Source organism: Reyranella sp., from assembly GCF_965279465.1.
Lineage (GTDB): Bacteria > Pseudomonadota > Alphaproteobacteria > Reyranellales > Reyranellaceae > Reyranella.
In genome coordinates this window covers 6090642-6202352 of record NZ_OZ257242.1, presented here as the reverse complement: position 1 = coordinate 6202352, position 111711 = coordinate 6090642, and the positions used below count along the sequence as shown (strand labels likewise).

Here is a 111711-nt window from a genome sequence, read left to right as displayed (position 1 = left end):
CGGGGCAGCGATCTCGGTCCGACGACTGGCAACCGTCGCGCCCTGGGATTATTGTACTGTACATTGCAGCGTGGCGCGACTTCGTCGAATCGCCGACTACCGCTCAGTCGCGGAACGGATCCGTCATCAGGATCGTGTCCTCGCGCTGCGGCGAGGTGCTGAGCAGGGCGACGGGGCAGCCGACCAGCTCTTCCACGCGGCGGACGTACTTGATGCAGGTCGCCGGCAGCTCGGCGAAGGAGCGTGCGCCCTGCGTGCTCTCGCTCCAGCCGTCGAACGATTCCCAGATCGGCTTGAGCCTGGCCTGCGCCCCCATGGTGAAGGGGAAGCGCTCGATGCGCTTGCCGTCGAGCTCGTAGCCGACGCAGACCTTGATCTCCTTCTCGCCGTCGAGCACGTCGAGCTTGGTGAGCGCGATGCCGTCGATGCCGTTGAGCTTGACGGCCTGGCGGACCATCACCGCATCGAACCAGCCGCAGCGCCGGCGCCGGCCGGTGTTGGTTCCGAACTCCCGGCCACGATCGCCCAGGCGCTGGCCGATCTCGTCCGTTAGCTCGGTCGGGAAGGGGCCGTCGCCGACCCGGGTAGTGTAGGCCTTGGCGATGCCCAGCACATAGCCGACCGAGCCATTGCCCATACCCGAGCCGATCATCGCCTGTGCAGCCACCGTGTTGGACGAGGTCACGAACGGATAGGTGCCGTGATCGATGTCGAGCATGGTGGCCTGTGCGCCCTCGAACAGGATGCGCTTCCCGGCCGCGCGCAGATCATCGAGCCGCTCCCACACGTCTTCTGCAAACGGCAGGATCTTCGGCGCGAGCGCCAGCAGGTCGGCGATTAGGCTGTCGGCATCGACCAACGGCTTGCCCAGCCCCAGGCGCAGCGGATTGTGATGGGCGAGCAGGGTCGCGACTTTCTTCGGCAGCACGTCCGGTTCGCCGAGATCACCGACCCGGATGGCGCGGCGACCGACCTTGTCCTCGTAGGCGGGGCCAATGCCGCGCCGAGTCGTGCCGATCCTGATGATGCCGGGCGCATCCTCGCGCCAGCCGTCGAGGTCGCGGTGCAGCGGCAGGATCAGCACGGCATGGTTGGCGATCTTGAGGCTGTCCGGCGTCACCGAGAGGCCCTGGTTCGTGACTTTTTGCACTTCCTCGAGGAAATGCCAGGGATCGACAACAACCCCGTTGCCGATGATCGAGAGCTTGCCCGGGCGAACCACCCCCGAGGGCAGCAGGGCGAGCTTGTAGGTCTGGTTGCCGATGACCAGCGTATGGCCGGCGTTATGGCCGCCCTGGAAGCGCACGACGACTTCAGCGCGCTCGCTCAGCCAGTCGACGATCTTGCCCTTGCCCTCGTCACCCCACTGGGCGCCGATCACTGCCACGTTGGCCATTTGCCCAAATCCTTAAAGCGGTCCCTTCAGACACGAAAACGCCTCCCCGGGGCCGATTCCGGGGAGGCGTGCGTTCGCATAGCACGCAGGACACGGCGCGCGAAGGGGAAAACGGGGCGCATCACCGTGCGTCCGGCGTGCGACGTTTTGGAGGCTCGGGCATCGCCTCGCGTGCGGGTAGAACCTGCTACATCTTGCATTCGGCGTGAGAGCAGTGCAGGAAGTCGAGACTCATGGCCCGCAAAACGTGGCTTCGGATGCTCAGTGAACATCCGAGCTCCCATCTCATAGTGGCTCGTCCGATGGAGACGAACGCGGCGGAAATGGCCGGTCTCCTCGACCGGCTGGTCGACCGCATGCAGCCACGCGGGTCCTATGCCAGCACCCACATGAAGGCGAAGGAAGTCGACCTGATCATGTGCGCCTTCGAGCAGGAGCGCGAGGCGCTGCGCATGGCCGGGACGATGAACGCCAAGCCGATCAACCGCTACATCGGCTGGAGCACGCAGGTGGCTTTCGATCTCGACGCCACGCTGGCCAGCGCGATCACCAAGGCCCTCGCCCGGTGACGGCGATGGGCGAGGACCATGCCATGGTGAAGCGATGATGCCCTTGCCGTTTCGGGGATCGTCTTTTGCCCTCGCCTTCGGCGGAACGTTCCTCGGGCCTCTCCTCCCTGCGCGCACACAGGGAGGAGAATCTTCTATGAGATAGGCGTTGGCGCAGTCGCGGCGAAGGAGCTATCCCAGTCGTCAGGTCTTGGTCGCGCTGCTGGTTTTCACCGCCGACTTGAGAGTATCGGCCACGTCGACCGCTTGCGCTTTGACGTCGTCGTTCGTGACAGACGCCGTGATCGCGTCGGCGACCTCGCCGACTTTGGCCTTGATGTCGCCTCCCGCCATCTTGTCGGTCACCGAATCGGCAACCTTCTTGGCGATGTCGGTGCCGAGCTCGCCCGCCTTGCGCGCGGCGCTGCCCATGTATTCCTGCTCGGCCCTGGTCATCGGCAAGCTGGCGCCGATGGCCGCACCGAAGGCTACGCCCAGCGCTGCCACGAGGATGGGCTGCTCCCGGGCGAACTGCTCGAGCCGGCCCTGTGCCTCGCTCATCAACGCCTCGGTCTGGTCGATCGCTCGCTGACCCTGCTCGCGGCCCTGGGCGGACAGGTCCTCCACCGTGCTCCTGGCCTTGTCGTAGGCGCCCGTTGCCATATCCGACGCGTCGGCCGCTGCTGTCTTGACCCGGTCGGCTGCGGCTGCGGCCGTGTCGGAGACCGTACCCGAGGCACGCGAAACGCCCGACAGAGCGCTCGTCGCCGCACCGGCGATGCTGGAGCCCACGCCGGCGAGGGTAGAGGCGGTACTCTTTAGCGCGTCGTTGCCCTTCTCTACCGCGGCACCAACCTTCGAGTCCCTGTTGCCACCGTTCATCAGCATGAAGAGGCCGGCGCCGATCAGCATGGCGGCGAGGGGACTCGCCATGGCGCGGTCAACTGCGGCGCGGGCTATGGCGCTGCTGCCTTCCTTGGCGAAGGTCATCGCGCCGTTGGTCAGTGCCGTGGTGGAGACGCTCTCGCGCAAATCGTCCAAGGCGGACGACAGGCCGACGCGGGCGGCAGAGGCTTCACGTTGCAGATGGGCACTCGAGCTCATGTCAGCTTCTCCTTGACCAGGGCAGTGTCACGCTGGATGTCGTTGAGGGTGCGGTCCGGTACCAACGCTTCGGCGCTGAGCTGCTTTCGGCCGGTCAGCACGAAGCCGAGGCCGATGGCGATCGTCGCAACGGCCACAAGCAGGGATGCTGCCACCGGAGACATGCCGGCGGCGATGAGGCCGAGCACGATCGACTGGAGCAGCAGGAATAGCGCGGCGGATAAAAGGATAGCGCCGACCATTACCAGCGCCAGCCCGGCGCCAGCGCGAGCCGCCTTTTCGGCAAGCTCCGCCTTGGCGAGGCGGAACTCGATCTGGATCAGCTCGGTTGCGCGGCCAATCGTCTCGCCAACGGCGTGGAACACGCCAGGCGCCGGCTCAGCCTGCATTGCCGCCTCCCGACGCCGTCATCGCGTAAGCCGGCTTGTCTTCGGTCGGCTTATCCGCGGGCTCGGCCGCAGTATCCTTCGCAGCGATGCCACTCTTGGCGATGCGCGACAGCGCGAAGCCCAAGACCGCCGCGCCGGCGAGCGTCAGGAGGGGCTGCTGGCGACTCCACGCGACCGCCGAGGAGAGCAGCTCTTCCGCCTTCTTGTCGCGCAGGCTGTCGGCAAATTTGTCGGTGTATTGCGCGGCATTGCGGACATAGCCCGCGAGCATCGGCAGCGAATCGTCGAGCACCTGGGCGGCGCTTTCGGCAGCCTGCCCTACGGCGTGGGCGGCGTCGACGCCCGAGGAAAGGGACTTGTCAGCCACCTTGCCGGCCTGCTCGCGCAGGGCGGGGGCCACATCGGCGGCGCGGGCCGTTCCCGAAGATGAGTATCCGTCAGCCATGAATGTCCTCCCGATGTATCAGCTGCGCAACCAACGTGGCGATGGTCGTAAACGTTGCGTGAGCGTCGTGAAGGACGGCGCTTTGCCGAAAGCGCCATCGGGCGCCGTACGGGAAAGTTGAATTGCCGCGCCTGCACGCAACGGTGCCTGCGCCGCGGCGTTGCTTGAGGCATCACTGGAAGGGATGAACCATGGCAAAGCCAGACAAGCTGGATGCGATTGCGCTGTTGAAGGCGGATCACCGCAAAGTGGAGGACCTGTTCGAGAAGTTCGAGTCTGCCAAGGGGGCGGAGCGCAAGAAAGCGCTCGCACTCGAAATCTGTACCGAGCTTTGCGTGCACGCCACGATCGAGGAGGAGATCTTCTATCCGGCCTGCAAGGGCGAGGTGGAGCAGGACCTGATGAGCGAGTCCTACGTGGAGCACGACGGCGCCAAGGTAATGATCGCAGAACTGGTCGCCGGATCGCCTGACGACGAATTCTACGATGCCAAAATGACCGTGCTCTCGGAGGAGATCAAGCATCACGTCAAGGAGGAGGAGAAGCCCGGCGAGGGTGTATTTGCCCAGGCGCGCAAAAGCGGCCTCGACATGGACGGCCTCGGCGAGCGGCTCAAGGCGCGCAAGGAGCAGCTGCTCGCCAAGTTCAAGGCTGAAGGACTGCCGCCGCCGACGACCCGCAGCTTTACTGGCCACAAGCTGCAACAGGGTCATACGGTCGAGGCGAAGGCCGCGTAAGCACAATAACATCGAGCTGTCTGCAGAAGGGGTCGTGAGAGATCGCGGCCCCTTCGGCATGCTCACGACCGGCCCGGCAACCTCGCGCGAGTTTCCATGCCCTGAATCGCGTGCCCGCACGCGGGAGCGGCCTTATCGCCTCGGAGTCCAATTCAACATGACCATCCATCCTCACCAAGCAGCGGAGATCGACCAAGATTTCTGCGCCTCGCTGGTTTTCTCGGGCGGTATCGGCCTGGGCTCGTACCAGGCAGGCGCGTGCGACGCCCTGCTGTCGCGGCCGAGCGCACAAGTAAGCTGGATCGCCGGCAGCTCCATCGGCGCGCTCAACGGTGCGATGGTGGCCGGCAGTGAACCCTCGGCCGTTATGGAAATACTTCGAGCCTACTGGCTGCGCGGCGCGGCGTGGGGCTCGTACGTTCTACCCAGCGCCTGCCTGAGCCACGCAGCCAACTGGATGAGCGCGCTGCATACCCGCTTGTTCGGCTCGCTTGGCCGGTTGCAGGCCCTCGGGCCGCGCCTGTCGTTCTCCAGCTTCTATGACCTCACGCCGACCGTCGCGTTCCTGCGAAAGACGATCGATTTCGGACGTTTGAACAACGGCGACATCCGCTTCACCGTTGCGACTACCGACATTGAAAGCGGCGAAGTTGTGCTCTTCGACACCGGCAAGGGCGATCGGATTGGAATGGACCATCTTATGGCGAGCTGCGGCTTCCTGCCCGAGTTCGCTCCAGTGGAGATCGGCGGCCGTCTGCTCGGTGACGGCGGCTTGGCGGCCAACGCCCCGTTCGAGCCGATCCTCGACGAGGCCGAGGGCACCAGCGACCCGGTGTTCATCCTCGATCTATTCGCCCGCGACGGACGCCGCCCGACCGGGCTGGAATCGGCGCTGGCCCGCAAGAACGCACTGGTCTTCGGCAATCAGACTTGGCAACGGCTCGAAGCCTATTGCCGCCACTGGGACAAACTGCCCGCGGTATCGCGCCCGCCAGTGCTTTATCTGAGCTATTTCCCCGTGAAGGGCGAGGCGGGCCCCGAGATGCCGTACGATTTCTCTCCCTCCTCCGCGCACAAACGGTGGAGCGCCGGCCGCCTCGACATGGAGGAGGGGCTGGCACGCATGGTGAAAGCCCACGCGAGCAGCGATTTCGCGACGGTGATTCGTCGTCCTGATTCGGAAGAAGCACGAGCAGCCGCGAAAGTCCCCACGCTGGCTCTCCAAAAAACTGCTGCCTGAGCGAAGGCGGACGCCAGCCCCGGGATCTACACGCAGCCTGTGATGGCGATAGAGGAGAGTTCGGAATCGAGTTTTCCGACGACATTGCCGCCGGTGTCCACAGTCGACGACCGGGAAAGTCTCGTGCTTCGCCCGCAGGCCAGTCATCCCAGGACGATCGCCGCCTGATCGGCCGCGCCGCGCCCAATTGAAGCACGGAACGACGTTGATCGGCAGCCGTTGCTCGCTCCTCAACTTTACATGCGAGGGTACATGAGCGGCCTTTTCGATTTCGCGAAGACTATCGGCAAGAAGATCTTCGGCGACGGTGAAGAGCCGGCTGCGAAGATCAAGGCAATGATCGAGAAGGACAACCCCGGGGTTAATGACGTAGCTGTAGCCTTCAAGGACGGCGTGGTGTCCCTCGGCGGCAGTGGCTCATCCGAGGCGCTGCAGAAGGCCATTCTCATGGCCGGCAACGTCATGGGCGTGAGAGAGGTGAAAATTCAGGGCGAACAAAAGGCCGCCGTTGAGGATAGCACCCAGTTCTATGTCATCAAGTCGGGCGATACGCTTTCGGCCATCGCAAAGCAGTTCTACGACGATGCCAACAAGAACCAGGCGATCTTCGACGCCAACCGCGAAGTCGTCAAGGACGCCAACCTGATCTTCCCTGGTCAAAAGGGCCGCATTCCCAAGGCTTGACGAGCCACGGCTGCCGCTGCTTCGAGATCGCGGAAGGCCGGAGGTGTCCCCCCGGCTTTTCTGCGTCTGGGGTCGGCTCTGGTGCCGCCCTAAGTCCGATCGTGCGGAACCGTACGCTCGGTGGATTAGGCGCGTCACATGGCAACGATGGCTGTCCCCCTCCCGTTAGCCGTTGCTTTCCTACAATTCGTCACATCCGGAGATGACCATGCGCGCCCTCTGCTGGCACGGTCACGGCGACGTTCGCGTCGACACCGTGCCCGACCCCAAGATCCAACATCCCCGCGACGCCATCATAAAGATCACGGCCTGTGCGATCTGCGGTTCAGACCTACACCTGCTCGACGGCTACCAGCCGACGATGAAGAGTGGTGACATCCTGGGCCATGAGAACATGGGGGAGGTGATCGAGGTGGGATCCGAGATCACCAATCTCAAGATCGGCGATCGCGTCGTCGTGCCCTTCACGATCAGCTGCGGCCAGTGCTGGTTCTGCAAGCAGGGCCTTTTCTCGTGCTGCGACACGACCAATCCGAACGCCGAGATGGCGATCAAGGCGATGGGTCATTCGCCTGCAGGCTTGTTCGGCTTCAGCCATATGCTGGGCGGATACAGCGGCGGCCAGGCCGAGTACCTGCGCGTTCCGATGGCGGACGTGGGACCGATCAAGGTTCCAGACAGCGTGACCGACGAACAGGCGCTCTTCCTCTCGGATATCTTTCCGACCGGATACATGGCGGCCGAGAACGCGCAAATCCGGCCCGGGGACACGGTGGCGATCTGGGGATGTGGACCCGTCGGCCAGTTCGCCATCCGTTCGGCCCTGATGATGGGCGCCGGCCGGGTGATTGCCATAGACGAGGTGCCGGAGCGCTTGGCGATGGCGAAGCTCGGCGGCGCGGAGACCTTCGATTTCTCCAAGGGCGACGTCTATGACGAACTGATGTCGCGCACCGGCAAGCGCGGCCCGGACAGCTGCATCGACGCGGTCGGCTGCGAAGCCTCGGGGCATGGCGCGGCGGACGCCGTGCTAGACAAGGTCAAGGCCATGGCGATGCTGGCCACCGACCGCGTCCACGTGCTGCGCGAGGCGATCATGTGCTGCCGCAAGGGCGGGACGATCTCCATTCCGGGAGTCTATGTCGGCATGGGCGACAATATCCCGCTCGGCGCGGCGATGAACAAGGGCCTGACGCTCAAGATGGGCCAGACCCACGTCCAAGCGTACACGAAGCCGTTGCTGGAAAAGATCGAGGCCGGCGAGATCGATCCCAGCTTCGTCGTCACCCATCCGGCGTCGCTCGAGGATGCCCCGGCCATGTACAAGAAGTTCCGGGACAAGGAAGACGGAGTCGTAAAGGTGGTGTTGCGGCCGGGAACCTAGCGGTTGGGCACGCTTTACTTAGACAGTATGACGTCATTCCCCTCGCAAAACCGCCTGCTGTCCTCGTTGAGGCCCGAGGAGCTTCAGCTCCTCGGGCCGTTGCTCGTCCGCGTCGATCTTCCGCTCGGCACCGCGCTCGAAAAGGTCGATGCTCCTATTGAGCATGCATATTTCATGGAAAGCGGCTTCGCATCCGTCGTGGCGGGGGGAAAGGACAGGGAAGTCGAAACCGCCTTGATCGGCTTCGAAGGCATGACGGCGGTCAATCTCCTGCTGGGCGACGACCACTCGATCAACAAGACCTTCATCCAGGCGGAAGGCTCCGCGATGCGCATAGCGGCAGCAGATCTCCGGCACGCCCTCTCGAAGTGTCCCTCCCTCCATGGCTTTCTCCTGCGCTACGCGCTGGCGTTCAGCGCGCAGGTCAGCCAGACCGCCGTCGTGAACGGACGGGCGACGATCGAGAAGCGGTTGGCCCGCTGGCTCCTGATGGCGCAGGATCGGTTCAGCTCGGATACCTTTCCCCTGACCCACGAATTCATCGCCACGATGCTATGTGTGCGGCGGTCCGGCGTCACTGTCGCCCTGCACATCCTGGAGGGCGACCACCTCATCAAGGCGAACCGCAAGTACATCACCGTCCGCGACAGAGCGGGATTGGAACGGCGCTCCGATCCCTCTTATGGCGTGGCAGAGAAGGAGTACGAGCGCTTGGTGGGCGTACGCGCCTCGCTCTCCCACGAGACGTCCCCCAGACTACAGGCACGGCTATTTGAGAGCGTTTCGGCCCAAGCGGGTCGGTGAAGGCGCGCTCGACCGCCGGACAGCGGTTGCCGCTCTGGTCTCACTGACCGATACCCTGCCAGCTATCGAAGGACGCGAGAAGATCGGCGGGATCCTTGTAAATTGCGATGCATCCGGCCTGCCGCAACTCGTCTTCAGCCCACCCGCCACACAAAACGCCGATCGTGGCGATATCTGCCTTGCCGGCGGCTTCCGCGTCATAGGGCGTATCGCCGATGGCAATCATGTGGCGCCGGCTCGTGCCTTCCAGCCGCTTGGCCACGGCTTGGAAGATGTCGGGATGCGGCTTGCTTCTTTCGGCGTCGTCGGCGCTCGTTTCCACATCGATGAGATCGACGATGTCGAGAATCTTCTTATAGCTATTGAGTTCGTCCCTGTTTGCTGACGAGGCAAGGGCCACCTGGATGCCTGCATCATGCACTCGTTCGAGCAAGAGGCGGACCCCGGCGAAGGGCTTCATCAGCGGGAGATAACGCCGCTTCAGGATATCCCCCCGATGCGCCTGAAGGGCCTCGCCGGAGGCCTCGATCTCTCCGGGGTTCAGGAACACCGGCAGCAGCTGGTCTCCACCCTTACCGATCTGGCGCCGAACGTCATCGAAGGAGACGCGGTGGCCATAGTCCGAAAAGGCATCAACCCACGCCTTGGCGTGCAGGTCGACGGAATCGAGGAGCGTGCCATCGACGTCGAATATCACGGCGTGGGGTGGGTTGGCTTGGGGGAACATGGTTCTTCCTTCTCGAGTGTTCGTTCCGAAAATAATGGTCTGTGCCGATGAACGTCTCATCGGGTGAGCGAGATCAGCAGATAGGCGTTGAGCCCGATCAGACCGGCCGTGAGAGTCCAGGCGACGACAGCCGTCAATCTCCCGTTGGTGAAGCGGCCCATCCATGCGCGGTTGCCCGTAAGCCGCACGAGTGGATAGACGGCGAACGGCAGCTGCAGGCTGAGCACGACCTGGCTGAAGATGAGCAGGTCCGTCACCGAGCTCTCGCCCCAGATAGAGACGGCGAGGATCGCCGGGACCATCGCCAGCAGGCGCGACGCGAGCTGCCTCATCCACGGCGCGATGCGCAGGTCGGTGAATCCTTCCAATACGATCTGACCTGCGAGCGTGCCGGTGATCGACGAGTTCTGGCCCGAGGCGAGCAGGGCCACGGCGAACAGCGTGCTGGCCGCGCCGGTCCCCAGCGCGGGGGCCAAGAGCTGGTAAGCGTCTTCGATGCTCACCTCGTCCATACCTCGACCATGAAATGCCGAGGCGGCCAGGATCAGGATCGCACCGTTGACGAAGATCGCGAGCGTCAGCGCCACTACGACGTCGATGCGCGAATAGCGGATGGCTTGGCGAATACCTTGAACGGTGCGTTCGTAAGCCCGCGACTTCACCAGCGCGGAGTGAAGATAGAGGTTGTGAGGCATGATCGTCGCGCCAAGGATGCCGATCGCAATGTAGAGCATTGCCGGATCACTGACGATTTCCGGGCTGGGCACGAACCCGCGCAAGACGGCGCCCACTGCCGGTCGTGCAAGGGCCAGCTCCACGGCAAAGCAAGCACTGATTACCAGCATCAGGCATACGATGAACGCCTCGAGAGGCCGGACGCTATGCCGGGTCAATCCCAGCAGGAGCAGCACCTCGAAGCCGATCAGCGCCACGCCCCACACGAGCGGGAGGCCAAACAGGAGCTTGAGGGCGATGGCAGCCCCAAGCAGTTCGGCGAGGTCGCAGGCGATGATCGCGATTTCGCAGAGAATCCAGAGGACGAATGAGACACGAGGTCCCCAGGCACGCCGACAGGCCTGGGCGAGGTCGAGTCCGGATACGATGCCGAGCTTCGCGGCAAGGGACTGAAGAAACATCGCCGCGAGGTTTGCAACCAGAATGACCGATAGCAGGTGGTAGCCATAGCCCGCACCGCCGGCGATTCCGGTTGCCCAGTTGCCGGGATCCATGTAGCCGACCGCGACCAGATAGCCTGGACCGGAGAATGCGAGGAACTTGCGCCAAAAGGCGCCGGCGGGAACCGCAACCAACCGAGGCGCGGGTCGCACCTCGGCTGGAACGGTCGGCGACCCCGCGAGAGGCGGTGTCACGATTGAAGCCGAGTCATCTACGCCGGCTTGTCTGCGCTCACGATACCTTCGCCGTTCCCATGTCCTCGCCGCCCGAGATCTTGCCTGCGCCGGGGCCTGCCCCGAGGTCGGCACCGGTCTCGACGTCGCTTTCCGGGTCGGAGGCAGTGCGTTCCGCCGCTCGCTTCGCCGCGGCAGTCTCGGCACGGGTCAGCTTGACCGTGGCCGTGCCGTCGCCGTCGTCCGCCGGCATTACCTCCTCGAGGTCGTTGATCTTCTCGAACATCGGGGAGGCGTTCCACGGCCCCGTCATATCGCCTTCACCCTGAGAGGTGTTGACGTAGATATCGGCGTAGCGACCGACACCCTGGAGCTTGCCAGAGGGGAAGTTGTCTGTGATCGCATAGAGCGCCTTCTCGAAGGACTTCTGGTGGGCGATCTCGCGCGTCATAAGGAAACCGAGCGCGTCCTTGATGCCGGGATCGTCGGTGATGTTGATCAGGCGCTCGTAGATGATTTTGGCACGGCTTTCCGCCGCGATGTTGGAGCGAAGGTCACAGGTCGGTTCGCCGCGCGTGTCGACATAGGCGGCCGTCCACGGCACGCCCGAGGAGTTGGTCAGCGCCGGTCCACCGCCGAACAGGATGGCCTGCGTATGGCTGTCGCCCCCGGCGGTGAGGGAGCGGTAGAACTCAGCCTCTTCCATCGACCCTTCGGCCAGCTGTGCCTTCGCGCCCTTGTTCAGCATCGCCACGATCGATCCGATGACTTCGAGATGGCTCAGCTCTTCGGTCGCGATATCGAGCAGGAGGTCCTTGCGACCCGGATCATCTTCTCCAAGACCTTGGGTAAAGTAACGCATGGCCGCTGCGAGCTCACCATCGGGGCCGCCGAACTGTTCGAGCAGGAGTGAGGCAAGGACCGGGTTGGTTTCCCCGACTCGCACGGTGTATTGCAGGCGCTTATTGTGGATAAACATTATCTACCTTTGTTGGAGTCGTTCTAAGAACGGCCGCTCTACACCTTGAGTTGCAGCCCGAATCCGGTGACGCTCGTCACGTGCGGAATCGTACATTGGGGTTTCTCAGGTATCTTTTGATGGATGGAGGCCGTTGAGCCTGCATGGATACGGTTCATGTCAAGACGGTCGTTCAGCGGGAGCGCCACCTCTTACGGCGTCTTGCCGAATCGCTGCGGCTTGAGTCCTTCGAACGCTACAGACGTAGTTGCACGATGACGGCACCTGCGAAGGGGCGAATCCTTCAAGATCCTAAAGCCAAAGCCGCTTGACCGCCGGACTGTGTAATTCGCTGGATGTCGCGCGGCCTTGCGAGACTCGCGGGTCGCCCGCAACGTCGCCATCACGGCGCCGTTACTCTCGCACCCAACAACCACAGGGAGAGATGATCATGGTAACGAAAACCGACGCGATTGCCTTGCTGAAGGCCGATCATCGCAAGGTCGAGGATTTGTTCGAAAAGTTTGAAGCGGCGACGGACAACGCCAGCAAGAAGGCACTGGCACAGCAGATCTGCACCGAGCTGTCGGTGCATGCTACGATCGAAGAGGAGATCTTCTACCCGGCTTGCAAGGGCAAGGTGGAGGGGGACCTGATGAGCGAGTCCTACGTCGAACATGATGGCGCCAAAGTCATGATCGCCGAACTGGCCGCTGGATCACCCGAGAACGAGTTCTACGATGCCAAGATGATGGTGCTCAGCGAAGAGATCAAACATCACGTCAAGGAAGAGGAGAAGCCGGACGAAGGAGTGTTTGCCCAGGCCCGCGAAGCCGGCGTTGACCTCGACGCGTTGGGCGACCGGATGGCCCTTCGAAAGGGCGAACTCTTGGCCATGATCAAGTCAGAGGGACTACCGCCGCCGGTTACCCGCAGCTTCACGGGTCATAAGCTGCTGCAGGGTAAGACGGTCGACAGCAAGGCTGCCTGAAACTTCGACCGGATTTATGCGTGTACGGGCGTCGCGAGTACCTGATCCACCTGCTGACGGAAGCCGCGGAGATCGAGCACAATCTTTTGTGCTCGTATCTCTACGCGGCGTTTAGCCTCAAGCGCGGGGGCGAATCGAGCGCCCGGGAATTCCGGGCGCTCGATGGCTGGCGAGCCACCATCATGGGCGTGGCCATCGAGGAGATGGGCCATCTCGCTTTGGTGAACAATATGCTTGTTGCGACGGGCGGCGCGCCCCACTTCGACCGGCCCAACCTTCCGGTAGCGCCCGGTTATCATCCGGCGGCGTTCGTCGTGCGGCTGATGCCGCTGACGAGGAGCGCGCTCGATCATTTCATTTATCTAGAGCGTCCGCTGGACGAATCGATCGCCGACGGCCGCGATTTTCGCGCGCGCGAGCCCATGAAGCGGACGCCTACGCCGGGCCACTTCACCCCGTCGACGCCCGACTACGATACGATCGGCGAATTCTACGGCGAGATACGCGAGACCCTGCTCGCCTTGGCCAATTCCTCGGGCTCGGGGGCAATCCTCGACACGGCCGATCGGCAATGCGTCGTCGACATGCCCGGCGTTATCCCGATCCGGAATCTGTCCGATGCACTCTCCGCCCTCGACACGATCGTCGAGCAGGGCGAGGGCTCGACGTCGGAGAAGGCAGACTGTCACTTCGCCCGCTTTCGCGCGATGCGCGAAGAGTGGTTGGCGCTCGAAGCGCTCAATCCGGACTTTGCACCGGCCCATCCTGCCGCATATGATCCCGTCATGCGTCGGCCATCCGCCGAGGCGGAGCGCGTTTGGGTGACGAACCCGCCGGCGGAACGGCTGCTCGATCTCGGCAATGCGATGTACGGCTTCACACTGATGTTGCTGGAACAGGCCTATGCCATCGGAACACCGCAGCAGCGTCGCGCCGGCCTGGCCGCGGCGGCGATGACAATGATGAGGACACTGTCCGATATCGGTCACGCGCTGGTGCAGGTGCCTGCCGTCGAAAGTGGGGCGGTCAATGCCGGGCTTACCTTTGCCGTGCCGCGCAATCTTCGCAGCGCCTCGGCCGAGAGCGCGGTGCGGCTTTCGCTCGAGCGGCTCGAAGAGTTGCGGCGCGGAGCGGAGGCGCTGGGTTTGGCTCGCGTAAGAACGGCAATCGACCGCGCCGCAGCACAGGTCAACTCTTGACGCGCTGCTGAGGAGCAGTTGCGCGAATGTGCGAGGCTCATAGGAGAACGGGCTATTTCGGGTCTCCGCGTCAAAGTGGGACGGCGTCGCCTTCGATCAGGGCATGGGTGCAGGCGAGGCGCTTGGCTTCGCGGCGGTTATCGGCCGCCGGGGCGACGGCGCGCACCACGGCGTAACCCCTCGCTTGCCAATTGGCCGCAGCGCTCCAGGGAGTACCCCCCGGCAGGAAGAGACGGGGGCGCTGGGGTGTCGGCTCCGAGGCCGCCAGCACGGCATCCATGTAGAGGGTGAAGCCGGTGGCGGGCTCGCTCACGCCGTCCTCGGGATAACCCGCCGAATAGCGCCCACCGCGCGCCAGCTCCTGCCGTCCGGCGAGCGCGAAGACCGCGAAGGAGACGCCGGTCTGGTATTCGAGGCCGCGATAGTCGACGGCATCCAGTGTGAGCGGCAACTCCTCGTCGGCCGCGCTGATGAGCGCCACCACCTCGGCCAGCCGCCCGGCTTCGGCCGCGGCGGCGGCAGGGAGCTTCAGCTTCTTGAGCTGGGCAAGCGCGGTCGCGGCAGGCCCGGCGGCGCGCAGCAGGCCGACGAACAGGTCTGTCGCCTTCCTGTCGCCCTCCTTGCCGGCCAGCGCCTTGGCGATAGCGGCCTCGTCCTTGCGATCGAGCGCGTGGCGTAGGCGCGCCGCGGGCTCCGGCGCGAGCTTCAGCCCCGCCACGACGGCGGCGACGAGCGTCGGCAGATTGAGGTCGACGGTGAGCGCCGCGACGCCGATCGCGCGCAGGGCGTCGACAGAGAGCAGCACAGCCTCGGCGTCGGCTTCGGCGCTGTCGACGCCGATCAGCTCGGTGCCGACCTGGGCGAACTGGCGCTCCGGTTTCAGTGCGTTGCCGCGCACACGGATCACGTTGCCGCCGTAGGACAGGCGCAGCGGCCGCGGCTCGTGCTTCAGCCGAGTCACGGCGATGCGCGCGACCTGCACGGTCATGTCGGGCCGCACACCCATCATGCGCTGCGACACCGGGTCCATCAGGCGGAAGGTCTGCGAGGCAAGAGCGGCGCCCGGTCCGCCGAGCAGCGATTCCTCGAACTCGACCAGCGGCGGCTTGACCCGCTCGTAGCCGAAGGCGGCGAAGCGCTCGATGGCGGCGTCGACCGCGCGCGCCTCGCGCGCCGCGTCGGGCGGCAAGAGATCGGCGAGCCCGGCCGGCAAAAGGCCCCGGTGGTTGTTGTCGTTGGCGGTCATGGTGCGGGTTTATCCGATTGTGATAAGGCTGCCCAGCGATGACCGACGCTGCCCGCCCCGTCCTCTCCGTGGTGGCGCCCTGCTTCAACGAGGAGGGCGCGCTGCCGGAATTCCTCGCGCGCGTGGCCAAGGTGCTCGACGGCATCGCCGGCAGCAGCGAGATCGTGGTGGTCGACGACGGCTCGCGCGACGGCACCTGGCGCGTGATGACGGAAGCCTCGGCGCACGATCCGCGCATCGTTGCAGTCCGGCTGATGCGCAACCACGGCCATCAGCTCGCGCTCACCGCCGGCCTGTCGATCTGCCGCGGCGAGCGGGTGCTGATCATCGATGCCGACCTGCAGGACCCGCCCGAGCTCCTGCCCGACATGATGGCGCTGATCGACGGCGGCGCCGACGTGGTCTACGGCCAGCGCCGCGCTCGCGCCGGCGAGAGCCTGTTCAAGCGCGCGACGGCCGCCGCCTTCTATCGCCTGATCGGCCGCATGACCGATGTCGATATCCCGCTCGATGCCGGCGACTTCCGGCTGGTGACGCGGCGGGTGCTCGACATGCTGCTGGCGATGCCCGAACGGCACCGCTTCATCCGCGGCATGGTCGCCTGGATCGGCGGGCGGCAGGTGCCGATCGCCTACGACCGCGCGCCGCGCGCGGCGGGCGAGAGCAAGTATCCGCTGTCGAAGATGATCCGATTCGCCGCCGACGCCATCACGGCCTTCTCGGTGGTGCCGCTGATGGCCTCCATGACGATCGGCTGGATCATGGCGGCGGTCGGCTTCGGCTTCTTCGTCTATTCGATCGTCGGCTGGCTGATGCATTCGACCTTGCCGGGCTGGGCCTCGCTGATGGCCGCGATCGGCCTGCTGGGCGGCGTGCAGTTCCTGATGTTGGGCGTGATCGGCGCCTATCTTGGCCGCCTCTACGACCAGAGCAAGGGCCGGCCGCTGTTCCTGATCCGCGACATCGTGCGCGGGGGACCCTTGGGAGGTGGGAAGTGAGTGGCGCGGAGTTCGACCGCCACGCCGCGGGCTACGACGGCGGGCTCGACCATCCGATCAAGCGCCTGCTCGGCAACTCGGCCGATGAGTTCATCGCCGTGAAGGCGCGCTGGCTGCTGCGCCACGAGCCTGCTCTTCGCACCACGGATGCCAAGGGCAGCGGCGTGCGGCTGCTCGACTACGGCTGCGGCGCGGGCGACCTGATGCGCGTGCTGACGCAGCTCGGTGCGCGCGGGTCGTTCACCGGCTGCGACGTGTCGGGCGGCATGCTGGCCGAAGTCGGCAAACGCTGGCCGCGGCACCTCGGCCCGCCGCCGGCGCTCGCCCGCCAGGACGGCGCGCGCACACCGTTCGCCGACGGCCGGTTCGACGTCGCCACGGTCAGCGCGGTGCTGCACCACGTGCCGGTGGCCGAGCGGCCGGCGGTCTATGCCGAGCTCGGCCGCGTATTGAAGCCGGGCGGCCGGCTCTATGTTTTCGAGCATAATCCGCGCAACCGGCTGGTGCGCCACGTCATCGCCCGCACGCCGATCGACGAGAACGCCATCCTGCTCGATGCCCGGGAGGTGCAGGACGGCCTGCTCGGATCGGGCCGCTACGAGCTCGAGACCGACTATCTGATGTTTACGCCGCCCGGCATCGCCTGGCTTCGCTTCGTCGACCGGGCACTGGCGTGGCTGCCGCTCGGCGCGCAATATGTCGTGGCGGCGCGCAAGCCCGCATAGGAGACGAAGATGGACCAGCAAGCCTTCGAAACCGAGCTCAAGCGCGACGGCTACGACGTCATGACCAACACGACGCCCGGCGCCAAGACCAACCCCGAGCACAGCCATCCGTTCGACGTACGGGCGATGGTGCTGAACGGCGCCCTGACGCTCAACCGCGACGGCCAGAGCCAGACCTTCAAGCCCGGCGAGATCTTCACCATGCCGCGCGGCTGCCTGCACTACGAGAGCTACGGACCGGAAGGCGCGGTGGTGCTGCTCGGCCGCAAGATGTAGGCGGCGCGTCTACTGACGACAGCATGATATCGGCAATTCGAATTCCTCCCTGCGCGCAGCGCGGGGAGGTGTCGGCGTCTTACGCCGACGGAGGGGTCATGGGCCGCAGTATCGGTGCGGAAGAGAATGAATTGATCAGGGGCCGCGCCGATGTTGTGGCTCACGACCCCTCCGTCGCGGATTACCGCGCCACCTCCCCGCGCTACGCGCAGGGAGGAAAGCCAGCAGCGTAACGGATCAATGACGGCAATACGCGTACCGGCCCTGGGCTGGCAGATGGCGCTGGCGTTCGTGCTGTCGTTGCTGTTCCTGGCCGGGCTGATCGGCTGGCTGCAGAACGTCCACATGATCACGGCCAACGGCATGTACAAGAGCATCCAGGCGGAGCCCTGGATCGCCGACTTCGCCCACGCCCGGCTCGATCAATCGAACTATCTCTACTTCCCATTGTACGGCGCCTCGGCCTGGCTGCTCGATGCGCTGGGCATACTGCGCGGCGTGGCGTGGAAGCAGTTCGCCTATCTCAATGCATTCTGGGCGAGCCTCGGCGTTGCCGCCGTTTACGGCTTCGTCCATCGCCTGACCGGCGAAGCCAAGATCGCGGCTCCGGCGGCACTGTTCCACCTCGGCTGTGGCTTCGTCCTGCTGCTGGCGGTGATCAACGAAGACATCATGCCGGGCTACACGCTGGTGCTGGCCTCGATGCTGTTGGCCGGCCTGTGGTTCGCCCGGCCGACCGTGGCGCGCGTGGTGGGAGTCGGCGTGATTTTCACGCTCGGCTGGTTGGTCGAATGGCGGCTGATCTTCCCGACCTTGCCCGCGCTGCTGCTCGCACTCGCGATCGCACCGGCGCCGGTGCTGCGCCGGGCGGCGATGATGGTGCTGCTGCTCGCGTCGATCCTCGCCGTCGTCATCGCCACGCAGCTCCTCTGGCACGGACACAACGGCTCGGCAGGCGTCCACAACCTGCTCTGGACGGGCAAGGGCGTGGACAGCGGCTGGGCCGGTCTCACCTGGGGCAAGTTATGGACGATGCTGTCGGGGATCGGCGGCTATCTCCTGACCTTCGGCGCGCACAACGATCCGGTGACGTCGCGGCAGGCCGCGCTGCCGCTGGCTCTCTCCGTCGTGCTGCAGGTCGCCATCTTCGCGGCCTGCGTCGTAGCGGTGTGGCCGCGCCGCGGCGAGGCGCGGCTGCGTGCCATCGCCGCCGTGTTCCTCGGAACGCTCGGCGCCGGGCAGGTGATGAACCTGTATTCCCAGCCGCACGACCCGCAGATGCAGGTCAATGTGATGGCCTGGCTGACCGTGGCCTGGGCGCTGCTGCTGGCGGCGACGGCAGCGCGGCGGCCGGCTGTGTTCGGCGTGCTGGCCGTCCTGTCGCTGGCGCCGCTGCTGCTCAACGTCGCCTTTTTCTCGCGCTGGCGCGGCGGCGACGCCGAGGCGACGGCGGCGCTTGCAACCATCGAGCAGCGCTTCCCTCCGGACTCGACGGTGTTCGTCTATTGGGGCTTCGAGCCGATCACCATGTGGCAGTACGCGATGTGGAGCCGCACCTGGGACTGGGACGGCACGCCCGGCGAGGCGAAGTTCAAGTGGATCGCAGTCGATGCCGGCGCGATTCGCCACGCCGGCTGGACGCCGGAGCAGCATGCCGAGTCGATCCGCCGCGACCTCGACGCCGCCTTCGCGCGCGGCTATCGCGTCGTGATCTCCGATGTCTGGACGTGGAGCGTGGCGGAACTCGCGGCGCAGCTTTCCGGCCTCTCCGCCGCCAACCGCGCCCCGGCGATACACGCGATGCTGCACGACACCTACGACGCAACACCGGTCCTCGATGTGCCTACGGTCGGCACCTACTACGAGCTGCGACCCAAGCGCGCGCGCTGATGGCCGTCGCCCGCCAGACCATTCAGAAATGAGAGCAGCGCCGCATTGACGTCAACCGGTCGCTCCTGCTGCAGCCAATGGCCAGCACCTTCGATCAGCTGGACGTGGCGCAAGTCGGCAACCTGCTTGCGCATCAATTCGATCATGTCGACCCCTGGGATCATGCGCAGGACGTGATCGAGGCTGCCCGCCAGGAAGGCAGTCGGCTGCTCGATCAGCTTGCCGTCGACGGCCGCGAGCTGTGCGAAATCGCGTTCGGAGTTGCGATAGCGATTGAGCGGGCCTCTGAACCCGCTGTCCTGAAATTGACCGGCAAAGTAATCGAGATCGGCTGCGGTCAGCCAGAACGGAAGCCGTTCCGGGTCAGCCAGGCGGTCGAGGAACCCTGGCCCCGTCGGATTCTCGACCCGAATCGACGTGTAGATCTTGCGCAGGCTTCGCCGCACGTCGGCTTCGAGCTCAGCCTCGGCCACGCCGGGCTCCTGGAAATACAGCTGATAGAAGAAGCGGTCCTTGAACATCTTGCGGAGCAGTTCCACGATCGGCACTGGCCCGCGGCCGAGGTGCGGCACGCTGAGACCGGCAACGGCACGCACGCGTTCCGGATGGAACAAGGCCGTGCCGTAGGCGATCGGCGCGCCCCAGTCGTGGCCAACGACGACGGCCTGTTCCGCTCCCAGCGCTTCGATCAGCCCGCCGATATCGGCGCTCATGTCCTTGATCGCATACGCCGCGATGGCGTGAGGCTTATCGCTGCCGCCATAGCCGCGCACGTCCGGTGCGGCGACGCGGTAGCCTGCGTTCACCAGTGCCGGAATTTGATGGCGCCACGAGTACCAACTCTCGGGAAAGCCGTGGATCAGGACGACGAGCGGACCGTCGCCCGCCAGCGCCACTCGGAGGCGGATGCCATTGCTCTCGATGATATGCAGGTCCGGTTTCATGTGACGCTCTCTGGTCGGTATGGTCGCAATCATACGCCGTGAGCGGACATCTTTGGCTTTGCAAAGTCGAAGTCATTGGCGTACTACCGGCCCGGGCCACGCTCCCCCACCGGAGTGCAGCTCTTCTGTAAGGGAGAGAGGAATGATGAAGCCGAACGCACGTCCGGCGCGTCCCGATTTTTCATCGGGACCTTGCGCGAAGCGCCCGGGTTGGACACCGGAAGCCCTCAAAGATGCCGCCGTCGGGCGGTCCCATCGATCCAAGCTCGGCAAGAAGAAGATCGTCGAGGCGGTCGATCGCACGCGCGCGATGCTCGGCATCCCGGCCGACTATCGCCTCGGCATTGTGCCGGCGTCGGATACCGGCGCGGTCGAGATGGCGCTATGGTCGCTGCTCGGCGCCCGGCCGGTCGACATGCTGACCTGGGAAAGCTTCGGCGAAGGCTGGGTCACCGATGTGGCCAAGCAGCTCAAGCTCAAGGACGCGCGCACGCTCAAGGCCGGCTACGGCAAGATCGCCGACCTGAAAGCGGTCGACTGGACGCACGATGTCGTCTTCACCTGGAACGGCACGACCTCGGGCGTGAAGGTGCCGAACGGCGACTGGATCTCCGACACGCGCGAAGGGCTCGCGATCTGCGACGCCACCTCGGCAGTGTTCGCGATGGAGCTGCCGTGGCACAAGCTCGATGTCGTCACCTGGTCGTGGCAGAAGGTGATGGGCGGGGAGGGCGCACACGGCATGCTGGTGCTGAGCCCGCGCGCGATCCAGCGGCTCGAAAGCTGGTCGCCGCCATGGCCGATGCCGAAGATCTTCCGCATGACTTCCAGTGGCAAGTTCTCCGAGGCGATCTTCAAGGGCGACACGATCAACACGCCGTCGCTGCTCTGCGTCGAGGATGCGATCGACGGGCTGAAGTGGGGCGAGAGCGTCGGCGGGCTGAAGGGCCTCGTGGCGCGCTCGACGGCCAACCTCGGCGTGCTCGAGGCGTTCGTGGCCGCGCGCGACTGGATCGCCTTCCTCGCCGACGACGCGGACATCCGCTCGAACACCTCGGTGTGCCTGAACATCGTTGCGCCGTGGTTCACGGCACTGGCGGCCGACAGGCAGGCCGCGGCGGCCAAGAAGATGGCCGACCTGCTGGAGAGCGAGAAGGCCGGCTACGACGTCGGCTCCTATCGCGACGCTCCGCCGGGCCTGCGCATATGGTGCGGCGCCACGGTCGAGAAGGTCGACCTCGAAGCGCTGCTGCCGTGGCTCGACTGGGCCTATGGCGAGATCGAGCGCGAATTTTCGTAACTGAGTTTTCAAGGCTGGGAGCGCGGCTCTCCAGAGCCGCTCTTCTTCGGATTGCCCCATTCCGGAGCGGCTCTGGAGAGCCGCGCTCCCAGCGAAGAGGAGTACTGTCTCATGGCGAAGCCAAAGGTTCTCATTTCCGACGAGCTGTCGCCGCGTGCGGTTCAGATCTTTTCCGAGCGCGGTTGCGACGTCGATTTCAAGCCCGGGCTCAAGCCGGCCGAGCTGCGCGCGATCATCGGCAACTATGAGGGGCTGGCGATTCGTTCGGCGACCAAGGTGACGGCCGAGCTTCTCGCCGAGGCGAAAAACCTCAAGGTCGTGGGCCGCGCCGGCATCGGCGTCGACAATGTCGACATCAAGTCGGCCACCGCGCACGGCGTCGTGGTGATGAACACGCCGTTCGGCAATGCCATCACCACCGCGGAGCACGCCATCGCCCTGATGTTCGCCGTCGCCCGCCAGGTGCCCGCGGCCGACGCCAGCACGCAGGCCGGCAAGTGGGAGAAGAACCGCTTCCTCGGCATCGAGCTCAGCTTCAAGACGCTGGGCCTGATCGGCTGCGGCAACATCGGCTCGATCGTCGCCGAGCGCGCGATCGGGCTGAAGATGCGCGTAATCGCCTACGATCCGTTCCTCAGCGAGGAGCGCGCGACCGAGCTGGGCGTCGAGAAGGTGACGCTCGAGCAGCTCCTGCCGCGCGCCGATTTCATCACCGTGCACACCCCGCTCACCGAGCAGACGAAGAACATCCTGTCGCGCGCCAACCTGATGAAGACCAAGAAGGGCGTGCGCATCATCAACTGCGCGCGCGGTGGCCTGGTCGACGAGCTGGCGGTGCGCGACCTGCTGGTCTCCGGTCACATCGCCGGCGCGGGCTTCGACGTGTTCGTCGAGGAGCCGGCCAAGACCAACGTGCTGTTCGGCGCACCCAATCTCGTCTGCACGCCGCACCTCGGTGCTTCGACAGTCGAGGCGCAGGAGAACGTGGCGCTGCAGGTCGCCGAGCAGATGTCGGATTACCTGCTGACCGGCGCGGTCGCGAACTCGCTCAACATGCCCAACGTCTCGGCCGAGGACGCGCCCAAGCTCGCGCCCTATCTCGACCTCGCCCAGAAGCTCGGCTCGTTCGCCGGCCAGCTCACCGACAGCGACATCAAGGCGGTGTCGATCGAGTACGAAGGCCAGGTCGCGGCGCTGAACGTCAAGCCGCTGAGCCAGGTGGCGCTGATGGGCGTGCTGCGTCCGCAGCTCGATTCGGTGAACATGGTGAACGCACCGGTGATCGCCCGCGAGCGTGGCATCGAGGTCGCCGAGGTCAAGCACGAGCGCGACAGCGACTACAACTCGATGATCCGGCTCACCGTCACCAGCGAGAAGCACACGCGCTCGGTCACCGGCACGCTGTTCGGCGGCAAGCACCCGCGCATCGTCGAGATCAAGGGCATCGAGATCGAGGCCGAGTTCGCGCCGCACATGCTTTACATCACCAACGACGACAAGCCGGGCTTCATCGGCCGCCTCGGCACCCTGCTCGGCGAGAACGCGGTCAACATCGCGACCTTCCATCTCGGCCGCGACAAGCCGGGCGGTTCGGCGATCGCGCTGGTGCAGGTCGACCAGCCGTTGTCGACGTCGCTCACCGCCCGGATCGCCGCGGTCGAAGGCGTGGTGCAGGCCAAGGCGCTGGGATTCTAGTCGACCAAGGGAGCGTTTGGGGCCGTCACTGCCTGTTGGTAAGCTCGCTTTCTGGTGGCGTGCGTTGGCAGGGACTGACTTCAGATGCCTTTGTATTGGGTGATCGATTCGCGAGAGCGTCTGATGACAGCGGTAGCCGAAGGCGGCGTGACAAGGGAGGAGGCGGATGCCTACCTCGATGCCATGGTCGGTGCGCGGGCTGACAGCTATCGCCGGCTCTTCGACGGCAGCCAGGGCGAGCCGTTGATGAACAGCGAGGACATCATGGCGTTGGCGGTGCGGATGCGCGGCATGCAGCAGGGCGGAAATCCCGGCCCGTTGGCGATCGTCATGCCGCGTGCCAAGCACGAGCAGTTCGCCCGCATGCTGGGCATCCTGGCCGTTCCCGATCGTCCCATCCGATTCTTCAGCGATCCGGTCGCCGCGCGTGCCTGGCTGGACGGGCCCGCGGTCCGCGATTGGCCGAAGCGGCAGGCCCACGGCCGCGGGGTGGCATGAGAAATGCTCTGGAGCGGGAGCGATCTATCAGGGCCATGATGCTTTCGGCGAATGAAAGGAAGAGACATGGCCCGCATCGGCGAGATCACGGACGACGGCGGCGATCCGACGCTGAAACCGATCTTCGACAAGCAGCGCGAGCTGTTTGGCGACATCCTGAACACGACCCGCGTGATGGCGCATTGCCCGCCGATCCTGCGTGCGGTGGGGCTGATGGGGCAGGCAATCGAGCAGTCGGGGCAGCTGCCCAAGGCGTTGCTGCCGCTGATTTATCTCAGGGTTGCCTCGATCAACGGCTGCCCGTTTTGAATTGATATCAATTCCGTCCGTGTGGCGGAAACCCAAGGCGGGCTCGACAAGGTCGCGGAAGTTCCGACGTGGCGCGACAGCAAGCTGTTCAGCGCGAGCGAGCGGGTCGCGCTCGAATATGCCGAGGCGGTGACCTATACCGACCGGCAGGTCGACGATGTGTTGTTTGCGAAGGTGAAGGAGCATTTCACCGAACCGCAGATCGTCGAGCTGACGGCCGCCATCGCGTTCGAGAACTTCCGTAGCAAGTTCAATCCGACCCTGGGCGTGGAGGCGCAGGGCTTCTGCGTGATTCCGAAGAGGGACTGACGCGCACGGAGATCATCGCTGGGAGCGCGGCTCTCCAGAGCCGCTCATGGGATGTGGCAATCTGAAGAAGAGCGGCTCTGGAGAGCCGCGCTCCCAGCAGGACCGATCACTCCATCTCGATCTTGAGCTCCTTCAGCGTCTTGCCCCAGAAGTCATGCTCGTCGGCGACGAACTTGGTGAACTCCGCGCGGGTGCGCTCGGGCGGCTGCTCGAGGCCATCGCGGGCCAGGGCCTCCTCCCATTTCGGATTCTTCATCGCCTCCTTGGTGGCCTTCTCGATTTTGTCGAGGATGGCGTCGGGCGTCTTGGCCGGTGCGAACAGGCCCTGCCAGCTCGTCACGACGACGTCGATGCCTTGCTCCTTGAGCGTCGGCACGTCGGGCAGCGACTTCACGCGCTTGTTGCCGGTCACGGCCAGCGCCTTGAGGTTGCCGCCCTTGATCTGCGACACCGCGGGCGGCAGCGAAGAGAAGTTCATCGTGATCTGGCCGCTGATCACGTCGGCCACCGCCGGCCCCGTCCCCTTGTAGGGCACGTGCGTGATCTTGATCCCGGCCGCCCGCGCGAAGAGAGCGCCGGCGAGGTGATTGTTGCCGCCTACGCCCGATGACGAGAAGGTGAGCGTGTCGGGGGCCTTCTTGGCCATCGTCACCAGCTCGGCCGCATTGTTGGCCGGCACCTTGGTGCCGACCACCAGCACGTACTGGTAGTCGGTGATCTGGCAGATCGGCGCCAGGCTGGTGATGGTGTTGATCATGCCCTTCTGGACGTGCGGGTTGATGATCACGTTTGTGCCGACGGCAACGAACAGCGTTTGGCCGTCCGGCTTGGCAGCCGCCACGTTGCGCAGGCCGATCGACCCGGCCGCGCCGCCCTTATTGTCGATGATGATCTGCTGGCCGATGACCGGCGTCATCACGTTGGCAAGCTCGCGGGCATTGATATCCGTGCTGCCGCCCGCGGCATAGCCGACGACGAAGGTCACCGGACCGGCCGGCCAGGCCGCCTGCGCGCGTGCCAGCGAGGGCAGGAGGACGGCGCCCGAGCCGAGGGCGAGGGCATGGCGGCGGGTGATGGACGTCATATGGCCTCCTTTGTCATCCCGCGGCGAAGCCAAGGGATCTCTTCCTGTTGCCGTAACGATCCCTCGCTCGCGCTCGGGATGACACTGCGTGTTAGTTCTTCCCCAAAACGTACTTGCCGGCGCCATCGCCCGCCATCTTGCCCAGCACCGCGCCGGACACCAGCCCGGTGCCGCCGGGATAGTTGTGGTAGAACAGCCCGCCGACCAGCTCGCCCGCAGCGAACAGGCCGGGGATGATGTGCCCGTCGGTGCTCTCGACCTCGCCCTCGGTCGTGATCTTGAGCCCACCGAAGGTGAAGGTGAGGCCGCAGGTCACGGCGTAGGCCTCGAACGGAGCCTGGTCGATCGTGTTGGCCCAGTTGCTCTTCGGGACGGCCAGCCCGCGCACACCTCGGCCGTCCTTGATCGCCGGGTTGAACGGCACATCGGTCATCACGGCGGCATTCCATTCCTTGATGGTCTTGAGGAATTGCTCCTGGTTTACGCCCTCGAGCTTGGTCGCCAGCTCCTCGATCGTATCGGCGCGGACCTTGGTCATGCGCTTGATGCGGTATTCGTCGCGCAGCCGGTCGAGCACCTTCGCGTCGAAGATCTGCCACGCGAACTGCTGCGGCTGCGCCAGGATCACCGCGCCGTACTTGGCATAGGTGTAGTTGCGGAAATCCGCGCCCTCGTCGACGAAGCGCACGCCGTTGGCGTTGACCATGATGCCGAGCGGGTAGGAGTGCTTCTGGAAATTGTCGCCGACCTCGAGGTCGCCGAACTCCGGCGCGTTCATGTCCCAGCCGACGGCATGGCCGCCCGACCAGTTGCCGTGCGGCTTGGCGCCGATCGCCAGCGCCATGTTGATGCCGGCGCCGGTGTTGAAGCGCGTGCCGCGCACCTTGGCGAGGTCCCAGGTGGGCCCGAGATAGCGCGTGCGCATCTCGGCGTTGCTCTCGAAGCCGCCGCAGGCCAGCACGACCGCCTTGGCGCCGATCCGGACCTTGCGCCCCTTGTGGCGGGCGATGACGCCGCGCACCACGCCGTCCTCTTCGATCAGCGACACGGCCGGCGTCTCGTAATGGATCGGGATGCCGGCCTTGGCCGCCGCCTTGTGCTCGAGATCGACCAGGCCCGGGCCGCCGCCCCAGGCCTCGACCGCGAGGCCGCCCCAGAATTTGTACTTGCCGTTGACCTTGAAGGCCTGCCGGCCGTAGCTCGGCTGGAAACGCACGCCCTTGGAACGCATCCATTTCAGGGTCTCGAAGCTGCGGTTGATCAGGATCTCGGTCAACTCGGGGTCGCAGCGGTAGTTGGTCACCCGGCCCATGTCGTCGAGATACTGATCGGCGGAGTAGGAGCCGAAATCGACGTCGCGCTTTTCCTCGGGCGTGAGGTCGTAGAGCTGCTCGAGATCGTCGGCATCGTGGAAGACCACGCGCATGGCGCCTGCCGTGTAGGTGCTGTTGCCGCCGCGCTCCTCCTCGGGAGCGGCTTCCAGCATGGCGACCGTGGCGCCTTGCTCCTTGGCCGCCAGCGCCGCACAGGCTGCGGCATTTCCCGCGCCCACCACCAAGACATCGACCTGGAAATCGTCCACGCGCGCACTCCTCGATTTTGGCCCCGGCTTTGCTCTACAATACAGCCATGGGTGATCGTTTCGACCGTCTAAGCGTCAGGCATCGCAATGTCGAGAGCCTGCTGCGCCGTCCCGGTATCGGGCACAATAACGGACCGACCTTCGACATGTCGTGGGGCGCGTGGGTATGGCGCCGCGCCGCCGCCAAGGCGTGGAAGACGCCGAGCCCGGAGGTCGCGAAAATGCGCATCCGGCGCGCCGAACGGCTGGGCATCACCTACAAGGAACTGACCGCCACCCTGATGAATACCGGCGCCAATCTCGGCGCCGCCGTGATGCCGCTGTCGCTGGCGGCGCGGGTGCGGCGCGGTCCGAAGGGCGAAATCATCGTCGAGCCGCGCAATTCGATCGCCGCCCTGGTCGCCCGGTTCGGCGGCCGGCTGTTCCTGCTCGGCGACATCGACGCCGTGCCCGGCCTGACCGACGCCGAGCGGGCGGACTTCCTGCCGCTCGTCAACCGCGCCTTCGACGGCAAGGTTGAGGCGATCGGCTGGGGCCACGACGGCGCGGCGATCCGCACGATGCTGAAGGCGAACGCCGTCCCGCACCAGGAGGCTTTCCTGGTCGGAGCGGGCATGGCCCACCAGGTGATGGGCGAGACCGCCGGCCTGCCGTTCACCAAGGACATCGATAGCTGGTTCTCGTGATTCCTCTCTGCGCGCAGCGCGGGGAGGTGTCAGCGTCTTACGCTGACGGAGGGGTCATGGGCTGCACCGACGTTGTGGCCCACGACCCCTCCGTCGCGGATTACCGCGCCACCTCCCCGCGCTCCGCGCAGGGAGGAATGCTGTGGCCGCGTAGCTGCGTCTCGTGCCATTGAGTTGGCATGAGCATCACTCCTCCCCTCCAAGGCGTCCGCGTCGTCGAGCTTACGCACACGATCCTCGGGCCGTCGTGCGGGATGATCCTGGCTGATCTCGGTGCCGAGGTGATCAAGGTCGAGCCGGTCGATGGCGACCGCACCCGCAAACTGCGCGGCTTCGGCGCCGGTTTCTTCGGCTACTTCAATCGCAACAAGAAGAGCCTCGCGCTCGATGCCGATTCAGTCGAAGGCCGCAAGGTGCTGGTCAAGCTGCTGCAGTCGGCCGACGTGATGATCGAGAACTTCGCACCGGGCTCGATGGCCAAGCGCGGGCTAGGGCCGGAACATTTGGAGAAGATCAATCCGCGGCTGGTCTATTGCGCGCTGAAGGGATTCCTGCCCGGGCCGTACGAGAAGCGGCCGGCGCTCGACGAGGTCGTGCAGATGATGGGCGGGCTGGCCTACATGACCGGCCCGAGCGGCCGGCCGTTGCGCGCCGGCACGTCGGTGGTCGACATCGTGGGCGGCATGTTCGGTGCCTTCGGCACCGTGCTGGCGCTTAAGCAGCGCGACCGCACCGGCAAGGGTGGGCTGGTCGAATCGGCACTGTTCGAATCTGTCGTGTTCCTGATGGGCCAGCATCTGGCGATCACGGCAATGAACGGCGCACCGCCGCCGCCGATGCCCGAGCGGGTCAGCTCGTGGGCGATCTACGAGATCTTCAACACCGCCGACGATCTCCAGATCTTCATCGGCATCACGTCGGACGGCCAGTGGAAGCGCTTCTGCGAGTTCTTCAGGCAGGACGCGCTCGCGGCCGATCCGAAGCTCGCCACCAACAACCTCCGCATCGAGGCGCGGCCCTGGCTGGTCCCGAAAGTGGCCGAGATCTTCAAGGGCTACACCAAGGATGCGCTCGAGGAGATCTGCCTCGCCGCCGATATCTCCTTCGCGCCCGTCGCGCGGCCGCAGGACCTGTTCGACCATCCGCACCTGCTGGCCAACGGCTCGCTCGCGGCCACGACCTTGCCCGGTGGGGTGAAGACGCGCCTCCCGCTGCTGCCGTTCCAGATGTTCGGCTGGCGCCCACCGCTGGTCAGCGACCCGCCCGGGATCGGCCAGCACAATGCCGAGGTGCTGGCGGAGATCGGCTACGACGAGGCAGGCATCGCCGCACTCGAGGCGGCGGGGATGTTGGGGCCGAAGTAGCGGCCATGCCCGGCAGGACGATCTCCCTCGCGGTCGCTGCCTGCGGATGGCTGATCGCCGGCCTGGTCGTGTTCTGGCTGGTCTCCAGCGCCGGTTTCGCGGCGATCGCGTTGATCGGCCTGTTGCTGTGGTTCATCAGCGTGCGCATCGACCTCGAGAAGGATGCGGCCGTGGGCAGCGGCTGGAGCGCCGACCTGATGGCCAAGCAGCACCAGGCCCGCGAGCGCCTGTCGGCCGAGGAGCGGGCGAGCCGGCATCACGAGCTGTCGCTGACGATGGAAGCCGTGCGCCTCCTTAAGCAGATGGGCATGGCGCTGACCTTGATCGGCGCGGCCTGCCTCATCTGGTTCCAGCTGCTGCACTAGAATTTGCGGCGGCGTCGCGGGTCGCTACGACGTCGGAGACGGAGGGCTCTTGACAGAGAAGATGCCGCTGGCGCGGACGATCCGGCGGCCGTCGCAGACGACGTAGCAGTTCGCGAAAGCCAGAGACCGACCGACCTTCTGCACGTCGACATGGGCCTCGATCCAGTCGCCCACCGTCGCGGACCCCACGAAATCGGTCGTGACATTCGCCGTGGTTAGGAACGGGCGGGGCTCGACGCTCGAGGAGGTGCGATAGCCCAGCGCGATGTCGCACAAGGTCATAAGCAGTCCGCCATGAGCATTGCCGCGGCCGTTGGCATGGCAAGGGCGGACCCGCAAGCCGACGACGAACGTCCCATCGGGCTCCTTGCGCATGAAGAACGGCCCGAGGTGATCGAGGAACGGGCTCGTGCGGAAGATCGGCTCGAAGCCGGGAGGCGGATCGCTGGCCGACATCATCGGATCGAGAGGAGGTGGGCTGTGTCGTTGGGCACTCTTCCTTCCAGCACCTCGCGATAGACGCGCTCCACGCCGGCGGGACCGCTTGTGTGGACGAACGCCGTGCCTTTCGCGATCAGCGCGTGGAAGTGTTGCCACGCCTCGGTGAAGCGCTGCCAGTAGCCGTTCTTGCCCCACAGGTCCTGGAGGCGTTGCATGTGGGCCGGCGCCATGAACAGCGCGCGACGCGGGCCCGGGAGGGCTTCGCTGACGTCGGACCCGTGCGTGAAGCCGGCGGCGATGCTGGTTCGCAGTCCCGATCCCAGGTGGTCGTGGACGGCGCGGGTCACGTCGGTCGCGTTGGCGATGTCGACGAAGACGGTCGGCTCGTCGCTGGCGAGCGCGGTGATCTCCTCGTACGGCAGGACGCGATCATGCACCGCGCGGGCGGCGACTTGCGCGACGCGTTGGCGGGATGTCAGGCCGACGACCTCCAGCCCTTCGCCGGCCAGCAGCATCGCGAGACCCAGGGCGGCCTTGCTCGACGCACTCGATATCAGGATCCGGCGGCAGCCGAACCAGCGTTGCTCCGAGAGGTACGTGGCACAGCAGAAGGACAGGCTGAAGCTGGGCCGGAGGACCATGTAGGCATCCATCGCCTCCGGGCCGAGCGCGAGGCCGCGGTTGGCGATGAGATACTGGTTGTAGGTCGCTGGAAGCGACCGGCGATGAAGGCTCTCCTCCAGCACCGTCGCGCCGCTGACGGCCCCCACCGTCATGCGCAGGTGGGTCGCCATGGGGAAGAAGCCGAACAGCGTCGTGCCTTCCGTCAGGTTGGGGTGACGGGAGGCGACCACGTCGGCGAGCCCCCAGACCGGGACGCTTCCCCAGCCGCTGCCGGCCGGGAAGAACTCCCAGTAGCCGAAGCCCAGCCCCGGGATGCGGCTGCCCAGACGGGCGTAGGTGATGTTGTTCGCCGTGAGGGCGAAGCGGCGGATGGCGACATCGGCCTCGCCTTTGGCAAGGCCGTCGTCGCCGCGCGGCTCGCGCCATTGCACTTTGGCCAGATCGTCCTGGCGGACTTCAAAGCTCTGTGCGGGATCTACTCCGAGGGGCATTGGATCTACGCGGTACGAGGAGGGTCGACCGGAAGATAGAATCTGTAGAGAACATCACGAAAATGAATGTTTCGAATGAGGATGGATCGATGGCCTCGATCCATCCGTCGCTCATGCCCTCGCCTGGGAGTGGGTCGCCGGCGCGGCCTCCTTGTCGTCGAACGCCGGATAGTCGGGATCGAGCAGGAAGGGGTGCGGGCCGCTGAAGCTGCCGATGAAGGCGGTGTGGGTGATGACGCCGCTCTCCGGCGCCCACAGATGCAGGTGGTAGCCCGGCGGTTCCATGGTGAAGGTCGCATCGTCGTGCGGCGTCAGGTCGAGCACGACCTGATGCGCGACCGAGGGTGCCACCGAGCCGATCGTGCCGCCCCAGCGGATCTGGATCGAGCGGTGGTGATGGCCGCAGGCGACTCTCTCGATGTTCCCGCGGCCCTTCAGGATCGCGGCCATCGACGGCGCGTTGCGGCAGTTGATCGAATCCATGTGCTGCAGGCCGGTCGGGAAGGGCGGGTGGTGCATGAAGATGAAGGTCGGCCGGTCGGGCTGCTCGTCGAGCCGCGCCTTCAGCCAGGCCAACCGTGCCGCGTCCATCTCGCCGTGGCCCTTGCCCGGCACGACGGTGTCGAGGCCGATCAGGCGCATCGGCAGGTCCTCGACGGTGTAGTGCAGGAACTCGCCGTTCATCGGCAGGTAGCCGTCGCCGCCGAACACCAGCCGCATGTTCTCGCGCCGGTCGTGGTTGCCGGGGATCAGATAGACCGGCATCGGCAGCGGGCTCAGACAGTCGCGCAGCAGCTCGTACTCCTCGACCAGGCCGCAGTCGGTGAGGTCGCCGGAGGCGACCACAGCGTCGGGCTTCTTGGGCTGGGCGAGGATCGAGGCGACCGCTGCACGCAGCATCGCCGCGGTGTCGACCAGGCCGTAGGCCTTCTTGCCCGACGGCCGCACGTGCATGTCGGTGATCTGGGCGATCAGGGTCATTTTGATTCCTTCATGTTCTCCCGGACCGCGAGCTTCCAGCTCGCTCATGAGCATGAGCGAGCTGGAAGCTCGCGGTCCGGAAGATGTTGATCACGGCAGCTTAAGCGCGGTCTGGTCGACATAGGGCTTCATCAGCGCATCGGCGTTCTTCTGCGCGTCCTTTACGGCCTGCGGCGCCTTCTTCTTGCCATTCAGCACGGCTTGGACCTCGTCCTCCAGCGCCTTGCGCACCGCCACCGTCTGGTAGGTCGCGAACCACGGCTTGGCGTAGGGCAGCTGGTCGAGCGCCACCTTGGCTTCGGGGTTCTTGGCCATGAAGTCCTTCATCTCGGCGGTGTCGTACGGCGACTTGCGCGGCGAGAAGTAGCCGGTGAACCGGCTCCAGCCGCCCAGCGTCTCGGTCGAGGAGAGCCACTTGGCGAACTTCCAGCCGGCCGCCTTCTGCTCGTCGTTCAGGCCCTTGAACATGACCAGCGAGCCGCCGCCGATCGGCACGGCGTTGCGCACGTTGCGCGGCACGAAGGCCACGCCGAACGGCTGCTTCATGTTCTCGCGCACGAAGGAGAGGCTGCCGGTCGACAGCAGCATCATCGACACCTTGCCGGCCAGGAAGTTGGTGGAAAGAGCGCCACCCTCGACGACGCCCTGCTGCATCACCTTGTGCTTGAACACCAGGTCCTCGACGAACTGCACCGCGCCCAGCATCGTGGGCGTGTCGTAATAGACCTCGCCGCCGTACTCCTCGTTGAAGTAGCGGCCGCCGTTCGACATGGAGAGCGCCTCCATGATCCAGCCCAGGTAGTCGTAGCCCTCGGGCAGGCCGAAGCCCATGCGGTCGGGCTTGGTCAGCTTCTTCGCGGCATCGACCAGCTCGGCCCAGGTCTGCGGCGGCTTCTCGGGATCGAGGCCGGCTTCCTTGAAGTGCTCCTTGTTGTAGTAGAGCAACGGCGTCGAGTTCTGGAACGGCACGGCATAGAGGTCGCCGTCGACGACCGCATTGGCGTGCACCGCCGGCCAGAAATCGTCGAGGAACTTCTCGCGTGTCGTGCCCTCGGCCTTCAGCATCGGCTCGAGCGAGATCACGTCGCCGGCGAGCTTGAGGTCGAGCACGAAGTTGGCGCTCATCAGCACCACCGCGGGCGGCTTGCCGGCGTTCGCCGCGGCCTGCGCCTTGAGCTTGGTGTCGTCGTAGCTGCCGGTATAGACGGCGGTGACGGCGACCTCCTTCTGGCTGTCGTTGTAGACCTTGGTGAGGCGCGTCATCTCGCGCGCCAGCTTGCCGTCGACCGGCACCGGGAAGAAGAAATCGATCTTCGTCTGCGCGCCGGCGAATGCCGGCGCGAGCACGGCAACGGCCGCGGCGAGTGAAGGAAGCCAACGCATCGTTTATCTCCTCGTCATCCCTTGAGACCCGAAAAAAGAAAGCTGTCGACGAACTGACGCTGGAAGACGGCGAACAGCGCGAGCAGCGGGAACATCACCAGCAGGGTGCCGGCGGCGAGCAGGCCCCATTCGCGCCCGCCCTCGGTGCTGAGCGCGAAGCTTGCGAGGCCGATGGTGAGCGTGTGGGTGCTCGGGTCGTTGAGCACCATCAGCGGCCACAGGAACTCGTTCCAGTGCGCCATCAGCGAGACCAGCGAGAAGGCGATCAGGCCGGGCTTCGCCATCGGCAGCAGGACGTGCCACAGGGTCTGCCACCACTGCGCGCCGTCGATCGTGGCGGCCTCCTCGAAGTCGCGCGGGATCTGGCGGAAGGTCTGGCGCATCAGGAAGGTGCCGAAGGCCGAGGCGAAGTAGGGCGCCATGACGCCGAGCAGGCTGCCGTACAGGCCGAGATCGACGATGGTGCGCAGGTTGGGCACGATCAGGATCGGCGGCACCAGCATGAGCTGCAGCAGGAAAACGTAGAAGATCGTGTCGCGGCCGGGGAAGGAGAGGCGGGCGAAGGCGTAGCCCGCCAGCGAGATCGTCACGATCTGCACCGCCAGGATGCCGAAGGCCACGATCGCGGTGTTGAGGTAATAGACCGCGAAGTCGCCGCTCTCGAAGGCGAGCTTGAAGTTGTCGAACGTCGGCACGTAGTCCGGCACCAGCGACGCCATGCCGATCCCGCCCGCCATCTCGGGCCGGAACGAGGCGACCAAGGTCCACAGGAACGGCGTCGACCACAGGAAGGCGGTGACGACCATCAGGCCCGCGCCGACGAGGCTAGCGCGTCGCATGCGAACCTCTTCGTCTTCCGGACCGCGAGCGTCCCGCTCGCTCATGCTCATGAGCGAGCGGGACGCTCGCGGTCCGGAAGAGCATGAGGTCAGCTCGCGGCATGCGCGCCTCGCTCCATCGTCTTCAGCGACACCACCGACAGCGCGAGCAGGAACGACACCGACAGCAGGCTCGCCGCGGCGGCCTTGCCGGCGGCGAAGTTCTCGTGCGCCTGCTCGTAGATGTAATAGAGCACCAGCTTGGTCGAGTTGCTGGGCCCACCTTTCGTCAGCACGATCACGTGGTCGACCTGGGTCAGCACGTTGATCAGCGCGATCACCAGCACGAAAGCGGTGGTCGGCGCGAGCAACGGGACGATCACATGGCGCAGCCGCTGCCAGCCGTTGGCGCCGTCGATCGTCGCCGCCTCGAGCACGTCGCCCGGCAGGGTCTGCAGCCCCGCCAGGTAGAACAGCATGTAGTAGCCGGCGTTCTTCCAGATCGTGATGCCGATCAGCGACCACAGCGCCACGTCGGGGTCGCCCAGCCAGTTGAAGCCGCGCACGCCTATCTTGGCGAGGTAGTAGTCGAACAGCCCGACGCCGGGCAGGAAGATGAAGAAGAACAGCGAGGCGGCCGCGACCAGCGGTACCATCGACGGGAACAGCAGCAGCGCGCGCACCACCGCGTTGAGCCGCGTCGAGCGCTGCAGGGCGAGCGCGAACAGCAGAGCCAGCGCCATGCTGGGCGGCACCGTGCCGGCGGCATAGACAAGGTTGTTGACGACCGACTGGGTGAAGGCCTTGTCGGCGAACAGCGCGGTGTAGTTGCCGAGCCCGACGAACAGGCTCTCCCGCGTGCCGTGCGGCTTGTCGTGAAGCGATTCCCAGGCGACGCGCAGGATCGGCAGGTAGGTGAAGGCCGCGAGCAGCAGCAGCGACGGGGCGAGCAGAAGCCAGGGGAAGGCGCGGCTGCGCACGCGCAGGCCCAAGCCCAGCCGGACGCGCGAAGCGCCGAACGCGGTCTGGGCTTCGCTCACGCTGGTCATGGGGGACCGCTACTGCCCGGCCATGAGAGCTTCGTTTCGGTTTTGTGGCGCTGGTGTTACGTCGTTTCGCCAATCGGGGACAAATCGGCACACCCAGGCGCGGCGGCCCGGGCTACGATGGTCCGATGGCAGAGCGAGGCACCGGACTGAGAGAGTTGCGCCGGGCGGCGGCTGAAAGTTGCGCGCCAAGGCGCAATTGGCGATGGATCGGCCAGCCTCGGAATTGGCGCCGGTTTCGGCGTGGCACCGACTGGGCAGCGCGCTGGCGAGCATAACCCGGGAGGTGGCCATGACGTCTCTGCGGGCGGCCCTCGTCTTCTTCGCGGCGGCCTGGCTCGTGGCGACAGCGGTCCGGTTCGGCCGCTCCCTGTGGGCCCGGAACGAGTGATGGCTTAGGCCGCCGATCGGCGCGAGAGTCGGTTTCCTCCCTGCGCGCAGCGCGGGGAGGTGTCAGCGTCTTACGCTGACGGAGGGGTCATGGGCCGCACCGATGTTGTGGCCCATGACCCCTCCGTCGCGGATTACCGCGCCACCTCCCCGCGCTGCGCGCAGGGAGGAATCTGGAGCTGGCCGGGGAGGGAGACCCGCAGTGGGAATGAAGCGCAAGGTCGGGCTGTTCCTGTTCGCCGTCATGCTGGCGGTGAGCGTGGGGGCCACCATCGTGGCCTCGCTCGCCATGTACCGGCTGGTCTCGGACAAGCAGGACAACGAGATCCATCGGCTGGAGGCCAGCCTGTCCGATCGCTTTGCCGTCTTCGAGACCATGCTGCGGTCCCAGCACCAGCGCATCACGGCGCATATGGACAACGTGCTGCCCGCGATCGTGGCGGAGCTCGAAGCCACGGGCCGCAAGCCGGAAGATCTGTCCGTCGCCGACCTCGATGCGCTTACCCGCAAATACGACGTGCAGCACATCTATTTCATCGACCGCGCGCACAAGGTGTTCCAGACCAACCTCTCCTCCGACATGAACCTCACCTTCCCGGAGAGCGACTTCACGCGCTTCCTCGATTCTGTCTACGGCGCCAACAAGGTGATGAACGACGGCATCGACATGTCGAGCCTGACCGGCACGCTGCGGACCTACAGCTACTTCGGACCTGCCGGGAAAGACTACATCGTCGAAATCTCGACCGAGGTGCGCGCCAGCCTGGCCACGGGAGAGTTCGGCTGGATGAGCGATTTTTTCTTCCAGGATGTATTTGGCGATGCGGTGCGCTCCAATCCCTACGTCAAGGAAGTCGATCTCTACCTGGTCACACCCGCCGGAACGTGGTCCCTGCTCCATGTCGGCAAGAAGCTCGATCCTGCGCGTGCCGCGCGGGTGCAGAAGGAAGGCCGCGAGGAAGTCGCGGCCGCTGACGGCCGCACCCTTACGGTCTACAGCGGCGAGGAGACCATGGCGGCAAAGGACCCCGGCCACCCGGTCTCCTCCAAGTTCGTCATCCGCCAGATCACCTATGACACCGGTCTCGCTCGGGAAGCGGCCTTGCAGGTGCTGCTGAGCTCGATGATCGTGCTCGCCGTCCTGCTGCCGGTCGTGTTCTGGATCGCCGCGCGCCTCTTGCAGCGGCAGCTTCTCGACCCGCTGTTCAACCTGCGCGGCGAGGCGGGCGCCATCGCCCAGGGCGATCTCGAGCAGGCCATCGCCAACACCGACCGCCGCGACGAGATCGGCCAGCTCGCCAGGAGCTTCGGCTCGATGCGCGATTCTGTGCGCCGGACGATCCTCGACCTCAAGCAGACCAACCTGTCGATCGAGCGTTTCGTGCCGCACGCCTTCCTCTCGATCATCGGCAAGCCGTCGATCGTCGAGGTCGAGCTGGGCGACAACAAGCGCGAGAGCATGAGCATCCTGTTCTCCGACATCCGCAGCTTCACGACCCTCTCGGAAGGCATGACGCCCGATGAGAACTTCGCCTTCATCAATGCCTATCTCGAGCGCATGGGACCGGTCATCCGCGACCACAACGGCTTCATCGACAAGTACATCGGCGACGCCATCATGGCGCTGTTCGCCAACGCCGACGACGCCGTGCGGGCCGGGCTCGCGATGCTGGGCGCGCTCGACGGCTTCAACGAGGCTCGGCGCGCGGCCGGCCTGGAGCCGATCGCCATAGGCGTCGGCATCAACACCGGACTGCTGATGCTGGGCACGATCGGCGAGAAGGACCGGATGGACGGCACGGTCATTTCCGATGCCGTCAACCTCGCGGCGCGGGTCGAGAGCCTGACCAAGGAGTACGGCGCGCCGCTGCTGATCTCGGAATTCACGCTGCAGGCGCTTGCCGATCCGAAGGCCTATGACATCCGGCCGGTCGACGTGGTCGTCGTGAAGGGCAAGACTCGGCCGGTCGGGATCTATGCCGTGGGCTTGCCTTCGTCAGCGCTGGGCCTCCCTGGTGCGGTTCGGCAGGCGATCCTGCCACCCTGAGAGCGTGCAAATCTTTGCTCGTGTCGAACAGCAGGGAGCGCGGCTCTGGAGAGCTCCCAGCGCATCTGACCGGATCGAAAACCACGAACTCTGGCCGCGCTGATGGCTGTAGATCAGCGCAGCCAGCCAAACAGTCGGCACGCGGCGTAGATCACGAACAGAGCGCCGGCCACCAGCGCGATCTGGGCGACGAAGGCATTGAGGTTCTTGCCGAAGACCTGATCGGAAAGGGTGAGGAAGGGCTTGAAGTCGGAGTCCTTGTCCGGCGCACTCATTTCCTTGTCTTTCTCCTGGCGGGTTTCCAGAGCGGGTTCCCTGGCGCAGTGTTTTGACCGCTGGAAAGATGGGCTGCATTCTGCCCAGGGCGGACGTGAGGATGCACGTTTCGCAACGCAATGAAAGGCGGCGGACATGGGAAGGCTCGACGGCAAGATCGCAGCGGTGACGGGTGGAGCATCGGGAATCGGCGAGGCGACGGTCAGGCGTTTCGTCGCCGAGGGCGCGAGCGTGGCGTTTTGCGACCGGGACGGCGATCGCGGTCGCCGCGTGGCGGGCGAGCTCGAGGCCACGGGCGCCAGGGTCGTCTTCACGCAGGCCGACGTCGGGAGCGAGGCCGCGTGCCTCGCCTTCGTCAACGGGGCAGCGCAGCAGTTCGGGCGCCTCGACATCCTCGTCAACAATGCCGGCATCCGCAAATACGAGAAGATCGACGAGGCGAGCGCGGCGAGCTGGAACGAGATCCTCGGCGTCAACCTGATGAGCTACGTCTTCTGTGCCAAGGCGGCTGTTCCGCTGATGCGCCGCGACAAGGGCGGCGCCATCGTCAACGTCGCCTCCGTCCGTTCCGTCGTCGCAGGCGGCGGCAACCTGCAGTACGACACGACCAAGGCTGCAATCGCGGGCTTGACGCGGGCGCTCGCTGCCGACCATTCGTTTGAGGGCATTCGCGTGAACGCCGTCGGTCCTGGCCCGATCTTCACGCCGTTCCATGAACGCCGCATCGCGGCGGCTGGCCAGACCGTCGAGCAGTACAACGCCCAGGCTGCGCGAGGCACCATGATGAAGCGCCCGGGCAGGGCCGAGGAGGTCGCCGCCGCCATCCTGTTCCTGGCCTCCGACGATGCCTCGTACGTCACCGGCGCCCTGCTGTTCGTGGACGGCGGCATGACGGCGCTGTGAGAAAATTCACTCGGAGCCGCCTCGCGCTCCGCCCATCGCGTTCGATACGCCGCATGCCTCACGAGGCTCAGACGATGGTAAAGTTGGCAGCCGTCAGGATGGCCTTGTTGTCGATGACCGCAAAACTGGTGGAATTCGTGCCACCGACGCCATCGGCGTCGTAGTAGAGGATGCCGGTGAGGGTATCGTAGACGATGCGATCCGTCGCATCGCCCGCCGAGGTCGCGCCCGCCGCGGCCCTGAAGGCGGAAGGTGCCAATGCCCCGGTGGTCGGGCCGAGACCCTTGAAGATCGCATTCTCGAGCTGGATGGTGTCGTCCACCGGCGTGAAGCCGAGCAGACGGTCGAGATTCGTCAATTGATCGAGAACGGTGTCGAAAAGGAAGGCGTCCCGGCCCGCATCACCCTGCAATTGGTCGTTGCCGGCGCCACCCGCGAGCGTGTCATCGCCGATCCCACCCGCCAGCGTGTCGGCGTCCGACCCGCCAATGAGCATGTCATGGCCATCCTCGCCCACCAGCAGATCGTCGCCGGTACCTCCGAGGAGGCGATCACTGCCGGTGCCGCCGTAGAGTGTGTCTTTCCCGGAGCCGCCATCGAGCGTGTCTGAGTCAAGCCCTCCATCGAGCTTGTCGTTGCCGGCACCGCCCCGCAACAGATCCTGGCCGGCCTCGCCGGCGATTGTGTCTACGCCATCGTCGCCATCCGCCGTATCGGCGCCTTCTCCCATGTAGATCAGGTCATTGCCCGACCCCCCGGTGGCGTGGTCATCGCCCAGTTGGGCCCAGATCTGGTCGTTGCCGGAGCCGCCATCGAGCGTGTCCCCATCGGCACCGCCGTCGAGCTTGTCGCTGCCGGCACCGCCCCGCAGCAGATCCTGGCCGGCCTCGCCGGCGATGGTGTCTGCGCCGTCGCCTCCATCCGCCGTATCGGCGCCATCTCCCATGTGGAGCACGTCATCGCCCAACCCTCCGGTAGCGTTGTCGTCGCCGGAGCCGGCCCAAATCTGGTCGTTGTCGGCGCCACCGTCGAGCGTGTCGGCCTCTGTTCCGCCATCGATCGTATCGTTTCCGGCATCGCCCAGCAGCCGGTCGATGCCGGCCTCGCCCATCAGGAAATCCGCGCCGTCGCTACCGTTGGCGGCATCGGCTCCGTCTCCCATATAGAGCATGTCATCGCCCAACCCTCCGGTAGCGTTGTCGTCGCCGAAGCCGGCCCAGATCTGGTCGTGGTCGGCGCCACCGTCGAGCGTGTCGGAATCTGCTCCGCCATCGATCGTATCGTTTCCGGCATCGCCCAGCAGCCGGTCGATGCCGGCCTCGCCCACCAGGAAATCCGCGCCGTCGCTACCGTTGGCGGTATCGGCTCCGTCTCCCATGTAGAGCATGTCATCGCCCAACCCTCCGGTGGCGTTGTCGTCGCCGGAGCCGGCCCAGATCTGGTCGTTGTCGTCGCCACCGTCGAGCGTGTCGGCCTCTGTTCCGCCATCGATCGTATCGTTGCCGGCACTGCCTGACAGCCGGTCGTTGCCGGCCTCGCCCAACAGGACATCCGCGCCGTCGTAACCGTTGGCGGCATCGGCTCCGTCTCCCAAGTAGAGCACGTCGTCACCCGACCGTCCGGAGACCTTGTCATTGCCGGGGCCGGCCCAGACCTGGTCATTGCCCGTGCCAGCGTCGATGCTGTCGTTGCCGCTGGCACCCACGACGATGTCGTCCCCGCCTGCTGCGGTGACACGATCGCTGGCATTCGTTCCGTTGATGACGTCATCGAGGCTGGTGCCCAGCCAAAGCGGTGCCTGGCCCAGGCCGGGAGACGTGCCGCCGCCCCAGTCCGACTCGGCATAGGCAATGGAATGAGCGCCTCCCGGCGTGACCTCGGTGTACCAGAGCCGCAGCACGCCGCTGACGAGCTCGGCATGCGGGGCGATCACCGTCCCGCCGGGTGGCAGGCCGGCACTCTGCGCCGTAATGATCGGCTGTGGCGCGATTTCCCAAGGACCGAGCGGATTGGCCGCCACGGCAAGGCCGATGGCGCGTTCATCGCCGGCCTGGCCGGTGAAGAACAGGTAGTACTTGCCATCCGGGCCAAGGATCATCGACGGCTCGGAAACTCCGTCCGACATCCAGGACATCGAGGGGTCCGCGAGCAGGATCGGCGCCGGGCTCTTGGTCCAGTTCAGTCCATCCGGTGAGACCGCAGCGAGCAGCGATACACCCAGCTGGCCGCCGGCCGAAGCATTGGTGTAGGCGTGGGCGCAATAGAGCATGAGGTAGCCGCCCTCGTAGGAGAGGACAGTTGGGCTGTAGATGGCGTCGTTGTCGTACCAGCCCGTCGTCGGCTGCAGGACGGGGCCAGTCGCCACCGGGGTGAAATGCAGGCCATCGGTGGATACCGCCGCGTAGAGACTGGCGGGAAATTGCGTGACCGGATGGCCGAGGTCGGAATAGGCCGAATAGAGCAGGATGTACCTGTTGCCTGCCTTGAAGATTTCGGCGCCTTCCAGGTTCGCCTTGTCGCCGCCTTCTCCGGCGAGGATCATTCCGGTCGTCGACGTGCCGCCCAACGGCGTCCAGGTCAGGCCATCCGCCGACACGGCCTCGGCGATGACCGGCCGTATCGTCGTCCCGTCGTCGAAGTCCGCGGTGTAGAACATGCGGAAGATGCTGCCGTCGACCAGGATCGCGGGATCGGAGGCGAGGAGCTGGCCAGGAAAATTGGCGACGTTGGGATACGACCAGGCTGCGTTCGCGTAGGTGGTCAATGCCATGGGGCCGGCGAGGGGCGGCGCATCGAGCCGAAGGGTGTCGTTGGCTTCGCTGCCGGCCGTCGCATCGGCGTCCAGGCTGCCGTCCCGGGCGGCTACGGTCAGCCTCACGACCATGTCGTTGTAGTCGAAGTCGCTGTCCTGGTCGGCCCGCAGATCCTCGAAGCCGAACGAGTTCTCGTTGTACATTCGGATGTGGTTGCGACCGTCGACATTGACGTCGCCGATCACGAAGATGTCGCCGTCCTCCGTCGCCAGCACGGGCGCGTAGAAGCCTGACCCGGTCGACACCGTCCACTCGAAGCCCTGATCGAAGTAGCCCCGCCCGCCCGACGCTTCGAAGCCCGGATCCCAATTGGCCTGCACGGCTGCGCGGAAAGTATCCGTGTCGCCGTAAGCCACGCCTCCCACGCTCCAGTCGCCAGTCGACGGATTCACATCGATCTGCACGAAGTGAATCGTGTTCCAGTTCCAACAGCTGCCCTTGGCCTCGACAAAGACTTGCGTGCCTTGCGTCAGGTAGGTCCAGGGCTGATTGTAATCGCGCTGGCTGCCGGCAAGGTTTGCAAACTCCGACAGCTGATTGTCGACCATGGCAATGATGTCGAGCGTGCCGAACGCGCCGTTCACCGACACCGAGCGGTAGGCAGGGACCGAGACGTGCACGTCGATCTGCACGTCCGGCAGCAACTCGATGACATTGTCGCCGGTTTGCACGGCGAAGTGGAGCTGCTGGCCGACCGGCAGGTAAACCGACTGGATTCCGCCGGACAAGAGGAGATCGACGTCGCTGTCGGGGTCCGGCTCCGCCCATCCGACCTGGGCGAGCACCGCGTCATCGAGGTTGGTGGTGATCTGCCCGTCGCGGCCGATCATGTTGCCTCTGGCGTCGGTGGCGTACGTCAGTACGGTGCCGTTGGGCATGGTCGAGCCCGTTGCCATCAGCTGCACCCAATTGCCGCCGGTATCCCCGTTGCCCGGTTCGAGCTCCAGATAGCTGCCCACGGGGCTCGCGAAGTCGAGTTTCGTCAGGTTGACCGTGAATTGAAGGGCCTCGCTGACATCCGCGACCGGCGCCGCAAATTCCGCGTCGCTCGCCAGGTACTCGGCCATGGTGACCGAATAGGTACCATTGCCGAATGACGACGCAGGCGTCATCCACTTGCCGTCGATGTCGGCGGCCACCGAGATCGGCGCATGCCAGGTGAAGCCGCTCGGCGAGAAGGCGATCTGCGCGACGTTCAGGCTGCCGACCTTGTTGGTGTCGCCGGCGCCAACATCGATCGGGCCCTCGGGATTTGCGGCATTGAAGTCGACCCACGACTGATCGGACCCCCACCAGCCGAACGCCAGATCTCCTCTGGTGACGTCGCCCAGCAAGCTGTTCGGGGTGTTGTAGTTGTAGGTGGCGCTGAAGCCGTTCCAATTGGTGAACGTCGTTCCCGAAATGGTACCAAGGACCGGTGCGTTCGGCGGCACCAAGGTCTCTGCGGGCATGATCAACGGTTGCGGTGAAGAGCCCGTAGACAGCAGGCTGCTGTTCAAGGCGGCGATGCCGTCGATCGCAGGTGTTCCCGGACGATCGACCCCGCCCTGATCGTAAAAGGAATCCGCGAGGTCCGCGCTAGCGGCGTTCGCGTAGGGATTGCGTCTTCGCGAGGCCGTGCCCTTCGAGATCCAGAGGCGCGGGTTCGGAGTGATCGTAGATGCCGCCGCCATGAGCCTCCCATGCTACCGTCGAACCAGCAAAACCGGCCCGTTAGCCTATCGAGGCTGACGTCCCGATCAACATTCAAGCCCGCATTTCTCGGCGCAAGGATCCATCGCACCGCAAGACGAGGCCCAATTCCCAGCACATAGTCACTTTTGCTTGGGAACATACCTAGAACTTGTGTCAATAAATTTATGTAGTTCAGTGACTTGTTTACTTGCTTGCTGATTGGAACAAAGTAGGTACATTTGCGTTATTCCCGGCGGACTTATCCGCATTGCTGCTTTCGGGGCAGGCGTGGGACAAACAGGAGGGTGCCAATGTCGGCGATGCTGAAAGTGGTCGAGAAGGAAGGCATGGAGAACAAGAACAAAGCCCTCGATGCAGCGCTGGCTCAGATCGAGCGCGCCTTCGGCAAGGGCTCCATCATGAAGCTCGGCCAGCGCGAGGCGCTGGAGATCGAATCGATCTCGACCGGCTCGCTCGGCCTCGACATCGCGCTCGGCATCGGCGGCCTGCCCAAGGGCCGCATCGTCGAGATCTACGGTCCCGAAAGCTCGGGCAAGACGACCTTGGCGCTGCATGTCATCGCCGAAGCCCAGAAGAAGGGCGGCACCTGCGCCTTCGTCGACGCCGAGCATGCGCTCGATCCGGGCTACGCCAGGAAGCTCGGGGTCGACATTGGCAACCTGCTGATCTCCCAGCCCGACGCCGGCGAGCAGGCGCTCGAGATCGCCGACACGCTGGTCCGCTCCGGGGCGATCGACGTGCTGGTGATCGACTCGGTCGCAGCCCTGGTGCCGCGCGCCGAGCTGGAAGGCGAGATGGGCGATTCGCTGCCCGGCCTGCAGGCCCGCCTGATGAGCCAGGCGCTGCGCAAGCTCACCGCCTCGATCTCCAAGTCGAACACGCTGGTGATCTTCATCAACCAGATCCGCATGAAGATCGGCGTGATGTTCGGCAGCCCCGAGACCACGACCGGCGGCAATGCGCTCAAGTTCTACGCCTCGGTTCGTCTCGACATCCGCCGCATCGGCGCGCTCAAGAACGGCGAGGACATGGTCGGCAACCAGACCCGCGTGAAGGTGGTGAAGAACAAGGTGGCGCCGCCGTTCAAGGTCGTCGAGTTCGACATCATGTACGGCGGGGGCATCTCCAAGGTCGGCGAGCTGATCGACCTTGGTGACAAGGCCGGCGTGGTCGAGAAATCGGGCTCCTGGTATTCCTACGATGGCCAGCGCATCGGCCAGGGCCGCGAGAACGCCAAGAATTACCTGCGCGAGCATCCCGAGGTGGCCGCCGCCATCGAGAACAAGGTCCGCGAGAACGCCGGTATCCTCGCCGCCGTCCTCGACGGCTCGAAGGATACCGACGACGAAGAGGAATAGCGCTCACGCCCCGAGCGCGCACCAGAAGACAGGACTCTCCCCTGATCTTCGGTTCCGGCGGTGCTGCCCCACGCAGCACCGCCGTTTTTCATGGCAGCGCGCCATGAACGAGAAGCACCTGTTTCTCAGCCCTTGAGGCTCGTGAGGCCTTTCAGGAAGCGCTGCACCCACTCCGTTCCCGGCCGGCGCTTGCCGTCGCCGGGCCGGGTGCGGCTCCAGGCCATCAGCATCGCGAGCGGGAACCAGTCGTCACCTTCATCCTGCAGTCGCCGCGCGGCGAGCGAAAGTTTCGGCACCGGCACCGGCGTCACGCCATCCTGTGCCGGCCCGGCGCACAGCTCGGCGGGCGAGGTGACGAGATACTCGCGGCAGACCAGAGGCCGGTCGCGATGGATCGAGCAGCTCTCCTCCTCGAGGAACGGGCAGGGCACGCCGAGCGCGAAATAGGCGACGGAGAGTTCGCGATCGCTCCGGCCGCCGCGCTCGGCCGATCCGCCCCCGGCCAATCCCGCGCCGGCGATCGCGGCCTCGGCCGCCGCGAAGCGGGCGCGCACCGCCTTGCGCCGCTCCTTGGGCATCGCCTCGACCAGCGCGAGCAAGGCTTCACCCTCCGTGCGCGAGATCGGCACGAGCTGGCGGCAGCAGGCGCCGCAGCCCTTGCGGCAGGAAATCTCCCGGCCGGCCTCCGCCGCACCGACCACCTCGTTCACCAGCCCTTGCAGCGCCGGCAGCACGGAAGTCGCCGGCACGGCGGCATTGGGCACCGTGAGCGGATGGGCGATGGCGAGATCGCCGACCTTGAGCCTGAGCGTGGCGGTGGAGTGGCCGGAGTCGGCCATGAACCGGTGTTCCCCCGTTGTGGACTAATCCGCCGCGCGCACGCTACAAAGATCACATCATGGCAAGCGTCAGCGACATCCGTCGCACATTCCTAGAATACTTCCGCAAGAACAGCCACGAGGTTGTCGCCTCGAGCCCGCTGGTGCCGCGCAACGACCCCACGTTGATGTTCACCAACGCCGGCATGGTGCAGTTCAAGAACGTTTTCACGGGGCTCGAGAAGCGGCCGTACACGCGCGCCTCGACGTCGCAGAAGTGCGTCCGCGCCGGCGGCAAGCACAACGACCTCGAGAATGTCGGCTACACCGCGCGCCACCACACCTTCTTCGAGATGCTGGGCAACTTCTCGTTCGGCGACTATTTCAAGGAACACGCCATCGAGCTGGCGTGGAACCTGATCACGCGCGAGTACGGCCTGACGAAGGACAAGCTGCTGGTCACGGTGTTCCACACCGACGACGAGGCGGCGGGTCACTGGAAGAAGATCTCCGGCCTCGCCGACGACCGGATCATCCGTATTCCGACCTCGGACAATTTCTGGGCGATGGGCGACACCGGCCCGTGCGGCCCATGCTCGGAGATATTCTACGATCACGGCGACCATATTCCCGGCGGGCCGCCGGGCAGTCCCGACCAGGACGGCGATCGCTTCATTGAGATCTGGAACCTGGTCTTCATGCAGTTCGAGCAGGTGACCCGGGAGGAGCGTGTCCCGCTGCCCAAGCCGTCGATCGACACCGGCATGGGGCTGGAGCGACTGGCGGCAGTTCTGCAGCACAAGCACAACAACTACGACATCGACCTGTTCCGCGCCCTCATCGAGGCGGTGGCGCACGAGACCGGCGTCGATCCCGACGGCGCGCAGTCGGCGTCGCACAAGGTGATCGCCGACCATCTGCGCGCGACCTCGTTCCTGATCGCCGACGGCGTGCTGCCGTCGAACGAAGGCCGCGGCTACGTGCTGCGCCGCATCATGCGCCGCGCCATGCGCCATGCGCACATCCTCGGCGCGCAGGACCCGATGGTGTTCAAGCTGGTGCCGACACTCGTGAAGGAGATGGGCGACGCCTATCCCGAGCTGGTGCGCGCCCAGCCGCTGATCGCCGAGACGCTGAAGCTCGAGGAGACGCGCTTCAAGACGACGCTCGGCACCGGCCTCAAGCTGCTCGACGACGAGACGAAGGGTCTGGGCGCGGGCGGCACGCTGAAGGGCGAGGTCGCCTTCAAGCTCTACGACACCTTCGGCTTCCCGCTCGACCTGACGCAGGACGTGCTGCGCGCGCGCGACATCACGGTCGACACGGCCGGCTTCGACAAGGCGATGGACGAGCAGCGCGCCAAGGCGCGCGCGGCGTGGGCCGGCTCGGGCGAGTCGGCGTCCGACGCGATCTGGTTCGACGTGCGCCAGCGGGTCGGCGCGACCGAGTTCCTCGGCTACGACACCGAGCGCGCCGAGGGCAAGGTTACGGCGATCGTCGTGGATGGCAAGGAAGCGACCTCGCTCGCGGCCGGCCAGACCGGCTGGCTGGTGGTCAACCAGACACCGTTCTATGCCGAGTCGGGCGGCCAGCAAGGCGACACCGGTCGCTTCGTCGGCGCGGGCGGCGAAGCCGCGATCACCGACGTGCACAAGATGGTCGGCGACCTCCATGCGCATCATGCCAAGGTCGAGAGCGGCGCGATCAAGGTCGGCGACGACGTGGTGATGACCGTCGATGCGATCCGCCGCGCCCAGCTGCGCGCCCACCATTCGGCGACCCATCTGCTGCACGAGGCGCTGCGCCGCCATCTCGGCTCGCACGTCACCCAGAAGGGCTCGCTGGTCGCGCCCGACCGGCTGCGCTTCGACATCAGCCACACCAAGCCGATCTCGGCCGAGGAGCTGCGCAAGGTCGAGGACGAGGTCAATGCGCGCATCCGGCTCAACAGCCCGGTCGACACGCGCCTGATGACGCCGGAGGAGGCGATCGCCGCCGGCGCCATGGCTTTGTTCGGCGAGAAGTACGGCGACGAGGTGCGCGTGCTTTCCATGGGCGGTGCGAGTGGCGAGAAATATTCGGTGGAGCTGTGCGGCGGCACGCATGCGCTGCGCACCGGCGACATCGGCCTGTTCCGCATCCTCGGCGAGGGCGCGGTATCCTCCGGTGTCCGTCGCATCGAGGCGGTCGCAGGCAATGCGGCCGAAGCCCATGTCCGCCACCAGATCGACCTGCTGCACGAGGCGGCGTCGGTGATGAAGGTGCGGCCGGAGGATCTGCCTGTCCGCCTGCAGGCGCTGGTCGACGGCCAGCGCAAGATCGAGCGCGAGCTCTCCGAGGCGCGCAAGGCGCTGGCGCTCGCCACCAGCAGTGGTGCCGGCGACGGAGCCAGTGCCGCTGACGAGATGCACGAGGTCGCCGGCATCAGGATGATCTCGCGCGTGCTGAACGGGGTGCCGGGCAAGGACCTCAAGGGCATGGCCGACGCGTTCAAGAAGAAGCTCGGCTCGGGTGTCGTCGCGCTGATCGGCGTGGAAGACGGCAAGGCCTCCGCCGTGGTCGGCGTGACCGACGATCTCGCCAAGAGCCTGAGCGCGGTGGATTTGGTGAAGGCCGGCGTCGCGGCGCTGGGCGGCAAGGGCGGCGGCGGCCGTCCCGACATGGCGCAGGGCGGCGGGCCCGATGCGACCCGGGCACCCGAAGCGTTGAAGGCGATCGAGGCGGCAGTCGGGAGTGCCAGGTGATGCGTGTCATGGTCGTCGGGCTTGCCGCCGTGCTGATGCTGGCAGCTTGCGCGCAGCAGCAGGCCGCGCCCAACGAGTCGCGCCAGAGCGCCAATTCCGATCGCTACAACCGCGACCGCGAAGCCTGCCGCAGCACGGTCGACGACCACATGCGGACGCGCCGCAACATCGACGATTCGAGCCGCGAGGTCCTCGCTGGCAACTACGAGCGCTATGGCCAGACGACCCTGCCGTCCCAGATGGCCAACTACGGCGACGCGCGCAGCGCCGACAGGCTGATCGCCAACTGCATGGAAAGCCGCGGCTGGCAGCAGCCCTCGAAGCCCTGGTGGCAGAGGATCGGCAGCTAGCGCTCATCGTTTCCTCTGCCGGGAGCGCGGCTCTCCAAAGCCGCTCTTCTTTTTCGGATTGCCCATCGATAAGAAAGCAAACTCCGGTGCTGCAGTACATCCGATGATTGCGGCAGTTATGGCACGCTTCGTTCAGGGAGTGGGTCGCGCCAGGGAGCTGATCGGAGCAGCGTAGCTGATGCGATATTTCTGCCGGAGTATCGCGAAGCAATCCCTTGCATGAATATCGTGAAACATTTGCATTTGGATATTTCTCTCTCTCTCGACTTTGGTTAGGCTCGCCCCATCAAGGAGTATCGAAATGTCCGACAGTCGACGTTCGTTCCGGGGTTTGGCGAAGCTGCTTCCCGCCGGTGCGTTAGGTCTGTCGATCGGCTTGGCCGCCGCAGCCGCTCAGGCCACGACGTCGAGCGGCCCGACCAATGGATCCGAAAACGTGGCAGCGCGGCTCAAGGCGATCCGCAGCTCGGTTTCCGTTGTTGTACAGGACGCTGCCGTGGCCGAAGCGCCGGACGATCCGGTCCAGCTCGCCTGGTGGGGAAACGGGTGGCACCGCTGGGGCTGGGGGAATGGCGGCTGGCATAACTGGGGCAACGGTGGCTGGCACAATTGGGGGAATGGCTGGGGCAACGGCGGCTGGCATAACTGGGGCAACGGCTGGCACAACTGGTGAGCCCCGTTGCCCCCGAAGTGGGCATGGTGGTCATCCAGCCCACGGGTTTCTGCAATATAGACTGCGCCTACTGCTATCTGCCCAATCGCAACGACAAGCACGTGATGGCGCAGGCGACGGTGAAGCGCCTGTTCAGCGAGTTGTTCTCGTCAGGCTGGGCATCGCCGCGGATCACCGTGGTCTGGCACGCTGGCGAGCCGCTGGTCGTGCCGCCGTCCTTTTATCGCGAAGCCTTCGCCACCATCGAGGCGTTGCGCCCTAAGTCGGTCGAGGTGGCGCATTCATTCCAGACCAACGGCATGCTGATCAATGCCGAATGGTGCAAGCTCTTCCTCGATTGGAAGGTCGGCGTCGGCGTCAGCATCGACGGTCCGCGCGAGCTGCATGACGCCAATCGCAGGATGCGCAATGGCAGCGGTACGTTCGATCGTACGCTGGCCGGCATCCGCACCCTGCGCCGCGAGGGCGTGCCCTTTCACGTGATCTCCGTGCTGGGGCGAAAGAGTCTCGACATGGCCGACGAGCTGCTCGACTTCTACACGGAAGAAGGCATCGACCATGTCTGCTTCAACGTCGAGGAGTCGGAAGGCAGCCACATCTCCGAACTGATGGAAGAGGCCGATCGACAGGTCCGCTACGCCGCCTTCCTGCGCCGCTTCTGGCATCGCGCCCGGGAGAATGGCCGCATCCAGTTCGTGCGCGAGATCGATCTCGCCATCCAGCGCATCTTCCGGCCGGAGGAGGTCGCGACCCGCAATATCCAGACCGAGCCGCTGGCGATGCTGAACGTCGACAGCCGCGGCAATGTCTCGAGCTTCTCGCCGGAACTGCTGGGCCTGCGCAACGTGGATTACGGCGATTACCTGTTCGGCAACATCGACCGGGATTCGCTGGCGAAGATCCATGACAACTGCGTCAGGTCGGCGCTGATGCGCGACATCCAGGCCGGCGTTGATGCCTGCGCCGCCACGTGTGACTATTTCTCGGTCTGCGGCGGCGGCGCACCTGTGAACAAACTGTCGGAGAATGGCTCATTCGCCTCCACGGATACGGGCTACTGCGCCCTGACGCAGAAGGTCCCGACAGACCTCATCCTTGAAGCGTACGACCAGCTGGAACGGGGGACGGTCGAACCGTCCCCTACCATGATGGCCACTGCATTGACCGGACCTTTGCCTGTATCGAGGACGCCATGACGATAACCAAGCTGACCTCTCTTGCTTTCCTTGTGGCGGCGACCTTCACCGCCGCCACGGCCTTCGCGCAGCAGCCGCCTGCGGCGCCCGCCGCCGGCGCGGGCGGACCACCATCGGCTGGCGGCCCGCCGCAGGGTGGTGGTCCGGCTGGCAGCGAGGGCAAGAATGCACCAGAAGGTCCGACCTGGCCGGTGGTGATGGTGACCAGCGTCGAGGTCCTGCGCTCCGAGAAGTCGGGCGGCATGGATATCCTGCGTGCCCGAGGGCTGGTGACATCCGGAGCCTGGGATGCGCCGCACCTCATTCCGATCACGCAGGGCAAGCCGATCGACGACGTGCTCGACGTGCTGTTCGTCGCCAGCGCGCCGACGGTGTCGGAAGCGCCGGGCGATCTCATGCAGGTCGAGGCGATTCTGCCGCTCGGCCACGGCCATCCCTACAAGGCGGTCCGCGTCCGGTCGGACACCAATGCGGTCGCCGTGAAGGAGATCCCGGGCTTCGCCGAGGTGAAGGTGCCGAGGCACGATTGCGGCAAGTGCATCGGGCGTTATTTCGTGGCCAAGGGCGCAAACCCACCGGCCGGCGTGGCCGCCGACAACATCGTCAAGGAAGAGAATCTTCCCTGGAATCTCCGAGTCATCAAGCCGACCGACGGCATTGCCGCGTATCAGGTGAACCCGAACCGGCTGACGCTGGTTCTGGGCGAGGATGGCCGGATCGTCGACGCCGCCTGGGATTGAGCCGACCCATAGGGTGTTGCTGGGAGCGCCGCTCTCCAGAGCCGCTCATGGCATGTGGCAATGCGAAGAAGAGCGGCGCTCCCCGCAGACCAACGTTGGCGCCTATGAAGAGGGACCGCTATCGGTCCGCTTGCGCTCCTTGTCGAGCGGAGTGTCATTCGGCGCCTTCGGCGCCGGCTCGATAAAGGATACAGGGTCGCTGGCCGGGAAGCTGTCCTTAAGGGCGTCGTCGAGCTTGTCCTCACCCGCGTGCTTGGCGTCGGGCTTGCGGCGTTGTCGAGGAGCCATGGCAGCCTCCTTGCTCGTCACTCGGCCGCGACCAGGGCAGGCGACGGTTCGAGGCAGAAGCGGCCGGCCTCGACATCGCGGATTGCGCATTCCATCGCCTGGCCAAGGACATCGCGGCCGGCGGCCAGTCCGGCCGCGGCGTCGCGCAGGCTGAGCGTGCTGTGACGGCAGAGCGGCTGGTCGTCTTCGTGAATCCAGATCTCAAAGGTGGTCATGATGCGATGGTCGCGGACCTCGAGGGAACGGCCGGCGTGCAGGAACCATTTGCTGCGAGTCATGTTGCTTCTGCAACGCCGAGGACGCCCGATAGTTGCCTGAAAGTTGCCGGAGGCTGAACGCAGCGGCGCTGTCGGATGCCCGTGGCCCGCCAGGAGATGCCCGTGGAAATGCCAAAGGAGATGCCCGTGGAGATGCGCGTGATCCGCAAAGCCGTGCTCGCCGCCGCGCTACTTGCCGCCGGTTGCGCCCAGGTCCCGATGGCCGATCCGCAGGCCGACCAGATCGGCCGGTCGTTTCCGCCGCCGGAGCCCGGCAAGGGCGCGCTCTATGTCTATCGCAGCGGCATCATGGGCGTCGCCAAGCCGATCGACGTGGCGATTTTAGGCGGGGCGTCGGCACAGCTCGCGACCAACACCTACCTGCGGCTTGAAGGGCCGCCCGGCCCGGTCGAGGTCGACTGCAAGGTCGGCGACAAGACCGGCGGCGGGCAGGTCCAGATCGGCGAAGGTAGCACCCGCTATGTCGAGGTCTCGATGAAGATCGGCCTGATGCTGCCCGGCTGCGAGGTCGCCGAAGTCCCGGCAGAGCAGGGCCAGGCCGCAGTGCGTGGCAGCCGGAGGGTCGCGCCGCAGTAGGCGGCTATTTCACTGTCGCTGGCGATTCGCCGAGTTCCTTGAGCCGGATCTCTGCGAGGGTGCGGAACTCGCCGGTCGGATACTTGTCGAGATAGGCCTGCAGCGACTCCGGATTGACGCTGTCGCGGACGGATTCCCAGAACGACCGCTCGATGTCGGGATTGGCGGGCGCGCGTGCCGTGCCGTCCGGATCGGTGAATTCGGCGAGTCTTGCGTGGGCCAGCGTGGCGAAGCTGCCCTCTGGATATTGCTGAAGATAGGCCTCGTAGTCGCTCGGCTTCAGGCTGTCCTTGATCGATTCCCAAAACACCAGCTCGACCGCTTGCGGATCGATCTTGGGGTCTTGAGGCAATTCCGACTGCAGCGAGATCGGCTCGTGCGGCGGCGGCGGCTCGGGCCGGCCCGCGCCGGGGAGCAGGCGGAAGCAGCGCACCGGCTGGGCGATGTTCTTCACCGCCTGTTCACCGAGATCCTCGAACGTGTGCGGCAGCTTGTGCCGGATATGGTCGCGCACACCGCGCGATATGCAGATGCCGCCAGGCTCGGCCAGCCCTTCGAGCCGCGCCGCGATGTTGACTCCGTCGCCGAAGATGTCGCCGTCCTTCACCATCACGTCGCCGACATTGATGCCGATGCGAAAGCGCAGCCGCCGCGCTTCGTCGAGCGGCCTGTTGGCGATGGCGAGTTCCTCCTGGATGTCGATCGCGCATTGGACGGCGGAGAAGACGCTGGCGAATTCTGCCAGCACGCTGTCGCCGGCCGTTCCGAAGATGCGGCCACCGTGCCGGGCGATCAGCTCGTCGGTAATGGTCCGGTGTGCCGAGAGGGTGAGGAGCGTGCCCTCCTCGTCGACTTCCATCATCCGGCTGTAGCCTTCGACGTCGGCTGCCAGGATGGCGACCAGCTTTCTTTCGAGGGGCGGTGCTTCCATACCGGTGCTAACGGCGCGAGCCGCGCGCGGTGGCGACCCATGTCGGACATATTTGTGCTGTTTCATGCAGCATGAATCGGCTGTTCAGCATCTATTTTGCGGTCGTGTGTATGGCCAGTGCTGCCGCCGCGGCCGACGAGCTTGGCTCCGCGACCAGCATGGCCGGTCGCATGAAAAGTAGGGCGCCCTACCCGAGGAACGTGCCGTCGGGGTCGCCATTCAGCATGACCTTGCCGACCGTCTCGAAATGCGCCTCGCGCGACTGGATCTGTTGCGACAGCGTGTGGATGTCGCGGAAGCGCCGCTCGAACGGCGTGCCGAGAAAGATCGCCGAGGTTCCGGCCGCCTTGTAGACAGCGTCGGCGACCTCGAGCGAGCAGTGGATCGCCTGGCTGCAGCCCAGCCGCACGCGCGCACGTTCGGGCGAGCCGAGCGGCTCGATGTCGTCGGCTCCCTCCCAGCATTCCTTCATGATGTCGATCAGGTACGCCCGCGCCGAGCCGAGCGATGCCTCGTGCCGGGCCACCGACGCCTGGATCACGGGATTGTCGGCAAGCCGCGCCATGTAGCGCGGCGTCTTGTCGAGCGTCAGCGCCATGAAGGCCTCGTGCATCGCGCGCGCGATGCCCAGCGCCACGCCGGCCACGCCGACCGCATAGAGGTTCTGCGTCGTGAAGGCATAGAGCGGTCCGCGGTCGCGCCGCAAGGTCGGGTCTTCGCGCGTGCCGGAGAATTCCTCCGGCACGAACACGTCCTTGATCGAATAGCCTTCCGACGCCGTACCGCGCATGCCGAGCGTGTTCCAGTCGCGGATCGGCGTGCTCCTTTCCTTGGGCATCAGCAGGGTGCGCACGGTCGGCCTCCCGAAGCGGTTCAACCGCAGCGAGCCGTCAGGCTCGACGACATTGCAGTGCGCCCCGATCCAGTTGGCCTGCCGCGAGCCCGAGGCGAAATGCCATTCGCCAGTCACCCTGTAGCCGCCCGGCGCGGCGATGGCGCGGTGCTGGTTGGGCGGTCCCCAGGCGATCAGGCCGCGCGGATCGCCGAAGATCGTGCGCGCCGCCTCGAGCGAGATGTAGGGCGCGATCAGCGCCGAACTGTTGGCGACAAAGGTGTTCCAGCCGACCGAGCCGTCGAAGCGGGCGATCTCCTCGATCGTGCGCAGGTACGTCCAGGGCTCGACCTGGTCGCCGCCGACCGAGCGCGGCAACAGCATGCGGAACAAGCGCGCCTCGTGCAGTTGGCTCAGGAGAGGCTCGGGGATCTCCTGCGAGCGCTCGATCACGTCGGCTGCCGCGGTGAGAGCGGGACCCAACGCGCGGGCTCGTGCCACAGGATCGGTTTTGGCGACGACGGACAGGGTGGCGACAGTGCTCATGCGCAACGCTCCGCGATGGCTTGGCGGGAATTGGGCGCGCCGGGCGACGCGGTGTCAATGTTGCAGGCTGGCCCAGCGATCCGGCAATACTGCATTGCGGCCCGAATCTGTGCCTTGATAGCGTGAGCGGACTCGCTAGTTTCGCGCCCGAGCGAAGAGGACACCATGACGACGGGCAGCTGGATCGCCGTGACGGGATATGCCGTGCTGGTCGCGGGCAGCGCACTGGCCGAGGCGCCCGCCGCGGCCGTCATCGACGGCGACACCGTCCGCTACAATGGCACCGTGCTGCATCTGTGGGGCATCGACGCACCGGAGAGCGGCCAGACCTGCTCCGACGGCTGGCAGGCGGGCAAGATGGCGGCTGACTATCTCGCCGGTCTTGTCCACAATCGCAGCCTCGCCTGCGATCTCAGGCAATCGCCGTCGACGCCGGGAAGGACCTATGCCTTATGCAGGGCCGACGGGCAGGATCTCAGCTCGGCCATGGCCGAGGCGGGCATGGCGTGGTCCTACACGCCGCAGACGAAGGACTATACGGTGCAGGAAACCAACGCGATGATCGGGGTGTTTGGCGTCCACGCGCACGACTGCATGAAGGCGTGGGAGTGGCGGAACCGCCAGCTCCCGCCTCGATAGTAGGAGTAATCAATTGTCTCGGAAGCTCTGGCGGGGGAACGTCGTTTCGTCCCGCATGGTACGTCCCCTCTGTGTGGTTCTTGCTGCCACCACGCTGAACGGCTGCGGCTGGTTCGACGGCTGGTTCAGCGGCAAGCCGTCGCCGCTGCAAAGCGCGCCGCTGCGCCCTGGCGTCGACCGCCAGACGACAGCAAACGGCCTGCCGCCCGCGCCCAACCGCGGCACCTATGATGCAGGCGTGGCTCCGGTCGATGACAATCGCAACCAGCCTCTCGGCGCCATCGTGGCAACCAAGGGCGGGCAAAAGACGCAGATCGAGGCGGCCGAAAAAGAGAGGGCGCAACGCGAGGCCGAGCGCGAGAAGGAGCGGGCGCAGCGGGAGGCCGAGCGGGACCGCGAGAAAAAGGAGGGAGCGGAGCAGCCTCAGGGAGCCCCGCCGGCATCTCCGCCACCGGCCCCGGAACCGGCTCCGACTTCGGCGCCGACCCCAGAGCCTGCACCGTCCAGCCCGCCTGCAGAGCGCTGAGGCCCGCTTCGGGCGCGGTGATCTCAGAGCTCGGGAACTGCGCAACAAAAAAGGCGGCCTGCGAGGGCCGCCTTCTTCGTCGATGTCAGTCCGGATCAGGCCGGCGTGTAGGGACGGCCGGGCCAGCGATAGCCGGGCGCAGGCAGCGGGATCTTCGCGCCGATCAGATTTTCCTCGAGCACCGGGATGCCCGCGTTGTAGTCGCCGGCATCGCACTTGGCCATCGCCGCCGCCGTCACGGTGTCAACCTGCGAGGTACGGTATTCGCGCCACTTGTCGCTCAGCGCCTTGCAGTACGACTTCGGATCCGAGAAGACGGCGGGCGCAGCGGTGGCGCCAGCGATCACGATTTCGACGCGGCGGTTCTGCGGCTCGCGAACGCCGTCCCCGGTTTGGACCAGCAGCTGGGTCTCACCCTTGCCGATCACCGAGATGGCGGATGCGGGAACGCCGTTACGCACCAGCGAATCCTTCACGGTATTTGCACGGCGCAGCGACAGCCCCATGTTGTAATCGGGCGAGCCCGTCGTATCGGTATGGCCGGTCGCGGTCACGCGAGCAGAGCCGGTGGTCTTGAAGGCGTTGGCGGCCTGCGAGATAGTGCTCTCGGCTTGGGCGGAGAGGTTGGACCGGTCCCAATCGAAGAAGACCATGAACGATGTCGCCTGGACAGGCGGCGGCGGAGGAGGCGGAGGCGGCGGAGCCGGCTCACTGCACGCGGCGAGTAGCGACGCGGTTGCAAAGGCAATCATCAGTTTCTTGATCATGAAGTCATTCCCCCGTCGGGATAAGTGGCCCTGCCGAACGCAACGGCATATTGTTGCCATGGTTCCAGCTTAGTCCATACTTTGCTACTCGGCGGCTTGCTTCAGCATTGCCAAGTTGCGCCATTGGACGAGCAGATCATCCCATTTGTGTCGCGTCTTGACTAGATGCGATTCTTTAACGTGTCCATAACCTCGAATTTCCTCGGGTATGGAAGCTAGTTTCACCGCCAGAGAATGATTCTCAAGGGATAGGGTGCTCAGCAGCTCATCGATCAACTGCTCGTATTCCCGGATCAGCGCCCGCTCCTGTCTCCGCTCGGCGGTGTAGCCGAACGGATCGAATGCAGTTCCGCGGAGCATCTTTAATTTCGCCAGCAGACGGAAAGCCTGCAGCATCCAGGGGCCGAATTCCTGCTTCGACAAACGACCGGTCTTGGGATCGCGCGCGGCGAAAAGGGGCGGCGCGAGGTGGAATTTCAATCGGAAATCACCCTCGAACTCGCTGGTGAGCTGGGCTGCGAAAGCGGTCTCGGTGAACAGGCGAGCAACCTCATACTCGTCCTTGTACGCGAGCAGCTTGGCATAGTTGCGCGCAACGGTTTCCGCGAGGGCGGTCTGGCCGGGCGTGTCGCGCTGCTCGACCGCACGTACGCGATCGACGAGTGCGCGATAGCGCTCCGCCAGCGCTGCATTCTGATACCCGGTCAGAAGCTTGACGCGGCTCGCCACGATTTCGTCGACCGTCTTCGGCAGGCGCGCGAAGGGTACGACATTGTCCATAGCCGGCGGCGACACGAGCGCTTCCACCGTGGCGCGATCGGCAGCGGCGCGGCGGCCCCAGCGGAAGGCGCCGAGATTCATCGGCACCGCCGTGCCGTTCAGCTCGATCGCGCGTTCGAGCGCTTCGTGGCCGATCGGGATGAGCCCCTTCTGGTAGGCGAAGCCCAGCATGAACAGGTTGGTGGCGATCGAATCGCCCATCAGGCCGGTGGCAAGTTTCGTGGCCTCGATGAAATCGCAGGCATCGGCGCCGGCCGCCGCCTCGATTGACAAGCGCAGCGTATGCGAGGGGAAGGCGAGGTCGGGATGGCGTGTGAACTCGCCGGTGATGGTCTCCTGCGTGTTGACGATCGCGCGCGACAGGCCGGGCTCGAGCTTGGCGAGCGCATCGGGGCTGGCGCTGACCACGAGGTCGCAACCCAGCAGCACGTTTGCGCCGCCGGCGCCGAGCCGGACGGCATGCAGTGCCTCCGGCGTGGCGCCGATCCGCACATGGCTGATCACGGCGCCGCCCTTCTGCGCCATGCCGAGCTGGTCGAGCACGGTCGCGCCCTTGCCCTCGATGTGGGCGGCCATGCCCATGATGGCGCCGATGGTCACCACGCCGGTACCGCCGATGCCGGTGATCAGCACGCCGTAAGGCTTGTCTCCGAGCGACGGCAGGGCGGGGGCCGCAGGAAGCGGCGGCTCGGCCTTGTTCGTCGCCGGCCGGGCGGCCTTGCCCTGGCGGAGCTTGCCGCCTTCGACGGTGACAAAGCTGGGGCAGAAGCCGTTGAGGCAGGAGAAGTCCTTGTTGCAGGACGATTGATCGATGGCGCGCTTGGTGCCGAGCTCGGTCTCGACCGGCGTCACCGACAGGCAGTTGGAGGCGACCGAGCAGTCGCCGCAGCCCTCGCAGACCGCCTGGTTGATGAACACGCGCCTGTTGGGATCGGGGAAGGTGCCGCGCTTGCGGCGGCGGCGCTTCTCGGCGGCGCAGGTCTGGTCGTAGATCAGCACCGACACGCCCTTGACCTCGCGCAACTCGCGTTGCACCTCGTCGAGCCGGTCGCGATGGTGGAAGGTGACGCCCGGCGCCCACTCCGTCCCGAGCGGATACTTGTCCGGCTGGTCGCTCACCAGGGCGATGCGGCGCACGCCTTCGGCATGGACCTGCTGGCTGATCGTCCAGGGATGGACGTTGCCGTCGTGCGGCTGGCCGCCGGTCATCGCGACGGCGTCGTTGTAGAGAATCTTGTAGGTGATGTTGGTGTTGCTTGCGACCGCGTGGCGGATGGCCATGTAGCCGGAATGGAAATAGGTGCCGTCGCCCAGATTCTGGAAGACGTGCGGCATGTCGCTGAAGTGGCTCGCGCCCACCCAGGTCGCGCCCTCGGCGCCCATGTGGGTGAAGGTCTTGGTGTTGCGCTCCATGCCGATCGCCAGCGTGTGGCAGCCGATGCCGGCCATCGCCATCGAGCCGTCCGGCACCTTTGTCGAGCTGTTGTGCGGGCAGCCGGAGCAGAAGTAGGGGACACGCGCCAGGCCCGCATCGTTGCGCAGGTGGCGGCCGGCGCGGCGCTGCAGCGCGTCGAAGCGCTGCCTGGTCCGTTCGCCGAAGGACTCGAGGCCGAGCCGCGCCACCAGGGCCGAGACGATCTCGTAGGGCGTCAACTCGCCGTCCGACCGCAGCAGCTTCTGGCCGCGCTCGTCGACCTTGCCGACGACCACGGGACGGCGGTCGGCCGGGGCATTGAACAGGGCATCCTTGAGCTGCGACTCGATGATCGCGCGCTTCTCCTCGACAACGAGGATCTCGCGCTTGCCCTCGGCGAACGCCTTCGCACCCTCCGTCTCCAGCGGCCAGGGCATGCCGACCTTGTAGATCGCGATGCCGAGCCGCTCGGCCTCGCCGTCGTCGATGCCGAGGTCGTCGAGCGCCTGGCGCACATCGAGGTAGGACTTGCCGACGGTGACGATGCCGAAGCGTGCATCGGGCCGTCCGAGCATCAGCCGGTCGAGCTTGTTGGCGCGCCAGTACGCCAGCGCCGCCGGCTGCTTCACGGTGATGGTGCGCCTTTCCTGGCCGAGCCAGTCGTCCGGCCAGCGGATATGCACGCCGTCGGGCGGCAGGACGAAATCGGTCGGGGTGCGGATCTCGATCCGGTGCGGATCGACGTGGACCGATGCGGAGGAGTCGGCGGTCTCGCTCACCACCTTGAAGCCGACCCACAGGCCGGAATAGCGCGACATGGCGAAGGCGTGCAGGCCGAAGTCGAGATACTCCTGGATCGACGCGGCATGGATGACCGGGATGCCCGCGGCCATGAAGGCGGGCTCGCTCTGGTGCGCAACGGTCGAGGACTTGGCCATATGGTCGTCGCCGGCCATCGCCATGATTCCGCCGTGCCGGGACGTGCCGGCGTAGTTGGCGTGTTTGAGGGCGTCGCCCGAGCGATCCACGCCCGGTCCCTTGCCGTACCACATGCCGAACACGCCATCGTATCTGGCGCCGGGATAGAGATGGATCTGCTGGGTTCCCCACAGGGCGGTCGCCGCGAGGTCCTCGTTGACGCCGGGCTGGAACTCGATGTGGTTGTTCTTGATGAAGCGCTTGGCCTGCCACAACGCTTGGTCGAACCCGCCGAGCGGCGAGCCGCGATAGCCGGAAATGTAGCCGGCCGTGTTGAGGCCGGCCGCCTGATCCCGCTGTCGCTGCATCATCGGCAGGCGCACGAGGGCCTGGGTGCCGGTCAGGTAGATGCGGCCGCTCTCGAGAAGGTATTTATCGTCCAGGCTTACCGGTTTTGCCATGGCACGCTCCCAGACCCACAATGTGAAAGGACGTAACGACAGAATCTTGCGCGTTTCAACGCCGATTGCCGGTCGCGCCCAAAAAGGAGTTTTTCTACCCGCGCTTCCTCAAGCAAGGGGGGCGCCGTTTCAAGGTTTCGCTTGCGAATGAAACGTTGTAATCAGCCGCCCAATCTTCCTCTCAGCCCCAAAGCCCATGTCAATTCTCATTACCGGTGCTGCCGGGTTCATCGGCTCGCACGTCGCGCGGGCTTTGCTGTCTAGGGGCGAACAGGTCCTCGGCATCGACAACTTCAGCGACTACTACGATCCGGCGCTGAAGCGGGCGCGGCTCGATCCGCTGTGCGAGCACAAGGGCTTCACTTTTGTCGAGGCCGATATTTCCGACCGGAAAGCGACGCTCGGGCTGGCAATCCGGTATCCCGGCATCGACCGCATCATCCACCTGGCCGCGCAGCCCGGCGTGCATCTCTCGCTGACCGATCCTTATGTCTACGTGCAGACCAACGTGGTGGGCCATCTGGTGATGCTCGAGCTGGCATGCCACCTGCCGCGACTTCGCCACTTCGTCTATGCCTCTTCCTCCTCGGTCTACGGCAGCAACCGCAAGCAACCCTTCTCGGTCACCGACAGGGTCGACCATCCGATCTCGCTGTATGCCGCGACCAAGCGGGCCGACGAGCTGATGACCGAAGTATATACCCACCTGCACGGCCTGCGGGCGACCGGCCTGCGCTACTTCACCGTCTACGGGCCATGGGGCCGGCCGGACATGGCGCCCTACATCTTCGCCCGGGCGATCGCTGCGGGAACGGTCATCGAGCTCTTCCATCGCGGCGAGGTGACGCGCGATTTCAGCTATATCGACGACATCGTCGCCGGCACGATCGCCGTCCTCGACCGTCCGACGAGCGAGCCCGGTCACCGATTCTACAATCTCGCGGCGGCGCGCAGCGAGAACCTGCGGGTATTCCTCGGACACTTCGAGAAGGCCTTCGGCAAGGCGGCCCGGATCGAGCTCAAGCCCGGCCCGCCCGGCGACATGACGGAAACCTCGGCCGATATCACGGACACGGTTCGGGATTTCGACTGGCATCCGAAAGTCCAAGTGGAAGAGGGCGTGCCGAACTTCGTAGAGTGGTTCAAGAGGTACCATCGCCTGTAGCGCCTCCCGAAAGATGAATGAGCCTGCTTGAGATCAAAGGCCTGCGTCGCGCCTTCTACGGCCTCGACGTGTTGCGCGGCGTCGACCTCGCGGTCGAGGCCGGTGGCATCACCGGGCTGATCGGGCCGAACGGCGCGGGGAAGACGACGCTGTTCAATGTCGTGTCGGGTCTGGTGCCGCCGGATGCCGGCTCGATCCGCTTCGACGGGCTGGAGCTGGCCGGCAAGTCGCCCGATGCGGTAAGCCGCGCCGGGCTGGTGCGGACCTTCCAGGTGGCGCGCGGCTTTCCGAAGCTCTCGGTCTTCCAGCACCTCATGGTCTATGGCCGCGACCAACCGGGCGAGTCGCTGTGGCAGGCGATCGTCGGCACGCGCGCGGCGCGAGAGCGCGAGGCGGCGCTGGCCGAGCGGGCCTGGGAGACGGCGCGCTTCCTGCGGCTCGACAAGCTTATCGACAATCCGGCGACGGCGCTGTCGGGCGGGCAGAAGAAACTATTGGAGATCGGCCGCGCGCTGATGGCCGAGCCGCGTCTGGTCCTGCTCGATGAGCCCACCGCGGGCATCAATCCGACCCTGCAGAACGAGATCGGCGAGCGGCTGCTCGAGCTGCCCAAGCGCGGGATCACGGTGCTGCTGATCGAGCACGACATGGGCTTCATCGCCCAGCTCTGCGATCCGGTGATCGTGATGGCCGAGGGCCAGGTGCTGACGCAGGGCAGCTTCGACGCGGTGCGCAGCGACCACCGGGTGCGCGAGGCCTATCTCGGACGGAGAGCGGCGTGATCCCATCGGCTCAAGTTCATGGCTTCCCTCCCCCGCTCGCGGGGGAGGTGTCAGCGTCTGACGCTGACGGAGGGGGCGTTACGCGAGATGGTGCGTCACGCCCCCTCCGTCGCGGATTACCGCGCCACCTCCCCCGCAAGCGGGGGAGGGAATATGAGGGCCAGGCTTCAAGGGGTGCTTCGAGAGGATGGGCATGAGCAGCCTGCTCGACGTTACCGACCTGCGCGGCGGTTATGCGGCGGCGGACGAGATCGTCCGTGGCGCGGCGCTGCGGGTCGAGCCGGGCGAGATCGTTGCGCTGATCGGGCCCAACGGCGCGGGCAAGTCGACCTTGCTGAAGATGATCGCCGGCCTGCTGCGGCCCCGCAGCGGCCACGTCCGCTTCAGGGACCGCGAGATCGGCGGCCTCGCGGCGCCCGATATCAGCCGGCTCGGCCTGTCCTTCGTGCCGCAGGAGCGCAACGTCTTCGGCACGATGACAGTGGCCGAGAATCTCGAGATGGGCGGGTTCCTCGACCGGGCGCAGATGCGGCCGCGCATGGAGGAGCTCTATCAGCGCTTCCCGATGCTGGCCGACAAGCGCCGTGCGGCGGCGCGCACGTTGAGCGGCGGCCAGCGCCAGATCCTCGCCATGGCGATGGCCCTGATGAACGCGCCGAGTCTGCTGCTGCTCGATGAGCCGACGGCAGGGCTGAGCCCGCGCGCGGCCGAGGAGCTGTTCGGCACGATCGTTGCCCTCAACAGGGATGGAGTAGCGATCCTGATGGTCGAGCAGAACGCGCTGGAAGCCCTCGCCGTGTCGGCCCGCGCCTACGTGCTGGTGCAGGGCCGCGCCGAGCGCGAGGGCGCCGCCGGCGCGCTCGCGTTGGACCCGACGGTACGCGATCTCTTTCTCGGTGGAGCGGCTGCGCCTATGCTCGCAGCAAGCAGGGGGGACTCTTCATGAATCGTCTGGCCACGAATCGTCTGGCAATGGGGCGCCGCACGGCGCTGCTCTCGGGTGTCGCGGCCGTCGCGGCGCCGTCGGTGCTGCGCGCGCAGACCGATCCGATCAAGATCGCGACGCTGACCCCGCTGACCGGCGCAGGCGGCCCCTACGGCCCGGCGATGGCCAAGGTCGCTGCCGCCGTGGTCGAGGAGGTCAATGCCGCGGGCGGCGTGCTCGGCCGCAAGGTTGTGCTGGTGAGCGAGGACGACCAGACCAATCCGGACGCCGGCGTGCGCGCGGCGCGCAAGCTGATCGACGTCGACAAGGTCTCGGCCATCATGGGCACCTGGGCGTCGGCGGTGACGACGGCGGTTGCGCCACTGTGCTGGGAGAGCAAGACCTTCCTCTGCACCGTCTCAGGCGCCGATTCCATTACCCTGCTGCCGCACCAGGGCTATCTCGTGCGTACCCAGCCCAACACCGTGCTGCAGGTGACGCGCTGCGGCGAGTTCCTGATCTCGCTCGGGGCGAAGAAGGCCTACACGCTGGTGCCGCAGACGCCGTTTGCCCAGCGCAGCATCGAGATCCTCGGCGAGGTGATGAAGAGAGCCGGCGGCACGCACGGCAGCCAGATCTACGACGACAAGAAGACGACTTACCGCACCGAGGTCGATCAAGCGCTGCGCTTCGCGCCCGACGCGATCTTCTGCGCCGGCTACACGCCCGACACGATCGTGTTGCTGAAGGACCTCTATCGCGCCGGCTACAAGGGCAAGATCATCGGCCAGGCCTATGCGGTGAACCAGAAGCTGATCGACCAGATCGGCCAGCCCGAGGTGGTCGAAGGCGTCTACACCTATGCGCCGTCGATTGCCGAAGGCAGCGGTGCGTTCGAGCGGGTCAAGAAGATGAGCGGGCTCGCCAACCCCGATCCCTACACCAGCCAGGTCTACGACCACGTCAACATGGTGCTGATGGCGATGGCGGTTGCCAGGGATACGACCGGCACCGCGATCAAGGACAATATCCGCAAGGTCGCGCAGGGCGGCGGCAAGACGGTCGACAATGCGGTCGACGGGCTGAAGGCGATCGCCGCCGGCGAGAAGGTCGACTACACCGGCGCCTCCGGCCCGTGCGATTTCGACGACAAGGGCGACATCCTCGACTGCAAGTTCCGCTACGAGCAGGTCAAGGCCGGCAAGGCCACGCTGGTGAAGGTCGCTTGAGAAAGGTCATGTGCTGGGGGCGCGCCACTCCAGTGGCGCGTCTTCTCATGAGGCATGACGCGCCACTGGAGTGGCGCGCCCCCAGCGCATGAGCCTTCTGCTTCAAGCGCTCATCAACGGCCTCGTCTCGGGGGCGCTGCTGGCGGTGCCCGCGATCGGCTTCACCGCGATGTTCGCCGTGCTGCGTTTCCCGAACTTCTCCGTGTCGGGCGTCGCCACGCTCGGCGCCTTCGCGGGCTATGTCGCCTATGGTGCGGGCCTGCAGGTCGCGGGCGCGCTGGCGGTGGCCTTCGCGATCGCCGGCACGGTCGGCCTGTTCCTCGATCGCGTGGCGCACATGCCGCTGGTGCAGCAGGGCGCCTTGCCGGCGGCGATCGCCTCGATCGCGTCGGGGCTGGTGTTGGAGAACGTGGTGCGGCTCCTCTTTGGCAACGACCTGCGCGGCTACGACCGGCCGATCGCGCGCGACATGAGGATCGGCGACATCCGCTTCAGCCCGCAGCAACTGGAAACCATGGGCATTGCACTGGCCATCATGCTGGCGGTGTTCGCGGCGCTGGCCTTCACGCGCATCGGCAAGGCGATGCGCGCCTCGGCCGACAATCCCGAGCTCGCCGCCCTCAAGGGCATCCGCCCGCAGCGGGTGGCGATGATGGCGAGCTTCGTCGGCATGGGGCTGGTCGGTGCCGGCGGCATGCTGCTCGGGCTTGACAGCTCGATCGATCCGCTGACCGGCACCCGCATCCTGCTCTCGATCTTCGCCGCCGCCGTGCTCGGCGGCCTGGGCAGCGCTCCGGGCGCCGTGCTGGGCGCCTTCCTGATCGGCATCGCCGAGGAGATGTCGGTGCTGGCCGTTGGTTCGGCCTATCGCGCCGCCGTCGGCTTCTTCGCCATCCTGATCGTCCTCGGCCTCCGCCCGCGCGGGCTCTTGGGGGAGAGGGCGTTTTGAGTTTGCGTCGTCCTGCTGGGAGCGCGGCTCTCCAGAGCCGCTCTTCCTTCGGTTTGCCATATCCCATGAGCGGCTCTGGAGAGCCGCGCTCCCAGCGATGACGAATTACCTTCTCTTCATCGCCACCATCGGCAGCATCTATGCGCTGCTGGCGCTCAGCCTCAATCTGATCTGGGGCGGGGTGGGGATGGTGAATCTCGGGCTGGCGGGGTTCTTCGCCGTCGGCGCCTATGCCTCGGCGCTGATCACCACGACTGGCCACGCGCCGATCCTCGCGGGCTGGGCGCTCGCTCTGATCGTGGGCGGCGCGGCGGGGCTGGTCGTCGTGCTCGCCACCACGCGCCTGCGCGAGGATTATCTCGCCATCGTGACCCTGGGCTTCGCCGAGGTGGTGCGGCTGGTCGCCTCCAACGAGATCTGGCTGACGCACGGCACCGACGGCATATCCGGCATTCCCGGCCCGTGGCGCGCCGCGCTCGGGCGCGAATACTTCAATGCCGCCTACCTGCCGATCCTGCTCGTCGTGCTGTTGGCGGTATTCCTGCTGATGCGCCGCATCGACCGCTCGCCCTACGGCCGCGCGCTGCGCGCCATCCGCGAGGACGCGCAGGTGGCGCAGGTCGCCGGCAAGCCGGTGCTGCGTTTCAAGGTGCAGGCCTTCGCTCTGTCTGCGGCGATCGCGGGCCTCGCCGGCGCGCTCTACGGTCATTTCACGTCCTACATCGCTCCCGATCTCTTCCTGCCGCTGATCACGGTCTACATCTTCCTGGCCGTTGCCTCGGGCGGCGTCGGCAGCCCGATCGGTGCGCTGGTTGGCGCCTATCTGCTGATGACCCTGCTGGAATCGGCGCGCTTCTTAGTCGAGGTGATTCCCGCCGTCACGGCCGTGCAACGGGCCGCGCTCAAGGAACTGCTGATCGCCGTCGCCCTGATCCTGGTGCTGCGCCTGATGCCGAAAGGGCTGCTGCCCGAGCGCATTCCGCGCGCACCGCTCAATCAAGCTGGAGGAAAACCATGACACCGTTGGAAACCTGCATCGCCGCCCTGCGCTCCGGACCGACCGAGGCCATCTTCGAGGCGGTCGAGAAGGGCATGGCCGAGGTGGTGGGCCACAAGCTGTTTACGCTTCTCTACGTGGCGCCCAACGGCAAGCGGGTGAAGCGCATGTACAGCAACATGCCCAAGGAATATCCGGTCGGCGGCTACAAGGAGATCAAGGAAACCGCGTGGCACAAGCAGATCCTCGGCCAGAAGAAGCCTTGGGTCGGATACGACAGGAAGGACATTCAATGGGCCTTCTTCGATCACGAGCTGATCGTGTCTCTGGGCTGCGAATCGGCGATGAACATTCCGGTGCTCTACAACGGCAAGCTGCTCGGCACGATGAACCTCCTGGATGCGGCAGGTCACTACAAGGAGACCGATCCAGCCAAGTGCGAGCCCTTCGCCGCGCTCTTGGTCGGACCATTCCTCGACGCCATCGCCGCCGATCCGGGATGACATTTCCCGTCGTCCCGAGCGGAGCGCAGCGTAGTCGAGGGACCTTTTCATGCCGCAGAAGTTCTTGAACAGGTCCCTCCACTCCGCTTCGCTCCGGTCGGGACGACGGAAGTTTGCCGAACACTAGCTGCGACGCCGGACAAGCCCCATATGGTTGGCCAAGCAAGGAGTTGATGTCGATGAACGCTGTGCTGGGCGAGCTGCCGACCTGGAACCTCGCCGACCTCTATTCGAGCCCTGCGGGGACCGATCTCGAGACCGATCTTGCACGGGCAGCGCAGGAGGCCGAAGCTTTCGCTACGGATTATGAGGGCAAGATCGCGGACCTGGACGGCAAGACGCTGGGCGCCGCCGTGGCGCGCTTCGAGGCGCTGTCGGACCTGATGGGCCGGATCGGCTCCTACGCCCAGCTCTACCATGCGCAGGACCTGGCCGATCCGCAGCGCGGGCAGTTCTCGCAGAACGTATCGGAGAAGCTGACCGACATCGGCGCGAAGCTCCTCTTCTTCGGTCTCGAGCTGAAGAAGATCGAGGATGCCGACCTCGCCCTCAAGCTGAAGTATCCCGCGCTCGCGAAGTACGAGCCGTGGCTGCGCGACATGCGGCTGTTCCGGCCGCACCAGCTGTCCGACGAGCTGGAGAAGTATCAGCACGATCAGTCGGTGGTCGGCAGCAGCGCCTGGTCGCGGCTGTTCGACGAGACGATCGCGCGGCTGCGCTATCCGTTCCGCAACGAGATGCTGAGCGAGCCCCAGATCCTCGACAAGCTGTCGAGCAAGGATGCCAGCGTGCGCAAGGATGCTGCCAAGTCCTTCGGCAAGGTGCAGGGCGACAACATCGCGATCTTCTCTCTGATCACCAACACGCTGATCAAGGACAAGGAGATCGACGACCGCTGGCGCAAGTACGAGCGGCCGCAATCGTTCCGCAACCTTTCGAACGTGGTCGAGGACGAGGTGGTCGACGCGTTGGCATCGTCGGTGAAGGCAGCCTATCCGCGCCTCTCGCATCGCTACTACAAGCTCAAGGCCAAGTGGTTCGGCGTCGACAAGATGCCGTACTGGGATCGCAACGCGCCGCTGCCCGAGCACGACGACCGCACCATCCCGTGGCCCGAGGCCGAGAAGATCGTGCTCGACGCCTACGGCGCGTTCTCGCCCGAGCTTGCCTCGGTGGGCCGGAAGTTCTTCGGCACCGGCTGGATCGATGCCCCGGCGCGGCCGGGCAAGTCGCCCGGCGCGTTCGCGCATCCGACGGTGCCGTCCGCGCATCCCTATCTGCTGCTGAACTACCAGGGCAAGGTGCGGGACGTGATGACGCTCGCCCATGAGCTGGGCCACGGCGTGCACCAGGTGCTGGCGGCCAAGCAGGGACCGCTGATGGCCGACACTCCGCTCACTTTGGCGGAGACCGCGTCCGTGTTCGGCGAGATGCTGACCTTCCAGTCATTGCTCCGGACCGCACCCGACGCCCGCACGCGCAAGGCGATGCTGGCCGGCAAGGTCGAGGACATGCTGAACACGGTGGTGCGCCAGATCGCCTTCTACGACTTCGAGACGCGCCTGCATGCCGAGCGCCGCAAGGGCGAGCTGACGCCCGACGCGATAGGCGCGATCTGGATGGCGGTGCAGAGCGAAAGCCTCGGCCCGGCCTTCACCTTCGATGACGAGTACAAGCACTACTGGTCGTATATCGGCCACTTCATCCATTCGCCGTTCTACGTCTATGCCTATGCGTTCGGCGATTGCCTGGTGAACTCGCTCTATGCCGCCTACCAGTCGGGCCTGCCGGATTTCCAGGCCAAGTATCTCGACATGCTGAAGGCGGGCGGCGTGAAGCGGCACAAGGAGCTGCTGGCACCATTCGGCCTCGATGCCTCCGATCCGGCTTTCTGGGACAAGGGGCTGGGCGTGATCTCGGGCTTCGTCGATGAGCTCGAAGGTCTTTAGCCGGGGGCATGAAACAAATGCTCATGCTCTTCCGGACCGCGAGCGTCTCGCTCGCTCATGCGCATGAGCGAGCGAGACGCTCGCGGTCCGGAAGAATCTGATGGCTGACGACGAAGGTCCTTCGCTCGGCGGGCGGCTCGGTCGCTATGCGCGGGTCGGCGCCTCGGTCGGGGGGCTGGCGGCGCGGCTCGCGGGCGAGCGCTATCTTGGTCTGAGCCTCGACCGCGACAAGCATGCGTCGGAACTCAAGCGCGCACTCGGCGGCTTGAAGGGTCCGCTGATGAAGGCGGCGCAGCTCCTCTCCACAATTCCCGATGCGCTGCCGCCGGAATATGCCCGAGAGCTGGCGCAACTGCAGGCCAACGCGCCCGCCATGGGCTGGGCCTTCGTGCGCCGCCGCATGGCGACCGAGCTGGGACCGGACTGGCAGGCGAAGTTCCAGCGCTTCGACAAGGAGGCCTCGTTCGCCGCCTCGCTCGGCCAGGTTCATCGCGCCGTCCTGCACGACGGCCGCGACGCGGCGGTGAAGCTGCAATATCCCGACATGGCCTCGGCGCTCGAAGCCGACCTCGACCAGCTCAAGGTCGTGTTCGCGATCGGCCAGCGCTTCGATCCCGCGATCCGTACCGACGAGATCCAGGCCGAGATCAGGACCCGCCTGCGCGAGGAGCTCGATTATCGCCGCGAGGCCAGGCACGTCGCGCTGTATCGCCACATCCTGCGCGACGAGGCGAACGTGCATGTGCCCGACACGGTGCCCGGGCTGTCGACCGACCGGCTGCTGACCATGGGCTGGCTGGCCGGCGAGCCGCTGCTCAACTGGAAGGAGCGCGGCCAGGAGGAGCGGGACGCGCTCGCGATCAACATGTTCCGGGCGTGGTACGTGCCGTTCTATCTTTACGGCGTGATCCATGGCGATCCGCATCTCGGCAACTACTCAGTCCGGCCGGATGGCTCGGTGAACCTGATGGATTTCGGCTGCGTGCGCGTCTTTCCGCCGCGTTTCGTGCGCGGCTCGATCGAGCTTTATCGCGCCCTCATGACCGACGACCTCGACCGTGCCGTGGCGGCATACGAGGACTGGGGCTTTACGGGTCTCAGCCGAGACATGATCGCCGTGCTGAACCGCTGGGCCGCCTTCCTGTACGGCCCGCTGATGGACGATCGCCCGCGCCGCCTGACCGAGGGCATGGCCGAGGGCTTCGGCCGCGATATGGCGCAGAATGTGTTCGGCGAGCTGCGCCGCATGGGCGGCGTGCGGCCGCCGCGCGAGTTCGTGTTCATGGATCGCGCCGCGATCGGGCTCGGCTCGGTGTTTATCCACCTGCGCGCCTCCATCAACTGGCACACGCTGTTCGAGAGCCTGATCGAGGGTTTCGACGTCGAGGCGCTGGCGGCCCGCCAGCAGGAAGCCCTGGCACAAGCGGGCCTGTGATGAACATCCTCGTGACAGGCTCGTCGGGCTGGCTTGGGCAGACCCTCGTCCCGCTGCTGAAGAGTGCCGGCCAGACGGTGACCGGCCTCGATCCGGTGCCGGGCCAGGGCACCGACATCGTGGGCTCGGTCGCCGACCGGGACCTCGTGCGCAGGGTGCTGCGCGAGCGGCGCATCCAGGGAATTATCCATGGCGGCGCGTTGCACAAGCCTCACATCGCGATCCACGACAGCAGCCAGTTCATCGCCACCAACGTGCAGGGCACGCTCAATCTCCTGGAGGAGGCGACGGCGGAGGGCTCGACGGTGGACCGCTTCGTCTTCACCTCGACGACTTCACTGATGATCTCGCAGGAAATCCGCGAGGCGCACAAGCGCGGCATCGAACGTGCCTTCTGGATCGACGAGGAGATGATGCCTCTCGAGCCGCGCAACATCTACGGCGTCAGCAAGCTTGCCGCCGAGCATCTCTCCCGCATGGTACACGACGCCACGGGCCTGCCGATCATCATCCTGCGCACCGCGCGGTTCTTCCCCGAGGAAGACGACATGGCGCACGAGATCATCCAGTCGGGCCCGAACACCAAGGCCAACGAGTACCTCTTCCGCCGCCTCACGGTCGAGGATGCCGCCGCGGCCCACATCGTGGCGCTCGACCGCGCGCCGCAGATCGGCTTCGACACCTTCATCATCTCCGCGCTCACGCCGTTCAGCCCCGACGATTGCGAGCAGCTCATGAAGTACGCGCCGCTCGTCGTCGACCGCTACTTCCCGCGCTATCGCGAGATCTACGCCCGCCGCGGCTGGACGATGTTCGACTACATCGACCGCGTCTACGATTCGCACAAGGCGATGCGTCGCCTCGGCTTCGTTTGCCAGACCGGCTTCGGTGACATCCTCATCCAGCTCGATCGGGAGGACGGGGTTTGATTCATATTTCTCCCTGGCGAAGCCGGGGAGGAACAATACGACGGAAGTGGTACAAGGCGGCGAAGGGAAGGCGTTCGAACGGATGCGGGCGATCTTGGGCATTTTGCTGGCCTGCGGCGCGGTCGCGCTTGTTCTCGTGCTGCTCGCCTGGCTCGCCGAGCGGCGGCTCGGGCAATTGGCGGATCCCTTTCTCTTCGACAATCCGGCGAAGCTGCCGAACATCGACGTCGCGCTCGTACTCGGCGCCGCGCCGATCGGGCCCGAAGGCGGGCCGAACCGCTACTTCGAATATCGCCTCGATGCCGCCGCCGCGCTGTGGCGTGCCGGCAAGGTGAAGTACCTGCTGGTGAGCGGCGACAACAGCCGGCCGGACTACGACGAGCCGAGCGCGATGCGCGTCGGCCTGATCGCGCGCGGCGTGCCGGCGAGCGCGATCTATCGCGATTTCGCCGGCGTCCGCACTCGCGATTCGATGCTGCGCGCCAAGTCGGTGTTCGGCCAGCAGCGGCTGATCGTGGTCAGCCAGGGCTTCCACGCCGCGCGCGCGATCTTCCTGGCGCGTGGGAACGGCATCGAGGCCTGGGGCCTCGCCGCGCGCGACGTCGACCGGGCCTATAGTGTCTTCACCGAGCTGCGGCGCTATCCGTCGGCGGTGCGCGCCTATCTCGACGTGTGGCTCGATACGCCGCCGCGCCATGCCGGGCCTTCCATCGCCATCGGCGTGGATCCGCCCAATTGAAGCGGCCGCGCCGGCTATCGCAGCCGGCCTGCCGCGTCAGCCGCCATGTCGCGCAGCTCGGGCACCGGCGAGACGACCGGCCTGCCGTCGAAATGGTTGTCGAGATTCTGCTTCACCAGCGCTGTCATGCGGCGTTGGGCGTGCTCGGTGCCGCCGCCGAAATGCGGCGTCATCACCAGCTTGTCGAGCTCCAGCAGCTCAGTGCCCTCATAGGGCTCTTCGTCGAACACATCGAGCGCCGCGCCTTCGATCACGTCGTTGCGCAGCGCCTCGGCGACATCCGCCTCGTTGACAGCCCAGCCGCGCGAGATGTTGACGACATGGCCGCGCGGCCCCAAGGCCTTCAGCACCTCGGCATTGATGATGTGGCGGTTCGAGGCGTCCGAGCGCAGGCAGACGATCAGGTAGTCGCACCAGGTCGCGAGCTCCATGACGTTGGGGAAATACCGGTAGTCGACATCGCTGCGCTTGCTGCGGTTGCAGTAACCGATCTCGACATCGAATCCCTTGATGCGCTTGACGAACTCCAGACCGATTGCGCCCAGCCCGAGGATGCCAACCTTGCCGCCGGTAAGCCCCGCGATCGGGCCGAAGCGGTTGGGGATGCGTTTGGTCCATTCGCCGCGGCGGATCATCTTGTCGGCGCGCACGATGCGGCGCGTCGAGGCGAGCAGGATGCCGACCGCCAGCTCGGCGACGTCGGGTGCGTTGGCGTCGGCACCGTGCGTGATCATGACGTTTCGCTTGCGCGCGGCGGCGAGGTCGACCCGCTCGTAGCCCGTGCCGTAGCAGCAGAACAGGGAGAGCCGGGGCAGGGCGTCGATCATTGCCTGGCTGAGGCCGACGCTGCCGGTGCTCACGATCGCCTGCACGTCGCCTGCAACGCCGGGCGGGATATGGGCCGGGGTCGGCTTGTCCATGTGCCCCGCGATCTCGTAGCGCTCGCCGAGCAGCGCGAGTGTCGCTTTCGTGAAATGGAAGCCGGTGAGAATGACGGGACGATGGGACATGTCTGGCCCTAGCACGCGACCGTTACCGGCGTAAATCCGGCCCGGCCCGCGCGGCGAAAAACCGGCTTGGCAAAGAACACATCGCTGTGCAAGGTGCCCCGCACCAACCGTTCGCGTCTCCAACGGATCATCAGCGCTCCATGAAAATCGCCATTCTCAAAGAACGCCGGCCGCACGAAACGCGTGTGGCCGCGACCCCTGAGACCGTCAAGAAGCTGAAGGCGTTGGGCGCGGAGATCACCATCGAGACGGGCGCTGGTGTTGCGGCTGCCTACACCGATCAGGCTTATCTGGATGCCGGCGCAAATATCGTGCCGGATGCGGCGTCGGCCGCGGCGGCGGGCGATATCGTCTTCAAGATCCAGCGGCCGATGTCCGCCGACGAAGGTATCGGCGGGGGCATCGAGGGGGGCATCGACGAGATGGCCCTGCTGCGGTCGGGGCAGACGTTGATGGCGCCGCTCGGCGCGCTGACCAACAGGCCGCTGATCGAGGCGCTGGCGGCCAAGGGTGTGACCGCCTTCGCACTCGAACTGATCCCGCGTATCACGCGTGCGCAGTCGATGGACATCCTGAGCTCGCAGGCCAACCTCGCCGGCTACAAGGCCGTCCTGCTCGCCGCCAACAGCTTCGGCCGCATCTTCCCGCAGATGATGACGCCTGGTGGCACGCTTGCCCCGGCGCGCGCCTTCATCATGGGGGTCGGCGTGGCCGGGCTGCAGGCGATCGCCACGGCGCGCCGGCTGGGCGCGATCGTGACCGCGACCGACGTGCGGCCGGCGACCAAGGAGCAGGTCCAGTCGCTCGGCGGCAAGTTCGTCGCTGTCGAGGACGAGGAGTTCAAGGCGGCCGAGACGGCGGGTGGCTACGCCAAGCAGATGAGCCCCGAGTACCAGGCCAAGCAGGCGGCGCTGGTCGCCGAGCACATCAAGCTGCAGGACATCGTGGTGACGACCGCGCTGATCCCCGGCCGCAAGGCACCGGTGCTGGTGAGCGAAGACATGGTGAAGACCATGAAGCCGGGCTCGGTGATCGTCGACATGGCGGTCGAGCAGGGCGGCAACTGCCCGCTCTCCGAATTCGGAACGACCGTCGAGAAATACGGCGTGAAGATCGTCGGGCCGGCCAACCTGCCGGCCGAGCTGCCGACCGATACCTCCGCGCTCTTTGCGCGCAATCTGCTGAACTTCATCGCGCCCATGGTCGACAAGGAGACCAAGGCGCTGAAGATCGATCTCAACGACGAGGTGGTCAAAGGCACCCTGGTGACGCAGAACGGCCAGATCGTGCACCCCTCCCTTTCGGCGCCATCCTGAGCGCCGCGAAGGATCTTACTATGGCCATCCCCCTCCCAGCCCTCCCCCTGCGGGGGAGGGTTTATGGCTCCCTCCTCCGCAGGGGGAGGGCTGGGGAGGGGGTCTCCCGAAGGACTAGAACAAGGGACGCGAACTAATGGATGACAGACTCGCGGGCGAAGCGGCCAAGCTCGCCACCCAGGCGCAGGAGCTCGCCGGGAACCTCAAGGCGGTGGCGCAGCAGATCCTCGACATGTCGGCGCAGGGCACGCTGGAGATCCCCGACGGCCACATGCCGTTCGTCTCGCTGCTCACCATCTTCGCGCTGGCCTGCTTCGTCGGCTACTACGTGGTGTGGCGAGTGACGCCGGCGCTGCATTCGCCACTGATGGCGGTCACCAACGCCGTCTCCTCGGTGATCATCGTCGGCGCACTGCTGGCGGCCGGCCTCAAGGGGCTGGGGGCGGCGCAGCTGTTCGGCGCCGTCGCCGTGGCGCTGGCCGCGATCAACATCTTTGGCGGCTTCATCGTCACGCACCGCATGCTGTCGATGTTCAAGAAGAAGACACCGGTAGCGAAGAAGTAGGCGGACGAACGATATGACCCAGGAACTGGCCGCCTACGGCTACCTCATCGCTGCCATCTGCTTCATCATGGCGTTGCGCGGGCTGAGCTCGCCCGTCAGCTCGCGGCAGGGCAACCTGTTCGGCATCGTCGGCATGGTGATCGCGATCGGTGTCACCGTCGCAACGCCGGGCGTCGTCTCGCCCTGGCTGATCATCGGCGGCCTGGTGGTCGGCGGTGCGATCGGCACGCTGGTCGCGCTGCGCATCCAGATGACCGCGCTGCCGCAGCTCGTGGCGGCATTCCATTCGCTGGTCGGGCTCGCGGCGGTGTTCGTGGCAGCGGCGGCGTTCGTCTCGCCCGAGGCCTTCGGCATCGGCTCGCCGGGCCACATCAAGACCCAGAGCCTGATCGAGATGGGGCTGGGTACCGTGATCGGCGCGATCACCTTCACCGGCTCGATCGTGGCCTTTGCCAAGCTGCAGGGCCTCGTCACCGGTGCACCGCTGGTCTTCCGTGGCCAGCATCCGCTCAACGCGCTGATCGGCATCGCGATCCTGGTGGTGCTGGTGTGGTTCGCGATGCATGGCCATCCGATCACCTTCATTCTGCTGATCGCCCTGTCGCTGGCGGTCGGCTTCCTGCTGATCCTGCCGATCGGCGGGGCCGACATGCCGGTCGTGGTGTCGATGCTCAATTCCTACTCGGGATGGGCGGCGGCCGGCATCGGCTTCACCCTGGGCAACACCGCGCTGATCGTGACCGGCGCGCTGGTTGGCAGCTCGGGCGCGATCCTGAGCTACATCATGTGCAAGGGCATGAACCGCTCGATCTTCAACGTGATCCTGGGCGGCTTCGGCACCGACAGCTCTGCGGCAGGCGCCGCGCACGCCAAGAGCGACAAGCCGGTCAAGGCGGGGTCGGCCGAGGACGCCGCCTTCCTGATGGCGAACGCGGGCTCGGTAATCATCGTGCCGGGCTACGGCATGGCGGTGGCCCAGGCCCAGCACGCTCTGCGCGAGATGGCCGACATCCTGAAGAAGAAGGGCGTGCAGGTCCGCTACGCCATCCATCCGGTGGCAGGCCGCATGCCCGGCCACATGAACGTGCTGCTGGCCGAGGCCAACGTGCCGTACGACGAGGTCTTCGAGCTCGACGACATCAACCGCGACTTCGCCGCCACCGACGTGGCCTTCGTGATCGGCGCCAACGACGTCACCAATCCCGCGGCTAAGACCGATCCGACCAGCGCGATCTACGGCATGCCGATCCTCGAGGTCGAGAAGGCGCAGACCGTGCTGTTCGTGAAGCGCGGCATGTCCTCGGGCTATGCCGGCGTCGACAACGAGCTGTTCTTCCGCGACAACACCATGATGCTGTTCGCCGACGCCAAGGTGATGTGCGAGAACATCGTCAAGGCGCTGGAAGGAAGCGCGCACTAGGGACGCGCGGGCTCATGCTCTTCCGGACCGCGAGCGTCCCGCTCGCTCAAGCTCATGAGCGAGCGGGACGCTCGCGGTCCGGAAGAACATGAACATGAGCGGCCTTGATCTGGCGGCGGCTTCGGGCTCCACTCCGGGCCTCGTTTTCGGAGGAATGCCATGAAGACCGTCCAATCGATGCTTGCCGAGGCCCATGCGGCCGTGCCGCCGATCAGCCCGCAGGAGGCCAAGGCGCTGGTCGGCAAGGCCGACGTGCTGTTCCTTGACGTGCGCGAGCCGCCCGAGGTCGCGGCGTCTGGCAAGGTGCCGGGCGCGGTCGCCGTGCCGCGCGGCCTCGTCGAGTTCCGTGCCGACCCGGCCTCGCCGATGCATGACAAGGCGTTCGATCGCTCCAAGACGATCGTCGCCTATTGCGCGTCCGGCGGCCGCTCGGCGCTGGTCGGCAAGACATTGAAGGACATGGGCTACGACAACGTCCGCAACCTCGGCGGCTTCAAGGGGTGGGTCGACGCCGGAGGCGACGTCGAGAAGGCCTGAAGTGTACGTCCTTCACGGCTTCAACCCGTCGCCCTACTCGGTGAAGATGCGGGCGATTCTACGTTATCGCCGCATCCCCTTCACCTGGAAGGCGACCGGCAATCCGCGCGACGCGGCGGTGGCCGCCGGCCTGCCGCCGGTAATTCCCGTGCTGCAGTTCCCCGACGGGCGGCTGATGAACGATTCGACGCCGCTCGCCTACGCGCTGGAGCGCGAGCATCCCCGCGCGCGGTCGATCGTCCCCGACGATCCGGTGCAGGCCTATCTCTGCGACCTGCTCGAAGACTTCGGCGACGAATGGGTCACGAAGATGATGTTCCATTACCGCTGGTACTATGAGGCGGACCGCGCCTTCGCCCAGACCTGGGTCGTCACGTCGCGCGATCCCGTGATGCCGGAGGGGCCGCGCCGGGCGGCCATGCAGGCGTTCAACGACCGCCAGGTCGGCCGCATGGCGATGGTCGGCTGCACCGAGCAGAATCGGCCGATCATAGAGGACAGCTACCGCTTCGTGCTCGACACGCTCGACCGCCATGTGCGCGAGATCCCGTTCCTGTTCGGCTCGCGGCCCTCGCTCGCCGACTTCGGGCTGTTCGGCCAGCTCCAGATCCTGTCGGTCGATCCCACGCCGATGGCCGAGATGCGCGAGCGGGCGCCCGACGTCTATTGCTGGCTGCTGCGGCTCGATGACGCCTCAGGCATCGATGGCGCGTGGCTCGATGCGGCGGCGCCTTTGCCGGACACGCTGATTGCACTGCTGAAACATTGCGGCGAGACCTACCTGCCGTTCCTCGCCGCCAACACGCGCGCCCTGCAGGACGGCGCCGGCGAGGTCGCCGTCGACATCCAGGGCCGGCCCTACGCGCAGGCGCCCTTTCGCTACCAGGCGAAGTGCCACGATGCGTTGCGCAAGAAGCTCGCGGCGATGGCACCGGACATGCGCCGGCGGCTCGATCCCGTCCTCGAGCAGGCCGGTTGCCTCACCTACTTGGCGTAACGTGCGCTATCGCGCCGTCCTGTTCGACGTCGGCGGCGCGATCGATCTCGAGTTCGCCTGGGAGATGGCGGTCGACGGCGCGATCGCCGCGGCCTGCGGCATGGAAGGGGTGCGGGTCGACCAGGCCATGGTCGAGGCGGCGTCGGACCAGGCGGTCGCGGCCTTTGCGGCGGACACCTACGGCCACATGATCGAGACGCTGTGCGGCGGCGAGCCGGTCACGATGGCGCGCGTGCGCCAGCGGGTCGAAGCGATGACCGGCCAACTCGACGCCTTCCAGCTGCGGCCGGGGATCGATGGCTTGCTGGCGCGGCTGCAACGTCAAGGATTGCTGCTCGGCGCCATCGGCACGCCCTGGGAGCAGCTGGAGCGGGCAGGGGTCGCGCCCTGCTTCACGCGCGATCTGGATGTGCCGGCCGACGTCTGCATTTTCGTCGGCGATCGTCTCGACAGGGACATCGCACCGGCCAGGGCACGAGGCATGGCGACCATCCAGTTCAGGAGCGGACGCTACCGCCGCCAGCGTCCGCGTAACCAGGCCGAGACACCGGACGCGGTCGTCACCGATGTGATGGAGCTGGAGGCGGCGCTGAGTGCGCTGAGACAGGCGTGGGAAGGCCGACAACCGGCCCCCACGTGAGTTGGGGGCGCAGCCGAACGCCTCGACTTGTTGATCTTCAGGCGAGGGCGTTACGGCTTGACGCGCCAGCGGGCATGCGCGGAAGTGCATCCAGCAGGCGCCGCGCCGTGATTGATCGCCAAAGGGACAATGCCTTCTGTTGAACTTACCCTGGCGTGTGCCGTTGCAATGGTGGTCGTCTGGACACTGGTCGGATTGCCCATCGCCTCGCGCCTTTTCGCTGCGCCCGCCGCGCTGTTGCTTGCGCCGGCATTGGGCTTCGCCGTTCAGAGCGTGATCGCGCTGCCCTTGCTTTGCTGGCTTGGCATGAGCCGGCCGATGGTCGCGGTGGTTACAGGAGCGTTTGTGGCGGCCGCCGTCGTGGCGCTCGGCCTGCAGCGTGCGGCCGTCGCACGATCGCTTGCTCTTTCTCCGCCGCTGGCCGTCGCCGTGGCCGCCGCGGCTCTTCTCGCCCTGATCCCTGCGTCTGCCGCTCTACCCAAGCCAACGCCCGAAGGGGTGACGCTGGCGGCTTCGATCTTCGACCATTCAAAGATCGCGATCGTCGATGAGATACGTCGCGCCGGTGTTCCGCCGCATAATCCGTTCATCGGCGAGGTGGGCGCACCGGAGCGGCTCGCGTACTACTACCTTTGGCATTTCAGCGCCGCCGTCTTCGCGGTGCTGACAGGAGCGAGCGGCTGGGAGGCCGACGCCGCGCTCACGTGGTTTACGGCTTTTGCCTCACTCGTGACGATGTTCGGTCTCGTGCTGCGGCTGGGTGCTTCGAGCGCAGCGCCGTTTCTCGTCCTCGTGTTGACGGCCAGTGCGTCGCTGCGTGCCTCGCTCGAATGGATCGCTCCGTCTGCCGCCTCCGCGCTGCTGGTGCCAGCCTCGGGATTGGGCCCCTGGCTCTTCCAGACCGCTTGGGCGCCGCAGCATCTGGCCTCTGCAACATGCGTCGTGCTCGCCTGCCTGGTTCTCGAGCGGATGGCCCGGGTCGGCGGCTGGGTCGCGTCCGGCATATTCGGGCTGGTCGCTGCCGCAGGCTATCAGACGTCGATCTGGGTCGGCGGCGTTGTCTTCGCGGTCGGTATGCTGGCGGTGGCTCCTTGTCTTTTGTGGTCGGCGACCCATGGGCGGCGACTGGGCTTTGCGCTGGGGGCCAGCGCTGGCGCTGCGTTGGCGCTGCTGTTCAGCCTGCCCTTCCTCCTCGACCAATCCGCGGCGGCGCTGGCGCGGGGCGGCGGATTGCCGATCGCCGCGGGAGCGGTCAGCGTTCTCGGACCGGCCGTGCCAGAATCGCTCAAGCCCTTTCTCGATCTGCCGGCCTACTGGCTGCTCTACCTTCCGGTCGAGCTGGTGGCCATCTATCCGGCGGGCATGGTCGCCCTGTTCGTTCTGGTCAGGCATCGCCGGGTCGAGGCTGCCACGCAGGCCCCGGTAATGCCGCTCATCCTGATGACGGGGGCGAGCCTCGGCGCGGGCTGGATGCTGCAAAGTGTTGTTGCGTACAACAACGACCTGGGTTGGCGGGCGGTCCTTCCGGCGATCCTCCTGCTGACTGCCTTTGCGGCGACGGTGATCTCGCGTTGGCGCGGGACGCCAGCCCGCGTCGCCGGTGTCCTCGCCACCTTGGGCGTCGCGGCGGCGCTGCCGGAAACTGTCGAGCTGGTCCGGGAAGATCTCTTCGCCTCCCGCACACCGTCGGAGAGTCAGTTCGCGGCCTCGCCGCCGCTCTGGCAGGCCGTTCGACGGCATGCAGCGGCGGACGAGCGCGTCGCCAACAATCCTGCCTTCCTCGGTAACGCTACTCCCTGGCCCGTGAACATCTCCTGGGCGTTACTGGGCAATCGCCGGTCCTGCTATGCGGGCGACGATCTGGCCATCGCCTTCGCGCCGGCCACTGCCCGGCACCGGGCTGCGACCAAGGCCCTGTTCGACCGCGTCTTCTCCGGTGCACCTCTTGCGAACGACCTCAGCCAGCTCGCCGATCACTACCGCTGCGATGTCGTCGTGGTGACGCCGCAGGACGAGGCGTGGCGGCACGACCCGTTCGAGGCAGGCGATCCGTACCGGCTGGTGGAGACCCAGGATGGATGGAGGATCTACCGCCGCATTCAGATACCCGCGAACCAGTTGAAGCCGCGATCCTCCCAGTAGCCGCCGGGATAGACGTTTGTCACTTCGATTGCGGTGATCCACTTGGGATTCTTGAAGCCCAGCTTGGTCGCCGTGCGCAGGCGGAGCGGATAGCCGAACGGATCGGTGATCGTCTGCCGGGCATACTTGGTGGCGAGGATGGTCTGCGGATGCAGTGCCGTCGCCATGTCGATACTGCCGCTGTAGCCGTCGGCGCATTTGAAAGCCACGTACTTCGCCTTCAGGTCGGCGCCCACGACTTCCAGGAAATGCCGAAGATTCACGCCGGACCACTGGCCGATGTAATCCCAGCCCTCGACGCAGATATGGCGGATGATCCATTCCTGCTCCGGCAGGGTGGAGAAGCGCTGGACATCCCAGGACCGCCGGTCGGCGACGAGGCCGGCAAGCTCCAGCTTCCAGGTCGCGCCATCGACCGGGTCCACGTCGTTGACATCATAGTAAGCGTTGTAGCGGGGCGGCTTCACGACCTCTGCTTCGCTGTAGGTCGGTGCCAGATGGTCTGGCCGGAAGAGGAACTGCTGGACACGATCGTTGAACGAGGACACCGTGCGCAGGACCGACTGGACGGCACTCTCGTCGGTGACATCGCATCCCGTCAGCATCGTGAGGGCTCCCAGGCTGAGCGAGCCGCGCAGGATGCCGCGCCGCCCGATGTCGGCAATGAGCGCCTTGTTGCTCTCGAGAATGCGTTGATCGATCCCGTTTTTGGGGCGGAACGCGGAAGGTGAAGGGTTGCGTATGGACATATATCCTCCGATCAGTGCGTCGTTTGCCCGGGCGCGCCGTCAGACGGCCCGCTGGCGGCAGGGTCGATCCCCGGCCCGCCGTTGATCATCGCCCCGATCGTTTTCGGTACGATCAGTGCCAGCGCGACATGGACGATCAGAAAGCCGACGATCGCCGCCATCCCGAGGAAATGGACGATTCTGCCGCCCTGAAAGCCGCCAAAAAGCGGAAGCAGCTCCGAGAGCTGTATGGGCTTCCAGATCGCCCATCCGGAGACGACCTGGACGATGATGACGAGAATGATTCCCGTGTAGAGAATTTTCTGCACAGCGTTGTAACGCGTGATGTCGGTATGCGAGAGCCGGAAGCTCAGCGCGTCCCTGAGGTCGTTCAGTATCTCCCGGATACGGATCGGGAAGAGCTTGCGTTTAAATCGTCCGGTCGCGAGCCCGTAGGCGAGATAGGCCAATCCGTTGAGCATGAGGATCCACATGGCAAAGAAATGCCACTGCAATGCACCCTGAGCCTCGCCGCCGATGGTGATCCATTCGGGAAAGTGCAGCCAGCCGAGCAATACCTCGTCGTTGTAAATCTTCCAGCCGCTGCCGATCATGACCAGCATGGCGAGCGCATTGATCCAGTGCATGAGGCGCACAGGCATGGGATGTAGGAGCTTCGGCTTCGTCGTCATCGGATTGACCCTTGGGCAAACAGTAGGGGGCGTCGACTCCCTTTCGCCGGGGGACGGCAAGACCTTACAGCGGGTCACGTCCTTGTGACGCCGGGTTGAGCGAAATCCGGTGCAATGATCGCGCCGCGATGGACTTACAGGCTCGCGAACAACAGTGGGCGACGGACATGCGGGCGGCGCAAGCCGGTTCGCGGGAAGCATACCTGCGATTGCTGACGGACATATCGTCGTCATTTCGCCAGTTTGCTGCAGCGGATCTGCGGCGCTTCGGCCTGCAGGTGCAGGATGTCGAGGACGTGCTGCAGGACATTCTCCTGGCCGTTCATCTCAAGCGTCACACCTGGCGTCCGGATCACCCGTTCACGCCGTGGCTGCGTGCGATCGCGCGGCACAAGATGGTGGATTTCGTGCGTGGCCGCGTCCGGCACAAAGGTCTTCCGATCGAGGATTTTCCGAATGTCAGCCCGGTCCTACCGGTCGAGCCGGTGGTGTCTGTGCCCATGCATCGGCTCCTGGATGACCTGCCGCGACGCCAGCGGCAAGTGGTGGAAGAACTTGGACTGGGCGGCGCGACCGTGGCCGACACCGCGGCAAAGCTGAACATGTCGCCTGGAGCGGTGTATGTCGCGTTTCATCGCGGTTTGGCCAGGCTCGTGGCCCGATTTCAGGCCGAGAGATCGTGAGCACCGAACAGCTGATCGATCGACTGGTCTCGGATCTCGAGGACAGGAGCCCACTGTCGCGTTGCCGCTGGCCCCGCCTCGCCATAGTGACTGCGCTCGCGTCGATGGTCAGCCTCGCCGCGATCCTGCTGCTGTTCACGCGCAGCCCGCATTTCGCCCACGGCCCGTCGCGGACGATCCTGTTTTCGGTTCTGGCCGGCGTCGCCCTGGCGGCGGTGGGCTTTGCTGGTGCGCTGAAGTCGAGCCATCCGGAAAGCCGGGTGTCGTTGTCATGGCTGGCGCTACCCGCTGCGATCCTGATGACAGGGCTCGGCCTGGAAATGGCCGACACGCCGTCGTCGAGCTGGGCGGCCCGGTTCTGGGGCGACAGTTCGACTGCATGCTTTGTCTGCGTCACGCTGCTGTCGCTGCCGATCCTCGGCGCGGCCCTGGCGGTCCTGCGGGAGGGAGCGCCCGCCCGGCCTCGCCTCAGCGGGGCGATGGCCGGTTCCCTCGCGGGCGGAATAACGGCGGCCCTCTACACCTTGCATTGTCCTGAAGACTCGCTCCTGTTCGTGGCCTTCTGGCATGTGCTGGCTGTTGCGACGGTTTGCATCCTCGGTGCGCTGGCGGCGGGTCGCTGGCTACGCTGGTGAGACGTGGGCTCAAAGATTTACTGGTTCGTCTGTAAGAAAGCGCCGGCTCCAGCGAAGACTCCTGATAGCGGCGCGAATCCTGCGCCGGTGTAGCGTATTCGGGAGAGATCGATGGCGTGGCTCGTCGCGGCGGTGCTTCTGATTGTCCAGAGCGTGTGGCTCCCGGCCACGGCGCAGGCGAACTTTGGCTCACTGCCACAGGAGGAAAAAATGGCTCGGCGGCATCCGCAGCCGGTGCGGGTAGGGGACCTTGTCGGCTTGCCGGTCCTCGACGAGCAGGACTCCACCATCGGCTATATCAGCGATGTGGTCCGCACGCCTGCCGGCAAGATACAGCTCGTCGTCCCCTATGGCCGCCGGTTCGGTTGGGTGCGGTGGGGCGGGCCGTTCGACTGGGACCGGCGACCAGTAGGAGTGCCGATCGAGACGGTGGCGATCCTCGGCCGACAGGTCGATGCGCTCGAGATGCCGCGCGAGGCCTTCGACAAGGCGCCCGTCTTCGTGAGCGGAGAGAACAAGTCGATTGACCGTGACGAAACCATCAAGATTGCCCTTGGCCGGCGATAGCCCCGGCGGTCAACCTCTCACTGCAGGCACGGCGCAATCGCATGGATCATGAAACGCGAATGCCGCACAAGATGCGGACCTTGGTTGCGCAAGGCCCCGGTGCAGCCGAGCCCGTGACCAAGGCCCTGTCGTCGCCAATTCACATGTCGACGACGTATCTGCGTGACGCCGACAATGGCTATAGCGGCGGGCGCATCTATGGTGGCACCGACAACCCTTCAGTGCAGCAGGCGGAGGCGCTGGTCGCCACGCTGGAGGGCGCAGAAGACGCGCTGATGTTTGGCTCCGGCATGGCGGCCGCCAGCGCCGTCTTTCAGGCACTGGAGAAGCCCACGCACATCCTGGCTTCGCGGGCGATGTATTACGGCCTGCAGTCCTGGCTCGCCGAGCTCGGCCCGCGCAGCGGCCATTCCGTCTCGTTCGTGGACACCTCCGATCTGGATGCCGTGCGGACAGCGTTGCGGACCGGCAAGACCGGCCTGGTGTGGATCGAGACGCCGAGCAACCCCATGTGGACGCTCACCGACATTGCTGGGGTTGCTGAGATCGCCCATGCGGCCGGCGCATTGCTTTGTGTCGATTCAACCGTGTCCACACCGATCTTCACGCGCCCGCTCGAGCTCGGGGCCGATATCGTAGTGCACTCTGCCACCAAGTACTTGAACGGCCATTCGGATGTCGTGGCGGGCGCGTTGGCGACCGCCGGGCGAACCGCCATCTGGGAAAGCATCAGGAGAGTTCGGGCTCGGATCGGCGCCAGTTTGGGTCCATTCGACGCTTGGCTCCTGATGCGTGGCATGCGCACCTTGCATGTACGGGTGGCGGCGCAGGCCAGGACCGCGGCGATTCTGGCCGACCGTTTGATAGGTCATCCGGCGTTGAGCGGCGTCCTCTATCCGGGCCTGAGATCCCATCCGGGCCATGACGTGGCGCGTCGCCAGATGATCGGTGGTTTTGGCGGCATGCTGTCGATCTGCGTGAAGGGCGGCGAACCGGCGGCGGTTGCCGTGGCGGCGCAGGTCCAGCTCTGGAAGCGTGCGACCTCTCTCGGCGGCATCGAGAGCCTCATAGAACATCGCGCCTCTATCGAAGGTGCGGGAACGCCGTGCCCGCCGAACCTGCTTCGGCTCTCGGTCGGCCTCGAGGATATCGACGACTTGTTCCTCGATCTGATCCAGGCGCTGGGACCGTCCGTTCCATTGCTCGGCTAGACTTGAGGAGGAGGGAGATGGGCACGGTCGCGATTGGTATCATATGCAAGACACCCGCACCGGGACGCTCAAAGACACGGCTGTCGCCGCCTTTGCGGCCGGAGGAGTGCGCCAGCATATCGGCCTGCTTCATCCGCGATCTCTCGCGCACGATCGGCGCACTCGTCTTGGGCGGCGACGTGACGGGATATGCAGTCTATACGCCCATCGGTTCGGAGGGGGCCTTGCGGTCGCTGCTTCCGACCGATTTCCGCCTGGTGCCTCAGGTCGACGGCGATTTCGGCGCTCGGCTCTTCAACGGTGCCGCCGATCTTCTTCAGGCCGGCCATGACGGCGTCCTGCTGGTGAATTCCGATAGCCCGACCTTGCCGGCGTCGACGTTGCGCGCGGCGGCCGATGCCGTACGATCGGCTGACAACGTCGTCCTGAGCCCGGCGTTGGATGGCGGTTACACACTGATTGGCCTATCGAAACCGCATCGTCGGCTGTTTGAGGACATAGTCTGGAGCACCAGCACGGTGTTTCAGCGCACGTGCGAGCGAGCGGCCGAGATCGGCCTGCCGGTTTTCGAGGTCCCACCATGGTACGATGTCGACGATGCGGCATCCCTGCGGATCCTGGAGGCGGAGTTGAGCGGCGCCGCGCCGGCATCGCTGTTCACCAAAGGCGCCGAGGCGCCGGCGACGCGGCAGTTCCTGCGCGAACGGCAGATGTCTTTGTCCGATCGCGTTGCCCGATGAGGAGGCGTCTCGGATGAAGCTGGCGTCGGGGAACAAGCGGGTTGCCATCGTTATTCCCTGTCTAAACGAAGGCGAGCCCATCGCCGGCGTGGTCGGGGAAATCCTGGCTCAGGGCGTCGACGAGATCATCGTCGTGGACAACGGCTCGACCGACGACACCGCGCGGCAGGCGGAAGCAGCGGGGGCGCGGGTGGTGAGCGAGCCGCGCCGCGGCTATGGCAGCGCCTGCGCCGCCGGTGTCGCGGCAGTTTCTCCCGACGCAGAGATCGTCTGCTTCCTAGACGGTGACGGCAGCGATGTGCCGGCGTTTCTTCCGGCGGTCATCGGGCCGGTAGCGGCAGGCACGGCGGACTTTGTGATGGGTTCCCGAGTGCGTGGTGCGCGCGAGGCCGGGAGCATGACGCCGCAGCAGCTCGTTGCCGGTTGGGTCGCCGGGGTGTTGCTGCGCTGGACCTACGGCGTGCATTTCACCGACATGTCGCCCCTCCGCGCGCTCCGCCTGGATCGGCTGGGCGCGCTCGGCATGCGCGAACCGACCTTTGGCTGGAACCTGGAAATGCAAATGCGTGTCGCCGCCGCTGGCCTGCGAATCCTCGAGGTTCCGGTCGATCATCGTCGACGTCGCGGCGGCGTGTCGAAGGTATCGGGCAACCTCGTAGTCGGCCTCAAGGCCGCGTGGGTCATCACCCGGACTTTCCTTAGGCTGGCGGCCTCCTTGAGGGTCGACCGGCGATCGACTGGAATGGAAGCTGCCAAATGAAAGCCTTGGTGACGGGTGGTGCCGGCTTCATCGGCCAGCATGTCGTTCGCGAGCTGTTGTCGCGTGGCCATTCCGTTCGTGTCCTGGATTCGCTGCGTGCGGACGTTCATGGCGGGCGGCAATGGGTTCCGCCGGAAGGCGTGGAGTTCGAGCTCGGGGACGTCCGCGATGCGGCCGCGATAGATCGTGCGCTGGTCGGGACCGATGCGGTGCTTCATCTGGCGGCGAAGGTGGGGCTTGGTGTGGATGTGAGCGATCTGCCCGACTATGCCTCCTCGAACGATGCCGGCACTGCCGAATTGCTGGCCGGCATGGCGAGGAAAAGCATGCCCCGTCTCGTTCTCGCCAGCTCGATGGTCGTCTATGGCGAAGGCTTTGGCGAATGCGCGGAACACGGCCTGGTGACTCCCGCGCCCCGGCAGGAGAAGGCGCTGGCTGCGGGACAGTTCGAACCGCCGTGTCCACAGTGCGGCCGGGCGCTCGAGACGAGCCTCGTTGGCGAAAGCGCGCCGCTCGATCCGCGCAACGCCTATGCCAGCAGCAAGGTCGCGCAGGAGTTCTACTGCTCGAATTGGGCGCGCTCGACCGGCGGGTCGGTCGCCGCCATGCGGTATCACAACGTCTATGGACCGGGCATGCCGCGCAATACGCCGTATGCGGGCGTTGCGGCCATCTTCACCTCCGCGCTGCGCGAGGGCAGGGCTCCCATGGTTTTCGAGGACGGCCGGCAGCGCCGCGATTTCGTGCACGTGCGCGACGTAGCTGCGGCCACGGTGCTCGCTTGCGAGAAGCACGTCTCGGGCATGCGCGCCTTCAACGTGGGCTCGGGCACGCCGCGAACCGTCGGTGAGATGGCGGCAGCTTTGGCCCAAGCCATGAGCGGGCCGAGCCCTCGAGTGACCGGTCAATACCGCTTGGGCGACGTACGGCACATCACCGCGGATTCTTCGCGTCTTCGCAAAGAGCTGGGTTGGCGGCCGCGGATCGATTTCGCGGCAGGTATGGCCGAGTTGGCCGCGAATTCCTGAGCCCGCGCCAACACGTCAGTGCGTATGGGGATGGTGATGGCTGGCGCCGAAGCGGTGGATGTGGAGCGGTGCCTTGGCGAGGCCGGGGCAGAAGCTGCCGACCACCTTCTCCAGCCGATCGTAGAGCTTGCGCGCCTCGCCCATCGGCGCGGCACGGCGCGCCTGCGACGCGGCGGCCTGGGCGGCGAGCTTGGGCAGGTTGCCGGCAACCGGCGCGCAGTCCGCCCGCTTCGCCGCAAGCTTGCCCAGCAACACCGCCAGCAGCGGATCGTGCCGAAGTTGGTCGTGGTCGTTGAGGTCCTCGTAGCCCATCGCAAGGCCATAGACCCGTTGCCCGACCAGCGTGCGCACCTCGTGCTCGATCAGCTCGGGATCGCGATGATCGGTGAAGCAGCGGGCAAACCGGTCGACCAGACCGATCGCCCGATCCGTCGCGCCCAGCAGCAGTCCGCCGGCATCTGACGTGATCGACCCGCCGTCGAACGACGCCTCGATCCTGCGTCCTTCAACAGGTGCAGATCCAAACAAATCCGCGATACACTCTGTCGGCATCGGTGTTCTTCCTCTTGTCGCGAGAAAACGTTGCTGCACAACGCTTTTCGCAGAGTCAGAATACCGATGCACCCTCTACCTTTGAGAAATCCGGGTTAGCGAAGTGTCGTCGACCGTTCATGGCATCCGACTACAGATTTTCGCTGGTACTTATTAACCTCGATGTCGCTATGGGCACTTGTGGTCAATCTCGATGCATTCACCGACTTTATGGCCGCCATGCGTATATGAGGAGCGGACCATGCCGAACTTCGTCAGGACATCGTTGCTGAAGAACGCACGATATTTGTCCTCACCCTTGAGGTAGTCCTCTTCCATCATGGAAGGCCTTCCTTTGGATTTCGTCACCAGCGAGGGCGTCATCCATTGCGCGACTTCCGTCGCGGATGGCGAAGCGGCCTGCGGTGGCGGATCGCCGTCCTTCATGATGAAGCAGCATAGCGAGGCGGTCTTCGATGCAGGAGCTATGTCCACTACGGTGAGATAGAAATCATTGGTGCCTGGCTTGGCCGTCTTCTTCGAGACGCTATATGCAATGTCATCGTTGAAGCACACCTTGTCATCGTTCCATTCTCCTTGCCCATAGGTCCAGCATGATTGCTTCGGCTTCCCCATCAGCCGATCAACCTGTTGCTTGGACATGCCGGTCCGTACGTCTTCCGGTCGTTTCTGCTCATCGGGCACGACCATAGGTGCACACGCGGCGAGAGCAAACGTGATGATTGTGACCAGGAAGAGTGTTTTCTCCCGCACTGCATTCCTCCAACTCAGCCGAGTCCGCAGCTTCCCACATCTGCCGCAGACTCGGGTCAAGCCGGTCCACCTAGCGCGACCTGAGACGGCCCCGGCGGCACTCTGGCCACAGTCGTGAAAGTGATCAACCACCGTTTGCAACAGCGACGTGCCGCTACCTCTGGGAGAGATATTCGCGGTTCCGGGTAAGCTGGTCGACGTGCAGGTGACAGCGGTAGATTTTCTGGCCGAACCACCGCCTGCTGCTTGACCTGTCCGAGGCCATTGCCCGCGAAAAGGCGGTGCACGAAACCACCTTCGGCCTGCCTGACGCCGTCGACCGCATCACCCGGTGCTTCGGGGCGGTAGCATGTCTTCCGCTGGGGGCGCGCCACTCCAGTGGCGCGCCTTGTCATGAATCATGACGCGCCACTGGAGTGGCGCGCCCCCAGCGGAAGACGCTTCAGTGCGCGTGGGGATGGTGATGGCTTGCGCCGAAGCGGTGGATGGGGAGCGGCGCCTTGGCGGGGCCGGGGCGGAAGCCGCCGACCACCTTCTCCAAATTCTTGTTCTGCAATGTCGCTAAAGTAAGGTTCCAGATCGTACTACTAATTGGGGTCTGGCGATCAGCCGACGATCTCCCACTTCGGACCTGCGAGTGGACGATGCAACGTCATTTCCGTGTCCTGCTTTTTCTCGCGCTGACCCAGATTACCGGCTGGGGCGGGGTCGGGGTCTTGCCCGTGATTGCGCGGACGGTGGCGGCGGAATTCGGAAGCTCTCTGCCATCGATCTTCCTGGGAACCTCGGTGATGTATGTCGCAATGGGGCTCGTGGCGCGATCGACCTCGAATTCGCCTGGGAGATGGCGGTCGACGGCGCGATCGCCGCGGCCTGCGGTATGGAAGGCGTGCGGGTCGACCAGGCGATGGTAGAGGCGGCCTCGGACGAGGCGGTCGCGGCCTTCGCGGCGGATATCTCTGGCCACATGATCGAGACGCTGTGCGGCGGCGAGCCGGTCACGATGGCGAGGGTGCGACAGCGGGTCGAGGCGATGACCGGCCAGCTCGATGCCTTCCAGTTGCGGCCCGGGATCGACGCGCTGCTGGCACGGCTGCAGCGGCAGGGGCTATTGCTCGGCGCGACGGGCACGCCGTGGGGGCGGCTGGCCAAGGCAGGGGTCGCGGGCTTCTTCACGCGCGATCTCGATGTGCCAGCCGAAGCCTGCATCTTCGTCGGCGACCGTCTCGACCAGGACATCGCGCCCGCCAAGGCGCGCGGCATGGCGACGATCCACTTCAAAAGCGGCCGCTACCGCCGCCAGCGTCCGCGCAGCGAGGCCGAAATGCCGGACGCGGTCGTCACCGACGTGATGGAACTGGAGGCGGCGCTGAGTGCGCTGACGCAGGGTGTGTCGTCAGTTGTGCCAGAATAATGCGGAAACCAGCGGAACGGCAGCCAGGGATGTGGCGGCGAGCTGGTCACATCGGGTTGCGATGGCGCGGAAGCCGTTGAGTTTGGCGAAGAAGCGCTCGAGGAGGTTTCGTTGGCGCAAAATGAGCGAAGTCGGAGGGGCGTTTGAGAAGGCGGTTATCCTTAAGTGAAATTTTTGCATTGCCCTTGGCAGAAATATGACCAAATTTGTCGTGAATGAGCATGTCACGCCCCTGATGTCGGATGCCGACCGAGCGGAAAGTGTTGTGCTGGCGAAAGGCTGGCTCAGCCGGACTCCCGATCGCTTCCAGCATGCGGTCTTCGAACGTTGCATCCTGAGGAAATTCAGGTCAGGCAGTTCGATCTATCGCAGGGGTGACCCGCCCGGCGGTCTCTTTGGTCTCGTCAGCGGAAGCCTTGCCGTCGACATCTCGCCCCTGGAGCGTGGGCCTTTCATGGGATACTTCCTGCGGCCCGGCGCGTGGGTCGGGGGTGCGCCCGCCTTCACTGGCCAACCCCGCGTGGTTGGGCTGCGCGCCACCCGCAGCACCGAGCTGCTTTATCTGCCGCTCCATGCCATAAACGCCATCGTCGCGCAGGATGATTCGGCATGGCGGTACTTTGCGTTGATCGGCTTCGCCCACCTCGAAATCGCCATGTCGGTGGTCGACGACCTGATGCGCCGCGATCACAAGAAGCGCTTCGTCGCCATGCTGCTTCACCTGGCTGACTGCAGGTCGGCTTCGCCGACCGACGGCGCGCCAATCGAGATCGATGTCGGCCAGGAGGAGTTGGCAATCATGGCCAATGTTGCCCGAACGACAGCCGGAGCGATTCTGCGCCAGCTCGCCCGGGCCGGGCACGTCGACACTTCCTACAAGCGCGTCAGGATACTGTCACCCGACGCGCTGAGGGCGATGCTGATCCGCCCAACGCCTGCTGCCAGAAGGCGTCCCCCGCTACTTCAGCCTGACCTCCACCTTGCCGATCTTGCCGCCAAATCGAAACGGACGACGGTCGAAGTAAACAAGCGACACGGGCGAGCCTAGGTCGACGCCGACATCGAGGGTCTCGCTGGCGGTGAAGGCCGCGGGTACGGTACGCTGCACGGTGGTGCGGGCCACCTCGACGCCATCGACCTTGAGCACGACGATTGCCGGCGACAGCGGTCGCTTGTCCATGAAGGTGGTCTCGACCTCGATGGCATGACGGCCGCCCGGGATTTTCTGCGCCGACCGCGCGGTGTACCGCTCGATGATCATCATGTTGTATTCGAAGACCAGCTGGCCGCTATCCATAAACAGGCTGAGCCCGCCGCTGGCACCACCCATGGCATAAAGCACGCCCGAGGCGTTGTCGCCGAACTCGGCGTCGATCGCGACATGGCTGCTTTCGCGGCCAAGTCCCGGCGCCGTGAACTCCGGCATCCGTGTCGTGGTCTGATCGAAGACCCAGCGCGTGTACGGCGTCTTGAGCCGGTCTTCGGGATGGATGCGCAGCCAGATGCCGGCGCCGATCGGGAAGGCCTTGTTCTCCCTGGCTTCGCCTTGGAAGACCTCCTTGAGGCGGGCGAGGTGCTGCGCATCCGTCGCCGCGAGGTCGTTGGCCTGCGAGAAGTCCTTCGACAGGTCGTAGAGCTCCCAGACATCCTTCGCCGAATCCCAGGTCGCAAGGCCGGGGCTGACCGTCAGCCAGGGCGTGAGCGGCCCGAAGGTCGAGGCGAACCAGCCATCGCGATAGACGCCGCGGCTGCCGTTGTTGTCGAAGTACTGCGTGGTCTTCTGGCCGGCGGCCTTCGCGTCATTGAAGGTGTAGGCGAGGCTGACGCCGTCGATCGGGTCCTGGACGAAGCCGTCGACCACCTTGGGCGTCGTGATTCCCACGGTTTCGTAGATCGTCGGCACAATGTCGTTGACGTGGTGGAACTGCCCGCGCGGCGTCTTGTCGGCCTTGATCTTCTTCGGCCAGGAGATCGCCATCGGGTTGCGGGTGCCGCCGAAATGCGACGCGATGAGCTTGGTGTACTTGAACGGCGCGTTGCCGGCCCAGGCCCAGCCGGCGTGATACATGTTGTCCGTCTTGGGCGAGCCCAGCGCGTCGAGGCCGCCGATCTTGTTCAGAGCCTCGATCTGCTGTTCGACCGTGTTGGGAATCTGGTTCTGCGCCAGCAGTTCGCTGATCGAGCCGTTCTGGCCCTCGGCGCTCGAGCCGTTATCGCCGAAGATGTAGAAAATCAGCGTGTTGTCGCGCTCGCCCAGGCGTTCGAGCTCGTCGATGACCTTGCCCGCCTGTACGTCGACATGCTCGACGAAGCCCGCGAACACCTCCATCAATCGGAGCTGGAACGCCCGCTGGTTGGCCGGAATGCTCTCCCAGGAAGCCATCGATTCGGGCCGCGCGGTCAGCTTTGTGTCGGCCGGGATCCAGCCCAGCTCCTTCTGGCGCTTGAAGATGCGTTCGCGCATGGCGTCCCAACCGTCGTCGAACTGGCCTTTGTACTTATCGGCCCACTCCTTGAAGATCTGGTGCGGCCCGTGACCGGCCCCGGGAGCCCAGTACATCAGGAAAGGCTTGTCGGGCGAGTAGGAGCGATGTCGGCGCAGCCACGTCACCGCCTTGTCGGCAAGATCCTCGCTGAGGTGATATTTCTCGTCATGTGGCGGCTCGACGGGGGTGGTGTTCTCGAAGAGACGTGGCTCCCACTGCGAGGTCTCGCCGGCGACGAAGCCGTAGAAGTAGTCGAAGCCATGGCCGGTTGGCCAGCGGTCGAACGGGCCCATCGCCGTCGTCTGGTCGGCCGGCGTGTTGTGCCACTTGCCGAAGGCCGAGGTCTTGTAGCCGTAGTGGCGCAGCGTCTCGGCGACCGTCGCCGATGTCTTGGGAATGACCCCGACGTAGCCGTCCCAGTCCACGGCGCGCTCGGCAATGGTGCCGCTGCCGACGCGCTGGTGGTTGCGCCCCGTCAGCAACGCGGCCCGGGTCGGCGAACAGATCGCGGTCGTGTGGAACGTGTTGTAGCTCACGCCCGTGTTGGCAATCCGGCTGAGGGTCGGCGTCCGGATGTCGCCGCCGTACGTGCCCGGCAGGCCGAAACCGACGTCGTCCAGCAGGATGATCAGGATATTGGGGGCGCCGGCCGGCAGGTGGTTTGCCTGTTCGCGGCGCTGGTGTCTCGACCCCTGCAGCGTGGGCGCGGCCACGCTCGCCGACGGCACGGGCGGGAACGGCAACACGGTGCCGTCAGCACCCGGAGGCGCTGCGAATGCCGAGGTGGCGAGCAGCACGGATGCAAAGGCTCCGGCGGCGATGGACCTGAACAGCATGTGACTGCTCCTTTGAGAACGAATCATGGGCCTGGACTCCGCTTCGCCACGACGCGGCGCCAGCGCAGATAAGGAAGAGAGATCACCACCGATGTCGTGATGTAGACGGCGAGGATGACGATGGTCCGGGGACCCGGCAGGGACGTTGCAACCATGACGGCGACCCCGATGTGGCGGGTGGCGCAGGCGATGGCGAGCGCGGTGCGGTCATCGTCCGCCGGGCCGCCCAGCAAGTGGCCGATCGCCAGGGCCAGGACGATCAGGGCCGCCAGGGTGAGGACGCCCTCCCATTTAATGTGCAGGACGATTTCCCAGTTGAGGCCGAGCAAGGCGAGCGCCGCAAGCATGAGCACCACGCCGGCAACGGCCGTCGCGCGTGCCGCGAAGCGCGTGGCAAGGGCAGGAAACCACCAGCGAACCAGCATGCCGGCGATCAGGGGCAGGAAGAACGACTTCGCGAGGACCCACGCCACGATCACCGGCGTCAGCGTTGCCGGCGCTCCGAAATACGGACCGAGGACGGCAATCCAGGCCGGGACGATCACGACCGCCAGGATCGACGAGATCACGACGAGGCTGAAGGCATAGCCGCCGTCGCCGATCCCCATCAGCTTGCGCGGCAGCAGCGGTGCGCCGGCCGAGACGGCGAGCACCAACAGGCCAATCTCCACGCCGGGCTGGAGCGTCAGCACGGTGACCAGCGCCAGGGCCGCCATCGGCACCAGGACGTACATCGCGAGCAGCGACCGCAGGAGCAGGCCCGGGTTCCGAAGCAGGCGTATGGCGTCGCCAGGCGTCGACTCCATGCCAATGGCAAAGATGATGAGCGCGACCGTAGCCTTGAGCAGGACGAGGAGCGCCAGTGTCATTGCCCAGCCCGCTGCCGGATCAGTTCGCGGGCAGATATTTGACGTCGAGCTTGTCGATTCTGCCGGTGAACTTGAAGGGAGCCCGCTCGTAGTACGCCGGCGACACCGGCGAATAGCTGTCGCGTCCGACGTCGAATGAATCGTTGCCGCTCAGCGCATAGCCCGTGGTGCGGGGAACACGGCCTCGGGCCATCTCCTTGCCGTTGACCCGGATCGCGACGTCCATGGCGCCATTGCGCACCTTTGGTTCCGTGCGCGACTCGATCTCGATCTTCACCCGGCCGGTGGGAAGGGGGCCGGTCGTCTCGATGCGTGTCCGCTCGATTTCGTAGAGATTGTACTCGAAGCTGATCCGGCCCTTGTCGATCCACGCTGCGAGACCGCCGGAAAAGCCGCCGAGGGCATACAGGACGCCTTCCGAATCGTCCTTCAGCTCCGCGTCGATGGTCACCAGGCTGCTGCGCAGGCCGAGCTTCGGCGCTCCCGCTTCCGGGATGGCGACGACGTCGGCCGTGTAGTGGAACTCCGTGGCCGGATTCTGCTTGGTGTATTCGGGATGCAGCCCGACCCACAGGCCGCCACCGATCGGATAGGCGTGGTTGGCCTTGGCCTCGACGTCGAACAGTCTGACCATCTCGGCCAGTCTCTCCGGTTGTTGCTTGGCCAGATCGTCCGCCTGAGAGAAATCGCGCTTCAGGTCGTAGAGTTCCCAGACGTCCTTGTCGGGCGTCCACTGAAAGATCGCCGGATCGATGCCGGTCTTCCACGGCAACCGGGGCCCGAGCGCGGAGGCGATGTAGCCGTCGTGGTAGATCGAGCGGCTTCCCATGATCTCGAAATACTGCGTCTTCTTGCGATCGGCGGCATCGGCTGACGCCAGCGCATAGACCATGCTGACGCCGTCCAGCGGCTCCTGCGTCACGCCGTCGACTTCCTTCGGCGCCTGGATGCCGAGGACTTCGTAGATCGTCGGCACGACGTCGTTGACGTGATGGAACTGCGAACGAGGCTTCTTGTCCGCCTTCACCGACGTCGGCCAGGAAACCGCCAGGGGATTGCGCGTACCGCCGAAGTGCGACGCCAGCAGCTTGGTGCCCTGGTAGGGCGCACTGCCGGCCCACGCCCAGCCGGCATGATAGTGATTGTCCATCTTGTCGCCGCCGAGCGCATCGAGGCCGCCCAGCTCGTTCATGACGCGGATGTGGTCCTTGATCTCGGTGGCGGTGCCGCTTTGCGCCAGAAACTCGCTGATCGAGCCACCCTGGCCTTCGGCGCTCGAGCCATTGTCGCCCCAGATATAGAAGACCAGCGTGTTGTCGCGGATCCCGAGACGGTCGAGCTCGTCGATCAGGCGGCCGGCCTGCGTGTCGGTGTGCTCGGCAAATCCGGCGAAGACTTCCATCAGCCGCCGCTGGAATGGCTTCTCGCTCTCGGGAATGTCCTTCCAGGCCGCCAGCGACTCGGGGCGCGGCGTCAGCTTGGTATCCGCCGGGATATAGCCCTGCTGCTTCTGCCGCGCGACCACCCGCTCGCGCATGGCGTCCCAGCCGTCGTCGAACCTTCCCTTATACTTGTCCGCCCACTCCTTGAAGATATGGTGCGGGGCATGGACGCCGCCGGGCGCCCAATACATCAGGAACGGCTTGTCGGGCGCGAGCGCTTGCTGTTGGCGGATCCAGGCAACGCCCTTGTCGGCCAGGTCCTCCGTCAGGTGATAGCCCTTGCGGTGCGGCGTCTCGATGCGATTGAGATTCTCGACAAGGGCCGGTTCCCATTGCGACGACTCCCCCGCGAGGAATCCGTAGAAATAGTCGAAGCCGACGAGGCGGCCGGTCGGCCAGCGTTCGAACGGACCGGCCTGCGATGTGTCCGCGTGAGGCGTATTGTGCCACTTGCCGAAGGCCGACGTGGCATAGCCGTAGTAGCCCAGCACCTTGGCGATCGAGGCCCCCGTCGCGGGCCACATGCCCGAGTAGCCGTCCCAGTCGTTCGCCAGGCTGGCGATCTGGCCCGCGCCGACACGGTGATGGTTCTGCCCGGTCAGAAGGGAAGCCCGCGTCGGCGAGCACATCGCCGTCGTGTGGAAGCGGTTGAAGGAAACGCCCGAATTGGCGATGCGCGACAGTGTCGGCGTGTTGATGTCGCCGCCATAGGTGCTCGGCAGCGCGGGGCCCGCATCGTCGATCAGGATGATGAGGATGTTGGGCGCGTTCGCAGGCAGCCGCTTCGGGATGGGCAGAGGATTGTAGGTCGATTCCTGCATCGTTCGGGCTGCCTTGCTGCCCGATGCTACCGGCGGGAATGGAAGGCTTTGCTGTCCATAGGCCGCCGGCACCATGGCCGTCGCCAGCGCCAGGGCAAAGGTGGAGCAGAATGCAGTCGATCGCTTTGTCATGTCAGACTCCTGCGGAAACGAGCCAAGTCCGGTGAATCGGGTCGGTGATCAGTTCGCCGAATCGACGTCGCTCTCGCGGCGGGCCGATGCGCCGTTGACGTAGAGCGGCAGCGACAGCGTGAAGAACCCGGCCGTCCCTTCGAGACGGTTCCGGACGGCGAATTCACTGTAGATCTTCACACGGGCGGCAATCGGGTAATTGCCGATCTTGAAGTTGTAGCCAAGCGTTCCGCCCACGGCGGCGACCTGGCCCATGAACTGTCCAAAGGTCGCGCCTGCGCCGCTGTCCGGGGTGAACTGCCGGTAGAAGTAACCGACGGCGCCGATCGAGAATTCCTTGCTGAGATACTGCGTCGCGGCCCATTCGAGATGGAACTCGTTGCCCGTCCTGTACTGTGTTGCCGCATTCTCCTGGCTGAACGTGGCGCCGGCCGCCAGCGAGAGATCGAGGCCGACCTTCGGATCGAACCAGGTGAACGAACCGGTCACGTCGACCGCCCAGCGATGGTTGGCGACGTTGGCGAGAGCGCCGAAGCGATAATTCCCGACCGGCACGAAGCCCGTCAGCGCCGTATTCCAGTGGTAGTTGCCCGCATGCCACCCGATCGACGCCGAAATCGCGGGGTCGCCCAAGGTGAAAACGGAGTCGGACTGCGATCCTGCCGCCGAAAATCCGAGAAGAGACGACGATAGTCGTGCGCCGGCGTTCACGGTCGGGCCGCCAATTGGCCACAACAGTGAGAACGCCAGATTGCCGCCCAGCACCTCGGCCGGCGTGGACCACATGACGCTCGGCAGATCCAGCACGACCGTCGCCTTCACGTCGGCGACGGCCTGGCCGCCCAGCGTAGGAAACACGGTCTGGCTCGCGGTCGCGGCACCGCTGTAATAGTAGAGGTTGTTGGCGAAATAGACGCCGGGCGGCGGCGTGATGCCGGCATTCGTGCCGCGCAGGCCGAGAAGATAGACGCCGTGACCGCCCTCGGCTGCGGTTACGGGCGATGACGTTGCCAACGAACCTGTAAGGGCACTGACTGCGAACAGGAGCAAAGCAAAAGGCGATCGCATCGTCACTATTCCCTGTTCGGGCGTTCGTCGCCGGATCACCTCTTCCATACGGCGTGTCGCTTGCGGCGATTGGCCGTGGACGATCAATCCCTGTCGGAGATTCCTCGTGACTCCCCGGGTGCGTTCGACGCCGCCGTTGCTCCTGGGCTTGCGCACGAAGGAGGGAAAATACGCGACACACCAGGCATTCGATCTCGGCCTGAAGGTCTTCTGACACATAGTTGTGCTCGCGCCGCAGCTTCAATCCGCGCGCGCAACGCCCGGCTCGATGGCTCCGAAACAGCGGTCTAGCCCCTGCGGCACCGGCTCCCCCGCCTCGAAGAGAGGGCGCGACGCACCACCTTTGTTGCCTTCCCCTCCGTCAGCGTAGGACGCTGACACTTCCGAAGGCGAGGGAGAGACCCCGAAGCGAACGCAACCGAGGGCGCTCAGTGGGTGTGGGGATGATGATGGCTCGCACCGAAGCGGTGGATGTGGAGCGGTGCCTTGGCGAGGCCGGGGCAGAAGCTGCCGACCACCTTCTCCAGCCGATCGTAGAGCTTGCGCGCCTCGCCCATCGGCGCGGCACGGCGCGCCTGCGACGCGGCGGCCTGGGCGGCGAGCTTGGGCAGGTCGACGGTCAGCAGCTTGTGGTTCTCCACCACCATGCGGCCGCCGATCATCACCGAATGGACGGCGCTGCCGTCCTCGGTGTGGACGATCTGGTTCACCGGATCGTTGATCGGGATCCAGTTGATGTGGTGCAGGTCGAGGAAGACGATGTCGGCCTTGTAGCCCGGCTCGATCCGGCCGATCTGCTTGGCGAGGCCGAGTGCGCGAGCGCCGCCTTCGGTTGTGGCGCGTAACGCCTCCTCGGTGGTGATCCAAGTCTCGACATCGGGCCCCTGGACCTTGGAGGCGAGCGAGGCCAGCCGCATCGCCTCGTAGACGTTCTGGTTGTCCGAGCAGCTCGCGCCGTCGGTGCCGATCGCGACGTTGACTTTGCGCGCGAGCATGCCGCGTACGTCGGCGAGGCCGTTGCCCAGCCGCATGTTGGAGCCGGGATTGTGCGCCACCGAGGCGCCGCGGTCGCCCAGCCGCTTCATGTCGTCGTCATCGAGCCACACGCCGTGCGCGACGGTGAAACGGTCGGACACCAGCCCGAGCTCGTCCATGTGGGCGGCGAGCGAGGTGCCGTAGCGTTGGTAGCCGGCGACCACCTGCGCCTTGGATTCGGCGACATGGGTATGAAGGCCGACGTCGTATTCCTTCGCGAGGTCGCGGCAGGAGATCAGGAAGGCGTCGCTGCAATGGTGCGGGATGGTCGGCGCGAGCGCGAGATGCACCATCTCGAACGGCCACTTCTGCAGCGCCTTCTTCATCTGCTTCGTCGTGGCTTTCCAGGGCGCAAGCTTGAAGCTCTCGACTTCCTTCTGCAGGGCAGGCGGCAGGCGATCCATCAGCCCGGGAACGGCCTCGAAGAAGGAGAGGTCGGCCACCATCGGTGCCAGCACGCAGCGCATGCCGACCTCCTCATAGGCCTTGGCCATCGCCGACAGGCCTTCGACGGAGGGAAGGGGGAACTCGGCCGCGAGATCGTACGCCGCGGTACAGCCCTTCAGGACCATCTCGGCGGCCCCGATCATTGCGGACAGATATTTGTCCTCGAGATTGCGCCCGGTGCCCACCCATTGGCCAGCCGTCAGCAGCAGCTCGAGCGACCAGCGGTCGTGCAGTCCCTTGGCGAGATTGCCGGGCCCGTGCGTATGCGCGTTGATCAGGCCGGGATGCATCAGGCGATGCTTCGCATCGACCACGGTAGCGCCCTCCGGCGCGGCGAGTCCGGGGCGGCCGATCTCGGCGATCGTGTCGCCCTTGATCAGGATGTCGACGGACACCGCCTTGCGCTTGGCGATGTCGAGCAGCTTGCCGCCGCCGATTACGGTGTGGTTCGGATGCTTGGCCATGTCGTGCAGTGTCGCAAACAAGGTGCCAGGACGGCAGCGAAAATCACCGGCGGATGTCCGCTATTGGGCTCACGGCGGCATGCGGAACCGCCGCCGTATACCCCTTGAGGCCGCAAGGAAAAGGCCTGTACCATGCCGGCACACAGGGGAGGACACGCAAATGCGGCATGAGCTCATCTCCGGCGACAATCACATCGATCTCACCTATTGCCCGCCCGACCTGTGGTCGGCGCAGGCGCCTGCCAAGTGGAAGAAGAACGCACCGCGGGTCGAGGAGCGCAACGACGGCCAGCACTGGTTCGTCGACGACAAGGACCGCGGCATGTGGAACGGCGTCGGTCCGGGCTTCCTGCCCTACACGAAGGGAGCGTTCGGCCATGTCGACGAGATGAAGGACGCGGGCTTCGTATGGGACAGCTATCCCGGCGCGGCCCCGCGGCCGACCACGCCGGAGCTGCGCATCGCCGATCTCGACCGCGATGGGCTCTCCAAGGAGATCATCTACGGTTGCCTGATGATCAACGACCTGATCGACGATGCCGAGCTGCGCGTCTGGTCGAACGCACGCTACAACGACTGGGCCGCCGACTTCGCGCGCCGCTCCGATCCCAACCGCGTCTTTCCGCTCGCCATCATTCCCAACACCGATCCCGCCGCCGCGGCGGCCGAGGTGCGGCGCTGCGCGAAGCTCGGGCTGAAAGGCGGCGACCTTGCCTTCAAGCGCATGGGGCTGCCGCTCTACCATCATGACTGGTATGCGCTTTGGGAGGCCTCGGCGGAGTGCAAGTTCCCGATTTCGTTCCATTCGACCGGCTTCAAGGCGGTGCGCGCCCCCGACACGCCGGAAATGGAGAAGGAGTACGCCGTCCAGCACCGGCTGGTGCGCTCGGCGCTGTTCCAGCTCGACACGATGGAAGTGCTGGTATCGATCCTGGCATCGGGCGCCTGCGAGAAATATCCCGACTTCAACTTCATCCTGGGCGAATCGGGCGTGACCTGGCTGCCCTATGTGTTCGACCGGCTCGACACCGAGTATCACGACCGCGCCCGTGCGCTGGGCTTCAAGATGAAGCCGAGCGACTACTTCCGTCGGCAGGGCTACGTCACCTACCAGCAGGACAAGTTCCTCGAGCCGATCGTGCCGCTGATCGGCGAGGACAACATCATCTGGGGCGCCGACTACCCACATCCCGATTGCATCTGGCCGAACTCGCGCGACACGCTGGCCAAGAACCTGGCCGGGTTCTCTGACTCGGTGCAGAAGAAGATCGTCCATGACAATGTTACGAGGCTCTACGGGCTGAATTGACCCGGCTGATTGACCGGCCGGCGGCGCGCGGGCCACGTACACCGCTACGATCGACACGACTACTTCCTCGACGAAGGCCGACGCCGGTGGCGTCGGCGACGGGTGTCAGGGAAGATCCTGACTGCCGCCTATTCCTTGAACGGCAGCGGCTCGCCCTCGGGCAGCGGTACCTGGAAGGTATTGAGCGTCATCGACACCAGGCCGTAGTAGCCCATCACGCCGACCAGATCGACCACGCCGTTCTGGCCGAACAGTTCCTTCGCCCTGGCGAAGGTCGGGTCCGACACCCTCTGAGTCTGCAACAGTTCCTTGGCGAATTGCCAGATCGCCGCTTCCTGCGCATCCATCGACGTCGGCTTCTCGCCGCGATGGATGGCATCGATGATGCCCTGGCTGATGCCGGCGTTCTTCGCCAGCTGCGCATGGGCGTACCACTCGAACTGCGCGCGCCACTGCTGTGCCACCATCAGGATGGCGATCTCGTAGTGCTTCGCCGGCAGGCTGGAGCCGAACCGGGTCTGCGCGCCTAGCGCCTGGGCCAGATCGGCGAACTTCGGCGACGGCAGCCAGGCCATGAACGGCCCGCGGGTGGCGGAACCGCGCGGCCCCGCGGTGACATTGTCTACAACCTTGCGCTGTTCCGGTGTCATTTGCTCCGGCGTCAGGGTCTCGTAGCGTGGCATGGCTTTCACTCCGGTTTGAGATCACGCCGCGTTGCGGTCGATCAACTCGATGGACACGTTCTGCGGTCCGCGCAGGAAGGCGATGCGCACATTGGGCCGTATCGTGGTCGGCTCCATGGTGAATTCCGCACCCTTGGCCTTCAGTTCGGCCACCGCGGCGTCGATGCCCCTGACCGTCAGGCCGATATGGTCGAGGCCGAGATAGGGTGAGGTCGGCGCCGCGCCGGTCTTGCCGTCCGGCATCACCTGGGCGATGAAGACCTTCAAGCCGCACAGGTCGAGATCGACCCTCGGCTTACCCTGCTGCGTCGACCGCAGCACCTCGGCGCCGAACATCCGCTCGTAGTATTGCGCCGTACCTTCCGGGTCCGGGCTGCGCAGGTGGACATGGTCGTGCGTGAATGTCGCCATGGCTGGTCTCCAGGATGACCCACCGGGGATCGGTGTGAGCTGGCCCATTATAGCCATGGTTGTCCAGGCGATCGCACCAAGAGGCACATGAGAAGAGGAACCAGGTTCGCTTCGCGGACGTTCCCCGTTCATGGCATCGGACGTCCGCATCGGCATCTCGGGTTGGACCTATGCCCCTTGGCGCGGGCAGTTTTACCCGGAAGATCTGCCGCAGAAGAAGGAGCTGGGCTATGCCGCCTCGGTGTTCCGCAGCATCGAGATCAACGGCACGTTCTACTCGATGCAGCGCTGCAAGAGCTTCGCCCAATGGGCGGATGCCACGCCTGACGACTTCGTCTTCGCGGTCAAGGGACCGCGCTATCTCACGCACATGCTGAAGCTCAACAATGCCGAGGCGCCGCTCGGCAACTTCTTCGCCTCCGGCGTGCTGCGGCTCGGCGCCAAGCTCGGCCCGATCCTCTGGCGGTTCCCCCCGAACTTCCGCTTCGATCCGGAGAAGCTGGAGGCGTTCTTCGGCCTGTTGCCGCGCGATACCGAGCAGGCCGCCGCTTGCGGCCGCCGGCATGACCATCGGCTGAGGGGGCGGGCATGGCTGCGCACCGACCGGCGTCGGCCGATCCGCCACGCCATCGAGATCCGCCACGAGAGCTTTCGCAACCCGGCCTTCGTTGCGCTCCTGCGCAAGCACAACATCGCATTGGTCTGCGCCGACACCGTCGAATGGCCGCTGCTGATGGATCTCACCGCGGATTTCGTCTATGTCCGGCTGCACGGCTCGACCGAACTCTATCGCAGTGCCTACGGTCGGCCGGCGTTGAAGCGCTGGGCGTCGCGTGTAGTGGCGTGGCGCGACGGCAAGCCGATGACCGACGGCTATTTCATATCTGAGAAGCAGCCGCGGCGTCGACGGCGCGAGGTGTTCCTCTACTTCGACAACACCGACAAGCTGCAGGCGCCCAAGGACGCGCTGTCCCTGATGCGCCTGCTGGGGCAGGCGTGACGTGGCGATGGCAGAAAAAAAGCTTGCGAAAGTGGCGGCGGAAGCCAGGCGTTGCACGCGCTGTCCGCTCTACCAGACCGCCACGCAGACCGTGTTCGGCGAAGGCCCCGTGGGCGCACGGCTGATGCTCGTGGGAGAGCAGCCGGGCGATCAGGAAGACCTCGCCGGCAAGCCCTTCGTGGGACCGGCCGGCAAGATGCTCGACAAGGCGCTCATCGACGCCGGCGTCGACCGCACCCAAGTCTATGTCACCAACGTCGTGAAGCACTTCAAGAACGAGCCGCGCGGCAAGCGCCGGCTGCACAGGAAACCCAACCGCTCCGAGGTCGAGGTCTGCAAGGTCTGGCTCGACCAGGAGATCGCGCTGGTGCGTCCGCAGCTCGTGCTGGCGATGGGCGTCACGGCGGCCTCGGCGCTCGTTGGCAAGGCGGTCACCTTGTCCAGGCTGCGCGGCAACGAGATCGCCTTTGCCGACGGCCAGCGCGGTGTTGTGACCATTCATCCGTCCTCCATCCTGCGGGCGCCGGACGAGATCGGCCGCCGCCAGGCCTATGCCGGACTGGTCAAGGACCTGAAACTGGCGCTTACTCGAGCTAGGCCCAGAAGTCCCTGATGCGGGACGCTTCGGTCTTGGCTCGTTCGTAGCCCGCCCTCATGGCCGGCTCGAACTGCCTGGGATCGAGCAGGCTCACGCCGGCTGGTGTCCCCGCAATGATGAGCATGCCTTTGGTGCCGGTCGCTTCCAGGGCCTTCATCTCGGTGTGGATGTTGTGGGGAATGCCGCTCAGCAGCGCACCTTCGTATCCGTTGGTGAGGGTGATCACCAACGCGCGCTTCGATCCCGCGACGACATCGGTGTGCGCCCAGGTCCGCGCGATGCCGCCATCCATGCAAAATCGCTGTCCCAGCAGAGTGGGTCCAATTATCCCGGGCAGCGACGAGCTGGCGGCCGCTGCGTGAGCCAGCGGGATGCCGTTCTTCCGAGCTGCCGTCTGACCGATGACCAGGCGTTCGCCGGTGTAGCAATCGTTGGCCGTTGTATACATCTTGACCACTGGCCAATCCGTGCGGCTGTCGCCCGTCAACAAGGCCGCGAGCCGATCCACGCCGCTACCGTTCACGCGATTGTCCGCCGCCAGAGCGGCGTGGCCGATGGCGATGATGGAGGCGGGGCTGCCATCCTTCACGTTGGCATTGATTTCCTGCGCACGCTTCTGGCTGAGGTTTGCGCTGGTGAGCGGGGCGAGCTTGGCAAACAGGCCCGGAAAGTGGCCGAAGAAGTCGAACTCGCTCTGCAGACGCCTGAAATGTCCCGACGCCAGCGTCGATCCCGCATAGGCCCCCGCGGACGTGCCCACCACCATTTCGGCGACGTCGAGGTCGACGCCCTGTTCGTACAGGCCGTGAAAGAAGCCGCAATACCAGGCGACGTAGTATTCTCCGCCGCCGCCCAGGACGAGCGTCCGGTCGAGACCCGTCGCGAGGTCGGATGGCACGGGGCTTTCCGGCGCCGGACGTGCCAGCCCATCGTCGGCGAACAGCCTGCTCGAAATTCGTGCCGCCATGGCATTGGCGTCGAAGCCCGCCGATTGGGCAATGGCCGGTGCACCCTGCAGGGTGGCGCCGGTGGCAAAACCGCCGGCGACCAGCGATACGGAGCGACCGAAGCCGCGGCGGGAGATTCCAGTCATCGTGCAACGCCTCTCGACATGGCCGTCGTTCCCGGCCTTCTGGTCGCCGCGACTCTGGTTGGGTCCCCGCGTCGGCGTCAATGCGTTGCGGTCCGGTTCCAGTCCCGCCTCTTGGGATTTGCTGCTTGAAATCATTGGAGAATTGCCGGCAAGAACGGGGTTGACGGGGCGCTCTTCGCTCCCTATTTTCCGCCCGCTTTCGGAATTCACCCCGGCTCGGCCGGGGCTTTTTGTTGAGTTGGGACCATGAAGATCCGTCATTCGCTGAAGTCGGTGAAGCTGCGCCACAAGGATTGCCGCATCGTGCGCCGAAAGGGTCGCGTTTACGTGATCAACAAGACCAACCCGCGCTTCAAGGCTCGCCAGGGCTAGCCATCTGGCGCGGCCCGCGCCTCGGCGCATTCACCAGCGGCGGAGTCACCGGCTTCCGCCGCTTTTTCATTTGGCGTAAGCATCCTCCATGCAGATGCCGCCGCTCGACCCGGATATCCTGCGCCGCCGTGGCGCGATCGTTGCCGCCCTCAAGGCGATCGTGCCGGGCGAGGGGGTGATCGACGATCTCGACGGCATGCGTCCCTATGAATGCGACGCGCTGTCGGCCTACCGCCAGATGCCGCTCGTGGTCGTGCTGCCGGAAACCGTCGCGCAGGTCGCCGCCATTCTGCGTTACTGCCAGGACCACAAGGTCAAGGTCGTGCCGCGCGGCGCCGGCACCTCGCTGTCGGGCGGCTCGATGCCGGTCGGCGACGCGATCCTGCTCGGCATGGCCAAGTTCAATCGCGTGCTCGAGATCGACTACGCCAACCGCTGCGCCCGGGTGCAGCCCGGCGTCACCAACCTCGGCGTCACCAAGGCGGTAGAGCACGAGGGCTTCTACTACGCGCCCGACCCCAGCTCGCAGATCGCCTGCTCGATCGGCGGCAACGTGGCGGAGAATTCGGGCGGCGTGCACTGCCTGAAGTATGGCCTGACCACGAACAACCTGCTCGGCATCGAGATGGCGCTGATGAACGGCGAGGTCGTGCGGCTGGGCGGCAAGCATCTCGATTCGGGAGGCTACGACCTGCTGGGACTGATGACCGGTTCCGAGGGGCTGCTCGGCGTCGTAACCGAGGTGACCGTGCGCCTGTTGCGCAAGCCATCGACGGCGCGCGCTGTGCTGCTGGGCTTCCCGACAGAGGCAGGAGCGGCCGATTGCGTCGCCGCCGTGATCGCGTCCGGCATCATCCCCGGGGGTATGGAGATGATGGACAAGGATGCCATCCAATGCGCCGAGAACTATGTCGGCGCGGGCTATCCGCGAGAGGCCGAAGGCCTGCTGATCGTCGAGCTCGACGGCCCCGAGATCGAGGTCGACTATCTGGTGGCCCGGGTCGAGGAGATTGCCCGCGGCCGTGGCGCGACGACGGTGCGGGTGAGCCGCGACGAGCAGGAGCGGGTGCTGTTCTGGGCCGGTCGCAAGGCGGCGTTCCCCGCCGTCGGCCAGATCTCGCCCGACTATATGTGCCTCGACGGCTCGGTGCCGCGCGGCCGGCTGGTCGAGGTGCTGGGCGAGATGCGCCTGATGAGCAAGAGCTACGGCCTGCGCGTTGTGAACGTGTTTCACGCCGGCGACGGCAACCTCCATCCGCTGATCCTGTTCGATGCCAACGACCCCGACGAGCTGCGCCGTGCCGAGGAGTTCGGCGCCGATATCCTGCGCCTGTGCGTGCGGGTCGGCGGCGTGCTGACCGGCGAGCACGGCGTCGGCATCGAGAAGCGCGACCTGATGGGCGAGCAGTTCACCGAGATCGACCTCGACCAGCAGATGCGCGTGAAGTGCGCCTTCGATCCCGACCACCTGCTCAATCCGGGCAAGGTGTTCCCCAAGCTGCGGCGTTGCGCCGAGCTCGGCCGCGTGACGGTGCACGACAACAAGATCCCGTTCCCCGACATCCCGCGGTTCTGACGAGCATGGCCAGAGGCACGATCAGGCCGCGCGACGCAAGCGAGCTGCGGCAGGCGGTGGAGTGGGCGCTGAACGACGGTGTGACGCTCGATGTGCGCGGCGGCGGCAGCAAGGTCGATCTCGGCAAGCCGATGCAGTGCGACCAGGTTCTCGATGTCTCGGGTATCAGCGGCATCGTCGACTACGCGCCGGAAGAGCTGGTCGTGACCCTGCGCGCCGGCACGCCGATGCGCGAGGTCGAGGCGCTGCTCGCGCAGCGCAACCAGATGCTGGCCTTCGAGCCGCCCGATCTCGGCCCATTGCTCGGCCGGGCGCCGGGCGAGGGGACGTTGGTCGGCGCCGTGATGGGCAACTTCGCCGGCCCGCGCCGTCTATCTGCCGGCTCCGCCCGCGATCACCTGTTGGGCTTCAGTGGCGTCAACGGCCGCGCCGAGGCCTTCAAGTCGGGCGGCCGGGTGATGAAGAACGTCACCGGCTACGATCTCTCCAAGCTGATCGCGGGTTCATGGGGCACACTTGCTGTCCTCGACCAGGTGTCGGTGAAGGTGCTGCCTGCGCCCGACCAGACTCGCACCCTGCTGCTGCGCGGTCTCGACGACACAGCCGCCGTAAAAGCGATGTGCGCCGCAATGGGTAGTCCGCACGAGGTCTCGGGCGCCGCTCATGTCGGTGACAAGACAGCGTTGCGCATCGAAGGCGTCGCGCCGTCTGTCGAGGCGCGCCTGAAGGGCCTGCGCGAGCTGCTCGCCACATCGGGCGCCGCGATGGACGAGCTCGGCACTCTCGAAAGCCGCACGTTCTGGCGGGAGGTGCGCGACGTGGCGCCGCTCGGTGCAGCAGCCGACGCCGTCGTGTGGCGCCTCTCCTGTCCGCCGACCGAAGGTCCGGCCATCGTCGCCCGTATCCGCGCGCAACGTCCTGCGGTGAAGGTCTTCTACGACTGGTCGGGCGGCCTGATCTGGCTCGCCCTGCCACCCACGGCCGATGCCGATCACCTCCTGGTCCGAGCTGCCCTCGGCACGACCGGCGGCCACGGCACGCTGATCCGTGCACCGGAAGTGACGCGCGCATCGGTGCCGGTCTTCCAACCGCAATCCTCGGCTCTCGCGGCCTTGGCCGCACGTGTGAAAGAGAGCTTCGACCCCAAAGGCCTCTTCAATCCGGGACGGATGATTTAGAAATGACCCCCACCGTCATCCCGAGCGGAGCGAAGCGTCGTCGAGGGACCTCCTCTTCGCGCTGCCAGATGAAGGCGGCGACATAGCCATGCAAACCAACTTCAACCTCGTCCAGCTCGCCGATCCCGAGACCGCGCGGTCCGAGCAGATCCTGCGCAAGTGCGTGCACTGCGGCTTCTGCACGGCCACATGCCCGACCTTCGTCCTGCTGGGCGACGAGCGCGATTCGCCGCGCGGGCGGATCTATCTCATCAAGGCGATGCTCGAGGGCAACCGCGCGCCGACGCACCAGGAGGTGCGCCACGTCGATCGCTGCCTGTCGTGCCTGTCCTGCATGACGACCTGCCCGTCGGGTGTGAACTACATGCACCTGGTCGATCACGGCCGGCACCACATCGAGGATACCTACACTCGGCCGCTGAGCGACCGCCTGCTGCGCCGGCTGCTCGGCGTGCTGATGCCGCGGCCGCGCCTGTTCCGCTGGGCCACCGTGCTGGGCTGGCTGGCCAAGCCGCTGGCGGCGGCGCTGCCGGCGCGCAGCAGCGATCCGGGCGGAGCCACCTTCCTGCGCCGGATCAAGGCGATGATCGACGCCATTCCGGCCATCATTCCGGACGCCTCGCCGGTCGACCGGCCGCAGACCTTTCCGGCCGCCGGCCCGCGTGTCAGGCGTGTCGCATTGATGCCCGGCTGTGGCCAGCAGGTGCTGGCGCCGGAGGTCAACGAGGCGACGGTGCGGCTGCTGACACGGCACGGAGTCGAGGTGGTGAACGTCGCGGGCTCGGGCTGCTGCGGCTCGTCGGTCCAGCATATCGGTGACAACCGGCAGGCGCTCGAGCTGGCCAAGCGCAACATCGATGCCTGGCTTGCCCAGGAATTCGACGCCATCGTGATCAACGCCTCGGGCTGCGGCACGACGGTCAAGGATTACGGCCACATGTTCGCCGACGATCCGGCATGGAAGGTCAAGGCCGCCAGGGTCGCCTCGCTCGCGAGAGACGTCAGCGAGCTCATGGCCGAGGTTGGTCTCGCGAACGTGACCGCCCGGCCCCTCACCATCGCCTATCATTCGGCATGTTCCATGCAACACGCCCAGAAGGTGAACGAGCAACCCCGGAAGCTGCTGCGTGATGCGGGTTTCATCGTGAAGGACGTGCCCGAGGGCCATCTGTGCTGCGGCTGGGCCGGCACCTACCAGGTACTGCAGCCCGAGCTGTCGCGCCGCCTGCGCGACCGCAAGGTCGCCAACATCGAGAGCGTGAAGCCCGACGTGATCGCGTCGGGCAATTTCGGCTGCGTCGGCAACATCGGGGCGGGGACAGGCATTCCTGTGGTGCACACCGTCGAACTGCTGGATTGGGCGACCGGCGGGCCAAAGCCCGCGCCGTTGCCGTGATCCTTCTTCGCGCTTGCCTTGCTGCAGCGCTCGGGCTGATGCTGGCGAGCAACGCAGGGAGCCAGACCATGCTCGATACCCTGTTCGAAAAGCTCAAAGCCGCGACCGATCCCTTTGCCGTCCAGGCGTTGGAGCAGGGCATCTGGGAGCAGTGGACGATGGTGCCCGATCCGGCGCAACGCCAGCTCATGATGCGCGGCATCGCCGAGATGCAGCAGCAGGAGCTGCAGAACGCCGTGACGACCTTCACGAAGCTGATCGGGATTGCGCCCGAGCTGTCCGAGGCCTGGAACAAGCGCGCGACCGTCCATTGGCTGCTCGGCAACTTCCCGGCCTCGATCGCCGACATCTGCGAGACCGTGAAGCGCGAGCCGCGGCACTTCGGCGCCTACTCGGGTCTCGGCATGATCCGCGCGCAAATGGGCGAGCACGCCCGCGCCGCGGCCGCCTTCGAGCTGGCGAAGAAGTGGAATCCGCACATCGCCGGCCTGGACGCCGAGATCGAGCGCCAGAAAGCGGAAGCCGGCGGTGAGACCTCCGACGACCCGCTGGGCTGCGGCCAACAGACCGCAGGGCGGTAGGACGAGCTCCGGTCGAGACGACGGGAGCTTTGACGATCTCCACGGGTTGCGACGCGCTTCCTGCGGGACGATAGTGCCCGCCGCAAAACCGGAGGGAGTTCCAATGGCGACGTTGTATGTCGGCGGCCGTCTGTTCGACGGCGAGAAAGTGCTCGACGGACAGGCGGTCCTCGAAGAGGGCGGCAAGGTCAGGAAGGTCGCGCCGGCGGCGGAGTTCGCGGGCTTTTCCGGCGAAACGGTCGACACGGCGGGCGGAACGCTGATCCCCGGGCTGATCGACTGCCACGTTCATTCGCTGTCCGGCGCCGAGGGCAATCCCGGCGTCGTGCAGGATCGCCTCAGCCCCGCGCAGCTCACGGTGCGCGGCATGGAGTTCATGCGTGCGACGCTCGAAGGCGGCATCACTGCGGTGCGCGACTGCGGCGGCAAGGACTATATCGAGTTCGCGATTCGCGATGCCTACAACCAGCGCCGCTTCCTCGGTCCAACCATGCGCTGCGCCGGCCGGATGATCTGCATGACCGGCGGCCACGGGAATCGGACCGGCCGCATTGCCGATGGCATCGACGAGGTCGTCAAGGCGGTGCGCGAGCAGGTCCATGCCGGCTCGGATCTCGTGAAGATCATGGCGACCGGCGGCGTGATGACGGCGGGGGTGAACCCCGAGGATGCGCACTATTCGGCCGAAGAGATGAAGGCCGGCATCAGCGAGGCGCATCGCTTCCACAAATGCTGCGCCAGCCATGCCCAAGGCGCGCTCGGCGTCCTGAACGCCGTGCGCGGCGGCATCGATTCGATCGAGCACGGCATCTTCATGACCGACGAGTGCGTGAAGGAGATGAAGGAGCGCGGCGTGTGGCTGGTGCCGACGCTCGCCGCCGTGAAGAACATCCTGAAGGGCTACGATGACGGCGACCGTTCGATTCCCGACTATGTGATCGAGAAGTCGCGCCGCGTATTCGACCGCCACATCGCGTCGGTGAAGATGTACTACAAGGCGGGCGGACGCATCGCGATGGGAACCGACGCCGGCACGCCGCACAATCGCCACGGCGAGAACGCGCGCGAACTCGAATTCATGTGCGAGATCGGCGTGTCGACCCGCGATTCGCTGTTCTTCTCGACGGCCAGCGCTGCCGATCTGATGCGCCTGTCCGACCAGGGCCGCATCAGGGAAGGCAACTCGGCCGATTTCGTGCTGTGCGACGGCGATCCGCTGGCCGACATCAAGCGCGCCGCGCGCAAGGAGAACCACCGCCTCGTGGTCAAGCACGGCCAGGTCGCGAAGGACCGTCGCGGCGACTTCGTCAACGCCGCCCAGCGGGTCGCGGCGGAGTAGCGCCGGAGGCTTCGAGACCAGAGGCGTCGGGAGCAGGCGTGGACGAGATTCTGCTGATCCTGCTCGGGATCGCCTGGGCCATCGGCACGCCGGTCGTCGCCGTCGTCGCGCTGGTCCGCAGCGGAAACGTGCGGGCCGAGAATCTGCGTCTCGCCGGCGAGATCGCAGCCCTTCGCCGGCAAATCGAGCAGGGCGTCGCCCCGGTGCCGTCCGCGCAACTTGGTCCGGCTTCCGTGCCCGACACGCTCCCGTCCGAGCCTGTCGCGTCCGAACCGGTCGCGGCGGACCTGCCGCCGCCCTTCGAGCCCAACGAAGCGCCGCCGCCTCCCGTGCCGGTTTTCGAAGTGCCATCCGCTCCGGCAGTCGAGCCGCTCGCCGCCGGCTGGGAACACCGGCTCGGTGCCCGCGCCTTCATCTGGGTCGGCGCCATCACGCTCGCTTTGTCGGCAATCTTCCTGGTCCGCTATTCGATCGAGGAAGGCTATCTCTCGCCCGAGGTGCGGGTCATCCTAGCCGCGCTGTTCGGCTTCGCGCTGGTCAGCGGCGCCGAGAAGATGAAGTCGCGCGACGAGCGGGTGGCGCAGGCGCTGGCCGCGGCCGGCATCGCGGCGCTC

The 111711-nt window shown here is 65.8% G+C and carries 107 protein-coding genes and 1 pseudogene (1 of these 108 cut by a window edge); 68 read left to right on the top strand and 40 right to left on the bottom strand.

Going from position 1 to position 111711, the window contains the following annotated elements:
• Positions 1–103 precede the first annotated feature (103 nt).
• A complete protein-coding gene (locus ACQY8M_RS30160; protein WP_428663864.1) occupies positions 104–1396 on the bottom strand; it encodes an adenylosuccinate synthase in 1293 nt (430 codons plus the stop codon).
• A gap of 323 nt (positions 1397–1719) precedes the next feature.
• Here ACQY8M_RS30160 and ACQY8M_RS30155 point away from each other — a divergent pair, with 323 nt between their 5' ends.
• Positions 1720–1965: a hypothetical protein gene (locus ACQY8M_RS30155; RefSeq protein WP_428663861.1), complete on the top strand. Its 246-nt coding sequence runs from the start codon at positions 1720–1722 to the stop codon at positions 1963–1965.
• Between the two features lie 183 nt (positions 1966–2148).
• Here ACQY8M_RS30155 and ACQY8M_RS30150 read toward each other — a convergent pair whose 3' ends face one another.
• Genes ACQY8M_RS30150 through ACQY8M_RS30140 form a run of 3 tightly spaced genes read right to left on the bottom strand, consistent with a single transcriptional unit; the run spans position 2149 to position 3882 of the window.
• The gene (locus ACQY8M_RS30150) at positions 2149–3048 is read right to left on the bottom strand and encodes a hypothetical protein (RefSeq protein WP_428663858.1); all 900 of its coding nucleotides are present in this window, start codon (positions 3046–3048) and stop codon (positions 2149–2151) included.
• Positions 3045–3437: a phage holin family protein gene (locus ACQY8M_RS30145; protein ID WP_428663855.1), complete on the bottom strand. Its 393-nt coding sequence runs from the start codon at positions 3435–3437 to the stop codon at positions 3045–3047. Before ACQY8M_RS30145 ends, ACQY8M_RS30150 begins: the two co-directional genes overlap by 4 nt.
• Positions 3427–3882, bottom strand: a complete 456-nt coding sequence (locus ACQY8M_RS30140) for a hypothetical protein (RefSeq protein WP_428663852.1) — start codon at positions 3880–3882, stop codon at positions 3427–3429. Before ACQY8M_RS30140 ends, ACQY8M_RS30145 begins: the two co-directional genes overlap by 11 nt.
• A gap of 191 nt (positions 3883–4073) precedes the next feature.
• On the opposite strand from ACQY8M_RS30140, the gene ACQY8M_RS30135 reads away from it, so the two are divergent.
• From ACQY8M_RS30135 to ACQY8M_RS30115, 5 genes are all read left to right on the top strand, one after another.
• Positions 4074–4619 (top strand): hemerythrin domain-containing protein, encoded by a 546-nt coding sequence (locus ACQY8M_RS30135; RefSeq protein ID WP_428663849.1) that lies wholly within the window; start codon positions 4074–4076, stop codon positions 4617–4619.
• Between the two features lie 157 nt (positions 4620–4776).
• Positions 4777–5859 (top strand): patatin-like phospholipase family protein, encoded by a 1083-nt coding sequence (locus tag ACQY8M_RS30130; RefSeq protein WP_428663846.1) that lies wholly within the window; start codon positions 4777–4779, stop codon positions 5857–5859.
• A gap of 252 nt (positions 5860–6111) precedes the next feature.
• Entirely contained in the window at positions 6112–6543 is a 432-nt protein-coding gene (gene lysM / locus ACQY8M_RS30125; protein WP_428663843.1) for a peptidoglycan-binding protein LysM, read from the top strand.
• Positions 6544–6751: 208 nt separating this feature from the next.
• The gene (locus ACQY8M_RS30120; protein ID WP_428663840.1) at positions 6752–7927 is read left to right on the top strand and encodes a zinc-dependent alcohol dehydrogenase; all 1176 of its coding nucleotides are present in this window, start codon (positions 6752–6754) and stop codon (positions 7925–7927) included.
• 3 nt (positions 7928–7930) lie between these two features.
• A complete protein-coding gene (locus ACQY8M_RS30115; RefSeq protein ID WP_428663838.1) occupies positions 7931–8731 on the top strand; it encodes a Crp/Fnr family transcriptional regulator in 801 nt (266 codons plus the stop codon).
• Between the two features lie 40 nt (positions 8732–8771).
• Here the strand turns inward: ACQY8M_RS30115 and ACQY8M_RS30110 are convergent, their stop codons facing one another.
• The 3 genes from ACQY8M_RS30110 to ACQY8M_RS30100 all read right to left on the bottom strand — a co-directional run bounded on the left by ACQY8M_RS30110 (position 8772) and on the right by ACQY8M_RS30100 (position 11786).
• Entirely contained in the window at positions 8772–9458 is a 687-nt protein-coding gene (locus tag ACQY8M_RS30110; protein ID WP_428663835.1) for an HAD family hydrolase, read from the bottom strand.
• Between the two features lie 56 nt (positions 9459–9514).
• Complete coding sequence (locus ACQY8M_RS30105; RefSeq protein ID WP_428663832.1) at positions 9515–10768, bottom strand: Nramp family divalent metal transporter; 1254 nt, start codon at positions 10766–10768, stop codon at positions 9515–9517.
• Between the two features lie 97 nt (positions 10769–10865).
• Positions 10866–11786 (bottom strand): manganese catalase family protein, encoded by a 921-nt coding sequence (locus ACQY8M_RS30100; protein WP_428663829.1) that lies wholly within the window; start codon positions 11784–11786, stop codon positions 10866–10868.
• 430 nt (positions 11787–12216) lie between these two features.
• Between ACQY8M_RS30100 and ACQY8M_RS30095 the strand changes: the two genes are divergently transcribed.
• Together ACQY8M_RS30095 and ACQY8M_RS30090 are read left to right on the top strand one after the other, a co-directional pair.
• Entirely contained in the window at positions 12217–12756 is a 540-nt protein-coding gene (locus ACQY8M_RS30095) for a hemerythrin domain-containing protein (RefSeq protein ID WP_428663827.1), read from the top strand.
• A 20-nt stretch (positions 12757–12776) separates the two neighbouring features.
• Entirely contained in the window at positions 12777–13955 is a 1179-nt protein-coding gene (locus tag ACQY8M_RS30090) for a ferritin-like domain-containing protein (protein ID WP_428663824.1), read from the top strand.
• A gap of 70 nt (positions 13956–14025) precedes the next feature.
• Here the strand turns inward: ACQY8M_RS30090 and ACQY8M_RS30085 are convergent, their stop codons facing one another.
• Positions 14026–15201 carry an ATP phosphoribosyltransferase regulatory subunit gene (locus ACQY8M_RS30085; RefSeq protein ID WP_428663821.1) on the bottom strand — a complete coding sequence of 392 codons (1176 nt, stop codon included), beginning with the start codon at positions 15199–15201 and terminating at the stop codon, positions 14026–14028.
• A 38-nt stretch (positions 15202–15239) separates the two neighbouring features.
• Between ACQY8M_RS30085 and ACQY8M_RS30080 the strand changes: the two genes are divergently transcribed.
• The 4 genes from ACQY8M_RS30080 to ACQY8M_RS30065 all read left to right on the top strand — a co-directional run bounded on the left by ACQY8M_RS30080 (position 15240) and on the right by ACQY8M_RS30065 (position 19090).
• Entirely contained in the window at positions 15240–16199 is a 960-nt protein-coding gene (locus ACQY8M_RS30080; protein ID WP_428663818.1) for a glycosyltransferase family 2 protein, read from the top strand.
• The gene (locus ACQY8M_RS30075; RefSeq protein WP_428663815.1) at positions 16196–16924 is read left to right on the top strand and encodes a class I SAM-dependent methyltransferase; all 729 of its coding nucleotides are present in this window, start codon (positions 16196–16198) and stop codon (positions 16922–16924) included. Before ACQY8M_RS30080 ends, ACQY8M_RS30075 begins: the two co-directional genes overlap by 4 nt.
• 9 nt (positions 16925–16933) lie before the next feature.
• Positions 16934–17200, top strand: coding sequence for a cupin domain-containing protein (locus ACQY8M_RS30070; RefSeq protein WP_428663812.1), 267 nt, complete (start codon positions 16934–16936; stop codon positions 17198–17200).
• Positions 17201–17440: 240 nt separating this feature from the next.
• On the top strand, positions 17441–19090 hold the full coding sequence (locus ACQY8M_RS30065; protein ID WP_428663809.1) for a hypothetical protein: 1650 nt from the start codon (positions 17441–17443) through the stop codon (positions 19088–19090).
• On the opposite strand, the gene ACQY8M_RS30060 is transcribed toward ACQY8M_RS30065, so the two are convergent.
• Positions 19060–19986: an alpha/beta fold hydrolase gene (locus ACQY8M_RS30060; protein ID WP_428663806.1), complete on the bottom strand. Its 927-nt coding sequence runs from the start codon at positions 19984–19986 to the stop codon at positions 19060–19062. The genes ACQY8M_RS30065 and ACQY8M_RS30060 overlap by 31 nt on opposite strands.
• Positions 19987–20176: 190 nt before the next feature.
• On the opposite strand from ACQY8M_RS30060, the gene ACQY8M_RS30055 reads away from it, so the two are divergent.
• The 5 genes from ACQY8M_RS30055 to ACQY8M_RS30035 all read left to right on the top strand — a co-directional run bounded on the left by ACQY8M_RS30055 (position 20177) and on the right by ACQY8M_RS30035 (position 24145).
• Entirely contained in the window at positions 20177–21334 is a 1158-nt protein-coding gene (locus ACQY8M_RS30055; RefSeq protein WP_428663803.1) for a phosphoserine transaminase, read from the top strand.
• 111 nt (positions 21335–21445) lie between these two features.
• On the top strand, positions 21446–23029 hold the full coding sequence (serA, locus tag ACQY8M_RS30050; protein ID WP_428663800.1) for a phosphoglycerate dehydrogenase: 1584 nt from the start codon (positions 21446–21448) through the stop codon (positions 23027–23029).
• A 123-nt stretch (positions 23030–23152) separates the two neighbouring features.
• Positions 23153–23527: a hypothetical protein gene (locus ACQY8M_RS30045; RefSeq protein ID WP_428663797.1), complete on the top strand. Its 375-nt coding sequence runs from the start codon at positions 23153–23155 to the stop codon at positions 23525–23527.
• 66 nt (positions 23528–23593) lie between these two features.
• Entirely contained in the window at positions 23594–23836 is a 243-nt protein-coding gene (locus ACQY8M_RS30040) for a hypothetical protein (RefSeq protein WP_428663794.1), read from the top strand.
• Between the two features lie 21 nt (positions 23837–23857).
• A complete protein-coding gene (locus tag ACQY8M_RS30035; RefSeq protein ID WP_428663791.1) occupies positions 23858–24145 on the top strand; it encodes a carboxymuconolactone decarboxylase family protein in 288 nt (95 codons plus the stop codon).
• 106 nt (positions 24146–24251) lie between these two features.
• Here the strand turns inward: ACQY8M_RS30035 and ACQY8M_RS30030 are convergent, their stop codons facing one another.
• A complete protein-coding gene (locus tag ACQY8M_RS30030; RefSeq protein WP_428663788.1) occupies positions 24252–25229 on the bottom strand; it encodes a Bug family tripartite tricarboxylate transporter substrate binding protein in 978 nt (325 codons plus the stop codon).
• Between the two features lie 91 nt (positions 25230–25320).
• Positions 25321–26811: an FAD-dependent tricarballylate dehydrogenase TcuA gene (gene tcuA / locus ACQY8M_RS30025; RefSeq protein ID WP_428663785.1), complete on the bottom strand. Its 1491-nt coding sequence runs from the start codon at positions 26809–26811 to the stop codon at positions 25321–25323.
• Positions 26812–26858: 47 nt separating this feature from the next.
• On the opposite strand from tcuA, the gene ACQY8M_RS30020 reads away from it, so the two are divergent.
• The 3 genes from ACQY8M_RS30020 to ACQY8M_RS30010 all read left to right on the top strand — a co-directional run bounded on the left by ACQY8M_RS30020 (position 26859) and on the right by ACQY8M_RS30010 (position 29226).
• Complete coding sequence (locus ACQY8M_RS30020) at positions 26859–27497, top strand: hypothetical protein (RefSeq protein ID WP_428663782.1); 639 nt, start codon at positions 26859–26861, stop codon at positions 27495–27497.
• A 179-nt stretch (positions 27498–27676) separates the two neighbouring features.
• The gene (locus ACQY8M_RS30015) at positions 27677–28861 is read left to right on the top strand and encodes a CaiB/BaiF CoA transferase family protein (protein ID WP_428663779.1); all 1185 of its coding nucleotides are present in this window, start codon (positions 27677–27679) and stop codon (positions 28859–28861) included.
• Between the two features lie 5 nt (positions 28862–28866).
• Positions 28867–29226: a hypothetical protein gene (locus tag ACQY8M_RS30010; RefSeq protein ID WP_428663776.1), complete on the top strand. Its 360-nt coding sequence runs from the start codon at positions 28867–28869 to the stop codon at positions 29224–29226.
• Between the two features lie 24 nt (positions 29227–29250).
• Here the strand turns inward: ACQY8M_RS30010 and ACQY8M_RS30005 are convergent, their stop codons facing one another.
• From ACQY8M_RS30005 to ACQY8M_RS29980, 6 genes are all read right to left on the bottom strand, one after another.
• The gene (locus ACQY8M_RS30005; RefSeq protein WP_428663773.1) at positions 29251–29682 is read right to left on the bottom strand and encodes a PaaI family thioesterase; all 432 of its coding nucleotides are present in this window, start codon (positions 29680–29682) and stop codon (positions 29251–29253) included.
• A complete protein-coding gene (locus ACQY8M_RS30000) occupies positions 29682–30782 on the bottom strand; it encodes a DUF2855 family protein (RefSeq protein WP_428663770.1) in 1101 nt (366 codons plus the stop codon). Before ACQY8M_RS30000 ends, ACQY8M_RS30005 begins: the two co-directional genes overlap by 1 nt.
• Positions 30783–30893: 111 nt before the next feature.
• Positions 30894–31763 (bottom strand): phosphodiesterase, encoded by an 870-nt coding sequence (locus ACQY8M_RS29995; protein ID WP_428663767.1) that lies wholly within the window; start codon positions 31761–31763, stop codon positions 30894–30896.
• 90 nt (positions 31764–31853) lie between these two features.
• Positions 31854–33146: an ABC transporter substrate-binding protein gene (locus ACQY8M_RS29990; protein WP_428663764.1), complete on the bottom strand. Its 1293-nt coding sequence runs from the start codon at positions 33144–33146 to the stop codon at positions 31854–31856.
• A 14-nt stretch (positions 33147–33160) separates the two neighbouring features.
• Positions 33161–33985 (bottom strand): carbohydrate ABC transporter permease, encoded by an 825-nt coding sequence (locus ACQY8M_RS29985; protein WP_428663761.1) that lies wholly within the window; start codon positions 33983–33985, stop codon positions 33161–33163.
• A gap of 89 nt (positions 33986–34074) precedes the next feature.
• A complete protein-coding gene (locus ACQY8M_RS29980; protein WP_428663758.1) occupies positions 34075–35013 on the bottom strand; it encodes a carbohydrate ABC transporter permease in 939 nt (312 codons plus the stop codon).
• Positions 35014–35608: 595 nt separating this feature from the next.
• On the opposite strand from ACQY8M_RS29980, the gene ACQY8M_RS29975 reads away from it, so the two are divergent.
• On the top strand, positions 35609–37447 hold the full coding sequence (locus ACQY8M_RS29975; RefSeq protein ID WP_428663755.1) for an adenylate/guanylate cyclase domain-containing protein: 1839 nt from the start codon (positions 35609–35611) through the stop codon (positions 37445–37447).
• A 113-nt stretch (positions 37448–37560) separates the two neighbouring features.
• On the opposite strand, the gene ACQY8M_RS29970 is transcribed toward ACQY8M_RS29975, so the two are convergent.
• Positions 37561–37722, bottom strand: a complete 162-nt coding sequence (locus tag ACQY8M_RS29970; protein WP_428663752.1) for a hypothetical protein — start codon at positions 37720–37722, stop codon at positions 37561–37563.
• A 136-nt stretch (positions 37723–37858) separates the two neighbouring features.
• On the opposite strand from ACQY8M_RS29970, the gene ACQY8M_RS29965 reads away from it, so the two are divergent.
• Positions 37859–38626, top strand: coding sequence for an SDR family NAD(P)-dependent oxidoreductase (locus tag ACQY8M_RS29965; RefSeq protein ID WP_428663750.1), 768 nt, complete (start codon positions 37859–37861; stop codon positions 38624–38626).
• Positions 38627–38693: 67 nt separating this feature from the next.
• Here the strand turns inward: ACQY8M_RS29965 and ACQY8M_RS29960 are convergent, their stop codons facing one another.
• Positions 38694–42890 (bottom strand): hypothetical protein, encoded by a 4197-nt coding sequence (locus tag ACQY8M_RS29960; RefSeq protein WP_428663747.1) that lies wholly within the window; start codon positions 42888–42890, stop codon positions 38694–38696.
• Between the two features lie 534 nt (positions 42891–43424).
• On the opposite strand from ACQY8M_RS29960, the gene recA reads away from it, so the two are divergent.
• A complete protein-coding gene (gene recA / locus ACQY8M_RS29955; protein WP_428663744.1) occupies positions 43425–44492 on the top strand; it encodes a recombinase RecA in 1068 nt (355 codons plus the stop codon).
• A gap of 125 nt (positions 44493–44617) precedes the next feature.
• Here the strand turns inward: recA and ACQY8M_RS29950 are convergent, their stop codons facing one another.
• The gene (locus tag ACQY8M_RS29950; RefSeq protein ID WP_428663741.1) at positions 44618–45331 is read right to left on the bottom strand and encodes a YkgJ family cysteine cluster protein; all 714 of its coding nucleotides are present in this window, start codon (positions 45329–45331) and stop codon (positions 44618–44620) included.
• 59 nt (positions 45332–45390) lie between these two features.
• On the opposite strand from ACQY8M_RS29950, the gene alaS reads away from it, so the two are divergent.
• The 5 genes from alaS (at position 45391) to ACQY8M_RS29925 (ending at position 51013) form a co-directional block, all read left to right on the top strand.
• On the top strand, positions 45391–48054 hold the full coding sequence (gene alaS, locus ACQY8M_RS29945; protein ID WP_428663738.1) for an alanine--tRNA ligase: 2664 nt from the start codon (positions 45391–45393) through the stop codon (positions 48052–48054).
• Complete coding sequence (locus ACQY8M_RS29940) at positions 48054–48404, top strand: hypothetical protein (RefSeq protein WP_428663735.1); 351 nt, start codon at positions 48054–48056, stop codon at positions 48402–48404. Before alaS ends, ACQY8M_RS29940 begins: the two co-directional genes overlap by 1 nt.
• 301 nt (positions 48405–48705) lie before the next feature.
• Positions 48706–49077, top strand: a complete 372-nt coding sequence (gene grrA / locus ACQY8M_RS29935; protein ID WP_428663732.1) for a GrrA/OscA1 family cyclophane-containing rSAM-modified RiPP — start codon at positions 48706–48708, stop codon at positions 49075–49077.
• The gene (gene grrM, locus ACQY8M_RS29930; protein ID WP_428663729.1) at positions 49074–50273 is read left to right on the top strand and encodes a cyclophane-forming radical SAM/SPASM peptide maturase GrrM/OscB; all 1200 of its coding nucleotides are present in this window, start codon (positions 49074–49076) and stop codon (positions 50271–50273) included. The genes grrA and grrM overlap by 4 nt, the downstream gene beginning before the upstream one ends.
• The gene (locus ACQY8M_RS29925; RefSeq protein WP_428663726.1) at positions 50270–51013 is read left to right on the top strand and encodes a hypothetical protein; all 744 of its coding nucleotides are present in this window, start codon (positions 50270–50272) and stop codon (positions 51011–51013) included. Before grrM ends, ACQY8M_RS29925 begins: the two co-directional genes overlap by 4 nt.
• A 102-nt stretch (positions 51014–51115) precedes the next feature.
• Here ACQY8M_RS29925 and ACQY8M_RS29920 read toward each other — a convergent pair whose 3' ends face one another.
• Together ACQY8M_RS29920 and ACQY8M_RS29915 are read right to left on the bottom strand one after the other, a co-directional pair.
• Entirely contained in the window at positions 51116–51301 is a 186-nt protein-coding gene (locus ACQY8M_RS29920) for a hypothetical protein (protein WP_428663723.1), read from the bottom strand.
• A gap of 17 nt (positions 51302–51318) precedes the next feature.
• Positions 51319–51579, bottom strand: a complete 261-nt coding sequence (locus ACQY8M_RS29915; protein ID WP_428663720.1) for a hypothetical protein — start codon at positions 51577–51579, stop codon at positions 51319–51321.
• Between the two features lie 102 nt (positions 51580–51681).
• Between ACQY8M_RS29915 and ACQY8M_RS29910 the strand changes: the two genes are divergently transcribed.
• Positions 51682–52155, top strand: a complete 474-nt coding sequence (locus ACQY8M_RS29910) for a hypothetical protein (RefSeq protein ID WP_428663717.1) — start codon at positions 51682–51684, stop codon at positions 52153–52155.
• Positions 52156–52159: 4 nt separating this feature from the next.
• Here ACQY8M_RS29910 and ACQY8M_RS29905 read toward each other — a convergent pair whose 3' ends face one another.
• Together ACQY8M_RS29905 and ACQY8M_RS29900 are read right to left on the bottom strand one after the other, a co-directional pair.
• Entirely contained in the window at positions 52160–53086 is a 927-nt protein-coding gene (locus ACQY8M_RS29905; protein WP_428663714.1) for an adenylate/guanylate cyclase domain-containing protein, read from the bottom strand.
• Between the two features lie 187 nt (positions 53087–53273).
• Positions 53274–54464 carry an acyl-CoA dehydrogenase family protein gene (locus ACQY8M_RS29900; RefSeq protein ID WP_428663711.1) on the bottom strand — a complete coding sequence of 397 codons (1191 nt, stop codon included), beginning with the start codon at positions 54462–54464 and terminating at the stop codon, positions 53274–53276.
• A 165-nt stretch (positions 54465–54629) separates the two neighbouring features.
• On the opposite strand from ACQY8M_RS29900, the gene ACQY8M_RS29895 reads away from it, so the two are divergent.
• Together ACQY8M_RS29895 and ACQY8M_RS29890 are read left to right on the top strand one after the other, a co-directional pair.
• A complete protein-coding gene (locus tag ACQY8M_RS29895; RefSeq protein ID WP_428663709.1) occupies positions 54630–55103 on the top strand; it encodes a thermonuclease family protein in 474 nt (157 codons plus the stop codon).
• 55 nt (positions 55104–55158) lie between these two features.
• The gene (locus ACQY8M_RS29890) at positions 55159–55629 is read left to right on the top strand and encodes a hypothetical protein (protein ID WP_428663706.1); all 471 of its coding nucleotides are present in this window, start codon (positions 55159–55161) and stop codon (positions 55627–55629) included.
• A gap of 95 nt (positions 55630–55724) precedes the next feature.
• Here the strand turns inward: ACQY8M_RS29890 and ACQY8M_RS29885 are convergent, their stop codons facing one another.
• Together ACQY8M_RS29885 and ACQY8M_RS29880 are read right to left on the bottom strand one after the other, a co-directional pair.
• A complete protein-coding gene (locus ACQY8M_RS29885) occupies positions 55725–56282 on the bottom strand; it encodes an OmpA family protein (protein WP_428663703.1) in 558 nt (185 codons plus the stop codon).
• Between the two features lie 198 nt (positions 56283–56480).
• Positions 56481–59969, bottom strand: a complete 3489-nt coding sequence (locus ACQY8M_RS29880) for an indolepyruvate ferredoxin oxidoreductase family protein (RefSeq protein ID WP_428663700.1) — start codon at positions 59967–59969, stop codon at positions 56481–56483.
• A 196-nt stretch (positions 59970–60165) separates the two neighbouring features.
• Between ACQY8M_RS29880 and ACQY8M_RS29875 the strand changes: the two genes are divergently transcribed.
• The 11 genes from ACQY8M_RS29875 (at position 60166) to ACQY8M_RS29825 (ending at position 71571) form a co-directional block, all read left to right on the top strand.
• On the top strand, positions 60166–61134 hold the full coding sequence (locus ACQY8M_RS29875; RefSeq protein WP_428663697.1) for an NAD-dependent epimerase/dehydratase family protein: 969 nt from the start codon (positions 60166–60168) through the stop codon (positions 61132–61134).
• Positions 61135–61151: 17 nt separating this feature from the next.
• Positions 61152–61916: an ABC transporter ATP-binding protein gene (locus ACQY8M_RS29870; RefSeq protein ID WP_428663694.1), complete on the top strand. Its 765-nt coding sequence runs from the start codon at positions 61152–61154 to the stop codon at positions 61914–61916.
• A gap of 193 nt (positions 61917–62109) precedes the next feature.
• A complete protein-coding gene (locus ACQY8M_RS29865; RefSeq protein ID WP_428663691.1) occupies positions 62110–62862 on the top strand; it encodes an ABC transporter ATP-binding protein in 753 nt (250 codons plus the stop codon).
• Positions 62859–64070 (top strand): ABC transporter substrate-binding protein, encoded by a 1212-nt coding sequence (locus ACQY8M_RS29860; RefSeq protein ID WP_428663689.1) that lies wholly within the window; start codon positions 62859–62861, stop codon positions 64068–64070. Before ACQY8M_RS29865 ends, ACQY8M_RS29860 begins: the two co-directional genes overlap by 4 nt.
• Positions 64071–64158: 88 nt before the next feature.
• The gene (locus ACQY8M_RS29855; RefSeq protein ID WP_428663686.1) at positions 64159–65019 is read left to right on the top strand and encodes a branched-chain amino acid ABC transporter permease; all 861 of its coding nucleotides are present in this window, start codon (positions 64159–64161) and stop codon (positions 65017–65019) included.
• A gap of 97 nt (positions 65020–65116) precedes the next feature.
• Complete coding sequence (locus ACQY8M_RS29850) at positions 65117–66037, top strand: branched-chain amino acid ABC transporter permease (protein ID WP_428663683.1); 921 nt, start codon at positions 65117–65119, stop codon at positions 66035–66037.
• Positions 66034–66519 (top strand): GAF domain-containing protein, encoded by a 486-nt coding sequence (locus ACQY8M_RS29845; RefSeq protein WP_428663680.1) that lies wholly within the window; start codon positions 66034–66036, stop codon positions 66517–66519. The genes ACQY8M_RS29850 and ACQY8M_RS29845 overlap by 4 nt, the downstream gene beginning before the upstream one ends.
• Before the next feature lie 173 nt (positions 66520–66692).
• Positions 66693–68468, top strand: a complete 1776-nt coding sequence (locus ACQY8M_RS29840) for a M3 family oligoendopeptidase (RefSeq protein WP_428663678.1) — start codon at positions 66693–66695, stop codon at positions 68466–68468.
• Positions 68469–68568: 100 nt separating this feature from the next.
• Positions 68569–69903, top strand: coding sequence for an ABC1 kinase family protein (locus tag ACQY8M_RS29835; protein ID WP_428663675.1), 1335 nt, complete (start codon positions 68569–68571; stop codon positions 69901–69903).
• Positions 69903–70832 carry an NAD-dependent epimerase/dehydratase family protein gene (locus ACQY8M_RS29830; protein WP_428663673.1) on the top strand — a complete coding sequence of 310 codons (930 nt, stop codon included), beginning with the start codon at positions 69903–69905 and terminating at the stop codon, positions 70830–70832. The genes ACQY8M_RS29835 and ACQY8M_RS29830 overlap by 1 nt, the downstream gene beginning before the upstream one ends.
• Positions 70833–70914: 82 nt before the next feature.
• Positions 70915–71571, top strand: a complete 657-nt coding sequence (locus ACQY8M_RS29825; RefSeq protein WP_428663670.1) for a SanA/YdcF family protein — start codon at positions 70915–70917, stop codon at positions 71569–71571.
• 14 nt (positions 71572–71585) lie between these two features.
• On the opposite strand, the gene ACQY8M_RS29820 is transcribed toward ACQY8M_RS29825, so the two are convergent.
• On the bottom strand, positions 71586–72581 hold the full coding sequence (locus tag ACQY8M_RS29820) for a 2-hydroxyacid dehydrogenase (protein WP_428663667.1): 996 nt from the start codon (positions 72579–72581) through the stop codon (positions 71586–71588).
• A gap of 140 nt (positions 72582–72721) precedes the next feature.
• Here ACQY8M_RS29820 and ACQY8M_RS29815 point away from each other — a divergent pair, with 140 nt between their 5' ends.
• From ACQY8M_RS29815 to ACQY8M_RS29785, 7 genes are all read left to right on the top strand, one after another.
• Positions 72722–73897, top strand: coding sequence for a Re/Si-specific NAD(P)(+) transhydrogenase subunit alpha (locus ACQY8M_RS29815; RefSeq protein ID WP_428663664.1), 1176 nt, complete (start codon positions 72722–72724; stop codon positions 73895–73897).
• 136 nt (positions 73898–74033) lie between these two features.
• On the top strand, positions 74034–74462 hold the full coding sequence (locus ACQY8M_RS29810) for an NAD(P) transhydrogenase subunit alpha (RefSeq protein ID WP_428663661.1): 429 nt from the start codon (positions 74034–74036) through the stop codon (positions 74460–74462).
• Positions 74463–74475: 13 nt separating this feature from the next.
• Entirely contained in the window at positions 74476–75882 is a 1407-nt protein-coding gene (locus ACQY8M_RS29805) for an NAD(P)(+) transhydrogenase (Re/Si-specific) subunit beta (protein WP_428663658.1), read from the top strand.
• Positions 75883–76041: 159 nt separating this feature from the next.
• Positions 76042–76419 (top strand): rhodanese-like domain-containing protein, encoded by a 378-nt coding sequence (locus ACQY8M_RS29800; protein ID WP_428663655.1) that lies wholly within the window; start codon positions 76042–76044, stop codon positions 76417–76419.
• 1 nt (position 76420) lies between these two features.
• Complete coding sequence (locus ACQY8M_RS29795; protein ID WP_428663652.1) at positions 76421–77416, top strand: glutathione S-transferase family protein; 996 nt, start codon at positions 76421–76423, stop codon at positions 77414–77416.
• A 1-nt stretch (position 77417) separates the two neighbouring features.
• A complete protein-coding gene (locus tag ACQY8M_RS29790; protein ID WP_428663649.1) occupies positions 77418–78056 on the top strand; it encodes an HAD family hydrolase in 639 nt (212 codons plus the stop codon).
• A 129-nt stretch (positions 78057–78185) separates the two neighbouring features.
• On the top strand, positions 78186–80198 hold the full coding sequence (locus ACQY8M_RS29785) for a hypothetical protein (protein ID WP_428663646.1): 2013 nt from the start codon (positions 78186–78188) through the stop codon (positions 80196–80198).
• Here the strand turns inward: ACQY8M_RS29785 and ACQY8M_RS29780 are convergent.
• Both ACQY8M_RS29780 and ACQY8M_RS29775 read right to left on the bottom strand, forming a co-directional pair.
• Positions 80156–80947: a molybdopterin-dependent oxidoreductase gene (locus ACQY8M_RS29780; RefSeq protein WP_428663643.1), complete on the bottom strand. Its 792-nt coding sequence runs from the start codon at positions 80945–80947 to the stop codon at positions 80156–80158. The two genes, ACQY8M_RS29785 and ACQY8M_RS29780, sit on opposite strands and share 43 nt — an antisense overlap.
• Positions 80948–80958: 11 nt before the next feature.
• Entirely contained in the window at positions 80959–81588 is a 630-nt protein-coding gene (locus tag ACQY8M_RS29775; protein ID WP_428663640.1) for a cytochrome b/b6 domain-containing protein, read from the bottom strand.
• Positions 81589–81713: 125 nt separating this feature from the next.
• Between ACQY8M_RS29775 and ACQY8M_RS29770 the strand changes: the two genes are divergently transcribed.
• The 7 genes from ACQY8M_RS29770 (at position 81714) to ACQY8M_RS29740 (ending at position 87242) form a co-directional block, all read left to right on the top strand.
• Positions 81714–82301: a sigma factor-like helix-turn-helix DNA-binding protein gene (locus tag ACQY8M_RS29770; RefSeq protein ID WP_428663637.1), complete on the top strand. Its 588-nt coding sequence runs from the start codon at positions 81714–81716 to the stop codon at positions 82299–82301.
• Entirely contained in the window at positions 82298–82936 is a 639-nt protein-coding gene (locus ACQY8M_RS29765; RefSeq protein ID WP_428663634.1) for an NrsF family protein, read from the top strand. The genes ACQY8M_RS29770 and ACQY8M_RS29765 overlap by 4 nt, the downstream gene beginning before the upstream one ends.
• Before the next feature lie 111 nt (positions 82937–83047).
• Complete coding sequence (locus ACQY8M_RS29760) at positions 83048–83503, top strand: PRC-barrel domain-containing protein (RefSeq protein WP_428663631.1); 456 nt, start codon at positions 83048–83050, stop codon at positions 83501–83503.
• Between the two features lie 41 nt (positions 83504–83544).
• Complete coding sequence (locus ACQY8M_RS29755) at positions 83545–84714, top strand: trans-sulfuration enzyme family protein (RefSeq protein WP_428663628.1); 1170 nt, start codon at positions 83545–83547, stop codon at positions 84712–84714.
• A 17-nt stretch (positions 84715–84731) separates the two neighbouring features.
• Positions 84732–85454: a TIGR04282 family arsenosugar biosynthesis glycosyltransferase gene (locus tag ACQY8M_RS29750; RefSeq protein WP_428663625.1), complete on the top strand. Its 723-nt coding sequence runs from the start codon at positions 84732–84734 to the stop codon at positions 85452–85454.
• Between the two features lie 13 nt (positions 85455–85467).
• The gene (locus ACQY8M_RS29745; RefSeq protein WP_428663622.1) at positions 85468–86214 is read left to right on the top strand and encodes a glycosyltransferase family 2 protein; all 747 of its coding nucleotides are present in this window, start codon (positions 85468–85470) and stop codon (positions 86212–86214) included.
• A complete protein-coding gene (locus ACQY8M_RS29740; protein WP_428663619.1) occupies positions 86211–87242 on the top strand; it encodes an NAD-dependent epimerase/dehydratase family protein in 1032 nt (343 codons plus the stop codon). The genes ACQY8M_RS29745 and ACQY8M_RS29740 overlap by 4 nt, the downstream gene beginning before the upstream one ends.
• A gap of 15 nt (positions 87243–87257) precedes the next feature.
• Here ACQY8M_RS29740 and ACQY8M_RS29735 read toward each other — a convergent pair whose 3' ends face one another.
• Positions 87258–87794: a transposase gene (locus tag ACQY8M_RS29735; RefSeq protein WP_428663616.1), complete on the bottom strand. Its 537-nt coding sequence runs from the start codon at positions 87792–87794 to the stop codon at positions 87258–87260.
• A gap of 168 nt (positions 87795–87962) precedes the next feature.
• Positions 87963–88547, bottom strand: coding sequence for a hypothetical protein (locus ACQY8M_RS29730; protein WP_428663613.1), 585 nt, complete (start codon positions 88545–88547; stop codon positions 87963–87965).
• Between the two features lie 844 nt (positions 88548–89391).
• Between ACQY8M_RS29730 and ACQY8M_RS29725 the strand changes: the two genes are divergently transcribed.
• Positions 89392–89961 (top strand): HAD family hydrolase, encoded by a 570-nt coding sequence (locus ACQY8M_RS29725; protein WP_428663610.1) that lies wholly within the window; start codon positions 89392–89394, stop codon positions 89959–89961.
• Here the strand turns inward: ACQY8M_RS29725 and ACQY8M_RS29720 are convergent.
• A pseudogene (locus ACQY8M_RS29720) lies at positions 89944–90133 on the bottom strand (IS5/IS1182 family transposase); the annotation flags it as partial. The gene ACQY8M_RS29725 and the pseudogene ACQY8M_RS29720 overlap by 18 nt on opposite strands.
• Positions 90134–90157: 24 nt before the next feature.
• Between ACQY8M_RS29720 and ACQY8M_RS29715 the strand changes: the two are divergent.
• Positions 90158–91009: a Crp/Fnr family transcriptional regulator gene (locus ACQY8M_RS29715; protein ID WP_428663607.1), complete on the top strand. Its 852-nt coding sequence runs from the start codon at positions 90158–90160 to the stop codon at positions 91007–91009.
• Here ACQY8M_RS29715 and ACQY8M_RS29710 read toward each other — a convergent pair.
• The 5 genes from ACQY8M_RS29710 to ACQY8M_RS29690 all read right to left on the bottom strand — a co-directional run bounded on the left by ACQY8M_RS29710 (position 90920) and on the right by ACQY8M_RS29690 (position 99561).
• On the bottom strand, positions 90920–93283 hold the full coding sequence (locus ACQY8M_RS29710; protein ID WP_428663604.1) for an arylsulfatase: 2364 nt from the start codon (positions 93281–93283) through the stop codon (positions 90920–90922). The genes ACQY8M_RS29715 and ACQY8M_RS29710 overlap by 90 nt on opposite strands.
• A gap of 23 nt (positions 93284–93306) precedes the next feature.
• Positions 93307–94152, bottom strand: coding sequence for a bile acid:sodium symporter family protein (locus ACQY8M_RS29705; RefSeq protein ID WP_428663601.1), 846 nt, complete (start codon positions 94150–94152; stop codon positions 93307–93309).
• Between the two features lie 19 nt (positions 94153–94171).
• The gene (locus tag ACQY8M_RS29700; RefSeq protein ID WP_428663598.1) at positions 94172–96547 is read right to left on the bottom strand and encodes an arylsulfatase; all 2376 of its coding nucleotides are present in this window, start codon (positions 96545–96547) and stop codon (positions 94172–94174) included.
• A 48-nt stretch (positions 96548–96595) separates the two neighbouring features.
• Complete coding sequence (locus ACQY8M_RS29695) at positions 96596–97561, bottom strand: SphA family protein (protein ID WP_428663595.1); 966 nt, start codon at positions 97559–97561, stop codon at positions 96596–96598.
• A gap of 482 nt (positions 97562–98043) precedes the next feature.
• Entirely contained in the window at positions 98044–99561 is a 1518-nt protein-coding gene (locus ACQY8M_RS29690; protein ID WP_428663592.1) for an amidohydrolase family protein, read from the bottom strand.
• 160 nt (positions 99562–99721) lie between these two features.
• On the opposite strand from ACQY8M_RS29690, the gene ACQY8M_RS29685 reads away from it, so the two are divergent.
• On the top strand, positions 99722–100870 hold the full coding sequence (locus tag ACQY8M_RS29685) for an amidohydrolase family protein (RefSeq protein ID WP_428663589.1): 1149 nt from the start codon (positions 99722–99724) through the stop codon (positions 100868–100870).
• Positions 100871–100998: 128 nt separating this feature from the next.
• Here ACQY8M_RS29685 and ACQY8M_RS29680 read toward each other — a convergent pair whose 3' ends face one another.
• Both ACQY8M_RS29680 and ACQY8M_RS29675 read right to left on the bottom strand, forming a co-directional pair.
• Positions 100999–101553 (bottom strand): carboxymuconolactone decarboxylase family protein, encoded by a 555-nt coding sequence (locus tag ACQY8M_RS29680; RefSeq protein ID WP_428663586.1) that lies wholly within the window; start codon positions 101551–101553, stop codon positions 100999–101001.
• A 21-nt stretch (positions 101554–101574) separates the two neighbouring features.
• Positions 101575–101964 carry a VOC family protein gene (locus tag ACQY8M_RS29675; protein ID WP_428663583.1) on the bottom strand — a complete coding sequence of 130 codons (390 nt, stop codon included), beginning with the start codon at positions 101962–101964 and terminating at the stop codon, positions 101575–101577.
• A gap of 130 nt (positions 101965–102094) precedes the next feature.
• Here ACQY8M_RS29675 and ACQY8M_RS29670 point away from each other — a divergent pair, with 130 nt between their 5' ends.
• Both ACQY8M_RS29670 and ACQY8M_RS29665 read left to right on the top strand, forming a co-directional pair.
• On the top strand, positions 102095–102964 hold the full coding sequence (locus tag ACQY8M_RS29670) for a DUF72 domain-containing protein (protein WP_428663580.1): 870 nt from the start codon (positions 102095–102097) through the stop codon (positions 102962–102964).
• Between the two features lie 7 nt (positions 102965–102971).
• A complete protein-coding gene (locus ACQY8M_RS29665) occupies positions 102972–103577 on the top strand; it encodes a UdgX family uracil-DNA binding protein (protein ID WP_428663577.1) in 606 nt (201 codons plus the stop codon).
• On the opposite strand, the gene ACQY8M_RS29660 is transcribed toward ACQY8M_RS29665, so the two are convergent.
• Positions 103558–104916 carry a patatin-like phospholipase family protein gene (locus tag ACQY8M_RS29660; protein WP_428663574.1) on the bottom strand — a complete coding sequence of 453 codons (1359 nt, stop codon included), beginning with the start codon at positions 104914–104916 and terminating at the stop codon, positions 103558–103560. The two genes, ACQY8M_RS29665 and ACQY8M_RS29660, sit on opposite strands and share 20 nt — an antisense overlap.
• On the opposite strand from ACQY8M_RS29660, the gene ykgO reads away from it, so the two are divergent.
• The 7 genes from ykgO to ACQY8M_RS29625 all read left to right on the top strand — a co-directional run.
• On the top strand, positions 104902–105027 hold the full coding sequence (gene ykgO / locus ACQY8M_RS29655) for a type B 50S ribosomal protein L36 (RefSeq protein WP_068191747.1): 126 nt from the start codon (positions 104902–104904) through the stop codon (positions 105025–105027). The genes ACQY8M_RS29660 and ykgO overlap by 15 nt on opposite strands.
• 88 nt (positions 105028–105115) lie before the next feature.
• Positions 105116–106603: an FAD-linked oxidase C-terminal domain-containing protein gene (locus ACQY8M_RS29650; RefSeq protein ID WP_428663570.1), complete on the top strand. Its 1488-nt coding sequence runs from the start codon at positions 105116–105118 to the stop codon at positions 106601–106603.
• Between the two features lie 5 nt (positions 106604–106608).
• Positions 106609–107781, top strand: a complete 1173-nt coding sequence (glcE, locus tag ACQY8M_RS29645) for a glycolate oxidase subunit GlcE (protein WP_428663567.1) — start codon at positions 106609–106611, stop codon at positions 107779–107781.
• A gap of 88 nt (positions 107782–107869) precedes the next feature.
• On the top strand, positions 107870–109177 hold the full coding sequence (glcF, locus tag ACQY8M_RS29640) for a glycolate oxidase subunit GlcF (protein ID WP_428663564.1): 1308 nt from the start codon (positions 107870–107872) through the stop codon (positions 109175–109177).
• A gap of 68 nt (positions 109178–109245) precedes the next feature.
• Positions 109246–109758: a tetratricopeptide repeat protein gene (locus tag ACQY8M_RS29635; protein WP_428663561.1), complete on the top strand. Its 513-nt coding sequence runs from the start codon at positions 109246–109248 to the stop codon at positions 109756–109758.
• A gap of 103 nt (positions 109759–109861) precedes the next feature.
• Positions 109862–111097, top strand: coding sequence for an amidohydrolase family protein (locus ACQY8M_RS29630; RefSeq protein WP_428663558.1), 1236 nt, complete (start codon positions 109862–109864; stop codon positions 111095–111097).
• 38 nt (positions 111098–111135) lie between these two features.
• On the top strand, positions 111136–111711 hold the start of the coding sequence (locus ACQY8M_RS29625; RefSeq protein WP_428663555.1) for a DUF2339 domain-containing protein. The gene runs 2004 nt beyond the window's last position; only the first 576 of its 2580 coding nucleotides appear in the window; its start codon is at positions 111136–111138; the stop codon falls past the right edge of the window.

Excerpts from the sequence above, each read along its gene's own strand:
- ACQY8M_RS29960 (WP_428663747.1), bottom strand. The coding sequence starts at position 42,890 with ATGCCCGCAGAGACCTTGGTGCCGCCGAACGCACCGGTCCTTGGTACC.
- ACQY8M_RS29905 (WP_428663714.1), bottom strand. The coding sequence starts at position 53,086 with ATGGAAGCACCGCCCCTCGAAAGAAAGCTGGTCGCCATCCTGGCAGCC.
- ACQY8M_RS30155 (WP_428663861.1), top strand. The coding sequence starts at position 1,720 with ATGGCCGGTCTCCTCGACCGGCTGGTCGACCGCATGCAGCCACGCGGG.
- ACQY8M_RS29950 (WP_428663741.1), bottom strand. The coding sequence starts at position 45,331 with ATGGCCGACTCCGGCCACTCCACCGCCACGCTCAGGCTCAAGGTCGGC.
- ACQY8M_RS29675 (WP_428663583.1), bottom strand. The coding sequence starts at position 101,964 with ATGGCGACATTCACGCACGACCATGTCCACCTGCGCAGCCCGGACCCG.
- ACQY8M_RS29735 (WP_428663616.1), bottom strand. The coding sequence starts at position 87,794 with ATGCCGACAGAGTGTATCGCGGATTTGTTTGGATCTGCACCTGTTGAA.
- ACQY8M_RS29925 (WP_428663726.1), top strand. The coding sequence starts at position 50,270 with ATGACGATAACCAAGCTGACCTCTCTTGCTTTCCTTGTGGCGGCGACC.
- ACQY8M_RS29965 (WP_428663750.1), top strand. The coding sequence starts at position 37,859 with ATGGGAAGGCTCGACGGCAAGATCGCAGCGGTGACGGGTGGAGCATCG.
- ACQY8M_RS30040 (WP_428663794.1), top strand. The coding sequence starts at position 23,594 with ATGGCCCGCATCGGCGAGATCACGGACGACGGCGGCGATCCGACGCTG.
- ACQY8M_RS29890 (WP_428663706.1), top strand. The coding sequence starts at position 55,159 with ATGGTACGTCCCCTCTGTGTGGTTCTTGCTGCCACCACGCTGAACGGC.
- ACQY8M_RS29985 (WP_428663761.1), bottom strand. The coding sequence starts at position 33,985 with ATGCGACGCGCTAGCCTCGTCGGCGCGGGCCTGATGGTCGTCACCGCC.
- ACQY8M_RS29865 (WP_428663691.1), top strand. The coding sequence starts at position 62,110 with ATGAGCAGCCTGCTCGACGTTACCGACCTGCGCGGCGGTTATGCGGCG.
- ACQY8M_RS29785 (WP_428663646.1), top strand. The coding sequence starts at position 78,186 with ATGCCTTCTGTTGAACTTACCCTGGCGTGTGCCGTTGCAATGGTGGTC.
- ACQY8M_RS30030 (WP_428663788.1), bottom strand. The coding sequence starts at position 25,229 with ATGACGTCCATCACCCGCCGCCATGCCCTCGCCCTCGGCTCGGGCGCC.
- ACQY8M_RS29870 (WP_428663694.1), top strand. The coding sequence starts at position 61,152 with ATGAGCCTGCTTGAGATCAAAGGCCTGCGTCGCGCCTTCTACGGCCTC.
- ACQY8M_RS29760 (WP_428663631.1), top strand. The coding sequence starts at position 83,048 with ATGGCGTGGCTCGTCGCGGCGGTGCTTCTGATTGTCCAGAGCGTGTGG.
- ACQY8M_RS29915 (WP_428663720.1), bottom strand. The coding sequence starts at position 51,579 with ATGACTCGCAGCAAATGGTTCCTGCACGCCGGCCGTTCCCTCGAGGTC.
- ACQY8M_RS30150 (WP_428663858.1), bottom strand. The coding sequence starts at position 3,048 with ATGAGCTCGAGTGCCCATCTGCAACGTGAAGCCTCTGCCGCCCGCGTC.
- ACQY8M_RS30140 (WP_428663852.1), bottom strand. The coding sequence starts at position 3,882 with ATGGCTGACGGATACTCATCTTCGGGAACGGCCCGCGCCGCCGATGTG.
- ACQY8M_RS29725 (WP_428663610.1), top strand. The coding sequence starts at position 89,392 with ATGGCGGTCGACGGCGCGATCGCCGCGGCCTGCGGTATGGAAGGCGTG.
- ACQY8M_RS29860 (WP_428663689.1), top strand. The coding sequence starts at position 62,859 with ATGAATCGTCTGGCCACGAATCGTCTGGCAATGGGGCGCCGCACGGCG.
- ACQY8M_RS29670 (WP_428663580.1), top strand. The coding sequence starts at position 102,095 with ATGGCATCGGACGTCCGCATCGGCATCTCGGGTTGGACCTATGCCCCT.
- ACQY8M_RS29995 (WP_428663767.1), bottom strand. The coding sequence starts at position 31,763 with ATGACCCTGATCGCCCAGATCACCGACATGCACGTGCGGCCGTCGGGC.
- ACQY8M_RS30085 (WP_428663821.1), bottom strand. The coding sequence starts at position 15,201 with ATGACCGCCAACGACAACAACCACCGGGGCCTTTTGCCGGCCGGGCTC.
- ACQY8M_RS30135 (WP_428663849.1), top strand. The coding sequence starts at position 4,074 with ATGGCAAAGCCAGACAAGCTGGATGCGATTGCGCTGTTGAAGGCGGAT.
- recA (WP_428663744.1), top strand. The coding sequence starts at position 43,425 with ATGTCGGCGATGCTGAAAGTGGTCGAGAAGGAAGGCATGGAGAACAAG.
- ACQY8M_RS30010 (WP_428663776.1), top strand. The coding sequence starts at position 28,867 with ATGCCCGGCAGGACGATCTCCCTCGCGGTCGCTGCCTGCGGATGGCTG.
- ACQY8M_RS30015 (WP_428663779.1), top strand. The coding sequence starts at position 27,677 with ATGAGCATCACTCCTCCCCTCCAAGGCGTCCGCGTCGTCGAGCTTACG.
- ACQY8M_RS29970 (WP_428663752.1), bottom strand. The coding sequence starts at position 37,722 with ATGAGTGCGCCGGACAAGGACTCCGACTTCAAGCCCTTCCTCACCCTT.
- ACQY8M_RS29750 (WP_428663625.1), top strand. The coding sequence starts at position 84,732 with ATGGGCACGGTCGCGATTGGTATCATATGCAAGACACCCGCACCGGGA.
- ACQY8M_RS30020 (WP_428663782.1), top strand. The coding sequence starts at position 26,859 with ATGGGTGATCGTTTCGACCGTCTAAGCGTCAGGCATCGCAATGTCGAG.
- ACQY8M_RS30070 (WP_428663812.1), top strand. The coding sequence starts at position 16,934 with ATGGACCAGCAAGCCTTCGAAACCGAGCTCAAGCGCGACGGCTACGAC.
- ACQY8M_RS29920 (WP_428663723.1), bottom strand. The coding sequence starts at position 51,301 with ATGGCTCCTCGACAACGCCGCAAGCCCGACGCCAAGCACGCGGGTGAG.
- glcE (WP_428663567.1), top strand. The coding sequence starts at position 106,609 with ATGGCCAGAGGCACGATCAGGCCGCGCGACGCAAGCGAGCTGCGGCAG.
- ACQY8M_RS29665 (WP_428663577.1), top strand. The coding sequence starts at position 102,972 with ATGGCAGAAAAAAAGCTTGCGAAAGTGGCGGCGGAAGCCAGGCGTTGC.
- ykgO (WP_068191747.1), top strand. The coding sequence starts at position 104,902 with ATGAAGATCCGTCATTCGCTGAAGTCGGTGAAGCTGCGCCACAAGGAT.
- ACQY8M_RS30080 (WP_428663818.1), top strand. The coding sequence starts at position 15,240 with ATGACCGACGCTGCCCGCCCCGTCCTCTCCGTGGTGGCGCCCTGCTTC.
- ACQY8M_RS29990 (WP_428663764.1), bottom strand. The coding sequence starts at position 33,146 with ATGCGTTGGCTTCCTTCACTCGCCGCGGCCGTTGCCGTGCTCGCGCCG.
- ACQY8M_RS30160 (WP_428663864.1), bottom strand. The coding sequence starts at position 1,396 with ATGGCCAACGTGGCAGTGATCGGCGCCCAGTGGGGTGACGAGGGCAAG.
- ACQY8M_RS29825 (WP_428663670.1), top strand. The coding sequence starts at position 70,915 with ATGCGGGCGATCTTGGGCATTTTGCTGGCCTGCGGCGCGGTCGCGCTT.
- grrA (WP_428663732.1), top strand. The coding sequence starts at position 48,706 with ATGTCCGACAGTCGACGTTCGTTCCGGGGTTTGGCGAAGCTGCTTCCC.
- ACQY8M_RS29880 (WP_428663700.1), bottom strand. The coding sequence starts at position 59,969 with ATGGCAAAACCGGTAAGCCTGGACGATAAATACCTTCTCGAGAGCGGC.
- ACQY8M_RS29835 (WP_428663675.1), top strand. The coding sequence starts at position 68,569 with ATGGCTGACGACGAAGGTCCTTCGCTCGGCGGGCGGCTCGGTCGCTAT.
- ACQY8M_RS29885 (WP_428663703.1), bottom strand. The coding sequence starts at position 56,282 with ATGGTCTTCTTCGATTGGGACCGGTCCAACCTCTCCGCCCAAGCCGAG.
- ACQY8M_RS29740 (WP_428663619.1), top strand. The coding sequence starts at position 86,211 with ATGAAAGCCTTGGTGACGGGTGGTGCCGGCTTCATCGGCCAGCATGTC.
- ACQY8M_RS30000 (WP_428663770.1), bottom strand. The coding sequence starts at position 30,782 with ATGCCCCTCGGAGTAGATCCCGCACAGAGCTTTGAAGTCCGCCAGGAC.
- ACQY8M_RS29775 (WP_428663640.1), bottom strand. The coding sequence starts at position 81,588 with ATGCCTGTGCGCCTCATGCACTGGATCAATGCGCTCGCCATGCTGGTC.
- ACQY8M_RS29755 (WP_428663628.1), top strand. The coding sequence starts at position 83,545 with ATGGATCATGAAACGCGAATGCCGCACAAGATGCGGACCTTGGTTGCG.
- ACQY8M_RS30110 (WP_428663835.1), bottom strand. The coding sequence starts at position 9,458 with ATGTTCCCCCAAGCCAACCCACCCCACGCCGTGATATTCGACGTCGAT.
- ACQY8M_RS29805 (WP_428663658.1), top strand. The coding sequence starts at position 74,476 with ATGACCCAGGAACTGGCCGCCTACGGCTACCTCATCGCTGCCATCTGC.
- ACQY8M_RS29895 (WP_428663709.1), top strand. The coding sequence starts at position 54,630 with ATGACGACGGGCAGCTGGATCGCCGTGACGGGATATGCCGTGCTGGTC.
- glcF (WP_428663564.1), top strand. The coding sequence starts at position 107,870 with ATGCAAACCAACTTCAACCTCGTCCAGCTCGCCGATCCCGAGACCGCG.
- ACQY8M_RS29815 (WP_428663664.1), top strand. The coding sequence starts at position 72,722 with ATGAAAATCGCCATTCTCAAAGAACGCCGGCCGCACGAAACGCGTGTG.
- ACQY8M_RS29830 (WP_428663673.1), top strand. The coding sequence starts at position 69,903 with ATGAACATCCTCGTGACAGGCTCGTCGGGCTGGCTTGGGCAGACCCTC.
- ACQY8M_RS29800 (WP_428663655.1), top strand. The coding sequence starts at position 76,042 with ATGAAGACCGTCCAATCGATGCTTGCCGAGGCCCATGCGGCCGTGCCG.
- ACQY8M_RS29715 (WP_428663607.1), top strand. The coding sequence starts at position 90,158 with ATGACCAAATTTGTCGTGAATGAGCATGTCACGCCCCTGATGTCGGAT.
- ACQY8M_RS30120 (WP_428663840.1), top strand. The coding sequence starts at position 6,752 with ATGCGCGCCCTCTGCTGGCACGGTCACGGCGACGTTCGCGTCGACACC.
- ACQY8M_RS29780 (WP_428663643.1), bottom strand. The coding sequence starts at position 80,947 with ATGTCCATACGCAACCCTTCACCTTCCGCGTTCCGCCCCAAAAACGGG.
- ACQY8M_RS29940 (WP_428663735.1), top strand. The coding sequence starts at position 48,054 with ATGCGTGTCATGGTCGTCGGGCTTGCCGCCGTGCTGATGCTGGCAGCT.
- ACQY8M_RS29690 (WP_428663592.1), bottom strand. The coding sequence starts at position 99,561 with ATGGCCAAGCATCCGAACCACACCGTAATCGGCGGCGGCAAGCTGCTC.
- ACQY8M_RS29660 (WP_428663574.1), bottom strand. The coding sequence starts at position 104,916 with ATGACGGATCTTCATGGTCCCAACTCAACAAAAAGCCCCGGCCGAGCC.
- ACQY8M_RS30145 (WP_428663855.1), bottom strand. The coding sequence starts at position 3,437 with ATGCAGGCTGAGCCGGCGCCTGGCGTGTTCCACGCCGTTGGCGAGACG.
- ACQY8M_RS29700 (WP_428663598.1), bottom strand. The coding sequence starts at position 96,547 with ATGACAAAGCGATCGACTGCATTCTGCTCCACCTTTGCCCTGGCGCTG.
- ACQY8M_RS30130 (WP_428663846.1), top strand. The coding sequence starts at position 4,777 with ATGACCATCCATCCTCACCAAGCAGCGGAGATCGACCAAGATTTCTGC.
- ACQY8M_RS29875 (WP_428663697.1), top strand. The coding sequence starts at position 60,166 with ATGTCAATTCTCATTACCGGTGCTGCCGGGTTCATCGGCTCGCACGTC.
- alaS (WP_428663738.1), top strand. The coding sequence starts at position 45,391 with ATGGCAAGCGTCAGCGACATCCGTCGCACATTCCTAGAATACTTCCGC.
- ACQY8M_RS29705 (WP_428663601.1), bottom strand. The coding sequence starts at position 94,152 with ATGACACTGGCGCTCCTCGTCCTGCTCAAGGCTACGGTCGCGCTCATC.
- ACQY8M_RS30005 (WP_428663773.1), bottom strand. The coding sequence starts at position 29,682 with ATGTCGGCCAGCGATCCGCCTCCCGGCTTCGAGCCGATCTTCCGCACG.
- ACQY8M_RS29685 (WP_428663589.1), top strand. The coding sequence starts at position 99,722 with ATGCGGCATGAGCTCATCTCCGGCGACAATCACATCGATCTCACCTAT.
- ACQY8M_RS29850 (WP_428663683.1), top strand. The coding sequence starts at position 65,117 with ATGACGAATTACCTTCTCTTCATCGCCACCATCGGCAGCATCTATGCG.
- ACQY8M_RS30100 (WP_428663829.1), bottom strand. The coding sequence starts at position 11,786 with ATGTTTATCCACAATAAGCGCCTGCAATACACCGTGCGAGTCGGGGAA.
- ACQY8M_RS29900 (WP_428663711.1), bottom strand. The coding sequence starts at position 54,464 with ATGAGCACTGTCGCCACCCTGTCCGTCGTCGCCAAAACCGATCCTGTG.
- ACQY8M_RS29680 (WP_428663586.1), bottom strand. The coding sequence starts at position 101,553 with ATGCCACGCTACGAGACCCTGACGCCGGAGCAAATGACACCGGAACAG.
- ACQY8M_RS29810 (WP_428663661.1), top strand. The coding sequence starts at position 74,034 with ATGGATGACAGACTCGCGGGCGAAGCGGCCAAGCTCGCCACCCAGGCG.
- ACQY8M_RS29635 (WP_428663561.1), top strand. The coding sequence starts at position 109,246 with ATGCTCGATACCCTGTTCGAAAAGCTCAAAGCCGCGACCGATCCCTTT.
- ACQY8M_RS29980 (WP_428663758.1), bottom strand. The coding sequence starts at position 35,013 with ATGACCAGCGTGAGCGAAGCCCAGACCGCGTTCGGCGCTTCGCGCGTC.
- ACQY8M_RS30095 (WP_428663827.1), top strand. The coding sequence starts at position 12,217 with ATGGTAACGAAAACCGACGCGATTGCCTTGCTGAAGGCCGATCATCGC.
- lysM (WP_428663843.1), top strand. The coding sequence starts at position 6,112 with ATGAGCGGCCTTTTCGATTTCGCGAAGACTATCGGCAAGAAGATCTTC.
- ACQY8M_RS29840 (WP_428663678.1), top strand. The coding sequence starts at position 66,693 with ATGTCGATGAACGCTGTGCTGGGCGAGCTGCCGACCTGGAACCTCGCC.
- ACQY8M_RS29845 (WP_428663680.1), top strand. The coding sequence starts at position 66,034 with ATGACACCGTTGGAAACCTGCATCGCCGCCCTGCGCTCCGGACCGACC.
- serA (WP_428663800.1), top strand. The coding sequence starts at position 21,446 with ATGGCGAAGCCAAAGGTTCTCATTTCCGACGAGCTGTCGCCGCGTGCG.
- ACQY8M_RS30055 (WP_428663803.1), top strand. The coding sequence starts at position 20,177 with ATGATGAAGCCGAACGCACGTCCGGCGCGTCCCGATTTTTCATCGGGA.
- ACQY8M_RS29975 (WP_428663755.1), top strand. The coding sequence starts at position 35,609 with ATGAAGCGCAAGGTCGGGCTGTTCCTGTTCGCCGTCATGCTGGCGGTG.
- ACQY8M_RS30045 (WP_428663797.1), top strand. The coding sequence starts at position 23,153 with ATGACAGCGGTAGCCGAAGGCGGCGTGACAAGGGAGGAGGCGGATGCC.
- ACQY8M_RS29745 (WP_428663622.1), top strand. The coding sequence starts at position 85,468 with ATGAAGCTGGCGTCGGGGAACAAGCGGGTTGCCATCGTTATTCCCTGT.
- ACQY8M_RS29855 (WP_428663686.1), top strand. The coding sequence starts at position 64,159 with ATGAGCCTTCTGCTTCAAGCGCTCATCAACGGCCTCGTCTCGGGGGCG.
- ACQY8M_RS29710 (WP_428663604.1), bottom strand. The coding sequence starts at position 93,283 with ATGCTGTTCAGGTCCATCGCCGCCGGAGCCTTTGCATCCGTGCTGCTC.
- ACQY8M_RS29650 (WP_428663570.1), top strand. The coding sequence starts at position 105,116 with ATGCAGATGCCGCCGCTCGACCCGGATATCCTGCGCCGCCGTGGCGCG.
- ACQY8M_RS29820 (WP_428663667.1), bottom strand. The coding sequence starts at position 72,581 with ATGTCCCATCGTCCCGTCATTCTCACCGGCTTCCATTTCACGAAAGCG.
- ACQY8M_RS29630 (WP_428663558.1), top strand. The coding sequence starts at position 109,862 with ATGGCGACGTTGTATGTCGGCGGCCGTCTGTTCGACGGCGAGAAAGTG.
- ACQY8M_RS30065 (WP_428663809.1), top strand. The coding sequence starts at position 17,441 with ATGACGGCAATACGCGTACCGGCCCTGGGCTGGCAGATGGCGCTGGCG.